The organism is Streptomyces marianii, from assembly GCF_005795905.1.
GTDB lineage: Bacteria > Actinomycetota > Actinomycetes > Streptomycetales > Streptomycetaceae > Streptomyces > Streptomyces marianii.
In genome coordinates this window covers 1-115343 of record NZ_VAWE01000002.1, presented here as the reverse complement: position 1 = coordinate 115343, position 115343 = coordinate 1, and the positions used below count along the sequence as shown (strand labels likewise).

The following is a 115343-nucleotide window of genomic DNA, read 5'->3' as shown; positions in this document are numbered from 1 at the left end:
CGGAGGTGTTCAGCGCGTACGCGATCAGGCCGCGCATCAAAGCCAGGGAAACCCGCTCGGTCATCGTCATCTCGGATGGGCGGGTGCCGGCCTGCGGCATCGTCAGGCCGGGGACCTGGACCAGCCACAGGCCCGGCTCCGGGCGCAGCGGCGAGGCGCCGGCGCGGGGCTGGCCCAGCAGCGGCGCACCGAGCTGGGTGCGGGAGAGCTCGGCGAGCGCGTCGCCGGCCTCGACGGCGAGGGGGTCGCTGCTGGCCTGGAGGTACTCGATCACGCGGAAGGTGGAGGCGTCGTCTTGCTGGGCGACTGCGTTGCAGGCCCGCAGCAGATGCGTCTCGACACCGGCGTCCCGCATCCGCTCGGGCAGGATGATGAGCAGCTGGGAGACGACCTGCAGGGCGGCGTCGCCCTTGGGCAGGAGGCGGAACACATCGGCCACGGCGGGGGTTTCGACGCCGCAGGTGACGTGGTGGGAGTCGAGGCCGAGGTACTCGCCGGCCTTCACCAGGCCGCCTTCGTCTCCCTTGAAGCCGAGCATCAGGCTGAAGGCGCCCTTGAGGCCGGCGATGAGCGTGGCGAGCATCATCGACGTCGTCTTGCCGCGGCCCGACCGGCCGACGAACGCGGTGGTCGTCGCGTCACCGCGGGCCGATCCGGCGGTGATGTCGATGCGGCACACGCCGGGGGTGGTGCCGGTGAGCAGCCCGGCGATGGGGCCCTCGTCGTCTCCGGCCTCCGACCCGCCCCAGAACATGCTGGCCGCGAGCGCGTCGGTGGTGCGGATGTGCCCGAGGTCGGACACGCGGAGCATGTCCCCGATCTGGGCCTCCAGCCACATCTCCCGCTGCTCCTCGGAGGCGACCACCACGTCGATGGACAGGCCGGCGTAGTGGGCGACGACGGCGTCGCAGCGGGCGCGCAGGTCCTCAAGGGACTCGGTGGAGGAGACGATGATCCGCGGGTGGTCCTCCAGGAGCGTCATGCCGTCGCGGGACATCTGCCGGCGCAGGTCCTCCATCACCGCTTCGGTCTCTTCGGTCTCGGCGAACGTCTCACCGGCCGACCCTTCGGCCGCCGAGCGGCGCTGCTCCTTGGCCAACTGGCGCTGCTTGTCGACGGACTTGATCGCGTGGCCCTTCGTCCACACGGTGAAGCGGACGCTTGCCTCGGGGCAGACCAGCGCGTCATCGCCGGTGGTGGGGTGGGTGTAGCTGATCTCCGACAGGCAGCGCAGCCACTCCTGCTCGCCGGGGGTGATCATCTGCTCGGGGAACGCCGGCATCGCCAGCACGCTGACCCAGGCGGCGGTCTCTCCTCGGGCGTCCAGCATGCGCACGTGGTCGGCGTGAGGGATGGCCCGGGACTGGGTCAGGCGGACCAGGGAGGCGCCGGTGACGGTGGGCAGGTGAGGCGGGGCCGGCTGCGGGCGGAAGGACTCCCGGGAGACTGCCCAGGCCAGCAGTTCCGCCGGCGCGATCCGGGCACGCCACGGTGTGGCTTCCAGACGGCGTTCCATGCGCCGGGCGAGCCCGTCGAGGTGGGAGAGCTCGTTCTCGTCGAGGCCGGTGTGGCCGACGCCGAGCGCGTCGGCGATGCCGTTCTTCACGGTGGCGTTGGCAGCGGAGTCACGCTCGACGAGCCGTATGCCGAGCAGGATGTGCCGCTGCGGCAGGTCGAGGGTGTCCAGGCGCTGGGCCCACATCTCGGCGACTGCTTCGACGTCCCCGGCGGTGAAGATCTGCCGGGCCTCTTCCCGGTAGTCCTCGCCGTCCAGGCGCGCCCAGATGACCTTGAGGTGGCAGTCGTAGCCGGGCAGGACCTTGGCGAGCGCGAGGGCGGCCGCGTCCTGCTCCATGTCCTGGCGGTCTTCGGGCATCAGGTCCGTGTTGGAGCTGCTGAGGGTGAACCAGGCTTCGGCGGCGACGTCGGTGACGACCAGGCCGTCGGCGATGGCCACCAGCTGCGGTTCCTTCATCAGGCGTTCGGCGCCCAGGCCGAGGAGCCGGCCGAACTTCGACGCGGACTTCTTCGCCGCCTTCGTGGTGGTGCTCATCGGTGGGACTCCTTCGTGTCTCGGGCGGCGGGGCGGGTCGGGATGAAGCGGGCGGCGTCTTGCTCGGTGATGCGTGCGGCCTGGACCAGGCGGCGGCCGGCGGCGTTGATGTGCTGCCACAGGCCCGGCCGGAATCCGGCCGGGGACGAGGGCGGCGCGTGGGTGCTGTCGGCTCCGGGCCCGTCCGGGTCGATGACGAGGCGGGTGGTGAACAGGGAACGCAGGTGCCGCAGCGGGGGCGGGAGCTCGCGGCAGGCCAGGACGACTTGCATGCCGACCGGCCGGCCGTGCGCGAGGACGGCGGTGAGCGCGTCGAGCGGTACTCCGTTGGGGCGCGGGTCGGCGTGATGGTGGCGCAGCACCTCGGTGGTGCCGTCGTTCTCCACCAGCAGCAGCCGGGGCGGACCCGGGACGCCGGCTCTGGACCGGCCGCGGGCCTGGTGTGCCAGGCCCATCAGATGCCGGTGGAGCTGGTCGGGATCGTCGAGGTAGGTGACGTGCTCCCGGCCTTGGGCCCAGAGGTGCTCGCAGCCGGACACGTCGAGGATGTCGACCTGCCGGCCGGCGGCCAGGGCCTGCACGCCGAGAGTGCGCAGCAGCTCGGTGGTGCCCATGCCGGCCGGTGCGGTGAGCAGGGCGTGACCGTCGTCGGGGGTGAGGTGGACCGGCGCGTCGTCGGCGCCCAGGCCGATCAGCGGGTGGGGGCTGCGCTGTGCGGCCCGCCGGCCCGGTCCGCGGGTCAGGTGCACGTCCGGGCGCGGCAGGCGGGGTGTGCGCGGTCGGGTCGGGTTCACGCCGCCTCCCCCGGCTCGATGACGCCGCGGGCGAAGGCGCGGGCCTCGGCGTCGCTGAGGTAGAGGGCCTGGAACGCGGTCGTCTTTCGGTCGGCGACCGCGTGCATCCGGCCCGGGATCATGGAGTACGGCGGGATGGACCACACCTCGGGGGCGACGCGCTGCCACAGGGCGGCGCCGCCGTAGGCGAGCACCCGGGTGGGGAAGACGTCCTTGACGGGCACGGAGCCCAGACCCGGCAGTCCGACACGGGGGTTGCCGGCGAAGACCTGGATGCCGAAGCCGGGGCCGGCCGCGAGCAGGACGCCGAGGGCCTCGACGCCGGGCGCTTCCTCCAGCTGGGTTTCGGGCCGCGTCTGCGACCAGTACTCGCGCAGCCCGTACGTGACGGTGCCCAGGTGCTCGATGACCATGACCCGGCGTCCGCTCCAGCTGCCGTCCCAGCCGCCGGTGCCGTCCTGCAGGGAGGCGACGTTGAGCAGCAGGTGGTCGTGGATCTCCGCGATCCGGGACAGGTAGCGCACCCCGGGCAGGTCGCGGGCCCACAGGTGGCCGACGCCGCCCGGGTCGACGAGGTCGACGCTCGCGCCCAGGGCCAGCGCCTGGGCGGTCAGGGTGCGCAGGAGCGTGGTCGTGCCGCCGCCGGCACCGGTGGCGACCAGGACGTGCTCGGCGCCTTCGGGCAGGTGAACGGCCTCGTCGCCGTCAGCGAGCCCGAGCAGCGGTGTCTGCGCGGTGTTCAGCGCGTTCAGGGTGTGCCGGTCACCGAGGCGTACCGACTTACGCAGGGCCTGGACGGGGATGGAGGTCTGGCTGGTCATCGGCTGGTGCCCTTCGTTGCATGCCGGGCAGAGCGGCGCTGCCGCTTGGCGGTCTTGGTGCGGGCCTTGGCGACGGCGTCGGGGCCGTACATCCGCAGGCGGGGCCGCAGGTGAGCGGGCTTGCCGCAGGACTCGGCGGCGTCCGGGGTGTCGGCGCTGGTGGTGAAGAAGGAGGAGAACGCCGGCATCTCGGTGAGCTGCGGGGCGCGTTCGGCCAGGCGCTGGGTCCGCAAGCGCAGGCCGACCTTGGAGGGGGGTATGCGGCCCCGGCCGATGACCGGCCGGACACCGTGGTTGAGGAAGTTGAGCCGCAGCCCCCACACGAGGAGGTTCGTCCGCCGCCAGTAGGTGGTGGACCGCTTCGCGCCGTAGTAGGTGAAGAACAACGGCGGCAGCAGGAACAGCGGGATCAGCGGCTTCAGCGGCATCCCGAACAGCAGCAGCCAGGCGCCCCACCACAGCGGGAACATCACCGCGCCGTACTTCAGCGTGGTACGCGGCAGCCCCTCGCCGAGGTCCAGGCCCAGCAGTTCGTGCTGCCGGGTCTCCAGGTCCCAGTGCCGGGTGTAGGTGTTGGAGGTTCGCATCGCTTCGCCGCCTCAGCCGGTGAAGACGGTGGCGATCTTGGCGCCGATGAACTTGAGGATGTTCACGGCCTGGGTCGGCGTGAAGATCATGACGGCGACCACTGCACCGCCGATCATGTGCGTGATCAGCGCGCCCCACTCCTTCTTCATCCAGTGCCCGAAGCCGCGAACGGCGAGGACGGCGACGAAGAGGGAGCCGACGACGGCGAGAATCCAAGAGACAAGGCCGTTTCCGCCCATGGGGGATCCACTCCTTGGGTTGGTGGGAAAGGGGTGTTGACAGGGCCGGCCGACGAGCGGGCCCGCGGCAGCCGCCGGAAGAGGAGGCGGGGCCGGCTACGCGGTCTTCGCGGTGACCGCCTCGACCTGCCAGCGGCTCGCGCTGCTGGCCGAGACCTTGGTGAGGGTGATCTGGTAGGTCTGCTGCAGCTGAGCGGCGCCGATCTTCCAGCGCACGGTCGCCGTACCGAACCGCTTGTCGCCGCCTGCGGCGTCCACGACCCAGGAGTCGAGCGCGTCGAGTTTCAGTCCGGGGCCGAGCGGCTGGATGTCGGCGCCGGGCGCTGCGGCCTGGTCCTCACTGCCCGCGGCCCACGCGGTGAGGAAGTCCTTGACGGTGTCCCGGGTCTGGGTGGACAGCTGAGCGTCGGCTTCGGGCCCGTCGGGCGCCTTGTAGGCGGCGGCGGTCGGCATGCCGACGATCGCGGGTTCGCCGGTCACCACGACCCGGCCTGCGCCCTGCGCCACGGGCACCTCCAGCCCGCGCCAACTCGTCACGGTGCGCTGCTTGTTGCCGCTGCCGGTCACCACGCTCACCCGCACGTCGACCCGGACCCGGGCACGCTTCCCGCCGACCTGGGTGACGGTCCCCGGAATGGTCTGGGCGACCAGCTGGAGGCCGGAGCCGTTCCACCCGAGCTTCGGGTCGATGCCCTTGGCGAGATCCGCCTCGAGTTCCTTGGCCCTCGCGTCGGGGTCCTGGGCGTTCCAAGTCATGTACGAACGGGCGAAGCGAGCGGCGACCTGCTGCGCCTCGGCCTCGGGAACGTTGTTCTTCCGGGCCTCGGCCTGCGGGTCCACCTGCTGTACAGGGGCCGGCGGCTTGGCGGGGAAGACCCACGTCCGCACGCCGGTGAACGCGGCGAGGCCGATGACCAGCCAGATCGCCACCCTGCCCGCCTTCCGGGCTGCCGAGCGTCCGGAAGACTCCTCCTCCTCGGCCCAGCCGACAGCGGCCGGCGCCCGGGACAGCCGCTTGTCCGTCTCCGCCGCAGGCGCCTCCACCGGGGCATCTGCGGCGGCAGGGCTTGTTTCATCACCGCCCTTGGGTTCTTTCGGTGGAAGATTCAGCATCTTCCGCAGCGCACTCATCACGTACTCCTCGACCGATTCCCGATTCCGACCTCCGCGCGGGAAGGGCATGACGAAATGTCATGTGACTTCACGCTTTTCGCGGAAAAGCTCACATGGAGAACGTAGGAGTGTTGGCCTGTGGATAAGTTCCGCCGATTCTTCGCAGGGGCCCGACGATCGCTGCGAGGGCATGAAGAAGGGGGCCACGGGAATTCCCGTGGCCCCCTTGGGGGTACGCCTGCGTGGCCTACCGGTCAGGCGCGCTCGTCCTCGTCCTCGCCCTCGTTGTCCGGCTCCTCCTCGCTGCCGTCCATTGTCTCCTCGTCCGGCTCCGGACTCTCCTCCTCGTCCTCGTCCTCGTCGGGCCGGTAGTAGGCGGCGATGTCCTCCAGGACGAACAGTTCCTTGCCGCCGACGACACGGCCGGCGGGGAAGTCCTTCCTGCGTCGCTTGTGCTGTCGCATCAGCTCGGCGCTCACCGCGATCCCCTCAGCGGCCAGCCGCCTGGAGATCTCCGCCAGCGCAAGCAGTTCGGCCTTCTCCTCCGCCTCCCCGTCGGTCGCCGCCTCGCCGCCGCCTTCCAGCCGCGGCGGTTCGTCCTTGGTCATGCTCACCACCGCCCGCTCACCGTTGTCGTCCTGAGCAGCGGAAACGGCAGGCGTCCCGGTGTTGGGGGCGTCCTTGGTGAACAAGGGCGTGGACTCCTGCAGCAGGGACGGCAGCCGCTGAGGGCTGCGCGCGGGCGGAGCGCCGTACAGGTCCTCGGTGCTGTAGCCGAGCTGCTGGCGCAGCTCCAGGCTGTGGGTGCGGAAGTCGTCCGGGTCCGCGTACGGCACCTGAATCCAGACCCGCCGGTTGCCCTCGATGATCATCATGCGGCCGGCGCGGTCGACGCTCTCGGGGACCGGCGTCGTGTTGACGATCATCTTCCACTGGTTGGCGTTGAAGTTGCCCATGAGGATCATGCGGAACATGTTCCGCAGGCCCCTGGAGCCGACCGCGGCTTCCCGCAGGTCCTGGAACACGCCGATGATCGTCACGTTGACGTGCCGGCCCATGCGCATGATGGAGGCGATGTCGCCCCAGATGGGGTCGCTGGCCGGGTCGCCCTTCTCCTTGTTTTCGTTCCACCACTCCTTCGACGCGTCGCCGAACTCGTTGCCCTCTTCAAGAATGAGGGTGAGACGGTCGAAGTTCTTCCGCGGGTTGGTCTTCTTCACATAGTTCCGGGCCTCGACCTCGCGGGCCGCCCAGGAAATAGCCGCCCGCATGTCACCGACATTGCCCGGGTCGGTGTAGAGGTGCACGCCCTCGACGCCCTCGAAGCAGTTGATAGAGGCCATCTTCACGTCAATGCCGATAACGGTCGCCCGCTGTCGGACTAGCTGCGTGATGATCATCTGGAGGAACGAGGACTTACCGCCACCGGAGCCCACCGACAGGGCCCACATCGCGGTCTCTCCGGTCATCTCCTTGATGACCGGTCGCTGGCGTTCGTCGATGCCGAGCACGAGCTGGCCGGGCTCGCACGCGGCGATCGCCTGCTGCACCACGTCGCTGAAGAAGTCGACCTTCTCCGGCGGCTCCAGCTTCGGCTTCGGCTTCTGCGGGGTGAACACCACGTTGAACGGGTGGTTCTTGAGATTCCACTCCCCCGCCCACAGCCCGCCCATTCGGTCCTGGACCAGCTCCCGCATCTGTTCCTTGACGCCGCCGGGGTCGTGCCAGCCGTCCGGCAGCCGGATCGCGACGAACGACCGGTCGATGGGAATGGTCAGGGCACGCAGGCGCTGGTGGTCGTCCCACCCGGAGAGGAGGTCCTTGAGCGCCATCGACATGGGGATCACCAGAGCCCGCATGTGCTGACGCCGGCCTCGGCCCCGTATCGCGGCGATGACCAGGATCGGTATGGCCACGGCCGCGGCGATGATCGACACGCGAATCACCCGGTCGTGATCCTTCACGCCCCACCACATCCACGCGGCCCAGCCCGCCCAGGCAAGGAACACCAGCCGCAGCAGGGCAATCCCCCACCGCGGCAGACTGCCCGGTGGTCGCGGCTCACCGTCCAGCGGAGCCCCGCTGACGAACCGACCGAAAACCAGCGCCGCTTGCTCCAGGCCCTCTTCGAGCTGCCTGTCGAACTTTGTCTGCGCCACGGCCCACTTCCCCCTCAGGCCGCCGCGCTGCGTGCGGCGCGCTTACGGTCGTCACGGTTGCCGCCCACGTAGTACCGCTCCTTCAAGTGAGCGGCCGGCGGGGCGTTGAGGTAATCGGCCTGGTAGCAACCCGACGGGTGAGGGCACTCGTTCACGTGGCTGCTGCAGTCGTTGCACAGAAGACCGGTAATCAGGTGGGTGTACCGGTCGTAGTGGAGGTCCTGCCCCAGGCTGTCGCCGCAGGCATGGCACATCGGGCCTGCCGCAGCGATGTAGAGATTTCGCTTGCGGCCCTTCCAATCGCTGCGCGGCACCTGACTGAAGGGCGCCCAGTCCCCCTGATCGAGGTTGATCGGGCACCGTTCAGCCCGCGGTACGAGGTCGGGTCGCCGTTCCTGGCCGGTCAGCACCACGTCCCAGTCCGGCCGTACACCTGCCCGGTCGTCTTCTGCGACGTGACCCGCGGGGCCGCTCCGAAAGGCCCTGAAGGAATGGGGGATCACCGTCCCAGGCGTGGGTGCCGGAACATCAAGGTTAAGGAAGATGCGCGCGGCGTTGGAACAGATCATGGCCGTGCCCAGGCGCAGGTGCCAGCGTTCATCGCTGCCCAGAATCGCGACGGCCGGCAGGTGACCGCGCCGCTTGTCCAAGCGGGCGCACGCGGCGCCGCGTGCCTCCAGATTCCGCCCCAGCTGGTCGGATATCTGCTGCTCGGTCAGGTGCGGGAAGCGTGCCTTCAGGTCCAGGCGTCGGTGCTTCGGCAGTGCGTACAGGTGGTGTGCTGAAGTCATACTGGCAGGCTCGGCCGGGCTGCCTGTGGATAGAGACCGCCCGTTCCGGATGGTCGATTGGTCGCGCAGGTTCATGCTTGTCAGCGGTTGTCGGACTCACCGGAACCGATCACGACCTCGGAAGCCATCAGGGGAGGGGAGCGCTCCCCACTCCAGCTCGCCAACTGCCGTGCAAATCGGTCGGCATCCAGAACCCAGAGCTGCCCGCTGACCAAGAGCTCCATACGAGCGGCCCGCCAGGCAGCCGCTACCCCCGCAATCTGCCCTGGACGGGCCCGCCTCTGATAGGCGCCAACCGCCACGCAGCGCGAGGGGGAAGTGGATCCCGGCCGATCACCGGCGAGCGCGGGACTGGTGGTGGGGGGCGGTGGTCATCCGGCAGTCCCCCCGCCAGCGGTAGCGGACCCGACTAAGTTCGCAGGCTGGGGGTGAGTGGAGGCGCTAGCGCCGACAACGACAACGCGCAGGCCTGGGTGCATCGCGCGCCCACGAACGGTGCCGGTGGCGCCGAGATCGCGCAGATCGGTGGTGGTCCTCCATCAGAAGTGCCGCGACGCATCAAGCTTTCGGCCGCCGAGCTCGGCGGCCTGAAGGAGAGATCCCCTCCTGGCTGCCACTCACCATGTCGAGGGCATCGGCCTGGACGAGGCGCTCGACGGCGGGCTGCCTGGGGTATCGAGCACCGTCCTCCTTCCGCGCTAGGCCAAGCGGGCAGGACTCTCGTCTAGGAGGCATCCCTCACCACGACAACTCGGTTCCCCTTCTGTTGACGCTCCTCCTCCTCTTTGGTGATCTTGTGCGCTTGCCCGCGATTCACCTCGCGGCCATGCGCTGCGAGCCAATCAACCACCGCCGGGGTATTCGTCGTCCCGAGGACCGTCATCGCGTAGCGGACCGCAGCGGCGTTCGACTTCAGCGCCTTGATGGCCGCCTCGTGCTCGACGCCCGCCGTGTCGGAGCGGTCCTCTTCCACATTCGTGTCAAGTACAGGCTCGACTGCCGGTGACGCATCCACCGGATTCGAAGTCACGGCCTCTGCGTGCCCCTCTGTTCCACTGGCGTTCGCGCCGTCACCGTATTCGATCACTGCCCGCTCCTCCGGCTCGGGAGCTTCGAGCTGTGTAGCGGGCGCTCCGACCGCCCGCTGCACCGGCCCGTCTTCTCCAGTGCCTTGGGCGGATGGTGTGGGTGCCGTCGTCTCCTGCCCCTCCCCACGGACTGTCCGCTGGATACCCCGAGTGGGCGGACCGACTCGCTCGGGCCTCTCCTCCATCGCGGTCTCCCCCACTCCTGGTGAACCGGCGCCAGCGCCCGAGTGATGCGACCAACGGACCGCTTGCTGCGTCTGAGTGACCACTTCCCCGTCGCCCGTGCCGTGTGCCTCCACATCAACGTTGCGCTCGCACCTGGTTGTGTCGACGGGTTCCTGCTCATTCATGCCCTTCCGGCTCTCCAGATCCAGGGTCTGCGAGCGCGTCCGGGCAGGAACTCCCTCGAGGGGGAGGCCGTAGCGGGCAATCCGCAAGGGCAGCAGATCCTCGACAGGCGCCTTCCAGCGCCAACCTCGGCCGTAGCGGCCTCGCAGCCGGGCTTGGTAGACCAATCGCTGCTGCTCACCACGGATGACCTCGTCGTACTTCCGGATCTCCCAGAGCATCATCCGACGCCAGAGCCGGAACGTCGGCAGTGGGGCCAGGAGCCACCGCCAGAGACGCACGCTCTCCATCTGTCGGCCCACCGTGATCGCCGCCAGCCGTCCGACGGCATGCCTGGCAGCTTCGACGGTCACCACGAAGAGGACCGGGATGACCGCGTGCATACCTACGCCCACTGGGTCCGGCCAGGCCGCAGCCGCATTGAACCCAATCGTTGCCGCAGTGAGCAGCCACGCCGCTTGGCGCAGCATCGGGAACGGGATGCGCAGCCACGTGAGGAGGAGATCGAGGGCGAGCAGCACAGCAATGCCGGCGTCGACGCCAACGGGAAGGACAACGGCGAAAGCGCCGAACCCCTTTTCGATCGCTAGGTCCCGCACTGCCGCGTACGAGCCCACGAAGCCGATCCCCGCAATCACCACCGCTCCCGCAATCACCACAACGACCAGCCAGCGCTGAGTTCGGTTCAGACGGATAGGCCCTGCGCTGCGCTCCACTTCCCACTCCCTCTGGTCTAGATGCGGAGAGCGTGCCGTGATCCACCTGTGGACAGAGTCCGCGCCAGCGCCTGGGCTCCACCTCTGCCGCCAGGGTGTGACTGTTCACGAAACGTGGGCTGTCCGCGGCGGTCACCGAACTGCGCTGGAGGCCTTCCGACAGTCAGATCCCCTTAGTCCTGCCAGCCACCTGCCGGGCCGGCTCCTTGTTGGTCACCACTTCCAACTCATTGCGGGCTGCGCTTGAGCAGTGGCACACATCTCAACTCAGGGAGAAATGAGGATGAAGTAACTTACATCCATTGACAGTTGGATCACGCATTATGCCGCTTTCGTCAACCTTCCAGGTTTCATGGAACGCACCTCGCAGGCTGGCTGCCAGCCCTGAGGGAACCCCTCCAACAAGGTAAATGAATGGCAAAAAGGGCCTCTGACCTGCCGTTTCACAAATGCACTACCGGGAACACAAGGGGGAACACAGGGGGGGACACAGGGACACAGCCGCCCAATGAGGCGTTCCGGTGGCCGCCGCTCCCAGCGAGCGCCGCAGTCCCCTCAGTGCGCCATCGCCCGGCATGCGGGAATGAATCCTGCTCAACAACAGAACAGCCAGGGCGGTCGACGTTGCCTCCATCGCGAGAAACAGGGACTCGCTTGAGTGCTCTTCCGTGCGTCCCGGCTGGGGGGACACCACCCCTCTGCTAGCGTGTCCTCGCCATCCCACAGACCGGGTGGCAGCCGGGTGCCCACCTAGGCGACTCGGCGCCAAAGCGACCAGCCGTAGAGCGACCAGGACGCACAGGAGAGTAGCCCCTCTCCCGTAAGACCCGCTCCATCCGGCACCCACCGCAATATGGGGGTAGCTGCGGCGCCAGCTGACGCGGGCGCTCGGTAGCCAGGTAGCATCTCGCCAAGAAGTAAGCAGGTACACGATCCACATGCCTCGCGATCTCGCCTCTCAACAGACACAGGGTCTGGTCCCCTCCCCCGCAAGCGAAGAGCCCTTCGTTCCCTCCACGTTCCGGGCCGAACCAGCGACCACACCTGCTCTGACGGTTCCCTCACACGTTGCCGACGCTGTGAGGGAACTGGTCACTGAACTCCCGGAGCCGCTGAAGACGGCTGTCCTTGCCGCCCTTAACACGCCTGACGGCGTGAAGATCACCATGGGTAACGCAAAGGGCGGAGTGATGAAGACGACCCTGTCCGTCTACATCGCACTGATCCTGGCACTCACGGGGGAGCCGGTTCTCCTCGTAGACGCCGACGACACAAACAAGACGTGCCTCAAGTGGCAGGCGGCTGCCGGCGAAGACTGGCCGCCCCTTGTAACCGTGGTCGGCTACACGGGATCCGCCATGGCCAAGCAGGTAACCGACCTCATGGCGAGGGGCTTTAAGCACCTCATCATCGACGTTGGGCCTACGGACAAGGGGGTACTCAAGACGGCCTGGATGCTGACCAAGCGTGGGATCGTGCCCACGCAACAGCACGTTGGCGACGTGGTTCAGCTGACCACGACGTTTGACCTTCTGGAGGAAATGGGCGAGCGCATCGACCTGTCGGTCATGCTCGCGAAGTCGTTCCCCAAGCGCAGTAGCTACACCAACGCCCGTGACTACATTCAGGGTCTGATTCAAGGCGAGAGCGCCGACCACCCTGACGGCCTGCCCACGGTCGAGCTCCTGGAAGGGACCATCCCTCTACTCGAAGGCATCGCCGACACCTGGGGATCCATTCCGGACGACTTCGGTTACTTCGGGTCTGTGCTCGCGGAAGTTCTCGGTGTTCCCGCCCCGGTCATCGCGGAGCGCGAAGCTGCCTGGCAGCACGAAGCACTGGGGGCTCGGTAATGTCCGAACCTAAAGGCAAGGGAAGGACACCTACCCCTCGCAAGAGGACAGCCAAGGCCAGCGCAGCATTCGGCCGCCTGAACCAGTTGTCGGCTTCTGGTGCCCTTTCGAAGATCAACAGCGAGAGCTCCTCGCCCGAAGCAGAAGCTTCCACAAGCGGCCCTGGCAGTACTCCGAGGGCTGACGGGGCGGCCGCTGCTAGTAGCCCCACCGAGACTTCCCCCACCTCAAGGTCCGCAGCTGCAGATGAGTCAGCTGCAGCGCCTGCGCCTGAACACACGGAGAAGCCTGGCGCAGCAGCTGAGCCCCTGGCACAGCCGGCGGCCTCACAGCCGTCCACAGCCCCCACCACCCCCCCTGCCACTTCGCTCTCCAGTTCGACTAGCGGCGGCGGAAACAGCATCGTCGGTCCGGGATCAGTGGCGGAGGCAGCATTCATTCCTCCGCAAGAAGGTGATCACGCAGCCCAGCAGACTTCTGGGTCTCCTCTGCTGCTGACTACGGCCTCTGAGACCCGCAGCGCCAGCACGTCATCCTCTGCGCAGGAGGCGACAGCCCCCGCTGGCGAGATGACCCTTCGCCGGACAGCTGGGCCCGCCTTTCCCGCGTCCAGCGGCTACGCCGAGAGCAAGATGCTCGATGCCCTTCCGCCTCAACTTGAGCAGAAGGTGCAGGGGCTACCAGTGGCCTACTACGAACTCGCCAAGAGCTACCGCCTGGCCCAGGCCACTCGAACCGGCAACAAGAACGCGAAGCGCAACATCCGCCTTCATGACGACGTCGCCACTGCGGTGAATCGTCAGATGGTGAAGGACAAGCGGATGCTGGGGCTTCGAAACCTCAAGCCCAGCCACTACCTCGATGCTGCCATCACCCTGGTCCGCGACGTGCCGGTCGCCGACCTCATCAAGGCCGCGGACGACTTCCGCGACCAGCACCTGGGTGAGGAGGGGGGATCCGCCTCGGCGAACCACTACAGCATCAGCACGACGAATGACGTGTGGCTCGACGACATGATGGACGAGCTCCTCCTGGCGAAGACCACAGGACTGCACGGTCACATGATCAACGTAATCGTGCAGTCATTCCTCGGACAGCTGCAGGCCGAAGCGCCAGCCTGATCCGAGGTCTGGAGGGGTGCGAACCAAACTGGTTCGCACCCCTTCTTCACACCCCGGTTTCACAATTGCACAACCTGGGACACGTGGCGGGACACGCGGCGGGACACAGGGACACGCGACAGCAATAGGCGTAGGGGTCCGTCCGGCCTGGTCGGGTCGTTCCCTTCGGCGGCGCACCGTTGGCTTCGATCGCCACCGTTTCGACCACCAAACTGCACGACCCTCGTGCACTTGGACGCATGAGATGCTTAGCTGTTGCCCCCTCGGCTGCCCATCCGACACCTTCGTTTCCGAGTGAAGGATGCCTCCCCACCTGCGTCTTTGCTCGACTGCAGGGCCATCCGCCGGCTGATGGTGCGGCAGCACCCACGACACGCTGACATACCTGGGTTTGCATCAAGAATGCGCGAGGGTCGTATGATTCGCAGCGCGACACGATAGCCTCGTGCTCACCACAGCTCTGTTCGGAGGGAGTTCCAGTGCCGCCTCGCAGGTCAGCCGTGCGACGAAACGGAACGGTGTCTCAGCGCACCGTGTCCGAGTGGTCGGGTGTCGGGGCGGGAACTCTCAAGAACCTGGCACGCATCGGGCTTCTGCCAGAGGCCGACCAGCTCCGTCCTCACGACGTTGTGCTGGCGCAGGTCGCGGCAGCACTCGGCGCGACGAGGTCCACGAACAGGGATACGCAGCAGGGCGAGCGCACGACCGCAGCGTTCCAGCGTGACTGGGACGCCGTCCGGATAGTGATGGAACTTCTGGTCGCGGCGTCCGAGCCTGGAGGAGGAAACAAGATCCACCCCCGCACGCGGCTCGTAGCCTTTCCGGAGTCTGTCGCCCTTGCCCACCAGGACTACCAGCTGCTGCAGCTCAGTGAAGAAGCTCTCGCGCAGGACTGGCCGTACCACGTTCTGCCAATCGGGGCTTGGCACGCCAAGTTGCAGCAACGGCTGGCTGCCGAGTTCGACGAAGGAGTCGCCAAGGACGCCGCATAAAGAGAACGGCACCCACCGACTGCCGCAAACAGGGTGGGTGCCGAACCGAAAAGGCTAGGTAGCCTCTCTCGCCATCCTCCAGGTTACCAGCCGCTAGCCGAGTCGTCTCCGCTGACAGGAGCCTCGGCTAGACGTGTCCGTTGTCATGCCCATCGAAACTGGTAACCATGATCCACTTGCGTTCTGCGGGTCCGTCGAGCGTGGGGTCCGCAACCCTACGCTCGGTCAAGCCCCCAGTGGCCTGTCTGCGCACCGGCTACCCACCCTCAGGCGGCGTTGCCTCACTCGCGCGTCGACGGTTGCGATTCCTGTCCCGAGTTCTCGCGACTCACGGCAGCCACTCGGTCCTCGAAGCCATGCCCCGTAACGGGCGTTCCTGGCCCGCCCAGTAGGCGTTGGTCACCGCAGCGCCGGTATGGAGGCCCCCGCGGCTCCATCGCCTGTCCAGTACCTGAACATGGCGTCCTCCACAACCAATAGGTCGTGGCTGGCCTGCAGGATCAGCAGACCAGCGACGATGGGTGTTTCCCTTTTCTCCTCAACTGCGCCGGATCGTAGCCGCCAGCCGAGGGGCTGATCTTCTGCTCCCCACACTGCTGGTCATCCTCGGCTCAAGCCCCAGCCAGCAGCCCAACCTGCGCCCTCCCGCGCATCGGTCTCTATCCACAAGCCGACTCTTGCAGGTTGGCCGACATGCGAAGAGTCCAGACCTACCAGTCCTTCACCGCTCGCACTACTTGGAGGGAGTGTTGCCGAGCCGAGTAGCCAGCTGAGTTCCGGTGTCGCCGCGTCCGTCTCTCGTGCTTTCCCTAGCCAGACGGGCCGCGGTGCCGGTGTCCCCTTCCCACCTCGATTATGGAGCAGATCATCGCTGTCCGTACGAGGGCTGGCTCAGTCATGCCGAAAACGGCTGATAGGGCAGCTCGTTCCAAGCGTTCTGGTACGTCCTGGCCGCGCGGTGCGCGCCCGGGCGAGGTTGTTGAGCTGGCGGGTCCGGTCCCGGAGTCGGGGCCGGGTGATCCGTTGGTGCTGAACCGGGTGATGCGTGCCCGGCTGCACGCCGCAGTGCGGTGTCTCCTTGCGGACCGGTCCCTTGACGGTGCGTCCGATGCGGTGCGTCTGGCGGCGGTGGTGCTGCTGGCGAAGGCGCCGGCGCGCAGCGCCGTGCTGCGGTTGCGAGCGGGGGAGATGGGGCGGTGGCTCGGGGTGACCGAGTCGTACGTCGACCACACGGTGCTGCCCGACATGCGCGAAGCCGGTGTGGTGGAGACGGATCCGTGGACGGAGGAGTCCGGCCGGGTGGCGGGGCTGGAGTGGAAGCTGCTTCCGCTGCTCGCGGCGCGGGAGAGCGGTGATCCGATGCACCCGCTGGCCCTGGCTCGTAAGGACCTGGCGACGCTGTTGCGGTTCTGCGAGGCGTTGTTCGCGCCGGGTTGGGCGCCGAAGGACGGCCCGGTGACGCCGCCCGGGCTGCTGGCGGCACGGCGGGGGAGGGGCGCGGCGACGGACCGGCTGGCGCTGCTGCTCCTGGCGCTGCAGACCCGTCCGAACGGGCGGGTGCGCTTGGTGGGCGGTTCGGTGAAGGAGGGCCGCGGGCGCGCGGATGCCACGGTCGCGAAGGCGCTGGGCTGTTCGGTGTCCGGCGGTGGGAAGGTCGTCGACCGGCTGGAGCGTCTGCGGCTGGTCGAGGTGGTGCGCGGGACGACGGAGGACGGCCAGTTCGGCAAGGCGCGGCTGGTGGTTCCGGCGATCGCGGCGGCGTTCGGGCGCGGCTGGGCGCCGAGGGTGGTGGTCGAGGACGGTGGCGAGGAGCCGGAGGGGCGTTGCTCGTGCGTGTGCGCCTCGGCGGACGGCGAGGACGAGGTGGTCTCGGGTGAGGTGCTGGTGCTGTCGGGGGAGGGTTGGCGGCAGGAGTCGTTCGACGATGTCGAGCCCGGGGAAGTCCAGCGCCCCGCTGCTGCACTCGGGGATCTTGGTGCCGGTCAGCAGTCCGACGGCCCGGTAATCAGCGGGGAAGAGGCCCCGGAGGCGGGGTCGGGGACCGGTGTGGTGGAGCGCCCTGCTGGTGCACCCCTCCACGCCGACCACCCGCAGGTGGTGTCTCTCGGTGGTTCTCTCTCGCTTGATGGTGGGTTTTCCGGCGAAGCCGATCGGGGGTGCGGTGGTCTGCCGAGAGGCGCGTACGCCCGCGAGGACGGCCAGGAGCAGACTGAGGTGCCCGATAGTGCCGCCGAGCGGGGGCTGGGCGGCCCGCTGCGCGGGGAACAGCATCCGGATCTTGCAGGTGAGTGGGGGCGGTCGGCCGAGTGCGGCCCGGTGAAGGCTCGCGTCCAGCAGCTGGGAGCGCCGGTGTTCGTCCGGCCCGCGGCCCTGCCGGCGGGTCTGGAGTCGGTGCTTGCTCCGGTGCGGGGCGTGTGGGAGCGGATCGTGCGTCCGGCGGCCCGGCGGCATGTGGCTGCGGCGGTGCGGGTCCAGCTCGGTGTGGTGCGCGGGATCGTCGGGCCGGAGGATGCCGAGCAGGTCCTCGCCGAGCGTCTTGAGCGGCGGCTCGATCAGCAGATGGGCCGGACGGTGACCGATCCCGTCGGCTGGATCCTGGGCCGGGGCCTGATCCAACGGGCGTGGTGCTGGTCGCAGCTGTGCGACGAGGGCCGGCGGATGGACACCGGCGGGGACTGCCCCAGCTGCCAGGCGCTGATCGGTGACCGGCGCGCACTGCGCGCCCGTATCGCGGCGGAGACGTCCCGGGAGCTGGCCGGCGCCCAGCCGCAGGTGCTGCAGGCCGAGATCGAGAAGCGGCTCAACGCCGTGGTGGCGTCGGAGGCCGCGGCCCAGGCCGTGCGGCGGGAGCAGGTGCTGGCCCAGCAGGAGGCCCGCGCCCGGGCCATCGAGGAACGCCGCGCCCAGTACGCGGCGGCCGAGCAGGCGCGCCTGGCGGCGCCGTGCGCGGACTGCGGGCTCCCGGACGCGGCCGGCCTGTGCATGTCATGCACCCAGCGCCGGTCGGTGGAGCAGCTGGTGGCCGAGGCGGTCGACCTCGCGGTCATGGCCCGGGCCGACCTCAGCGACGCGGCCGCCGTCGCCGAGACGACGGCCCGGTGCACGCAGGACACCCGAGCGCTGCTGGAGCAGCACCTGGAGAAGCTGCGCGCCGAGGGCCTGGCCGACATCGAGCTGCTGTTCGCTGTGCGGGAGACGGCCGAGAAGCTCCGCGACCGGCGGCGCGAGAGCCTGAGCGGGCGGCTGATGCGCTCGGAGCGGGCCCAGGCGGAGGCGGACTTGGCGTACGACGCCAAGATGCGTTCGGCGCACCGGTTCCCGAACCGGGTAATGGCGCAGGAGGCCGCCGAGCGGTGCGCGGACGAGGCCCTGCAGCGGGCGGTGGAGTTCCTGTTCGCCGAGCGGTGCCGACAGTTGCGCATCGTGCGGGGTGAGCAGCCTCCGCGGGCGGCGGCGACCGACTGGCCGCGGCGCTGCGCCGAGCTCGCCGACCAGAACCCTGCCGAGGACGGCGGCGAGCACACCGGCGCCTTCGCGCGGGAGGCGGTGAACGCGGCATGACCACCGTCCTCGCGTCCGGTCCGAGCATGCCTCGCCCCGCCGCGCTCCGCAGGCTTCGCGCCGACGCCGTCACCCCTCGGCGGTCTGAAGCGCGGGCAGATGGCGTCCCCGCTGCGAGCTCGGGCGCCACGATGAGCGCCGCCACCCGCGCCCGACCAGCGGTGCCGACGCTGGAGATCCCGCTTCGCGGCCCGCTGGCAAGAGCAGGGACCGAGCGGGCCCGGCGCCGCGGTGAGCCGGAGGCCCAGACGGCTGTAACCGCGGCGGCCCGGAGATATACGCAGGCCCTGCCGGCGCAGCGACTCGACCAGGCCCGCGCTCAGCCGCCGGACCCGTGCCGGGGTGCGGCCGGAGCGGACCGGGCCGGGGACGCGGCCCGGCCGTTGGAGGGCGAGCCCCTTCCGGCGCTGGTCCGTTCCGTCGCGGCCCGGGAGGCGGTGAGACCGGCGTGAGCAACGGACTCGAGCTGGCCCTGCGGTGCGCGGGGGAGGGGTGGTGGGTTCATCCGCTCACGCCCGGATCGAAGCACCCGGCCGGTAACTGCCGCCGGTGCCGGCCACCCACGCCCGGCGGCACGCCGCCTTGCGGGTTTCCCGACCTGGGCGGTGACGGGTGCGGCTGCCTGGCGGCGGGGCGGTACTGCCACGGGGTGCGGGCCGCGACGACCGATCCGGACCTGATCCGCCGCTGGTGGCGTGGCCGCGACTTCGCCGTCGGCGTGGCCACCGGACCGTCCGGTCTCCTGGTCGTCGACCTGGACGACCACCACCACCCGCTGCCCGAGCGCGAGTTGGTGCTGCCCGGCGTCGACCTGTCCGCCGTCCCGGAGGCCGACCGGGTACGCACCGGGGTGGACGTGCTGGAGCTGCTGTGCCGGATCCGGCGGACCGAGAGCCTGCTGCACGCCCCGCCGACGCTGACGGTGCGCACCCCGGGCGGCGGGATCCACCTCTGGTACCAGACCGGCGGAGCACCCTTCGTCCAGGGCGCGGGCCGGCTCGGCTGGCAGATCGACGTGCGGGCCGGCTGGTCCACCGCACTCGCGCCCACCACCCGCACCCGATCCGGCTGCTACCAGATCACCGGCCCCGCAACGCAGCCCGCCCGTCTGCCGCGCTGGCTCACCATCGAGCTGGCCCGCGTCGGCCTGCGCGCCCGCGGATCCGACCCGCCGCCGGCCCGGATCCGCCTCCCCCGCCCCGCGGGCCGGCACCGGCCGCACGACGAGGCCGCGTACGCCGCCGCGGCACTGCGCCGGGAGGCCGCAACCGTGGCCGGCGCCCGCGTCGGCCGCAACGACGCGATCAACCGCGCCGGGTTCCGGCTCGGCCAGCTGGTCGGCGCCGGACTGCTGGAGTTCGACGAGGTCCACCAGGCGCTCACCGAGGCCGCCGCGCTCGCCGGGGTCGACCCCGGCGAAGCCAAGGCCCAGTCCACCCTCCACCGCGCACTGAAGGCGGGCATGCGCTCGCCGCGCACCATCCCGAGCACCGGAGCACGGCCATGACCGACCTGACCACCCGCGTGACGCTCCCGCTCCCAGCCGGCGAACCCCGCCCCGCCCGCCCGGCGCCGCCCGCCGAACCGGATCAGACGGCGGCCGCGGCGGCGGAGGAGCAGCAGGGCACCGGCCGCGGGCCGAAGATGTCACAGGCCGACGTCCTGCTGCACATGGGCATGGACGAGTACGTCCTGGTGCGCTGCGACCAGACTGCCTACGCCGTCCCGGCCGAAGGCCCGCCGATCGCCCGCCCGCTGCGCGCCGCCGGAGGCTTCGGCGGCACCGTGAGCCTGCGCCAACTCCTCAACCGCTCCTACGTCCTGCGCACCGGCCGGGCCCCCTCCCAGGGATGCCTGACGGACGCGATCGCCTCCATGGCCTCCATCGCCGCCGTGGACGCCCCGGACCAGCCGGTCCACCTGCGCATCGCCCCCGACCCCGTCGACAAGCAAGCCACCTGGCTCGACCTCGGCCGCCCGGACGGCCTGAGCGTGTGCATCGAGCCGGGCACCTGGTCGGTCACCACCCCGCCCGTCGGCGAGGGCCCGCTGTGGCGGCGCACCCGGCTGACCGGCGAACTCCCGCTCCCCGAACGCGACCCGGGCGGCTGGCAGGCCGGCCTCGGACAGCTACGCGAGCTGTCCGCGCTGGCCGAACCGTCCTGGCGGATGGCCGTCGCCTGGCTCCTGGCCGGCCTGCGCCCCAACATGCCGCGCCCCATCGCCTACTTCAACGGCGAACGCGGCACCGCGAAGACCACGACCGCACGGCAACTGCTGCGGGTACTCGACGGGATCCGCGCCGAAGTCCGCAACGTCCCCCGCAGCGAAGACGACGGCGCAGTCGCCGCCTCGGCCGGGTGGACCATGGGCCTGGACAACATCGCCGGCATCCCCCAGTGGCTGAGCGACTTCCTGTGCCGCACCGTCACCGGCGCCTCCGTCGCCAAACGCGAGATGTACACCGACGACGACGTCACCTCCTGGGCCTACCAGCGCCCCGTCCTGCTGACCGGCATCGACGTCGGCGCCCTCCAGCCCGACCTCGCCGAACGCCTGCTCCCCTTCACGTTGGAAGCCATCGACTCCAAGGCCCGGCGCAGCGAGCACGACCTGTGGCACCGCTACCAGGCCGCGCACGGAGGCATCCTCGGCGGCCTGCTCGACCTGGCCGCCGAGGTATGGGCGCGCCTGCCCGACGCCGCCGCCCAGCTCGGCCACCGGCCGCGGATGGCCGACTGGGCCGAACTGCTCTGGGCCCTCGACGCGGTCACCGGCTGGGACACCCTGGCCACCTACACCGGCGCCCAGGAGGAGATCACCGACGACGTCCTCGACGCCGACCCGGTCGCCACCGCCCTCACCCGCTGGGCCAGCACCGCCGGCACCACCCAGTGGCAGGCCACCACCGGCCAGATCGACACCACCCTCCGACCACCCGGCCCCCTTCCCGACGCCTGGCCCAAGACCACCGCACTGCTCTCCGCCCGCCTGACCTCCCTCGCCCCCGCACTACGACAACGCGGCATCGACATCCGCAAACTGCCCCGCACCGGCAGCGGTCGAGGCTTCCGCATCACCCTCGAGCGCGCTGCGGACCCGAGTACCTGACCCGCCACCCGCCCGCCTGACGGAACCAGGACCCCACACCGCCCGCCCCGCCGTCACCACCCCGACGCGCGGGCCACACGCATGCCCGGACCCCCGCCGGGAGGCCAGCCCTGGAGGGCAGCAGGCCCCCTCTCTCCGTCGGTCAGCACCGCAGAACCCGCCCGAGGAGACGCACCCCCACTGCCGGCCGCGCCGCGGCGGTCCAGTCCCCGCCGCGCCCCGGAGGCGGTGACGCAGGAATGACGCTGCTCGTGACGCACCCTGCCCGGCCCATTGGAGCTTTGACCTACGTGTTTCTGCCGTCCGCCGTGCGGAGTGACGCTGATGACGCTCTCGTACCCCATCTCACTGAAGGAGGGAAAGAAGAGGAAGAGGCAGGTTCGGAGACATGGAGCGGCGGAGCGTCATCAGCGTCCGCCGCCCACCTGGCCGACAGAGAAACCCCACGTCAAAGCGGCAGCATGAGCGAACGCCGCAGCGTCACCGCCAGCGTCACCGTGGGCATCTGCGTCACCGGGCAGCGGTTGAGTACGAGGCTCGGTAGGCGGTGGTCTCGCCTTTGGCCCCCGGAGGCCCGGATCCGGTTTCACCCACCGATCGGGCCTGGGGCGCTGCCGGGTACCGAGCCCCGACGAGCCACGGCGGCTGGCACCAGGTCCCGACAGACGCCGGACGTGTCGGTGTTCTCGCCTACTGTGGCGGGGTCGATGCCGTCAGTGATCGCCGTCCGGCTCCGATGCCGGCGGCTCATGCAGGGGAGTGGGAGTGAGCTTCACGGCTACAGCCGGTACGCCGACGACACCGGAAGACCACGAGGTACCCGCGCCGGACGCCGGACAGTGGCACGAGGCGCTCAAGGAGCTCGCCGGATCGGACACCGACGACACCGCGATGGCCCGCGACGCCCTGCGCCGCAGCCGCGCCGGCCTGCTGACCGTGCGGGACATGCGCCTGGTGCTGCTGGCCACACCCGACACCCCGGCCTGGGCCCCCGCCCGGCAAGCCGTCACCGACGTCCTGTCCCGCACCCCCGACACAGCCCGGCAGGTCTTGGCCGCCCACACGCAGGTGGAGGTGTGGCCACCGCCCCGCTTCGAAGAGACCACCGCCGCGCGCGACGGCGCCCAGGTCACCGCCGCCGCCGTGGTCGGACCGGCCGACGCCCAGGTCACCGGGCCCGCCCAGAGCGCTCCCACCAGCCGGGAGGCCAAGGACCGTGCGGCACTGGCCCTCCTGGCCCGTCTCGCCGGAACCGCTCTGCCCGGCGAGGAACCAGGCGGCACCTCGGAGCGCCTCGTCCTGCCGGGCATGCCCTCGGAGGTGTTCGAGCAGCACCTGCGCCGCGACATCGAAGCCGGACGAGGCCCCAGCCCCACGCTGGAAGCCGAAGCCCTGCGCCGCGCCCGCGCCGGACGGCTACGCCACCGCGACCTGTACCTCCTGCTCCTCGCCGCCCGCGGTGAAGCCTGGACCGCCGTACGCGAGGCGTCCCTCGAGCGGGCGGCCGCGATGCCCCCGGCCCCCGCCCGGCTCCTGCACTGGCACGCCGAGCAGTTCGGCCACGACCACGGCCTGACGTACGAGGAAGAGCCCGTTGACGCGCAGGGCCGCCATCACACGCGAGCCCGGCTGACGACAGGGGAGTCGACAGCGACCGGCCCGACGCGCTCCGCCGCAGCACGCAAGACGGCCCGCCACTACGCGGCATGCGCGCTCCTCGCCCAGCTCGCCGACCTCCCCGAACCGGACCACCCGGCCGACGACACCCCACCGTCCACACCGAAGATCACCATCCCCGGACAGGGACAGGACCCGGTCAAGCACCTCAACAAGCACCACCAGCTCGACACCATCACCAAGCCCGCCGCGAGTGTGCGCGCCATGGGCTCCCGCGCCGAAGTCACCTACACCTGCCGGCACCGGGCGACCGGCACCCAGGTCAAGGCGACCGCCGCCGGCCCGGACAAGACCACCGCGCGCCGGGCAGCGGCACTGAAGCTGCTGCGCAAACTCCGCACCCTCGACGACGCCACTGCGGCCCAGGCCGACGCCCGGAACGAACCCGGCACGGACACGAGGCGGACCCCACCGGCCCCCATGCCGCCGGCCCCGGCGTCGCAACGCGCCCCCGATACGCCCGAGGCGGTATCGCGCCCTGCTCTGGAAGTGGGCGAACGGTCCGTGCAGGCCCTGCTGCTGGACGCCGTCGCCTCCGGCTGCGCGGTGATGTTCGTGCCCGCCGACGCCGGCCAGTCGGCCGCCTGGTGGGTGAAGGACAACGGGCGGCAGACACTGCCCCTGCACGGTCTGCCCGAACCGCTCACCGCCGGGCCCGGCCCCGACGGCACGGCCGGATGGCGGGTACCGCTCCTGGAGGGCCTTCCCGTCCTGCACCGCACCCACCCGGGCGCGGACGTAACCGCGGTGTTCTGGCAGCGAGCCCTCCACCTCGCCCTGCAACTCATCGCCGCCCAGCTCACCTACCCCGCCCTCACCGACGACGACCAGGCCATCTGGCGTGTCGGCCCGCTCCCGGCCGCCGCCGAGGAGGCCCTGACCGCCCTCGCCGCCGCCGCGCCCACCGGCGCGGCGCCCACCACGATCCCGGCCCGCCACGCGCTCACCACCCTGGCGGACACGATCGCCGACTCCCTCATCCGTACCCCGGCCGCCGCCCTGTTCGGCACCAGCGGCTGGACGGACGCCGCCCCGCAGCCGGTCGACCCCGCGACCGTACGCGCGGTCCGCGGATGGCTGGACGCGGTGGAGGACCAGGCCGACGGCGGCCCGGCCCCGCTGCTGATCCTCCACATCGCGCCTCCCAGCGACGACCAGGCCGCCGCCGGCCGCCTCACCGCCGACCTGCACCTGGCCCCCGCCGGCTCCGACACCCGAGCCGGGTTGCCCGCCGCCGACATCTGGGCCGGAACAGCCCACCTGGCCGGCCAGAGCGCGGACAGCGTGCGGCCCCGCGCGGCCCGCGCCCTGCGCCGCGCCGCGCGTCGATGCCCGGCCCTGGCCGGACTCGCCGGCCAGCACCACCCCGGGCGGAGCACGCTGCACCCCGCGGCGATCGAGGCGCTGCTGGAACAGGAAACCGAACTCGCCGAGACGGGGGTGCAGGTGGTGTGGCCCGAGGGCCTGCGCACCGCCCTTCAAACCTCCGCCGTGATCGGCACCGAACCCGACCCCGCCACCCACCACGCCGACCGTCGGCCGACGGGGCAGCCGCCGCGGTTCAGCGTGACCGCGCTGCTCGACTTCCGCTGGCAGGTGGCGCTGGACGGCACGGCCTTGAGCGAGGAGGAGATGGACACCCTCGCCGAGGCAGCCCGGCCCCTGGTGCGGGTACGCGGCCGATGGGTCCTGGCCGACCCGGTCCTGCGGCGCCGGGCCCGCCACCGCCTGCTGGGCCAACTGCCCGGCACCCAGGCGCTGACCGCGGCCCTGACCGGCACCGTCACCGTCGACGACACCGACGTCCCCTGCCGACCGGCCGGCGCGCTCGCCGACATGATCGGCGTGCTGCACAGCGGGGAGCACCACCCCGAACCGGTCCCCACCCCGCCCGCACTGCGCGCGTCCCTGCGCGCCTACCAGCACCGGGCCCTGACCTGGCTCGCCCACACCACCCGCCTCGGCTTCGGCGCCGTCCTCGCCGACGACATGGGCCTGGGCAAGACGCTGACCGCGCTCGCCTTCACCCTTCACCACCAGCAGCGCACCCCGGGCCCCACCCTGGTGATCTGCCCCGCCTCCCTGGTCACCACCTGGTGCCGCGAAGCCGCCCGCTTCGCCCCCGACCTGCACGTCCTTCCCTACCACGGCCCCGACCGCACCCTGGATGACGTCACCGACACCACGCTGGTCGTCACCACCTACGGCATCCTGCGCCGCGACACCGCCCGCCTGGCCGCCCGCACCTGGTCCCTGGTCATCGCCGACGAGGCCCAGCACGCCAAGAACCCCGCCTCCGCCACCGCCCGGCAACTGCGCGCCCTGCCCTCCACCACCCGCCTGGCGCTCACCGGCACACCGGTCGAGAACAACCTCTCCGAACTGTGGGCGCTGCTGGACTGGGCCAACCCCTCCCTGTTCGGGCCGCTGAAGACCTTCCGCTCCCGCTGGGCGAACGCCGCCGAGAAGGACCCCTCGGGCCGTGAAGCCACCGAACTGGGCCGCGTCGTCGCCCCGTTCCTCCTGCGGCGCCGCAAGACCGACCCCGGCATCGCCCCCGACCTCCCCGCCAAGATCGACCGGCCCCGCCTGGTGCAGCTCACCACCGAACAGGCCGGCCTGTACGAAGCCGTGGTCCGCGAAACCCTCCAGCAGATCCAGGCCAGCCGCGGCATCACCCGCAACGGCCTGGTCTTCAAGCTGATCACCGCGCTGAAGCAGATCACCAACCACCCGGCCCACTACCTGCGCGAACAACCGCCCATCGCCGCGGACGAGCAGGCGGCGTTCACCGCACGCTCCGCCAAGACCGCGGCCCTGATGGAACTGCTGGAGACGATCGGCCAGCGCCAGGAGGCCTCCCTCATCTTCACCAGCTACGTCACCATGGGCCGGCTCCTCCACCACCACCTCGACCACCACGGCTACAACCCGCTGTTCCTGCACGGCGCGACACCGCTGCCCGAACGACAGCGCATGGTCGACGCCTTCCAGGAAGGCCGGCACCCGGTGATGATCCTCTCCCTCAAAGCCGCCGGCACCGGCCTGACCCTCACCCGCGCCGGCCACGTCATCCACTACGACCGCTCGTGGAACGCCGCCGTCGAGGACCAGGCCACCGACCGCGCCCACCGCATCGGCCAGCAGCAGACCGTCCACGTGCACCGCATGGTCACCGAGCACACCATCGAAGACCGCATCGACGAACTCCTCACCCACAAGCGCGCCCTGGCCTCCGCCGTCCTGACCAGCGGAGACCACGCCCTCGGGCAGCTCACCGACCGCGAACTCGCCGACCTGGTGACCCTGGGAGCCCACCGATGACCACCCCCCACACCACCGCCCGATGGGCCCACGCCCTGACCACCGTGCTCACCGCCACCACCGACCCCGCGACCGTGAACGCCGCCCGCAGCCTCCTGGACACCGCGGCCGCGCTCAACGTCAACGAGGGCTTCGCCACCACCAAATTCACCCTGCCCGACGGCCGCGTCGCCCGGCCCCGCCTCCTCGTCGAACAGCTCACCCCCCAGCAGTGGGACCTCATCGAACACGCCATCTGCGCGCACCCCGACGCCACCCGCCTCGCCGGCACCGCCGCCATCAGCGACGAACTCACCGACCCCGCCCGCACCGCCGGCATCCCCCTGCTCCCCGCACCACACGACATCACCCACACCTGCACCTGCACCCCCGACGCGATTGCCCCGTGCGCGCACTCCGTCGCCGTCGGACTCCTCCTCACCGAACGGCTGCGCACCGCCCCCGCACCGCTGTTCACTCTCCGCGGCCGCGCCCACCACCACCTGAAGAAGCGCCTGCGCACGTCGGCACGCACCACGGTGCCCCGCCAAGGACCAGCTCCCCGCACCGAACCGGCCGCCCCCACCCACCCCCAAACACCCGCCCCCGACCGGCTCCCTCCGATTCCGGAGCCGGTCGACCTCGACCTCACCGCGTCCCGCCCCCCGCTCGCCGCACCCCTGCCCGAGCCGCCCGCGCCCCTGCCGAACCCCGCCGCCCTCACCGCCCTCACCACCGACGCCGCCCACCGCGCCCAAGCCCTCCTGGACACCGGCACGCCGCCCCCGCGGCCGGACACCGGCAGCGACATCGCCCGTTTCCTCTCCCTCCCGCACGGCGCCCCGTTCCGCACCCAGGCCATGGACCATCTCGGCCTCGACGTCGTCGGCATGGGGCACCTCACACTCGCCCACACCCACGGCGGCCTCACCGGCGCCGCCGTCTACCTCGAACCCTTCACCGTCGACCACGACGTCCTCGCCCGCGCCCAAGCCGACATCCAGCCCCTCAGGCCCGCCCCCATGGCCACCATCGAGAGCGAGCACAACCGGCTCACCGACCCCGCCGCCGGCATCCAACTGCGCTACGGACCCGACGGCCGCTGGTACCCCTACCTCGCCCCGTACGGCACCTGGCAGCCCGCCCCCGGCCCCTCCGCCGACCCCGCCGACGCCTACCGCGCCGCACGCACCGCAGCCCGGGCGCACCGCCGCGCCCGATAGGCCCCGGTGTCGGTACCCGCCGATACGCTTTTCCGCAGACCCGGCCCCCGTCAAGGGCCGGGACGCTGCGCGCCCACTGCCAAGGGCGCACAGCGCGCGGCTGCCGACGGGTGGTTCCCGACGCAGCGCACGTCCTGACCGTGGCAGCGGCCGGGACACCGCCTCGGTGCCAAACGAGGCCGGCCGGCCCGCCCCGGACAACCGGGGCGGGCCGGCAACCCCGCCCCCGGCCAGTCGAACTCCAGGCGACGGCGTACCTCGTCGGCCTCCTGCTCACGCAGCACGACGATGATCTGCGGGTGCTCGGGGCCGAAGGCGGCCAGCGCATCGCGGGCCCGCTCGTAGGCCGCCTCCTTCACGGGCCGCTGCTGGCGGTACTGAAGGCCCGGGCCGCCGTCCATTGATGTGCCGACGCGGGGCCAAGGCCTCGCACTGCCATCGCTCGGCGTCGGGCGCAGTAGGCCCGACAGGTGCGACCCGCCGCCGGCACCGGGGCGCAGCGGTGTCCGACCCCGGTGGCAGGATGGCGCAAGAACCGCCGCGTCCGCCCAGCGGCTGCGGCACCCCGAGCACCACGGAGCACCGCCCATGAACCGCAGTGAGCTGACCGCCGCCCTCGCAGAGCGCGCCGAGGTGACCCGCAAGGACGCCGACGCCGTGCTGACCGCCCTCGCCGAGATCACCGGTGAGGTCGTCGCCAAGGGCGACGAGAAGGTCACCATCCCCGGCTTCCTGACCTTCGAGCGCACCCACCGTGCCGCTCGCACCGCCCGCAACCCGCAGACCGGCGACCCCATCGAGATTCCGGCCGGCTACAGCGTGAAGGTCTCCGCGGGCTCGAAGCTCAAGGAAGCCGCGAAGGGCAAGTAGCCCCGTCCTCCGCCCCGCCGGGTGGCACAACGGCACGCCTCACCCGCGCCGAAGCCGGATAGGCATCCCGCCCACGGGGTAGTACGGACGGCGAGTGCCCTCCGACGACGGAGAGCACCACCCACAGACCAACCGGGCGAACACCCGGCATTCTTCGAAGGACACACGCATGGCCAGCGGCACCGTGAAGTGGTTCAACGCCGAGAAGGGCTTCGGCTTCATCTCCCAGGACGGCGGCGGACCGGACGTCTTCGCGCACTACTCCAACATCTCCGGCAACGGCTACCGCGAACTGGTCGAAGGCGAGCAGGTCACCTTCGACGTGACCCAGGGCCAGAAGGGCCCCCAGGCCGAGAACATCGTCCGCGGCGGCTGACCCCGGAAAATGAGCACCGCCCCGCGACGGCCACTGTAGAGTGGTCTCATCGACGCGGGGTGGAGCAGCTCGGTAGCTCGCTGGGCTCATAACCCAGAGGTCGCAGGTTCAAATCCTGTCCCCGCTACTGACCGAAGGGCCCGGATTCGTCCGGGCCCTTCGTCGTGTCTGAGCCCCGTACCGTCTCGGCCTAGCCGGACCTGACTTACTCCAGCGAGACGACGTTGTCCGGGGAGACGCAGACGCGGCCCGCTCCGATGGCGGCAGCCGTCGCCAGAGCACGGCCGACTACTCCGGCATGACCACCGATGGCGATCCGCACGTCGTCGAGCGTGCTCATCCTCGCCTCGATCACGCCGCGGCGGCCAGCCACCTCCACCTCGAACCGGCCCGCACCGCGCTCGCACACCCGGTACGTGTTCGGCCCGAGCGTGCATTCCCACCGACCCGGAGAGGTCTCGGCCAGGTCAACGAGGGTACGGATCTGCTCCAGCGGACTGGGCCCGGCCGGATGGTTCTCGTCCGCGTGCTCCTCGAACGCTCTACGGGCCAGCAGCGCGAAGGCGTGCCGGCTCACCTCACCGCACTCCGGGCACGTCAAGGCGAACCGGTCGGACCCGGCATCACCTGTATCGGTGATCGTCGGCCGCAGCCCGTTGACCATCGGCTCCAGCGCCTTGCGCTCACGACGCCCCACCTGCCGGCCCTCCCTCCTCGTACGCCGCTCATCTCCGGCGCATTCTCCGCCACGGGCAAAGCCCGGCTCACGGCGACGGACACCGTGTCGGCATGAGCACCTCCACATCGGGCCTACGGTGCATCGGTATGACGCAGCGCATCAGGATCGCGAGCCGTGCCTCGGCCATGGCGACAGCACAGGTCAACTGGCTGATGGCAGAGATCACCCGCATGAGCCCCGGCACCGTGCCGGAGTTCGTCCCCATCACGACGGCCGGCGACACATGGACCGGACCCCTGACCGAAGTCGGCGGCAAGGGCGCCTTCACCAGCGCGGTCGCCCGAGCCGTTCTCGACGGCCGCGCGGACCTCGCGCTGCACTGCGCGAAGGACATGCCTGGCGACGAGCCGGAACCCGACGGCACCGTGTGCCTGTACCCGCGACGCGACGACGTCCACGACGTTCTGGTCCACCCTGCCGGAACCAAGCTCGACGACCTGCCCGCCGGCACCCGCATCGGCACCTCCGCGCCCCGGCGGATCGCCCAGCTCGCCGCCTCCCACCCGCACCTCACCGTCGTCCCCGTACGCGGCAACGCCGACACCCGCCTCGGCCTGACCCGCTCCGGGGACGTCGACGCGGTGATCCTCGCCCTCGCCGGACTACGCCGCTTGGGTCGGGAGGCCGAAGCCACCGAGATCATCGACACCGACCGGATGATGCCCGCCCTCGGCGCCGGCCAGCTCGCCCTGCAGATCCGCGCCGACGACCACGACCTCCTCGATGTCCTCACCCCGCTCACCGATCCCGCCGCCACCCGAGCCGCCCTCGCGGAGCGGACGCTGCTGCGCGCCCTCGCCGGGCACTGCCACGCCCCGATCGCCGGCCACGCCACTGCCCACGCGGCGGGAGAGCTTTACCTGGCCGCCCGGGTCTACACCCCAAACGGATCGGCCATGCTGGCCGCCGCACGGACCGGACCCGACCCGCAGACCCTGGGCCGAGCAGTTGCCCAGGATCTCATCGCCCAGGGCGCCAACGACCTCCTCGCCTCCTCCCGGCGCCGCTGACCGGGCTCCTCCGGGCCTCGGCCATGGCGGCAGCACGGGTCACCTGGCTGATGGCAGGGGGAGATCACCCGCATGAGCCCCGGCACCGTGCCGGAGTTCGTCCCCATCGCGTTCCCTGTCAAGTCCATGTGCTCAGCTCGGGCCGGGCCTCTGAGGTTTCGCCTGGATCACTCTGCTGGGTGAAGTGGCGGAGCTTCCTTTAACGCCTTGCTTGATCCGTTTAAGGAAATGCGGAGGGCCGGATGAGAGGCCTCCGTTGGATGTGCTGGGTTACTCGGTCCCGTCGATGTCCCGGCTCTTTGACCGCAGGAACGCCGTCAGCGGCCCCATGCTGCGAGGGGGCCGCTGACGTCCGACTTGCTCGGGTTCTGTCCCTGACTGCCCGGGGCTCTTGGCCAGGCTGCCTCAGCGGCGGCCGAGTGCGCGGGTGATCCAGTCGGCGTCGCGCCACTGGGCGGTGTTGAGGGTGCCGCGGGCGTCGATGACCTTGGGGGTGGTGGTGCGGGTGGCGAGGCGCTTGGGGTCGATGGTGGTGAAGTGGTGCCACTCGGTGAGGTGGAGGAGGAGATCGGCGTCGTCGACGGCGGCGATGGGGTCTTCGACGTAGTCGAGCTCGGGGTGGAGCTTGCGGGCGTTGTCGAGGGCCTTGGGGTCGGTGACGGTGACGGTGGCGCCGAGGTCGTGGAGGGTCTGGGCGACGGCGAGGGCGGGCGAGTCGCGGATGTCGTCGGTCTCGGGCTTGAAGGCGGCGCCCCAGACGGTGATCCGCTTGCCGCGCAGGTCGGTCCCGAGTTCCTCGCGGGCGAGAGCGATGACGCGCTGGCGGCGGCGGGCGTTGACGGCGGCGGCTTCGCGGAGGATGCCGACGGCCTGGCCGGCGTCGAGCTCGTCGGCGCGGGTGATGAACCCGGCGAGGTCCTTGGGCAGGCAGCCGCCGCCGAAGCCGAGGCCGGGCCGCATGCCGTGGCGGCCGATGCGGTGGTCGTGGCCGAGAATGTCGGCGAGCCCGGCGACGTTGGCGCCGGAGGCTTCGCAGACCTCGGCCATCGCATTGATGAAGGAGATCTTGGTGGCGAGGTAGGAGTTCGCGGCGCCCTTGGCGAGCTCGGCGGTGGCCCAGTCCGTGACGATGGTGGGCGTCCCCGACTCGATGATCTTCTCGAACGCCTGCCGCAGCACCGCTTCGGCCCGGGAGTGGGTGGTGTTGAAGCCGAGGACGAGGCGGTCGGGGCGGAGGGTGTCGTCGACCGCGAAGGACTCGCGGAGGAACTCGGGGTTCCAGGCGACCTCGATGAGGTCCCCGGCGGGGGCGTACTTGCGCAGGATCTCGGCGACGCGGGGTGCGGTGCCGACAGGGACGGTGGACTTGACCGCGACGACGGCCGGGGTCGTCAGGCCGGGGGCCAGGCGGCGGACGGCGTCGAAGAGGTGGGTGAGGTCGTAGGCGTCGCTGTTGGGCTGGTTCGGGGTTCCGACGCCGATGAAGTGCAGGTCGGCGAAGTCGGCGGCCTCGCCGTAGGAGGCGGTGAACTTCAGCTGGCCGGAGGCGGTGTGCTTGGCGAGGAGGTCGTCGAGGTCGCGTTCGAAGAACGGGGCCTTGCCGGAGTTGAGGGTGTGGACCTTGTCGATGTCGGAGTCCATGCCCAGGACCTCGTGGCCGAGCTCGGCCATGCAGGCGGCGTGGGTGGCGCCGAGGTAGCCGCATCCGATGACGGTCATCTTCATGAGCGGGGTCGTCCCTTCGGGTGGGGCCGCCGCTGGCGGCCCCACCCTGACCACCCCGCCCGGAAGGGCGGGGTGGTCAGGAGGGCCCGGCGGCCAGATAGCGGTGGATCCCGTCCCGGATGAACGGCGGGATCGTGAGGATGCCGAGGTGCTCGGGGGCGAAGAACTGGAGCTTGACGCCCTCGGAGAGCGGGAGGCTGGTCTCGTCGCCGTCCCAGGTGGCGGCGAAGAAGGTGATGATCTGCCCGGAGCCGCGGTGGTCGGTGATCTCGAACAGCTCGGTGAGGGAGTCGGCGGCCAGGCCGGCTTCTTCGTCGAGTTCGCGGACGATCGCGGTGGCCGGGTCCTCGCCGGGGTCGCAGCCGCCGCCCAGGAGGCTCCAGTGGGCGGGCCAGGCGATGTGGGGGAGGTCGTCGCGGAGGTGGAGGAGGAGTTCGCCGCGGCGGTTGGTGATGATTGCGACGGCTCCGCGGGCGGGGCCCGGCTCCGGGCTGGCGGGGGTGTCGGAGTGCATTCCGACACGCTAGTGGGGCGGTTGGGGATCACGCGGCAGCCCGGACGGTCCGGTCGGAGAACCAGGCGGCTGTCATCAGGGCCTGCATGCGGGTGCGGTCGAACCGGCCGCCGTGGGCCAGACCCCCCTCGAGGAGGGGACGGAAGCCCGTCGGCGCATCGGTGAGGGCCATGCGGATTTGGGAGTCGGCCCAGTCGGCGAGGTCGCCGTTGAGCCAACTGGGGACCGGGGAGGCGAAGCCGAGCTTGTCCCGGCTGGCCCAGACCTCGCGGGGCAGGCCGAGGGCCTTGGCCGCGTCCCGCAGGATCCGCTTGCCCTGGGCCGGGTGGGTGATCTTGTGCTCGACCGGCAGCCGGTAGGAGAACTCGACCAGGTCGCGGGCGAGGTAGGGGGACCGCCGTTCGAGTGCGCAGGCGGAGGCGAGTTTGTCGCTGGTCATCACCAGCGGCCTCCAGGCCGTGGCCAGGTCGGCCAGTGTCAGGCTGCGGGCCAGGTCCCCGCCGGCCCGGGCCATCGCGTCGGCGACCAGGTCCTTCACCCGCCCGTCCGGGTCCGGTCCGCGCAGGATCAGCCGGGTGACCGCCTCCGCCGGGTCAAGGGGTTCGCCGGCGGTGTGCAGGAGCTTGGCGGCCAGTGGCCGGTATGCCTCCAGCCCGGCGTTCAGGACGGCTTCGGGGCCGAAGAGGACCAGGGCCTGGCGGACGTAGCCCATGAGGAACTCGTCCGGTCCGAGCCCGCCGATCACGACCCGCAGACCGAGGTCGGAGATCTTCCGGTAGGCCATGTGCTCGGAGAACGTGGACGCGTTGCCCATCGGGTAGTCCAGGGCCCGCGTCATGTGCGGCAGGGCATGGGCGAAGTCGACGTGGTCCGGCTCGATCACCACCAGTTCGGCCTTGATGTCCCGGGCGATCATGGCGGCCGTGGAGGACTCGTCCAGGCGGTCCTGGCCCGGGTAGCGGACCGTGACGCAGACCGGGGGCCGCATGAGGTAGGCCAGCACCGCCGAGTCCAGCCCGCCCGAGAGGAGGAGAGCGAAGTCGCAGGCCGGAGACCGGAGGGGGATCTGCTCGGCCAGGATGGTCGAGAACTTCGCCAGGGCCTCGTCGTAGGTGCCGGTGAACGGGGCCCGGTCCTCGAGGTGCCACCAGGTCATCTGGTCGATCGAGCCGGTGGTGACGTCGAAGGACAGCAACGTGGCCGGGGCCAGCAACTGGATCCCCTGGAATGGGGTGTCCACCCCGGTCGGCGTCTCGATCGCGGTGACCTCGGGCCGTAAGACCAGCGGGGCCGGCCCGTAGCCGGTCAGCGTGGTGACCTCGGAGGCGAACGCGAGCCGGCCGCCGTCCAGCCGCCAGTAAAGCGGTTTCTCGCCCAGCCGGTCGCGGGCGAGGAACAGCTTCGCGGTCCGCGGGTCATAGACGGAGATCGCGAACATGCCGTCGAGGCCGTCCAGGCAGGACGGGCCGAGCTTGGCCCAGGCCCGCAGCAGGAAGTGGGCGTCCGACTCCCGCTCGCCGATCGTGATGCCCCAGGCGGCGGCCTGCTGCCGCCAGTTGTAGATCTCCCCGTTGAAGGCCAGCAGGAGTCCGGTGTCCCGGTCGAGGTAGGGGCCGGGCGTGGCCTGCGGGTCGACGATCAGGAGGGTGTTCATGGCCAGCACCGCCCGCCCGTCCCGGGCGGCGGCGTGCATGGTGCCGTCCGGGCTGCGGTAGTGCTGCGAGTCGCCCATCGCGGCGACGGTCTTCTCGTGCCGGAGAGCATCTCCTCCGGCCAGTCCTGCGATTCCGCACATCTGGTTCACCCCCGAGCGTGAAGTCGTGGCGCCTTGGCGGCGGTCGCCGCCGGGAGCCCCTTCCTGGCGTCCCGGCGGCGGCCAGTGCCCTCATCACACCCGCTGGCCGGTGGTGTCAGGGAGGGCTCGCAGGGGGGCTCACAACTCGCGAAAGCGGTTCACTCAGGGTCCGCAGGGCAATACCCTCGGTGTCCCGTGGCGGAGGACAACCGTCCTTCCCGACCCGGCCGGAAGCAGTGCGGCTGAATCCGCGCTCGCGCGATCCGGCCCCGTGGCGTTTCCTCGTCAGCGTCCTCACCGCATTGCTGACCTGGAGGAAGAGGGGATTTCTGGTGGCGTCGACCAGCCGTCGGAAGCGTCCGCCGAACGCGGACCTGGCCCGGCTCATCGAGACCTGCGGCGCGAGCCACAAGTCGTTGGCCCTGCGGGTCAACCAGCTCGCCCAGCAGGCAGGGCTGGAGACGGACTACTCACACACGTCCGTCGCGAACTGGTGCATGCGAGGCATGATCCCCAAGTGGCCGGTGCCGACGTTGCTCGCGCAGGCCATCGGCGAACGACTCGGCCGGCCGGTGTCTCTGTCTGAAATCGGTATGGGCGATGCGGAGACACCGGACGCGGATGTGGGGTTGGATTTCCCGCGGGACCGTGGCGATGCGGTCCGAGTGGCCACCTCGTTCTGGAGTTTCGTGAACCGCCGCGACTTCCTGACCGGATCCGGCTTCGCCGTGTCCGCGTTCACCACCCCCGTGACCCGCTGGCTGGTCGCCCCCGCCGACGACGCCGCAGACATGGCCGGCGGCAAGAAAGTCGGCCGGGCCGACCTGGAAGAACTCCGCGACGCGGCCGACGAGGCCCGCCGCTGGGACTCCAAATACGGCGGCGGGAACTGGAAGGCCAACTCCGTCACCGTCTGCCTCCAGGAACGGGCTGCCCCGCTGCTGCGGGGCTCCTTCACCGACGCAGTCGGCCGGGACCTGTTCTCCGTGACCTCCGAGCTGTCACGGCTGGCGGGGTGGACGGCCTTCGACGTGGGCCAGCACGACGTCGCCCAGCGGCACTTCATCCAGGCCCTCCGCCTGGCCCGCGCGGGCGGCGACGTCCAGCTCGGCTGCTATGTCCTCACCACGATGGCGATGCAGTCGCTGCTGCGGGGCTTCGGCTCCGAGGCCGTCGACATGGCCCAGGGAGCCTTCGAGCGGGCCAAGGGGCAGGCCGCCCCCAGGGTGCTGGCGTTCACCAAGCTGATCGAGGCCCGTGCCCATGCCCGGGAAAGGGACGCCAAGGCCGCCTCACGGGCCCTTGCGGCGTCCGAGGACCTCCTGGGCCAGGCCGAGGCATCCAGCGGCTCAGAGCCTGCCTGGATCGACTTCTATCACCATGCCCGCCTCTCCGCCGACGCCGCCGAGGTTTTCCGCGACCTGAAGAATCCCAAGGCGGCTCTCGCCTGGAACCAGCAGGCCGCCGCTATGCCGTCCGGGGTGTTCACCCGCTCGGTCGGGATGCGGCTGGCGATCGTGGGGACCGCCCACCTCCAGGCCCGCCAGCTGGACCAGGGCCTGGAGCTCGGCAACCGGTCCGTGGACATTCTCGCCCGCGTCCAGTCCTCCCGGGCTAAGGACTACGTCCGCGAGTTCAACACCGCCCTCGCCCCCTGGCGGCGCGAGCCGGCCGTCCGCGAGTTCCTCCACCGCACTCGCACCGAGCTCGGCGTCGCCGCCTGAGACGGCCTTCCCCCTCCTCGAGGAAGGGGGAAGTACGGGCGAACGTGCTCAGTCGCGTACGACTTCCTCATGCGCCATCGCGTACGGATATCTGTGCTCAGCCGCTTGTTCGAGCCGAGAGGCGGCTGAGCATGCCTGCTCCCTCCCGCCCGCATCGGCCACCAGAGCTGCAAGGGCCGCACCGTTGGCCAGGAGAACGTCACCCGTTCCGCCCTCTGCAGAAAGACGTCCGGGTAGCATCGTGCGGACGCACATCACCGCGAGGCGTGCCTTGCCCGGACCCACCTCCGGGCTCTGGTGAATCCAGCTGCCGCTGGGAGGTGACGCAGTGGTGATGCATGGCGTTTCTCTCGTCTTTGACCGCCTTTGCGCACTCGGCGTTTGTCGTGGTGGGGCGGCATGACGCGGAGCGTGCAGGAGCTGTCTTGTCATCGAAGAACGTCACCAACCGCCAGCAGATCGCCCGGGCGCTCAACAAGGCGACCGGCTGCGGATACCAGCGGGCTCTGGAACGCGTCGTCGACGCCGCCGAGCGCAAACTGCTGCCCCGGGTCCTGGACGCGGCCGGCCGTGCGGAGGCCGTCCGGATTCTCACCGACCCGGCTGCGGCCGCCCGAGTCCCCAGCCGCATGCTCGCGAGGGACTACCTGAAGGACCTGGTCGCGGAGCTCCGTCTCCTGGGATGGGGAGCCGGCGACCATGAGCCCGAGGTGGACTGCTTCGGCCTCACGGTCTACGCGGGGCCTGTCGCGGGTCTCAGCTTGTCCGTGGGACGCGCAGATGACGATGCCGACGGCGATGAACACGATCCGGATGACCCGGGCCAATCGGACCTGACCAAGCCGCTGTACCTGACCTCGATGTGCCCGTCGGGCAACGCGACTGTCGAGGACTTCGAGGACGGCCTCGCGGACTGCTCCACCGAAGCCGTCCGCGTCACCGCGCGCCGCATGGACTCCAAGCTCGGAAAGACCCGGCTCCACCGGGTTTGGGGCACAGAAGAGCACTCCACCGCGTCGTGTCCGATCTGCGCAGACCGGTATCCCGAGCACCATCTGCTGAAGAACTCGCCCAGCGCCATCCCCGTGTGCCCCGCCTGCATCTTCGACGGCGACCAGGCCTACCGCACCGATCTGCCGTACCTCGCGGTCCAACTCGACCGGCTTCTCCACGACGACCTGGCCGCTCCGGCGGGATGGGACGCGGTCGCGGCCGTCCTCGCCCTGACCTGCGGCCCCAACCTGGGCACGCGGCTCGACCGCGAACTGAAGGAGCGCGGCGGCTGGCCGATCGTCATGGAACGTTGGGGTGAGCCGCTGGAGCGATCCTGGATCTGGCTCCCGCCGCCCGCTCACCGGCACGAGGCGTTCAAGCACCTGGGCGCCGGCGCGACCCTGGCCGCGCTCGTCGACGCCGTCGACCGCCACGACCCCACCGCCCGCGCCGCGGCGAAGGCCCTGTGCCGGGAATCCGGAGTGCGCTGGCGCGACGCCCTGTGGCCCGCCGCCATCGCCTACGCCGTGGCTTTCACGACCCAGAGCCACGAGCGCGACCGCCACCGCACCCCCTTCCACGTCGTCCACTCCCTCAGCGACGGACTCGGGCAGACCATGAAGCCCTTCGCCGTCAGCGGGGACGCCTCGAACGTCGAGTACGGGCTCGAAGCGCTGCTCAAGTACCAGCTGTTCCCGATGCTCCTCGGGCACAGCCTGGATGAAGAACCCGACGACCCCCGCCGCCGGTACGGAGCGCAGCCTGACGACGACCGCCCCGCCCGGAGCCGGGCCGACGCCCACCTCACCCACGGGATCGACCGGGCGAACCAGGTCGCTGTCGTCCTGGGCAAGATCCCCTTTACGCTGGCCGGCGTCCCGGTCTGGGACGGCGCAGGAGTGGCCGGAGTCGATGCCCAGGGCCTGGGAAGCACCGCGCCCGCGAACGACCTGTGCCGTGCGATCCGGGAGGAAGCCCGCCAGCAGGCGGCTGAAGCCCTCTACGACCTCGACGGGCGCGACGCGGTCGACGCCGACCAGGCGTGGGCCCGCAGCGGCTGGTGGATTCCCTCGGACCACGCCCCCCACGCGGTGCGCCAGGCGCAGCAGTTCCTCCCCGTGAAGACCAGGGTCCACGCACTGTGGCTCGGGCCCGCTGCGCAGCTCCCCGAACCCGTGGAGATCTGCGTCGACATCACCAGCGTGAACGCGCACAGCACCGGCCCCCGCGACGTGCCGTGGCTGCAGGTGTCGGACGGCCGCTCCGTGTTCGGGCTGACGCTGTCGGACGTCGCGCTGATCCGCCGGGCCGAACCCGGGGACGAACTCACCGAGGTCTGGCCCTCCGACCATCCATCGAACCGCGGGGATGACGCCCCGGCGACCGAGACGAGCCCCGCCACGTCGGACGAGTCGCTGCCCACGCTCGATGAACTGTCCCTGCTGACCAACCAGTTCCTGCATCTGGCCGGACACCGGCTCGGCGAAGGCTGGAAGAGCGTCGACGAGAGGGCCTACGCCGCCCACCAGCGCCTGGAGAAGGCTCTCGAAGCCGAATACACGGGCTTCGCGGCCACGAGGGTCAAGGTGTGGATCAACCTGTTCGACACTACGCACCCCTGCCCGAGCGGACAGACCCAGGCCTTGCCCGCGTACGCGCTGACCGGCAAGCCCTACGAGGTGGAACTCGACGTCCACGCGCATGACCCGTCCTGCGGCTGCGGCCAGGAGTACGGCTTCGGCGACTTCTCCGACCGCGTCAGCCAGCTCCTCATCGTCCTGTGCCTGTACGGCGGACTGATGGAGGCCCACCCCATGATCGAGACCGCCACCGCGACAGGTGATCCGAACGAGCACGAAGCCGTCCTACGCGACATCACCTGGGAGGTCGACGGACCCGACAGCTACGACTTCCGGGAGATCCAGCGCCGGGTGATCCGGGACATCACCGACCCGGAATCGGACCTGAACACCGACACCAACCCGACCTACATCCTGCCGTACATGGCCGCGGACGGCTGGTACCTGCCCGAAGGCGGGACCTCGATGATGTTCCACGGCCGCCAGCACGAAGACGACTGACCACAACGGGCCGCCGCGCACCGCCGCCCCACGATCGGGATATGGCAGAGGGGCCTGCGTTGAGATCCTCAACCCGGCAGCCGTGCCGGGCGCTGGACCACCGAGGCAGTGGGCGTGCCATCCCGCGCGTGGGGCTGCGGCGCCGGTTTGCCATACCGGAATCGGTATGTATACCGTTCGCGGTATGACTCGGGCTTCAGACGATCAGGCAGTACGCGACCTTGCCTATGCCATCGCCCAGCAGGTCCATGACCTGCGCCACGAGAAGGGCGTCAGCCAGTCCGATCTCGCCTCGCGGGCAGGGACGCGTCAGCCTCATGTCTCACGCTTGGAGGCCGCCCGCTCCCTGCCCAGCCTGGAACTGCTGGTGAGGATCGCCGAAGGTCTCGACGCCACCATTACCGTCACTCTGACTCCGAGATCCGCCCAGCCGCGCAGCGCGGCTACCTCGCCTCGCGAGGTGACCGCGTGAGCCGCCTGAGGTGGTTCGACCAGCGGCGTTCCTGGAAACACCGCCACTACGGATACGGGCTGTACGTCGGCTATTTGGTCGCTTCCTTCGTGGTGCGTCCACTTCCCTTGCCGAGAAGCGTCGCCATCGCTCTCTCCGTCGGACTGCTGATTGCGGCAGGCAGCGGCCTCGCAGCCATGTACCGCCACCATGGACGGCTGTGTGAGCGCTGTGTCGAGGAGATGCCCCTGAACCCCCAGGAGACAGCCAGCAAACGGAGGAGCCTCCTCAGGCTCTACCATGCGTCAGTGGTCCTGGCCGTCTTCAACGTGTCTGTGATGGCCGTGTTCCTGCTCGCCCTCACGCGAGAGTGGACGGCTCTCGAGATCGTCGCGTTCGAGGTGATCCTCGTGACGAGCCTCGCAGCGATTGTCAGCCAACGGAGCCACAGCAGGCTCCAGCCGTGGTGCCCGTGGTGCCGGCACGGCGGCCGCGGCCCGCGGGAGGTACAAGGAGATCCGGAGCCGACTGCCGGCCATGGCCGGCCACTGCCGGCCATGGGGTGACAGATGCCCAGTAGCAACCGCTTCGATCAGCCGCCGACCTCGGTCCACGTGGCGGGCGCCGCGCCAGGCGATGGCTGGCAGTACGTGGCCTTCATGCGTGCCCGCGTGTCGGGGCACAAGGGCAACTCCGTCATCCGGCGCCCAGATGACGGCACCGGCGTGGTCGGGGCAGAGATCATCGGCGTGGCGGTCTGTCTCCTTCCGCTGCCGAGGGGGACGGCAGTCCGAGTCAACGCCTCCTCTGAGACCAACGAGTACGTGCTCCGGCTCGCCGCAGGCGAGAGACTGCCTCTCCCCCCGGAGATCCGCCACCTACGCGACATGTTCACGATGGTGACTGAAACCGGCCCCTCCCCCCACCGTCTCCTCGACCCCCGGCTGACGGTGGTGGACCGGCTGGAGAACGCTGTCGCCGGGCGCAAGGAGTGCCTGCCGTTCGACCATCTGATCGCCGCGCTCGAAACCTCCATGAAGAGCACGAAGCGGCGGACGGAGCGCCTCACCAGGCTGGCGGGGGAACCCGGCTTCACCGCTGACTACACGGACCGCAACGGGCAGGGTGTCTGTGCTTTCGTGGAGACCAAGGACAGCGCTCCAGTCGGGCCGGTGATGTTCGTCCCACTGCCCGAAGCGATCGACTCGGCGTGGGGTGAGACGGCTGCGGTCCTGCTCGCCTTCCTCTATGCACGAGCGGCTGGCCACGAACATCCGGTGATCTACAACGACAGCCAGGGCACGGTGGATCGCCTGCAGCCTCCGAAACCCACGAGGTCTCTCCGGCAGGTGTTGTGCCCGTCGGCGCCTCCTGTGATCCAGCGTCTCCTTGAACATCCCCATCTCGCACGCATCCGTACTATCAGGACAAGTTGGGTCCCCCGGTACTCCACTGCCGCCCAGGGCGCCACCGATCAAGTGGCGCGGCTGGTGACCGGTGGCGTTGTCCCGGACGGGACCGTGAAACTCACGGTTCAGCAGGTCCTCGACGAGTCACCGCTCACCACCCTTCACGAGCTCCAGCAGCGCGGGGCTATCAGCGGCCTGGAATACTCGTTCAGCAGCAGCGGACCGGCACATCGGCTCACCTTCCTGTGCGCAGCACACGCAACTCATCAAGGGCAAGGTCTGACTGCCATGTCCACCGGGTCCACCAAGAAGGCGGCCAAGACCAACGCCGCCGGCGCACTGTTGCGTCAGGTCAGCGCACTCCGGGACCGATCCGAGCAAGGCTGATCTCCGTCACCACGGCAGAGCCACGACCGGCCATGGAGGCCCCTGCGCCTCGTTGCCGGTCGCGTCCCCCGCCGTGCGCCCCCTTGGACGTGGCCCGCGGTACCCCGAGCTCCCGGGCCGTGCTGCGCAGCTTCCGTGCGCAGTCCCGAACGTCCCCGTGCCGGCACCACCCCACTCACGCCTTCGCCCAGTCCCGCCAGGCCGAGCACGGCCCCGCGCGGCTGCCTGGCCGGACAGACACCCGCCAAGTGTTCTCCGCTGGCGGGCGGTGACCGGTCCGGCTGATTCGGCATGGGGAGCCCGCGCCGTGCGGGACAATCGCCCCGGCGGGCGCAGCGCCCGGGCAGGCACGACGCACGGGCGGGGCGATGCAGGACGTACGGGAACTGCTGGCCGAGTACGGCCAGGTCCACAGCGACGAACTGTCGGAGGGGGACCGCCACCGGCTCCTGGTCGACGTCGTGGCGGCGCTGATCCGGCGTACCGACCCCGATGCGACGCTCGTCTACCGCTCGCCCGATGAGCCGGCCGTGTTCTTCGAGCTCGCCGGACGCGACTACGCGATCACGGTGACGACCGCAGTGGGCGAGGACGCGGTCACCGCGGCCCGCGCCGCGGCGACCGCCCGCGAGCGCGACCTCGGGCCGGGCGTGCGATGGGTCCTGATCTGCGCGAGGGTCGCAGGCCAGGAGATCGGCGCCGAGGGGGTGAGTGCCGTCCTGCGGACGCAGGGCGTCCTCCTGGACCGGGACCATCTCGAGGCCGCCGTCTGCGACCTCACCTCGCTCACCGCTCTGATCCGCGCGGCCTTCCGGCCGCCACGACCACCGCACACTCCGCTCCACGAGCTCCTGCTGCATGAACCTGCGGATCCCGCCCCGGCGCTGGCCCCGGAGGCTCGCCCGTCCGGGGCGCCGAGCGTGCCGTCCCAGACACCGGCCGGCGTCGACCTCAGCGTCGTCCTGTCCGGCGAGTCCTGGCCGGTGCGCCCGACCGGGATGGCCTGGGAATCCGTCGCCCGCGCGCTGATCACCACCGAGGCGGGTGTCGCGGAAGTAGACCTGCAGCGGGGTGGAACCAGGTGGCGGCTGCCCCTGCCCGGCGTCCACGGCGCCGCGGCAGTGTCGGCGGACGGCTCGGTGTGGGTGCTGTGCGGGCCGGCCGTGGTGCAGTGGCGCGACGGCGTGCTGCGGGCGGTCGGCGGCGGATTCGAGGCGAACGCCAGCCTGCTGCTCGGCCCCGACTCCAGCGTGTGGGTCCTGTCCGGGTCCGGAGCGACGCTCGGCACCGGAACCGGCTCGACCCTGGCGCTCACGCGCCTCGACGAGCAGGTGGGCGACCAGCAGCGCTTCGCCCTCGACTTCGACGCGGCGGTCCGCTCGGCCGCCTGGCTCGGCGAGCGGCGCTTCCTCCTCGCCGCCGGCGGCCACAGTGCCATCGTCGACCTCGCCGTCAGCACCAGCGCCGGAACACGCGAGGACTGGATGCTGACCCCGGTGTCCTACCCGGGACACCTCGCCCGCAGCGGCGGCGACACCGTCCTGGTGGCGGGGCGGGCCGGCTCGGGCGTCGGCGTGGAACTGCACGTCCTCGACACCGCCGGCCGCACCAGCACCACGGTCGCCGAAGTACAGCTCGGCGACGTCCTCGGACTCGTCCAGAACCCGGCGGGCGGACCCGCGTACCTGCTGGGAGCGCGGCCGACGAACGACACCGACGCCGTCCACCCCGTGCTGATGAAGGTCACCGGCCACGCGGCAGCCGCCGCGACGAGCGCCCCGGACCCTCTGCCGCCGGCCGTCGACGCCTACGCCGAGGTACGCCGCCTGGCCCGCGGCGCGAGGAGCGACTACGCGCTGGAGAAGTTCCCGCTGCCGGACGGCAAGGGCGGCATGGGCATCGTCCACGAGGCCGTACACAAAGCGACCGGGACCGTCGTCGCCTTCAAGAAGCCCCGCTCGCTGCGCGAAAACCTGACCGCGCGGATGCTGCGCGAGATTGAGGTGGCACAGAAACTCGGCACCAACCGTCACGTGATGCCGGTCCTCGACTTCAGCCCCCGCGCCGAGTGGTTCGTCATGCCCATGGCCCAGAACACCGCCGAACGCCTGCAGCCCGAACTGCAGCAAGATCCGACCGCCCTGCGGGCCCTGGTCGACGCGGTCGCCTCCGCCCTGGCCGACGCCCACCGCCTGGACTACCTGCACCGCGACATCAAGCCCGCCAACATCCTGCTCCTCGACGGCCGCTGGGTCCTTGGCGACTGGGGCATCGTGCGCCGCCCCCGCGGACAGACCACCAACCCCAACCGCACCGGCACCAAGATCGGAACCATCGAGTTCGGCGCCCCCGAGCTGTCCGTCGACCCGCACAATGCCACGCCCACCAGCGACATCTACAGCCTCGGCAAGGTCATCGGCTGGCTGCTCACCGGTCTCCCGCCGGAAGTGAACGTACCGCTGCTGCCCTCAGGGCCCTGGCGAGGCATCGTCCGCAGGTGCACCTACCGCGACCCGCGACAGCGCCCGCAGACGATCGCCGACTTCCTCGACCTGGTCGACCAGGAGACCGCACCGCAGACCGGCCTGCCCGTCGCACGGGCCCACCAACTTCTGACGGCCGCCCAGGACGGGGACGCCGACGCCGCCCGCCGGCTGCTGGCCCTGGTCGCCGACCACAACGACGACTACGAGCTCTACCTCGACGTGCTGACCGGCCTGGACATGGAGACGATCGCCCCGCTCCTGATGGACCACCCCGAGCAGACCCGCACCCTGGTGGAGGCGATGACCGGGCATGTCCAGGGCGATGGAACCGGCTGGCCGCACTACAACGAATCCAAGCGGGCCATCGCCTGGCTACGCGGCGTTGCCCGCCACGCTGCCGAGGAACAGCAGTGGGACCTCCTGGAGGAGGCCGCCCGCGGCATGTGTACCTGGGACGAGGCGTCCAACGAGTTCGATCAGCAGAACGCGACCCGCAACTGGCTGCGCCGACTGCGCGGCCAGGCCGCCCGGATCGTCGCCGACGCGCTGCGAGACCACCCCGACAGCGCCCGCTTCTACCACGAACTCGCCGGCGAGCGCGGTGTAGACATGGCCATCCGCAACGCCGTGAACCCCCCGACCGGCAACTGACCAGCGCCAGCACCCTGCACCACGTGAAGACCGTGAACATCGCCCGCGAGCTCAAGGCTGGCTTTGTTCACGAGTTGTTGTGAAGTCAATTGTTCACGGGTTCGGGAGGCACCTGCGCGGTGTCCTGTTCGATGTTCACCGAAGGTGACAGCGCCCCGGTCCGCGAAGCTCTGCCCCGCCTATTGGAGGCTCCATCGGTGAGGGTGCCCGGGCTCGGTGGGGCAGGCGAAGATGTTCAGCAGGCCGTCTCGGCCGATCGTGAGTTGCGTGGGGCAGCGGTCCCGTAGGTGCTCGGCGACATCCCATTCCTCGGTGGGCATCCAGCTGCCGTTGGCGCCGCTCCACTCCGAGCTGTCGACGGTCAGCAGCAGGACCATGGGTGCGGCGCAGGTTTCGCAGTTGACCGGGTGCGGGTCGGTCGTGTGCCAGGAGGGGAATCCACCCACGCGGCAGCCCTGGGGAATCGACAGGTCATGGTGGTAGGTGACCGGCTCGTCGTCCAGGCCGCGCTTTTCCGCCTTGCGTTCCTCCGCTTTCTCCCAGGCGTCGATCCTTCTCCACAGCCTGGTCGGCAGCGAGCCAGCGTACGGGTAGGTGACGACCTGTTCGGGGTGCAGCACGCAAGGCTCGGCGACCGCACCCTCGAAGCCGACGAGCATCGGCTGCGGAGGGGCGTCCAGCGGCACAGCGATCTGGTCGGAGTGGCGCCAGCGTACGTGCAAGGCCAGGCTGTGGCGGCTCGGGCCATGTGCCTCGAACGGGCACCAGAGGACCTGGAGCAGGTCGCAGCCGTCCGGGCCGGGCAGGAGGCCGGGCACGTCCCGCCGGTACAGCTGGACCAGGCCGATCAGCGGGATCGGATCACCGTCGGCGATGTCCCGTTCACGGTGCCTGCGGCCGAGCTCCTTGAGCAGGACCCGTTCCTCGTCGTTGGGTCGGTCACGGGCCCATGCATCGGCGAGCACCTGACGCCCGCGACGGATGTCCGCGACGCGGTACCCGCTGCTGCGCTTGTGCGGCTCGGTGCAGACCGGCCACGGTTCGTCGGCCGGCCACAGCAGAGGACCGCCGACCGAGCTGACCGACGCATCCGGACTTCCCGGCCGCGGATGCAGGCGCGTCGTCACACCACGAAGCGCCCCCAGCTTCGGGAAGAGCTTCTCAACGTGCACGGGGCGCGGCGGCGTAGTCCTGGTCATGGCGGAGACCCTAAGCCACCACATCGGACATGATCACGCGTGCCTGTGCTGTCCGAACCCGTGAGCTTTTCGATTCGAGAGAGCGGGCCGGATGACGCCCGGCCAGGTGAACAAGTGCTGTCGTTCTCGCGTACAGAGCCACAAGGCCCGCCCCGAGGCCGACTGCTGCTGCTCCGAGCGCAGATCCGGCCCCAGGCACGGCTCCGCCCATGCGGTCACGCGCGGCTATGCCACCGGCATCCTCCCGCCCACACCTGATGCGTCACCCGCGCGGGGAGGAGACGACGGGCGAGAGCAGCGCCGATGACGCGCGCCTTCCCTTGCCCGTGGATCTGACGGATCAGCTTCTGCTCACACCGTGCCAGGAACGCGTCGGGCTACGCCGTCATGCGCGCCAGATCCTTCACGATGTCCAGGGACGACGGACTCAACCCGTCGCCGTCCGCCTCCTGCATCACCCGACGGGCGAAAGCTCGGGTGGTGCGGCGGGGGAGTACACGGGTGTTGAAGGCCGTCGACGCTCCCAGCATCGTGGTCCCGAGGTGGTGGGCGGCGAGGCTCAGGTCCCGTCGATCACCCGCGGCACGTACGGCGCTCACGAGTTCGCGGGCGCTCTCAGCGACCTCCCGCTGCTCCTTGCGTACGGTGCGGGCCGCGTCGACGGCGACGTACACGAGCACCGGCGCGAGCGGGAGGAGACCCGCCGCGGCGAAGCCGGCCGACATCACCTCATCCCAGCCCATGTCCAGCCACCACAGAAGAAGGGGGGTGACGGCGGCGGTCAGTATCGGCCAGGCGACGGCCGAGCCCCACGCCGCAGCGGTGAACCGGCGGCGCACCGCCGCCGGGGTCAGCGCCGGCGCGGGTGCTTCCTCGTCCTTCATGCAGAGCATCATGCCTGCTCACACGGACAGGCCGCCGCCGAGGGGGCGGCCCGGACGTGCTGATCTGGCCAGCACGCTCGGCGGGCTGATGGCGCCGGACGTGGTGTCCCCCTGATCAAGCCCCGCTTCGTACGGTGTCACCGGGCCGCCCCCGTGCCGGGGTCTCGGGGGCGCGCGAACGGAATGGCCGACCAGCCCTGCTCCAGAACCGCGTTGTGGTCCAGGAACGTGTGCCCTTGGAAGAGCGGTCGCAGCGCCGCGCCACCGCCGGCGGCGCTCGCGCGCAGGACGTCGGCCAGGCTCGTGCCGGTGATGGTAACCGCGTCCTCCAGCTCCTGAATGGAGGTCACGGTCACCGGCACGCTGGTCGACGGCAGCTCGCTCCGGTGCTCGGACGTGTTGATCTGGTGGAACTGCTCCGCAGTGACGACCATGCCGACCATCGGGCGATCCCGCGGGATGTGGTCGAACTCGGGGTGCGCCCCGGAGCGGATGCGGTCGGCCGAGTTGTCGACCTGCTTGAAAGCCTTGCGGAACTGGCTGTCGAGGATCGTGGTGAAGTTCTCCGCGCCCAGGCGCAGCGCCTCGCCCGGCCGGGTCGACTTGACCTCGACCAGCAGCACGAGGTCCGGGAAGACCACGATCCAGTCGACCGACTTCCCGCTCTGCTTCTTGGGCAGCTTGTACTCCACCTCGGGGTGCACCTCGGCGTCGGTCAGCAGGGCGAGCTGCCGGCCCACGTACCGTTCGAACAGGTGGCCCACGTCCCGGGTGAAGGCCTTGCCCCGCTCCGAGTTGTTGTCACCCCCGGTGTAGTACAAGCCGAGTGGCGTGGCCTTGCCGAGCACCGCGGCCGGGACCGGCACGAGGTAGCCGCCGGGCATCCCGCCAACCAGGGGGCGGGCCCGCAGCGGGTTGTGGGTGTAGCGCCTCACGAGCGGGTCGGCGCCGGCAGGGAAGCTCGTACGGAGCCTGAGCTTGGTGGTGGCGAAGTGCCGCCGCAGCACCGCCTTGACCTGTGCGGGAGAGCGCAAATGGTCGAACTCGACGTAGTCGCGTGCCGGGTACCACTCCACAGCGAACCGGCCCCGGCGGCGCGGGTCCGGGTGGAGGGTGGCGCAGGCCCAGACGAGCTCGGCGAGGCCGACGTAGTCGGTCAACGAGCAGCCGAGCAGCTCGTGATCCCATCCGGGACGGATGACTTCCAGACCGCCGTCGGGGTGCGGCGTCTGCTGCAGCAGGGCGACGGACCGGCTGAGCTGTGCGTAGTCGCTCTCCTGCCAGCCGCCCTGCTGGTGCGTGACGCGCTGGAGGAAGCGCTCCAGCCGGAGCCCGCCGGCGGGCTCGTGGGTGATCGGGTCGTCCAGGGCCAGGTAGAGGCCGACGATCTCCGCGAGGTCGTCTCTCGTCGCGGCAGGCTTGGTCTCGCTGCCCAGAGCCAGGGACACCCACGCCACGTCCTGCAGGGCCCACGGCCCGTACGGGCTGAGATCCCGCTTCCCGAGGTCACGGACGGCCGGAAGCCCCGGACTGGTGGCCGCGATCAGCCGGACCAGCGAGTCCGTCGAGTGCCGCAGGACGCGCTCGATGTACCGGTGTTCCGGTACGGGGTGCGAGGGAAGGAGATGCCGCATACCCGGGATTCTTCACCCCGCCTGACCTGCCGCGCACCGAGATTCCCCGCCCGCCAGGACGCCACGGGGCCTCGACCTGCCGAACCATGCCACCGACTTCCTCCGCACCGCGCTCGCCTAGGGCGTCACCCCACGGGTCCTACACCGAGCCCTCGGCCTCCAGACTCCTGAGCGCGCCGGCCGCCGCAGCTGCGACGGGATCCTGCGGCGGGGCAACCTGGACGGTCCGCGAGAGGGCGAGGCGCGCGGTCTCGTCACGGCCGTGCAGATGCGCGGCGATTCCGAGGGCGTACTGATCGGCGGCGTCCGCGAACAGCTCGCGCGCCTGCTTCCAGGCGTCATCGCTCAGGCGGCGGGCCTTGTGCCCGTGATCGCCGTTGTCGGCGCCGGCCGCGTACCCGAGCACCCGCCAGTCCTCGGACTGGCCGCCGTGCGCGCGGAAGAGAAGTCCCGTCGTGGAACCCTCAGGGACGGCGCTGGCCCAGTCCAACGCACGCTGGAACGCGCCGGGGGAGCCGCCCCGTGCTTCCCACAGGCGTTGCAGTTCGTCCTCGGAGAAGGGGCGGTGGATGCCGCAGCGCCGCGCGTCGATGGCGGCCTGGACCAGCCGGTGCCCTTCCGGATGACTCCGCGCTCCACGCCGGTAGTGCTTGATCAGGTTCTCGCCGCCGACGAGCGACTCTGCGAGCCCCTTGCTGACGGGGTAACCCATCTCGCGGAGCCGGGACCGCTCCCGCGGGGACAGCGTAAACGGCACCGGGATGCGATCCGCGTACTCCAGCAGGACCGTCCGCGCCGGCGCGATGGCGGCCGAGCCGTCCCGCAGGACGCGGTCGCACCAGAAGGCGTCGACGCTGGCCAGCACCATGGCGTGCGGGAGGACCTGGTCCAAGACGCCGTGGCCGAGCAGGACGAGGTCGGCCGGCGCCAAGCCGTCGAGCCACAGCACGTGCGGACCGATGCCGCTGAACAGGTCTTCCAGGTCCGGCCGGGCGGCGAGGTCGGCAACGGTGAGCTGGTACAGACGCCCGTGCGGGAGGCCGCTGCGGACCGCCTCGTACATCGACCGCGTGATGCCCGACAGGGGAGGACCGACCAGCAGCACCATGGGGTTCACGGGTCCGGCAGCAGATTCCAGCAGCCGGATGACTTCCTCGACCGGGCCGCTGGGGTCACCGGGCTGGCTCACGCAGAACCCCCCGCAGGAACCGAGGACGTGCCGAAGACCTCATCCACCTCGGCGAGCAGCGCCGGATTGACGATCCGCACGATCGCCTCGACGTCAGCGCGGCTCGCCGCCGGCCACAGTACGGCGCGCGCCGTGCGGTACTTCGCCGCCAGGCGCTCGCGCTTGTCCTGCGGAAGCTGGGCAGCCCGGTCGGGGTGGCTGTTGTGGGCGTTGTCGGCGATCTTCACGAGCGTCGCCGCCGGGTCGGCGGTGATGCGCCGGATCTTCTCCTCGTACGCCGTACCCGGCTGGTTGGTCACCGCCTCGACGATCTCGACGACGCGCGCCGGGACGCCGGCGTCCAGCAGCGCTTCGGCCGTCCAGTCGGTGTCCTCGACGATGTCGTGCAGCAGGCCGGCCATGACGAGTTCGTCCCCGAGCGGCGCGAGCCCGGCGGCCACCGAGCGGACATGTTCGATGTAGGGGCGGCCGATCTTGTCGACCTGCCCGGCGTGGGCGCGCTCGGCCAGAAGGTCGACTTCGCGGACAGACTTCATGCTTCCTCCTTCACCGGGTGGGCCCGGCTTCGACAGCGGCCGTCACCGGCCGGCTGGGGAACACCCTGCCCTGCGCGCGGTGCAGGGCCCGGCGGCGCGCGTGTCCGTCAGCGGGCGGCAGGGCCTCGACGGCGTCGCGGGGCTCCAGTTCACCGGCGATGACGCGCGGCGCCTGGCCGACAGGCACCCTCTGGCCCGAGACGACTCCATATCGCCGCAGGTGGCCGAGCAGGTCCAGAGCGAGAGCGGGCGGCACATGAGAGAGCGTGATCTCCACCTCGCTGGCGTCGTGGTCCAAGGTCACGCTCCCGCCGACCGGCAACGCGTACTGGCCCTCCGGCACGTGATCGCGGCCGGACCAGAACGAGGTCTTGCGGTCCGGTGCGTCGCAGGGCCGCACACCCCCGACACCGTGGATGCCCGGCACGAGCTGCTCGATGAGCCCGTTCAGCCCGATACGAGCCTGCCGATGCGCCTCGCTGCGGTGGGCGTCCGCCAGAGCTTCGCGCAGGGTGTCCTTGTACGCGGGCATCAGCCGCCGCAGGACGTCCGCAGCGATCGCGTCGGGGGCACGGTCCATCGAGACGGTGATCGGCTCCGCGCGCCAGCCGCAGTAGCCGTGGGGGTACCCGGTTTCGACGCGGAGGCGGCGGCCGGCGGGGCCCTTGCGTGAGCGGCCGTGGTGCATGAAGACGAAGTGCATCCCGTCGCGGTGGCGCACCGTCACGTTGCCCCAGTAGGCGGGCAGCATGGTGTGTGTCCAGCCGCCTCCCTCGACGTCACGGGTGTTGAGGGCTTCCGCGATGCCGCGCCCGAGAGCGTCGAAGTGCGTCAGGGTCCGCGCCAGCTCGTCGTTGCGCTGGGCTTCGCGCAGGAAGTCGTCATCGGGGGAGACGAGCACCGAGAGGGCCTGGGCGAGGGAGGGGCTGGGGGCGGGTGTCTGGGGGTCTGCCAAGTTGCGGTCTCCTTCATGAGGGGGCGGCCGGTGGGGGATGCCGGTGGTGTGGCGGGGCTGTCGCGCGTTGCTGACCGGAATGGGCTGACGCGGCGAGATCGGCATGCCCGCCCGAGCCGGCCGGGCCTGGGAGCGGGGCGGGAAGTGATGTTCGAGGAGGCTCACGCCGGCACCGGTCAGCAGCCGGTGCCGCCCGGGCTGCGCTGCGGCAGCCGTGTGGCCGTTGAGTACGGGAACGTGGAGCTGGTCCGGGCGGCTTGCTGCAGCGGATGCGCCGGCCGCGGTCACTGGCTCTCCTTCTGGCCGGAGGCGCCGGTGGACCGGGTGGTGATGCCGGAGTGGCGTTCTCCCTTCACGGTGAGGCTGACGACGAGGTCCTCCTCGTGGCCGGCGGCCAGCTCCCTCATCTCCTTCTTGTAGATCTTGCGGGTGCGTACCAGGCCGTGCTCCAGCAGGGTGTCGAGCGCGCCGGCGATGTCGGAGCCGGAGGGCTGGGCGTGCAGCTGGAGCTGGTGGCCGTTGCCGACAACCCCCTCGATCACGCGGGCGACGGCCTGATGGTCCGTGGTGGGGGAGGGCACCTCGGTGCCGGCTGCGGCCGCGGCGAGCGATTCGAACAGAGCGCGCTCGAGTGGGGTGAGGGGAATCTCGCTGCGGCGCACTCCGGGCGTGCGGTTGTACTCCTTCTCGGCGAACGCGCGTACGCCGGATGCGAGGTAGACGGGCCCGGAGACCAGCTCCTGGACGAGGTAGGGCTCCAGCTTCTTCCGCAGCTGGCTGGCCCGGCTCCTGGTGGTCCCGGTGATCTGGGCGACCTCGGACATGCCGGCCAGCTCGGGGACGAGCGGCTCGGCGAGCCGGCGGTCGAACTCCTCTTCCGTGAGTACTTCGTATCCGGTCATCTGGTGCACCTGGACGACCCCGTGCTTCAGCAGGGTCCCCTGGACGTACTCGACGCCGCGGGCGCCGGCGTCGACGGGGCTGTCCGCCTGGAGAAACAGGCGAACGGTCAGGCCGCCGGCGGGGGAGGAGCCGACGGAGACGTCGTAGCGGGACAGGTCCTCGTGGATGCTGCTGATGATCGCGTCGGACGGCATCTTGCTCACGTCGTACTCGACGCGCACGTTGTAGGTGCTCTCGGTCATGGCTTCCTCATCTCGGGGGCAGGGGCGGTGACGGCGCGGTCGGCCGGGCGCCGGGAGTGTCCCCGGCGCCCCCGGCCGATCAGTGGGTGCGCTGGGGCTTGGGCTTGCCCTTGCTCTCCGTCTCGTAGACGAAGCCGAATCGCTTGAGGGCCGCCTGCGCGTTCTTCAGGCCGCGGTACTCGCTTGGGGTGCTGGGCATCGTGGTGACGAACGTCAGCACCTCTTCCTCCTCGGAGGTGGCCTCGGTGACGACGAGGAACACCCGGTAGTGGTTGTTCTTGGTCTCCACGAACCGGAATCCCTGCTTCTCCGCCTTCTTTTTCAGCTGGTTCAGATCCTTCTTGGTGGCCATGTTCTCCCCTAATGCTTAACGCCGTCAAGAAATATGATCTCACACATTGCTAAACAACGTCAAGCAATAAGGAAAAGTAGCGCGGATGGTGGCACACGGCGGCCCGCCTGAGCCGCCACGCGGCCTTGTCGCGGTCTTGAGCACGGGTCCGGACCGGGTGGTACGGCAGACCGAAGGCGCGGTCCCAGCCCCCGTGCGGCGGCTGGCCGGAACGGGCACAGGCATGCCGAGGCGGGCGCTATGGTGTTCCCGGGCAGGGACTGCTGCCTCCGTCCGCACCAGGTGGCCCGGACCCGCAGGTGCACCAGCGGCGGGAAGAGACGAGTCGTCACGTCAGTTGCACAACCTTCACCACATCTGCCGGTACGCCGGTCCGGGGAGTCGTGCCGCGGAACGGATGCCTCATGTCCAGGGACAGCAACACCATCCGGCTGCGCCAGCAGTACACCGGCGAGCCGCGCCAGGCAGCCCACGCCTTCTACCAGGCCCGAGGCCTGCACTTCGGCCTCGTCCCCGACGCCGCCGACCCACAGCAGCAGCTCCTCGAAGCCGCCGTCATGCTCACCCTCGCCCGTCCCCGCCTGCCCCAACTGGCAGAGGAAGGACCGCGCTTCGGTCTGCGCGGCGTCTCCCCGGACGTCGACCGCCTCGTCCTGTGGCCCGACCCGGCCTGTCTGCCACGGCTCCTGGCACGGCTCCTGCCGACCCGTACCGCCGCGGGCATCGCGGGCGTCGCCGGCCTGCGCGTGAGCCCGCCCGCCGGCCGCACCGACACCCTGCTCCTCGCTCGTCCCGGCCACAGCGCCCACCTGGCCGTCCGCGCCCGGCGCCGGGACCTGACGGCCGCCGAGGAATGGGCCGAGGCCGCCGGCCTCGAACCGCTGTGGACCAGCCGCACGCCCCATGCCGACGAACACGAGGCATGGAACCATCTCGTCGGCAGCCTGCCGACCGAGGAGCGAACCCTGTGGAGCAGGGCCCTGCGCCGCATCGCCCTCCAGCCGGCCGGATCGCGACACTGGGCGGAGCGGCCGCCCACCCGCCAGGAACTCGACGGGCCCAGCCCCCACCGGATCGAGCCCCGCAACGTCGGCCCGGCCGGCGGCCTCGCCCGCGGCGTCATCGCCGTGACCAGCTCACGCGGGCAGGCGGGCCTCGGTTGCACCACCGCGGCCCTCGCCCTCGCCGACGCGCTCGCCCGCACCGGAGCCAGGGTCGCCTTTTTCGGCACCGGCACCGAAGACCCCAACGGGCTCGCCTACCTCCTGCGCGACGAACTCCCGCCCCCCGGAGTGCTCACCGACATCGCCGACGATCTGCCCGGCCGCGGAGCCCTGCGCGCCATGACGCTGCCACCCGACCCCGCGCGCGCCCGCGAGCTCCTGGCCGAGGCCTCCCGCTCCCACGACATGGTGGTCCTGGACGCCGGCGCCGCCTTTCAGATGCGCTACCTCGTCGAGCATGCCGATGCTGTCATCGCCCTGGCCCCCTACCAGCCGGACGTGTGGGGACACACCGAGGACACCGCACGGCTCCTGCAGTTCCTGGACGCGATGTTCGCCGCCTACGTGGAGGACCGCACCGAGATCGAGGACTACCACCAAGCCGAAAGCCCGGACGTCTACGTCGTCGCGGAAGACCGCAACGACGCCGAGAGCTGGTGGGCCGAGTACACGCACATCCCTCCCGTCCCGGACGACTGGCCACGCCTGCCCGCCGAATCGGCCACACCCCATCTGACGTCTTGGCGCCGGGACTTCCTGGGCTTCCTGCACGCCGAGGGGCGCCGCCGACACCCGGCCACCTGGGACGCAGCCACCGCAGTGTGGGCGGACCGCAACCGCGCCCGCAACACCCGAGGCCTCCAGCCCGACGAGGACCCGGACGACCTCGGTGCGTACCTCGGCAAGCACGACATCAGGACCGTCCGGCACACGGCTGATCCCGAAGCCGTCACGGCCTGGCTGCTAGGGCAGTTCGACCACCTCGTCCAGGCCAGGCCGACGCTGCTCCTTTCCCGCGTCCCCGAAGAGATCGACCAGCACCAGCTCACCGAGGTACGCGAACGTCTGCGCGAGCACGGGATCCCGGACACCGTCGTGTGCCCTGAACTGGACGACCTTCGCGAACTGCCCTTCATCGTCGCCGGAGCGGTCACTGGCTGGGACGAGGATGCGGCCGCCGAAAGCCGCCGCACCCTCTCCGACGAGGCTGCCGCCGCCGCCAGCCGCCTCGCCCTGGTTGTCGCCGGCCGCCTGCACACGCGCGCGGAGGCCACCGAGTAGCCTCTCGGACCGGCCGTAGCTGGGGCGTCTATGGGAACTGCTGGGCCACGCCCTACTTGGTCTGCGGCGGGGTGAACAGTTCCACAATGTCGACAGCGAGTGCATCGGCGAGTGCGAAGACGTTGTCCAACGAGATGTTGCGCTTCCCCGCTTCGACTCCCACGTAGTACGCCCGGTCCAAACCCGCCGCCCGCGCCACGTCAGCCTGTGAGCGTCCCGCCTGTGTGCGCAGCTCTCGCAGACGTCCGCCGAACACCTGTCGGCGGGACGGCGCGGCGGGGGTATCGGTCTCATCGGGCACGCATAGACCATCGCACGAGTGTTGCCTATAAGCAACACCAGATGTAGCTTATAGGCAACATTAAGATCCGATGCTCTGAAGTGGCCCTGATCGTGCGAGCGTTGAGCTCACGGAGGTCGCAGTGGAGGCGAATGTCATGACCGGCCAGGAAAGCACACCGACATCACGCGCCGAGGTGATGGACGCCAAGAGTGAGGCGCGCTGGAAGCGGGTTGAGGGATACCGCCGGCAGCGTGGCATTGACTGCGGTTGGGATGCTCAGCTGAAGGTGTCGCCGTACGTCGGTGACTCGTTCGCGCTGATTGAATCGACCGATGACCTCATGCCGGAGGAGGAGTTCTACCTTCAGCACTACGCCACTCCGAAGCAGCGCAAGCGACTGCGCAAGAACTGGAACCGTGCCCTTCGCGGGGCCTACGGCTCGAACCCCACGGGCTGAACTTGCACCTCACGGCCACTCATTGATGTCCGCTGCGAGCAGAGTCGCCTCGTAGCGGACCGCCACGCCAGCTTGTCGCACCGCGCCGCCATAGAAGGGTGCCTTCTGGGACGGATATGGCCGTATTCGGCGTCGTGACGTTCGCGGTAGTCGACCGGGTCGGATGCCTTCGGTCGACCCCCATGTGAGCCACGCCTCTTGTAGTTGCGGGCCTGGTCGGATTTGTCCTTCGCGTCGGCTTGGGCCTGCAGCGCGGTGAAGATCTGATGCCAGGTCCCGTCCCGCTGCCGGGGCCGGAACGAGTCGTACACGCGACGTACTGCTCGGGCATGTCCCGCCAGGGGGCGCTGGTGCTGACTCGGAGCCGTGTGCCGCCGATCAACTGCCGCCGTGTCCATGCTGGTGGCCGCCCTGGCAACCCGCTGCCCAACACACGCGACCCGCCCGGGGAAGACCCCGGCGGCTGCTCCCTCCCAGCCCTGAACGGATGGCCCTTCATGACCGCAGAGAACCCCATAGCCGTCCTCCGAGACCACCTCGACAGCCTGCAACAGCAGTACGGACCCGCTCACCCGCAGGTCATCGAAGCCTGGAGGCATCTGGCCGAGCTGATCGGCCAGCGAGGCGACCCGCGGGGCGCCGCAAGCCAGTACCAGCGGCTCGGTGACACCCTGCGTGAGTGCGTTGGCCCGTACGACGGGAAGGTCCTGGACGCCTATGAGGCGATGGCCCGCTGGGTGGCCGGAGGCTGACTGTACGTGGAGCCGCAAAGGCCGGGCCGCCGGCGGAGCGTCATGTGTCGCGCCCTGCCTTCCTGGCTTTCGCGGCGTCTTCGGTCGGGGCGGTGTTGCCGGCGGCGTCCTGGATCGAGAGGTCCAGGTACAGGCGCGCCAGCGCGATGTACTCGGCGCGCTGCCGGGAGCTGATGCTCTCCCACGACGCCTGGGCTGCGTACGCCTGGGCCTTGTCCCGGTTGGTCGTGTAGTGGTCGAAGTTCGGCTTCATGTGCCGCATGCCGCGGGGTTCCTTCCGGATGGGCCGTGCTCGACGGCCGATATGGACGCCGGGTACGTGGTGACGCGAGTCCGGCATGCCGGCGGCAGCCCAGCAGTCGCGCGTGACGGAGCGGGCTGCTGCGGCTGACCGTAGAGCCGGGCTCGGGGCCGGTGTGGTCCGGTCAGCCGGCGGTGAGGCGAACAGCGTGGCCCGCATGGAGGGCGGCCTCCGGTGAGGCGGCGTCCGGGGCGGCGCTGTCGCAGGTTACAGCCAGGGCGTACCCGCCTGCCCGAAGGGCACGCAGCAGGTGTCCGGGGACGGCGGCTGCCCCCGGGCGCTCGTCAGGGGCGACGGTGACCTTGCAGAGCACCTCGTCACTCGAGTTGATCCACGCCTCGGCGTCGGACACATGGCGCAGGCCGGCCGCTGCCAGGGTCTGTCGGACTTCGCGGAGAAGATCAGGCGCGCTGATCGGACTGGTCATGAGGAAGCGCCGTCCTTCAGGTAGATGTGTCCCTGCTTGAGGGCGAGCCGGTATGGCCGGCGGTTCAGAGGTTGATCAGGTCACGGATTGTGTCGGGCAGCTGAGCGATCTTGGCGGGGTGCTCGAAGTAGTAGTCGCGGACGCGGCCGGCGAGCTCGCGGTCCACCGTCACCGCCTGCGGCGCCGCCGGCAGCCCGAGCGCGGCGCGCGCGTCGCCGTCAAGGTGAGCGGCGAGCGGCTGGTAGTCACGCTCGTCGGCCTGGGCCGCCAGTTCGGCGAAGGTGGGCCGCGGACCGACCTTCGGGAGCGGACCGACCGGCCGCAGGACGGGCTGGTCCGCCATGCGCGAGTCGCGGGGGTTGGGCTTGCGCTGGTCTGTCATGTCGTCCTCCAAGGGATGGTGGCGAGGTTCGGATGCTCCTCACTCTGGGAACCACTCTAGTCTAATTATTAAACTCTGTCAAGTGATTCGGAAAAGTAGGTCAGTGGCGGTGAACCTCGCGCATGTCGACGAGCTGGACCACGACGCACTTCCGTCCGTTGATCGTCACGTTCTCCTGGACGCCCACGGACACCCAGTTCGATCCGCTCTCATGCAGCCGCTCCCGTTCCGCGTTCCCGTACTGCGACACATGGGCCAGGGCGGCTCCCCGGCGGGAGACCATCTCGAACACGACGGCGTGGTCGGCCTCGCCGGAGCGGCCGCCGTCCGACCAGTAGGTCTGGGCGAAGTGCGTTTCTGCTGCCACGTTCGGGCAGTGGGAGGAGGAGAGGAACGACGGGCTGTGGTACCGGCTGCCGGCCGGGAAGTTCTCCCTCGCCCACTGCGCGACCCGGTTGTTCTTGCGGACCTCCAGAGGCGGGGTGAACCCGCGGAAGGTGCGGTGAGGGACCTCCGCCACGCCTGCCGATCGGATCGCCGCGTTGATGTTCTCGGTGACCACCCGCATCGGGGTGTCCATCTTCTCCGCCGGCTGGTCGAGGTCACGTCCGTTGTAGAGGTGGGCGTTGATCTGCTGGTACTGCGAGCCGGTGTAGGTGCTGACCCAGTGGTTCTGCTCGGGACTGAGGCCGGCGGCCCAGGATTTGGACTCCGGCACGAGAGCGCCGGCCCGCTGCATATCGAGCTGGGCCCGGTGCGGGTCTCGGCCCAGGCCGTGCCGCTCCCACGGCCGGGCGGCCTGCCGGCTGCGCGCCGCGGCGATGATCTGCTCAGCGTGGTCGGCCGGGACGCGGTCGTAGATGACCTGCCCGTTCTCGACACGGTACGGCCAGGGGGAGTCGGCCAGCGCCTGGTAACGGCCCTGGTCGAGGCGGTTGAACACGACCCGGGCGTGCGGCGGCTCATCCCCGTCGGCCGGGTACACGGTCGCGGAGCCGGCGAAGTCCTCTCCGCGCCAGGCCACCGTCTGTCCGCCGTCCGCGCGCGGCACGAAGGTGGCGGCTCCACCCGCCCCGCTGGCCCGGGCGAACGCGTCGGCGGCACGGACATGCTCGGGAAACTCCGGCATCTGCGCCGCGCCCCACTCGTCCTCGGGCGGCTCGGGCGTGCGCGCGGGCATCGCCCACGCGACGCGAGGGTCGGCGGCGTTGGGGTACCGGGGGGCCTGCTTGCGGTCGCTCAGCATGGTGCGCGTCGCGGCCGCCGACAGCTTCGCGTTCTCCGCGTACACCTTGGCCTGCTCGTCCTCTCCGTTCTCGACAGCCTGACGGGTCTTGGCCTCCCACATCTGCGCCGTGGCGTACGCGCCGAGCGCAGGGTGTCCGGCGCCGGCCCCGGCGACATCCTGGCGCAGCTGGGCCGAGGCGGCGCGGCGCGCGGCCCGCACGGCCGGGTGGGACGAGCCGCACCGGCGCCCGCCCTTCGATTGCGACCTGCACACCTGAGGTCCCCTCCCTTCCTCGCCCGCGAGCCGCGGGGCTGCCTCCGGCAGGCAGCAAAGTGATCTTGAACGGCCCGGCCTGTGGACAGAGGCCGGCCGGTCGGCGCCGGGAGCGCGCGGGCACAAGGACCGGCCGTGAGGGCCGGCACTTTCGCTGTCCGCGCCCCCGGCCGCTCGCGCCGGGGTTCAGTACCGCTTGGACTCGTTCACGTCGGCCAACTGCACGACCACACACGGCTTGCCGGCCACGTTCACGTTCTCGTGCACCCCGACCACGACGAACTCAGAGCCCCGAGGCATGAGCCGCTCCCGCTCGGCGTTGCCGAAGGCGGAGATGTGCGCGACGGCGGCACCGCGTCGTGAGACCGTCTCGAAGACGACGCCGTGGTCGGCGTTGCCGAACTCCCCGTCGTCGTCCTCCCAGTAGCGGTCGGCGAAGCCGGCAGCCACCTCCGGGCAGTGGGACACCGACATGTAGGAGTCGTCCCGGTAGCGGCCGCCGACGACGAAGTTCTCCCGGGCCCAGGACGCGACCCGGTTCTCCCTGCGGACCTCGAGCGGCGGGGTGTACCCGCGGAAGCACCGGTGTGCCTGCTCGGACTCGCCGGCGGCCGCGATCGCCGAGTCGATGTGGCCCGTCACGACCCGCATCGGCGTGTGCATGTCCTCGGCCGGCTGGTCCAGGTCCCGGCCCTTGTAGAGGTGCTCGTTGATCTCGCTGTATGAATGACCGGTGTACGTCGTGACCCACTGGCGCTGGTTCTCGTCAAGGTTGGACGCCCACGCTTGCGACTCCGGCACCAGGCGACCGGCCGTCACCTCGTCGAGGCCATCCCGGTACCCCTCATCGCTCAGGCCGTGCCGTTCCCAGGGCTTGGCCACGCGGCGGGAGGCGGCCGCGTGGATGATCTGCTCGGCGTGATCGACGGGAACGCGGTCGTAGACGACCTGGCCGTCCTCGGTCCGGTAGGGCCAGGGCGAATTGGCCAGCGCCTGGTAGCGGTCGCGGTCGAGGCGGCTGAAGACGACTCTCGCGTACGGAGGGTCGTCCCCCTCGCCCGGGTAGATGGTGGCGGCCCCACCGAAGCCCTGGTCGTTCCAGGCACTCGTCTGCCCGCCGTCCTCCCGAGGGGGCAGCACCCTTGCCCGTCCGCCGACGCCGACGGCTCCGGCCAGAGCTCGCGCCGCACGGGTCTGCTCCGGCGGAGGCGGGGGCGGCGTCTCGGCCAGCGCCGCAGGATCATCGGCATCCGGATAGGGCTTCTTCGGCTGCCTCCCGCGGATGTAGGCGCGGGCCGCGGCCGCGCACTTCTTCGCGTTGACCGCGTACATCCGCGCCCGGTCGTCGTCACCTGACTCCAGAGCTTCCTTGGTCCGCGCCGCCCATGCCTGAGCGTTGGCGAACGCTTCCTGCGCGTCCTGGTCGCCGGCCTCGGCGACGGCCTTGCCCAACTGGGCGGAGGCGGCCCGTCGTGCCGACCGCATGGCCGGCTGCGAGGACGTGCACCGCCGTCCCCCCTTCGCTATGGACCTGCACACGTCCGCTCCCCTCCGCTGCCTCTCGCGCGATTACTCGTCCGAGTGATCACGCGATCTTGCGGGGGAGGAGCTGTGGACAGAGGACGCCGGAGCGGGCGGGGCGGCGCATGCAGTGAGCCGAGGCGGCATGACGCCGCCCCGGCTCAGGGTGAGGTTGAAAGTTGTTCCGCCGCCCGCTGACACGTACGGCGCCCGGGCTCAGTCGGTCCTACGTTGTTGGTGGGCTCGTTGCCGCGGAGTGCGCGAGAACTGAGGCAGAACCCTCCGGTGCAGCGGCGGCCGGCCCCGGACCGGCGATGAGCGAGCCGCCGATGTGCGGGCTCCGGCCCTGCCCGGCCGCCGCCGGGATCAGCCGAAGGTGGGGCGGGGGTTGGGGCGCCGCTGGATGGACTGATCGGTCGCCACCTGCACAGACGGGAGGCTGTCGACGCGGCCGTCCTCCTTGAAGACCACGGTGACGCCGCCCACGATCTCGAAGGCAGGGTCGCGGTCCTTCAGGTACTCCCGCGCGCCGACCTCGAAGACGTACATGTCGTCGTTCTCGACGATCGTCCGGTCGTCGATGCAGAACGTGCCGTTCGTCCAGGTGGGCTGAAGCTCCGCGACTACGCGGTCGCGTGCCTGCTCGTACGTGATCGCCATGGCAGTATCCGTTCCTCGGTATCTTAACTCTAATGTACGCGAGTAGGTTATAAATGTCAAGCGGGTGTGTTGCTCGCTCGCTCAGTCCGCGATGAACGACGCGAGAGCCTTCTTCGACGGGGTGGGCTTGTCGTCGAGCCGCAGGAACCCGGACTCCGTGGCGAGCGAGAAGTAGTGCGAAGCATCGGTCACCGGTGGTGTCGGCTGCGCGTCGATGAAGCGGACCTTGCCACCGACGTTCTCGACGTTGAAGGCGTGCCCACCACCGTTCTTCCAGCGCACCCTGACGATCCCACGCGACCCGGGCTCGGCGAACGCCCGCTCCACCTGCGCCCGCCCGACATCCGCTGACGCCTCGCAGTGAGTGAACTTCTGCCAGCCGCCCCACGGCTCGCTGTACTCCACATAGGTACGCCCACCCGTCGTGTCGGGCGCCGCTTCGACGTCCAGCCCACGCCGACGCAGCTCATAGGCCTGAGAGACATGGGTGCAGTTGTGCGAGTACGCACGCACCCCTTGCTGATACTTCGGGTTGGCGCCGGCCAGTGCCTTGTCCACTTGCTTGGCCGTACGCCGCGCCTCAGCGGCCCGGGCCACCCGCCCCTGCGAGTCGTACCGGGCCAGGTACGCCGCGTGGTTCATCTGGTTCTTGGCGTCGAGCGCGGCACGCTCGGCAGCCTCGTGGTCGCCGACCGCGGCGGCCGCACGGGCGCGGTCGGCGCTGGACTGGGCGCGCTCGTGCGCACGCCAGGCAGCACCGCCGTAGTCGATGCTGCCGTCGTCGAGGGCCTGCCGGTACGACTTCGCCGCGGCGGAGGTGACCGTGGCGTACCGGGCGCGCCGCACCGCGAGACTGCTCCCCCGGCAGCGCCGGCCGCCCTGGGCGAGTGATCTGCACACGTCTGCTCCCCTGCTTCGGGCCAATTGCCTGGCCGTTCACGCAGCAGGCTGGAACGGCAGCCCTGTGGACAGAGGCCGCTCCCCTCGCAGGCGCCGACTTGCAGGAGAGCGCGTGCAGGGGCGTGCACGCAGCAGGAGGCGGGGCGGCCGGTGAGCCGCCCCGCCTCCTGCGGGTGATGCGATTCAGCCGAGGTGGTCGGCGATCAGGGCGGCGAACTCCTGCTCGCTGAGGATCTTCGTGCCGAGCTGTTCGGCCTTGGCGAGCTTGGACCCGGCGCCCTCGCCCGCGACCAGGATCGTCGTCTTCTTCGAGACGCTGCTGGAGGCCGTGCCCCCCGCATTCTCGATCAGCTCGTTCATCTGGTTGCGGTTGCGCCCCTCCAGCGGCCCGTGCATCCCGCCCGTGACGACGACCACCTCGCCCGCCAGCGGCTTGCTGCTCGCGCTGCTGCCGCTCTCGGCGGTGGCAGCGCCGTCGTCCTCGCCCATGTTGACCCCGGCCGCGACGAGCTTGTCGATGACCGGGCCCATCGCGGCGATGTGCGCGGCGATCTTGGGGGCATTCGCGCCAGGGAGCTTGTTGACCGCGGCGAGCGCCTCGGGGTCGGCGGCACGGATCTTGGCCATGGTGCCGAAGTGGCGGGCGATCTCACGGGAGAGAGTGCGGCCGGTCCGCACGATGCCCAGGGCGCAGAAGACCCGGTTCAGGGGCTGCTTCCGGGCCTTGTCGAACTGAGCCAGCAGGGAGTCGGCGCGCTTCTCGCTCCCGGTCGCCTCCGCGAGCTGGTCGCGGTCCAGGAAGAACAGGTCCCCCAGGTCGTTGACCAGTCCCTTGTCGACCAGCGCCTCCAGGTAGGTCACGCCCAGGCCCTCAATGTCGAGCTGGTCGCGGCCGACGGCGTACTTCAGCGACGGCAGCAGGCCGCAGCTGCCGTTCACGCCGCCCGCGCACTCCCACCGTTCGCCCGACTTGTCGATGCCGCCGCCGCACTTCGGGCAGGCCTCGGGGAAGACGATGTCGCTCTCCGCGCCCGTGCGCAGCGCGGTCACGGGTGATTCGATCCGGGGGATGATGTCGCCGGCCTTCCAGACCTTCACGGTGTCGTTGATCATCAACCCGCTGTCGCGGATGAACGCGGGATTATGCAGGGTGGCGTAGGTGACGGTGCTCCCGTCGACCTCGACCGGTTCCAGCACGGCCCGCGGGGCGATGATGCCGGTGCGGCCGACGTTCCACTCCACGGCCAGCAGCCGGGTCTGCGCCTCGACGGCCGCGAGCTTGTAGGCGATCGCCCAGTGGGGGTGGCGCGTGGCGAACCCGGCCGCCTGCTGCTCGGCGAAGCTGTTGGCCTTGATGACGACGCCGTCGATACCGAACGGAAGCTCGGCGCGCAGCTTCTGGATCTCCTCGACGCGGGCCTGCGCCTCGCCCAGGGTGGCGCACACCTTGAGGCCGACCTCGGTGCTGCTGGTGGTCTGCACGCCGAGCGCGGCGACCTGGGCCATGACGGCCTCATGCGTGTCACCGTGCAGGAAGGCGACCTCGTCGAGGCCCACCGCGCCGTAGGCGAAGAACGTCGTGGCGATCACGTACGGACGGTCCTTCGCGCGCAGCGTGCCCGCGGTGCCGTTGCGCGGATTGGAGAACGTCTTCGCGTTGTGCGCGGCGCGGATCTCGTTCGCCGTCCGGAACTGTTCGCTCGTCAGCAGGACCTCTCCGCGGATCTCCACGGTCGCGGGAACGGGCAGCTGGACGGGCAGCCCGACGATCGTTCCGATCGCGTGCGAGAGGTCCTCGCCGTAGGTGCCGTCGCCGCGGCCGACCAGCTGCACGAGGTGGCCGTCACGGTACCGGGCCGCGATGGCGGCCCCGTCCAGCTTCGGCTCGACCGCGTAGCCGCCGGTGACCGGGCCGCCGGTCCGGCGGGCCAGCGACGCGCCCCACTTTTCCAGGCCGGTCGCGTCGAAGACGTTGTCGAGGCTGAGCATGGGCACGGTGTGCGGGACATCGCCGACAGGGGCCACGCCTCCGCCGACCTTGCCGGTGGGGGAGTCGGCCCGCTTGTGGTCGGGGTGCTCGCGCTCGTAGGCGGCGATTCCCCGGCCGAGGGCGTCGTACGAGGCGTCGTCGAGGGTGGTGTCCCCGTCTCCGTAGTACGCGGCGCTGGCGGCGAGGGCCTGGTCGACCGCCTCGTTGTAGGCAGCGCGGTCGGTCAGGGAGGTGGCGGGTGCAGCAGTCGTCATGCGGTGATCCTTTCGTGGGGGTCTGACAATCGGCGGTGGGGCGTGGCGGGGGTCAGGACAGTTCGAGGTGGGCGTTGCACACCCAGGACTGGATCCAGCCTTCGGTGACGCGGTCGAGCCGGACTTCGTGGACGTTGGTTCCGGCCTCGCACAGGCCGCACTCCACACGGTCGGCGCGCAGCAGCCGGAGCGGAGTGAAGCGGGTATCGCTCGGGACGCTCCACCGCTCCACCCGGCGGATGTCGCTGTCGTGCGGCCGGTAGCTGACGGGGATGCGGGACATCCCCGGAAGGTCGTGGTGATCGGTGCCGGTCACGGTGACCGTGGTGCCGTTCACGGTGAGCAGGTCGCCCTTCCGCAGTTCGCGGGCCTCGACGCCGGTGACGACGGAGCCGGTCATGACGTACACACCCGCGGGCAGGTCGGCAAGACGCAACGCAGATGTCCTTTCGCGAGGTCGGGAGGTGCGGCCGGGCGGGGTGGGCTGGCCGCACCTCGTTTGTGGTGCAGGGGCCGGCGAGTGGCTCGGGCCTGCACACTGCTGATGGGCTACGCGGCGGCGGCGAAGGCGTCGCGGATGGTCTTGAGCTGCTTCTCCGCATTCCTGACGCGCGGCTTCAGCTCCTCCAGCTCGCGGGTGGCCCGGGTCAGCTTCTTCCGGGTCGTGGCGAGCTCAGCGGCGAGCCACGTGGTCTTCTGCGCGCGGTCTACCAGTTCGGCGAGCGTCAGGCCGCTCACGTCGATCGTGGACGGGTCCGGCGCGGCCTTCGGAGCCGTGGCCGTCGTGTTCTTGTGGACCTTCGTGTGCGGCCACACCCCGCTGGCCTTCGACCGGGTGAACTCGCAGTTGGGCCAGGCGCAGTTGTAGACCACCGTGCCGTCCGCCAGGAGGACCTTCAGGACCTCCTTGAAGTAGCGGGGATTCTCAGGGGTGCTGCGCGGGGTCTCGGCGAACTCGAACTCGATGACCTCAAGGCCGTTAAGGATTCCGTTGTCGGTTGCCACAGGTGCAGCTCCTAACGTGAACGAAGGGGAGGGAAGTCGGGGGAGGGGGCCACGGGCGCCGGGGACGGGACCGGCGCCCGTGGCTGGTCGGTGAGCTGTTACACGGCGGCCAGCTCAGGCGGCAGGCTGTGACGGTCGATGAGGTCGAGCACCCACGACGGCGCCCCGTGCAGGGAGTCGCCCCCGGAGGTGGGGTAGTACGGCTTCTCACCCCGGTTCTGGTCCGGGGCGGGCTGCTGACCGGTCTCGACCCAGGGGCCTGCGAACCTGGCGACGTCCAGCCGCCAGATGTTCTCCTCGGCGAGGTAGCCGAAACTGACGCGGTCGGGGCGCAGCGGGTAAGGCGTCGGCATGTTGAGGGGGTGCCACTGAGGGATCTCGGCGGCACCGGTGATCTCGAAGTGGATGGTGCGATGGGCACTGTCGTGTGTGCGGACGAAACTGCTGGCCAGACTGCACGGCAGCGGGGCGTCGGGGTCGGCCGCAGCGGTCATGAGTCCGTTCAGCCACGCGGGGCGTCCGGCGCTGCCCCTTTCGGGGTAGTAGTGCTCCTGGCCGCGATGCGCCTGTCCGGGCCGGCCGTCGGGCGCGTAGTTGCCCGTGCACGTGACGAGGTCCAACTGCCATGCGGAACCCTGGCGGCTGATGTAGCTCAGCCGGAGGCCGGTGACGGCCAGAGGGGCGACGTCGGAGGGCACGTGCGGCAGCAAGCCGACTGCGGAGGAGGCGATCGTGTAATCAACGACGCGGGTGGCCGTGTCGTTGATCAGGGTGAGAGCGGCGGTCACTGTCACTGTGGGGGAATCCTTCTCGGTCGACTCAGCGGATGCGGGTCTGACGGGCGGAGATCGCGGCGTCGCTCAGCAGGCACGCTGGGCAAGGGCGAGCGGTTGTGGCAGAGGGTGGGCCGGACTTCCAGGTGAGACCACGCCCGCATCGGGCCCACACAGAGGCCATCCAGCAGCCGTCGCGTTCCTCGGGCCAGAGGCTGGAGGGGGTGCCCGCCCAGTACCGGATCTGCCAGGGGCCGGCCGCGATGTGGACGAGGACGCCGTCCTCGTGGTCGCTGACGCCGTGCCCGTAGAGGGAGGCATCGTGTTCGGCGTCGGGGGACAAAGGATTCTCCGCGCTTCGGTCGCTTCGGTAGCTGGGGGAGGGGGCCGCCGGGAGCGGGTGGGGTGGGGCTCCCGGCGGCCGGTCTGACGGGCCGGTCAGGCGGCCAGGGCGAGGAGCTGGCGGTGAGCGGCGGTCTTCTTCTTGGTGACCGTGCCGGTGTCGGACAGCGACCGCGCCGCGCGCACCGAGTCGGAGTTCGCCTTGGCGTAGTGGTCGAGGTACTCGCCGATCGCGTTCCAGCCCGCCCACGCGGTGCCCCGGATGGACTCCTGGGTGTCCGCGTTCTCGAAGAGGTTGCGCAGGGTGTCCATGCGGACCTCGTAGTTCTTGCGGGTGCGGGGGGTCGGGCTGGTCGGGACCGGCCACAGGTCACGGCTGGTGACGAGCTTCTCGAACTGGCCCATAGTGAGAGGGGTGTTGAGCATCCGCTCGGCCTCGCGCTCGAACGCGTCCTGCCAGTCGAAGAGGACGGCCAGCTCGTTCTCCAAGGTGACGAGCTTGTCCAGGGCAGAGGCGGTGTGAGGGACCGAGACCTTGTGCTTGGCGCCCGCGATGATGATCCGCTGCATGTTGCCGCAGTCTGCGCGGGTGGGGCCGATGTGCAGGGAGTTCGCGGAGGAGCCGTCGTGGCTGCCGAACAGGGTGAGGTGCATGCTGTGCTCGTCGATCCCGCCGATACGGACCGTGCCCGGCAGGCTCATCGCGATGAAGAACTTGCGGCCGTGGTCGTAGGCGCCGGCCTTGTGGAAGACCGCTCCGGACTCGGTGCGTGCCAGGTCGAGGACCCGCTCGTACGCCTCGATCTGGACCGGGGTGTACTTGCGGCCGACGGTGCCGAGATACTCGGTGCGCTTGGTACGCGGGTTGGTGCGGACGGTGGCGCGGGTGTCGGGCATCTCCACCTCGGTGGCGGTGACGCCGTCCTCGTGGATCGTGACCTCGGTGGCGGTGACGTTGCCCATGAGGCGGACGTTCCAGTCGCGCAGGTCGGCCATCTCCAGGGCCTCGCGGGCGCTGGTCGCCTCGCGGACGCTGGTGCCCAGGATGGTCCAGGCGTCCTTGCGGCCCGGGGCGCGAAGGGCGGTTCCGGTGGTGGGGCTCTCAAGCACAGTCACAGGCGAAACTCCTCGATCAGTGGGAGTCCCGTCCGACCCCCTGACACTTATAACTTTACTCATCAGGTACAGTAGAGTCAAGTTAAAAGCGTCAATGAAGTTGAGGGAGGGCACCCCGTACATCCCGCGGGCACAGCAAGAAGCCCGCCGGTAGACAAGTCGTCGACCGGAGGGCAGCGGGAGGGGCGGTGCGGCACACTCATCCGTGGCGCAGGAGAGTCTTCGGAGGAACATCACATGGTGCGGCGTACGGACAGGCAGGCGCGGATCCCGGCGATGGCGGTCGTGGCCCTCGGGGTCGTGGGAGTAGTGGTGGCGGTGGTCGCCGACGCGGCGCAGCAGACGGCTGCCACGTGGGCCGCCATCGTGGTCGTCGCCTCGTGCACGGCGTGGCTCGCCTGGGACGGATGGCGGCGCTGGCAGTGCGAGCGGGCTGAGCGGTCCGGAACGCCGGCCGAGTAGTGAGGAAGTTGCCGCGGACTTCCGGGCACAAGAAGGGGCCGGACGACAGACCGAAGTCTCCCCCTTCGGTGAAGAAGGGGGTTTGCAAGGCCGTCCGGCCCCTCACCGCGAGCCCCACCCGAGGCGCCAAGGCGCTCCGGGAGGAGTGTGCACGCCTACTCTAGCGGCCCAGGGGAACGCCCTGAGCCCTTCCTGGGAGCTCTGCGTGTGATCACGCGTCCATGTCGACGAGAGCGCAGTTGTGGAACCCGTCGTCGGTGAGTGCGTGCTGGGGTCCCTCCCTGTCGCTGTTGGGGACGGGGCTGCCGCGCCACCGCAGCGGATCTCCCAGTTCGGCAGGAGCGTCCGGAGCTCCGCTCAGCCAGTCGTAGACGCCGCCGTTGTCGTAGAAGTAGGTTGCGCCGTCCTGGTGATAGAACTCGGAGTTGCCCTGGTACCACCCTTCGTCGAGGAGCTGCCAGCGGCAGACGATCGTCCGTCCGTACACCTCGTGGATGGTGCCGAAGACGCGGTTGATGTCGTCGGCGGTGTACCCGTCGGCGAAGACGCCGCGGAGAGCGGCGATCTCGGCCGGGTCGGCCGAGGCCAGCGCGGTCTTGCTCATGCCTTTCTGCCTTTCAGGTGAGATGAGCGGGGTGTCCGGTCGGCCCTTTGCCTGATGCCCAAGCCGGGGGCGCCGGTGTCCGTCAGACGGTCTCGCGGACGATCCGCTCGGCCTCCTCGTGACCGCACTGCGCGACCAGGTATGCCACCTGCCTGCCCAGACCCTGGTTGTTGACGTGCTCGGCTGCCTGGCGGCCTGCCTCGTCGTGCAGTTCGTCGGTGTCGGTGCCGTCGTCGGTTGAGTTGGCCGCCTCGCTCGCGTACCGCGAGGCAGCGTCGTGCACGGCGTCGTCCAGGTCGCACGGGTCGACGCCGAGGGACTCGGCGAGGGTGAGGATCCGGGCCGTGTGGGCGGCGTCCTCGGGGCTCAGCGGAGCATCGGCTTCGATGTCGAGCACAGTCGGTCACCAGCTTCTTCTCGGCGCCCAGTGGTCCTGGGCAGCGCGGCAGGGGCGGTAGGGCAGTAGGTCAGGCGCCGGCCGGCGGGCTCTGGTCGACGGGCAGCTTGCGGTTGCGGATCAGCCACTCCCGTGCCTCGGCGACGTCGTAGGCGCTGCTGGAGTCCTTCTCCGGGAAGGGGTCTTCGCTGGTTCCCGGGGTGTAGGTCCGCGCGAAGTACTTGATCGTGCTGGCCTTCAGGCCGAGTTCGCGGGCCAGCGCCGTGGGCCGCATACGGCGGGGTTCCTGCGGCACCGGAGTGTCCTGCACGCGAAGGGCGGCCCGGCCCGCGTCCTCCAGGTCGAGCAGCTCGGCGAGCCACTCCGCCTGCCCGGGTTCTTCCAGGTGGATGGCTTCGGCCAGCCACTCGGAAGGCACCCCGATGCCGGAGGCCCGTGCGATGCGGGCACGCTCGATGACGTCGCGCTGGCCCACGGTCAGGCCCAGCTCGTCAAGGTAGACCGTCCCGTCGGCACGCGGCTCTGCGCCGTCGGCAGCGTGCTTCATCAGCCACGCGCGGACCTCCGCCCAGACACGCGTGCCGTGCTCATCGGGCTGTGGGATCGGGTCGTTGTGACGCAGCAGCCATGCCCGGACCTGGCTCCAGGAGGTCTTGCCGTCGTAGTCCGTCGGCGGGAAGGGGTCGGCGACCTCGCCGGCCGGGTACCGCTCGGCGTACTTGTACACCGCGCGCCGCGTCAGGTGGAGCAGCTCGGCCAGTTCGCCGAAGTCCATCAGTACCCGGGCGGGCCTGGCGGCGAGGACCTGCGCTGCGAGGTTACGGGGCCCGGAGCGGTCCGCACGCGAGAAGGACTGGGCCGCGTACCACTTCAAGACGGCGTCGCGGTCGCGGTAGATCGTGCGCCCGCTGCGTGCGACCTCGCCGGGGAAGGTGGGGTCCGGCGTCCAGTTGTTGATGTGCTTACGGCCGGTGGCCTCGGCGATCTGCGCAGCGGTGACGCGCTCGGGCAGCACAGCGAAGGCTTCCCGGACATCGTCGATGGTCTTCATGGGGGCTCCGGGCGGACGTATGGGCGGCAGCGGCGGGCAGGGAAGCCCACCTCTAGGTACTCTCTAATGTTCTCATGGAGGAGAGTGAGTGTCAATTATTGCGGTCATCGGCGAGCGGCGGCAGAGGCCGACCGTCACGCTGGGCGCGAAGCGGCCCGCCGGCGGCGGCTTGCCGCTCTGACGGGGGAAGGCGTAGCGGGGGAGGGTGCCCGCGGTGCTCGCCGCCGGGATCGACGGCGCCCAAGAGGTGACCGCAGGCGTCGAGGAACCCGGCAAGGCCCAGATCTCCAGCGCGCGGACGCCCGGCGTGCCGCCGAGCATCGGGTGGATGCCCGCCCGAGGGCCGGACGGCGGCGTCACGCAGGGCCGCGAGCCGCTGTCCAGTCAACCGGGGCGGCACGCCGGTCAGCCCCAGACCACGCCGCGGCCGCGGGCGGCGCACCACTGCGCGAGGGCGTGCAGCTCGGCCAGACGCTGCTGCAGGTAGCCGGCGCGACGGCCGCCCATGTGGGTACGCCCGCTCCAGTAGCCGTCGATGCCTTCGTCCTCCGGGGTCAGGGCAAGCGCGACCAGGACGCGGCCGAGGAAGTCCTCGGCGGTCGTGTCCCCGGCACCGTCACCTGTCAGGGGCCGCTGGTTGGTGGGCTCCACGCTGTTCGCCGGCGCCTCAGCCTGGTGTGCGGCCGAGTCGGCCGACACTCCCGGGCGGAGGCCGAGGAGCTCAAGGAGTCGGGCCGCGTTGCGCTGAGACACATTCACTTCCGGCACATCGCCGTCGGGGTCGGTGCCGTGCACCCGCAGCGGGTACTCGGGGCAGACCTCGGGCATCGCACAGCCGGGCATCGCGTCCCGGACGGGGCTGGCGGTCAGGGCTTCGGCGAGCGCGTCCTCGTAGGTCGTGTGCCGTGCTGCGAGCGCGGTGGCGCGTTCGCAGCCACAGCTGGCGGCGAACCGGCGGGGCGGGCGCCAGGAGGCGGTGAAGGTCACGGACATGGGCGCACCCCTGGTGTCTGTGTTCAGCGGATGAATGCAGGCCGGCGGGCGTGCGCTGCGGACATCGCACCGCACACCCCGCGCGTTCAGAAGCGCGCCGCGACCGGACCGGTCGAGTGGAGCTGCGAAGTGAACGGGCTGGCCATGCCGGGGTCGGTCCCGAACAGCATCCGGTGGATCGCGCGGGCGTACAGCCACTCCTCGTCCCAGTCGCCGTCGCTGTCGATCGCGAAGCAGTCCGGGGCGAGCGTGTGGGCCCGCAGCATGACGGCGGTGACCGCCACGTTGTACGGCCTGGGCCGGGAGAATCCGGTCTTGCAGAAGCTGTAGGTGAAGCCGCGCTCGTCCTCGTGCTGCGGGTCCAGCTCGATCGAGAAGGTCTCGTAGTCCCCGTCGGCGGCGGCCAGACCGTTGAAGACGATGGCTTCCTCGTCGATCCGGGGTGCCCCGGTTCCCGCGCCGCCCGCGAGTGCGATCCCCTCGGCGCCCTCGACGAGGTCGATGATGGCCGCGGCGTCGAGGCGCAGCTGAAGCCAGACGGACCGGAAGCTCTCCGCCTTGGGCGTGTACGCGAAGTAGTGGGCGTGTCCCATGCGGAACTCCTTGTGCTCGGGTGCGGATCGCGGTGACCGTGCCGGGCGCTTGCATCACCCGACCACCTAAACTCTAATGTACCTCACTGGGTGAGTATTGTCAATGGTTCGTGATGCGCTGAACGGGAGGGGGACGCCTCGGCCGGTGGCGCTCCGTGCCGCGGCCCGGCGGGGCGCCGATCCGCTCACACCCCGCTGGGCCAACCCAGCTTCAAACTGACGCACCCTCGCCCTGCACAGAGAGGGGCCACAGATCGCAGTAGTCGAGCACGGGACGGCGCGGCCGGGTGCCGAGGAGAAGTTCGACCGTGACGCCGGCCTCGTCGGCGATGCAGGCGAGGTCCACGACGGACGGCTCGACGGTGCCATCGAGGAGCCGGGGGAGTTCCTCGTAGCGCAGCGGCCGGCCCTGGGACTCCAGGCGTACAGCGAGGGCTCGGATGCGCTCGGTGGGGTTCAACGGCGACCTCCAGGGTTGCGGGGAGTGCTGCGGAATCGACGCGTCTCAAGGGCCTTGGGGCGGCAACTCCCGCCCTGCCCATCAGGTCAGCCCGAGCCGCGCCCGGCGTTCGGCAGCGACCTTCGCGAGATGGGCACGGATCAGTGCCACGGTTGCACCCTCGAAGGAGTTGTACGGCTCACCAATCCCCGGCCCGGACCACATTCCGTCGGCCGTGCGGCGCACGGGCCCGAGCTCCGTGCCGCCCACGCGGACCGACTGCTCACCGCCGGCCGACGCACCGAGCCGGGCGAGGGCGAGAGTGTCGTTGATGGTGCGAACGGTGCCCAGCCGCCCGGTGTCATCGAGCACGAGCGCGGTCGCCTCCAGTCGGACGCCGGCTTCGGCGGCCAGGGCCGAAAGCTCCCCAGCGAGGACGGCCCGCTCCGGTTCGGCGGTCCGGCAGGATGCCGCTGTCAACTTCTCGGCCGCCGTGCGGACGGCTACCAGGCGAGCGGCAGTTGCACGGCACTCCTTCGCGGACCCCGCGTAGCGGTCGCCAGGAAGCGCCGCCATGGCCGCCTCGATCTCCGTAAGGCCAGTGGTTGGTGCGGCGCTCCGGAGGTTCCGCCAGATCCGGTGGAGGGTGTCCATGTCCGCGTCCGCGCCGCGGCGGGAGGTGTACCGGCCGCACAGATCGGCGGGCGGCCGCTCTGCGGTCGCCACCAGGCGTGCACGTGCCTGGTGGCAGAAGGTCAGCAGCCGTGCCAGTGGAAAGGCGAGCCAGTCCCGGGCGTCGCCGCCCGACTCGCCCAGCAGGGCCTGCGCGGGCTCCTGGACCTGCAGGAGCAGCCGCGCGATACGCCGGCACCCGGTGCGGCTGTGTACGGCGTCCCGCTCGCTGCCCACGACATCGAGACCGGCGAAGATCGCCGCCACGTGCGGCTGGCGGAGGGCGTAGAAGGTGAAGGCCCGCGCCGTGACGTCAGTGAGCTCCTGGCGCTGCAGCGGGACGAGACCGACAGCCACTCGCGCCTCCGGGGAGCCCGAGTACGCGGCGGCTGGCTCGTCCGGCAGACCGTGACCCGCGATGTGGAACATGACGGCGTCCGCACCTGCGCCCTGCGGGCTACGGCGGAGCGGGCCGGAGTCGGGGCCGACCCGCGCGAGATGCCCGCCGCTCGAAGCCAGGACTTGGCCAGCGACGCGGCCGTCCGGGGCCAGGAGGTCGTGCGCGCCCGCCTCAGCCGGGCGCAGGCGGAACGAGGGGAAGGCGTTGAGGGGTTCGGTGTTCATGACAGTGCGACTCCAGGTGAGACGGGTAGGTCCGCCCGACCGAAGGGGCAGGCGGTCATGCCGGAGAACATGCGGCCGGGCTCGTGCGGGCGGCGCCGGATGCCGGGACTTGGGCGGAGGGGATGACCATGACGAACTCATCCGGCCGCCACACGAAGGACTCACCGCGATGGACAGGTGAGCCACTGACCAGACGGTCTGCTCGCCGGCCCGCCCCTCATGATCTGGAACGCCGGCATACACATCGGTCCCCGCGACGGGCGCCATGCCGTGCGCGGACAGCGCCTTCAGCGCTCGGCGCCGGCCGGCGGACGGAGGTCGGTGAACCACTCGGCAACAGCCGTGGCGCCGCAGGTAACCATCTGCTCGCCGGGAACTCCGTGAGACTCGAAGACGGTGGCCACCTCGCGGAAGCTGCCGCTGCCGTCAGGTTCGAATGCCACCGCGCTGAAGCCGTCCGGCCAGCCGTCCGCGGCCGTGAACACCTGGAGCATCACGTGCGGCTCTTCCAGGGCACGGTCCTGCGCGACATGAAGCGGATGCGCGTACACAACTCCCTCCTCGCCGTCATAGAAGCCGGCCACGTCCGCGCTCCTGAGGGCATCGAGCAACCGCTGCGCGGCGCCGGGTACCGGCGCGGGCGCGTGGCCGGTGAACCAGAGGGCGGCATAATCCACTACCTCGGCCGCGCATCCTCAGCGATGCCGTGTACCGGATCCCCGGTGTAGACGACGTCGACGAACTCGTGGCCCGGTTCGTACAGGGAAGCCGCCCATGGTGCGTCGTGCTCGGCAACCGGCCGGTCAGCGCTCTCTCCGGACGCGATCAGCACGTGCGGGTGGCACAGGACGTCGTCGCCGGAAACGGTCGGATTCAACGGGACGGCGAGCGCCGTGACACCGCCCTCCCCGTATGGGTAGGCGGGGTAGCCGTGTGCACCCAGGGCGGCTGACATGACGTCGGCCTCGGTGCGGCAATCCATCGGTGCAGGAGTCATCGGAGCAGTCCTTCCGAGCAAGGGGCAGGGAAGCCGGCCCGCCGGTGCGGGAGCGGCCAGGCTGAGTTGGAGGAGGAGGCGCGTGGGACCGGCCCGGGGAGAGGGGCCAGAGGTCGGGTCAGCTCACCTCGGCGACCGCGATGAGGTTCACCGGTGGCGCGACGCGTACGCAGCCGGACAGGGCCCGGCGGAACGGACGCCCGCTGGGGCCGGCGAGGACGACCATCGGGACACCGCTCACCGGGTCGTTTCCGGGAGTCATGCTGACGACCTTGGCGCGGGCCTTCACGTGGCTGCCCGCGGAGAACTCGACGATGTCACCGGTGCCGATGCCGGACGCGTACCGCGGCAGCGGGGGAGGGGTGACGGTGCCCATCATCAAGTGCCGCTCGTACGCCCGGGCCCCGCACAACTCGTAGTCCCAGTCGCTGGGCAGGTCATCGCGCTCGATGTCCCGGTAGGTGCGCTCGACGACGACTTCCACCGGCACCAGGTCGTACGGCGAGCGGGTGCACTGAAGGCACTCGTAGACGTCGCCCTCGGCGGGGAGCCGCTGGCCCATCTCCCAGTCAGTGCGGCCGTGATCACGCCGGTGTACTTCGGCCAGGCGGTCCAGCTCAGCGCGGACGGCGTCGCCCGTGCGCAGCACGGTGGGCCCCTGGCCGAGAAGACGGTAGAAGCGGGAACTGTCCGGGTTGGGCGGCGGCGGTGTGGGCTCACCCCGGCCGGGCAACTGGTCCAGGCCGAGCGGCCGGTACGACGTGATCGTGTGCTCCTCGACCAAGCGGTCCACAACCGTCGACTCCTGCCGGAATGCCTGGTGGTCGCGAACGCGGTACGGAACGGAGATCCGGACCCGGCCCTGGGCGGCACGGGCGCTGTGGTGCCGGGAGTGGATGACCCACGCAACACCGTGGACACGCGCGAGGGGAAAGGTGTGGTCGGGCTCGACCACCGTGTGGCGTCCGGGCCGGTGCGGCTCGGACGGCTCGAAGGTGACGCGGACGGCCGGGCTGTACGACGAGCCTTGGCGGTGCAGCGAGGCGACGGTGTCCCGGTGGAAGCCGTTCAGGACGACGGCGCCGACGTGCAGGTATGCGGCTTCGATGCTGCGCATGTGCTCCTCAGTTGCTGGAGTTGCTGGTGTCCGTGGCTGGTCAAGCCCGCCGGCCGGTCAATTCGTGTGCGCCGTGGCGGTGCCGTTGACGGCCGCATCGAAGACGACGTCCCGTGCCTCCCGGGCACTGAGGAGTGCCGAGATCTTGAGCTCCTGGATCGTCTCGATCAGATCCCACGGCCCGAATGTGCGCCCGGGAAGGGCAGAGAACTCGCAGGTGTAGCGGCCGTTGGAGCCGTGGACGGTGACGGTCGGGGTGGACACGCGGAGATCCTCCGTAAGGGGCCGAGTGCGTACCTGTGGTCGGTGCCGCACAAGTTCGGAGGTCGATGCCCAAGACACCGAGCAGCGCGAACCCCCAAGTTGCTCTTCTAAGTTACTACATTAACCGCGCTAGAAACAAGTTAAAAGAGTCAATGGGGTCGCCATCAGGAGTCTGAGTGGGTACCTGCGAACGCGCGCCTCGCCTGCGGGCCGATTGGCACGCCTGCACCTCCAAGCGGACCGCACCGAGCCGGCAGTGGACGGGCGGCGTGCCCGCCCAGTTGGGGGCCGGCATACCTTCACGGCAGTCCGAGACGGAGGACGAGGGGCCGCGTGCCCCCGCCGGCCTGGTTGAGGAGGCGGGCGAGGCCAGCCCCTCACCTGTCACTTGCGGGACTCGGACATGTCGCCGAACGCCCAGACGAAGCTCGCCCACTCCTCGGCCTCCCACTCCTCGGCCTCCCGGTCCTCGGCGCGAGACTGCACCTTGGGGACCGTGGCCTGCCGGTGGGCGACGTGATGCAGAGCGAGGAGCGCAGAGACGGCACCCAGCAGGGCGAAACCGCCCACCGTCGGCGACGGGGTCACGGTGTGGCTGCGATCGGCGGCGAGCGCCACCAGGAAGGCGAGCGTCACAAGGAGGGCCAGGAAGTCGGAGACGCACGCGAGCGCAGCCCACACCGGACGCACGGCCACGGAGCGCTCATCCCACAGGCGGCGGGAACCCTCAGGGGCGAGGGCATGAGACAGCAGCAGTACGCCGAGCTGGACGCCGCCCAGAAGGGCCAACAGGACAGCCGTCGCTGCGCCGCCGTAGAGGACAGCGGTCAGCAGGCTCGGTACAAGCAGGACGAGGACAAGCACGTGCAGCACGGTGCAGTGACGATGAGGGCAAGTGCGGGTCGGCAGGTGGCCATGGGCAGCGTTCATCGGCGAGGGCTCCCGGGCGGAGTTGGAGGTGTCAAGGGCCGGAGCCGGGACCAGGTGCTGGGCCCCGGCCCCGGGGAGCGGACCTCAGTACCGGCGGGCGCGGCGACGGGAGCCCCGGTGCGCGCAGTGGTGAACGACGCACAGGCCGAGGAACCCTGCCATCGTGAACAGACCGCCGGTCGAGAACAGCACCGCGCCGGAGCCTCCGCTGAGCTGAGCGCCGATCACGAGACCGGAAGCGATGAGCAGCACCAGGGCATCGGTGATGAGTGCCGCAGCCGCACGAACCGGACGTGCGGGGCGCTTCGGGGCGCCCTGCGCCGCGCGCCGGACACCGACGGCCATGAGCAGGCCGAGCGTGGCGAATGCGACGAGTGCGAGGACGGTCACGCTGGTGCCGCCGCCGAACAAGGCGGGGAGCATCCCCAGGACGATGACCGTGCGACCTGCCCGTGTGCACCAGCGGTGCGGGAAGGGGTGGGAGATGCCGTGCTGGGCGGTGCAGCTCATCGGGAGTGGCTCCTCGTCATGGGTGCTCGCGGTGTTCAGCCGGGTGCTTGCTTCACCCTCGCTTAATCTCTAATGTACCCTAGTGGGTTATTAAAGGCAAGCGTTAAGAGTCTCTGAGGGTGTGGGTCTACCCCTGTCGGCGACGGGCGGCCTTCCGGCGCGCGTGCCGCCGCGCCAGTGTCGCCTCCAGCGGGCGTGCCACGATCACCGCCGCGACGATGCCGCACAGGCGCGCCCACCAGGGTGGCGCGCTATCGGATGTCGCGAGGTACCAGCCGACCCCGAAAAGGAAGTTCAGGGCGATCAGGAGGAGCAGGTGGGCGGTGCTGAACAAGCGTTCGTAGAGCATCGGGTGCCTTTCGTGCGGAGTCGAGGTGTTGCCTGTCCGGGGCGGCCCCACTGGAGGGCCGCCCCGGGTGAGTCAGCAGGGGGTCTCGGCGTGGCAGGCGTGGCAGCAGCGGCCGCAGCTCGCCTCGCAGTTGACCTGGACTCGTTCGCCGCATCCTGCACAGGGGACGTACGCGTCGTCGGGCGCGAAGAAGCCGCCGATGCCGGTCCCGTCGTCGCAGGTGCACGTGGCGGTGGTGGTCTGCATCTCGACTCCTCGTAATGGGTGGTTCGCGGTGACCCGGCTGGGCGCTTGCTTCGCCCTTCCGTTAATCACTAATGTACCAGAACAAGTTAATAGGGTCAAGGGGGCGACGTCGAAGGCGCGGCGGACGGCGCGATCCCGTCAGGAGCGCTTCAGCGTGATTGCGTCCACGACCGGTGTGCCGTGGAACGGGCGGCCGAACCAAGTCTTCACCGTGATCGGCCGCGCACGGCGGCGCCCCGGCGTGGTGTAGTCGGCGAGCAGCGGCGCCGCGACTGTTGCCACCTCGGTAGCGGACGGGCCCCCGCTCCAGCTCACGGAGAGCTTCCAGCCGGACCTGCGCCGGACCGAGAACCGAATTCCAGGGAAGGCGTGGCGCAGCATCTTGCGCAGGTGAGCGGCGGTCTGCGAATGCGTCAGGGGCGGGGTGTAGGGCTGGAGCAGCTCGTCCGGGTGAAGGTGGGGAATGACCGAGGTGTACCGGACATGGGTGAGGGACGCGGACGCCCCGTCAGGCGTGCGCAGCTCGTAGTGGGAGGCCGGCGCGCCGAGCAGCGTCGCGGACATGCAGAGTGTGCAGGCGCAGGAGTGTGCGATCCAGACGCGGCGGCTCTCGTCGTCCTCGTGCCGTACCCAGCTTCCGTCGGGGAGCCGCAGGGCCAGGTAGCCAGCCGGGGCCGAGCCGGGAGCGGGTGCAGTTGACGCCGTCATTCTCGTGTCCTTTGTTCGGGGCGGGGCGGGGCGGGGAGCCTTCGCGCTGGGCGCGGGCGATGCGTTCAGGGCTGGCCCACCTGGCGGCGGGGAGCCCGTTCACGGCCGCTGCGTGGCCACAGGGCGCAACGCGTCGAGTAGGGCTGCGTCCATGGCGTAGCCGACCGCCTCGCGCGCCGCGTACTCGGCATCGACGATCTCGCCGGGAAGATCCATGCCGAAGCCGTAAGAGGTGACCTGCGGCCCGGCCTGCGCCGAGGCGGACACGTCCAGGAGGTCGAGAAGGGCAGCCCTGGCCCGTTCCAGGGTCAGGGTGTCGCTGTCGATGAGCGAGCGGATCTCGGTCTGGCGTTGCGTAGCTTGCTGGTCCATGTGCTCCTCGGTGGTGTCTGGGTGGAGACGGGGCGGCCGGGCGGCCGCCCCGGGCAGACGGAGTCAGACGACCCGCATTCCGATCAGGCGGGGCGCGGTGTCCCGGACGCCGCACCACTCGTCTGCACAGTCCGGGCACATCTGGTGGGCGCAGCCGCAGTCGTCCAGGTTGTAGACGTGCCATCCGGCGTCGTGCGCCTCCTCGGTGCCCTCGTCCGCGTCGTCGAGGAAGGGGGAGCGCTTGCCGCACTGGCCGCACTCGATTCGATCGAAGTCGATGACCCTCAGCGCCTCGGCGCCCATCAGGCGGAACGTCGTCTCGGTGAGCATGGCGGTCATGTGGACTCCTCGCGGCGGTGGTTCGCGGTGGCCGGTTGAGGTGCTTGCTTCACCCGCCCCGGTAAACACTAATGTACCAGCAGGGGTAAGTATTGGCAAGCGTGTAGGGTCCACTTGAGTGGAAGGTCGTGGAGGCGGGCGCCGACGGCGGCCGCATCGCGGCGGGATGGGGGCGGCCGTCAGGGCGGAGTGCAGCAGGAAGCCTCTGTGCGGGTGGGCGCAGATGGCGCGCGATGAGCGGGTCCCGCACTGCACCGCGAAGGACGGCCACCAGTGCGTCCGGCCGGAAGGTGCCTCCTGCGGCCGGCTGAATGGGGTGCGCCGCGTCCGCAGTGCGCCGACACCACTCCCGTGGGCAGGTGCGGGGCCAGGTGTCCCAGTGAGGGATGAGTGCGGCGTAGAGCGTCCCCCAGCGCGCCAGCAGGCCAGTCGCCGCAGCCCGTCAGGGCGAGATGCTTGGCGCCTAAGCGGCGCACTGCTCGCGGTAGATGGTGAGGTACTTCCCGCAGGTGAGGCGGTCGGCGCAGGCGTCTTCCACGGTGGAAGCGCCTCCTTCGGCGGGCTGAGCGCTACGGCAGGGGCCGGCTGTTGTAGAGGTACACGCCGATTACGCCCGCACGTGCGAGGAGTTCGGCCTCGACCGGGTCGCTGGCGTAGTCCCAACCCTCGGCGGCGCGGCACGCCGCGTACGTGTAGGAGTGGCCACGGGAACATGTGTACCCGTTTTCCGTGTGGTGCAGAGGGGCGCCGCACTCGTGGGCGGTGGGGCCGTCTTCGTCGTAGCCCGACACGAGTTCACCGCACGTGTCGTCGAGCCCGTCCGGAGCTGACTCGGTAGGGGGCGTGATGGGCACGCGGTACTCCCTGGGTTTCGGGGTGGGCTTGGGGGCGGAACTTCATCTCTATATTACAGTTTGATGCTGTCTGAGTAAACTGAAAAGAGTCACGCGCGGGGCTTGGGGTGAGCCTCCGTCGGTCAGGGGTTACAGGTCTACGCGGAGGGGGTGCCGGAGCGACCGTCCACATCTTTCAGCTTCTATAACTTGCGCAACCCTCACTCATTAAGTACATTAGAGATTGCCAGGTGATGCAAGCACCTGCCACCACCGCGACTTCCGGAGACCTGCGTGAACGTCCCGCTCCCCACCGCCCTCGAAAGCCTCGGCGACCAGATGTCCCAGCACGGTTGGAACACCGCCTGGATGCGCAAGCACGGCGAAGCCCGCGTCGAAGGGAGTCGGAAGGGAGGTGCTGCGGTCATGGTCACCGCGCGCTACACCCTCGAAAAGGGCTGGGCCACCCGGTTCTACGTAATCGGCTCCGTCGATGACGGCTGGACGGACTGGGCCCGGGTTCGGCGCTCCGACCTGCTGCACTTCATCGCCACGAACCGCCTGCCCGTCGAGGCCAAACCCCGGAAGGTGCCTCACAGCAAGTGCCGCTGCCGTAAGAAGGCGATGCCGACGCAGTGGCACGCCCTCCGCCACCTGGCGCGTATCCAGCTCCAGCGGCTCGCCACACGCGGCGCGGTGGAGGAACAGCGCGTCTATCGGTGCCGCCACGATGCCCGCCGCTGGCATGTCACCTCCATGGAAGACCGCTCCTCCGGTCCCTGGCGCGGAGCTGCCGCCGACCTCTGAACGACGCCCGAATCACCACCAACCCCACAGAGCCGAGGAACAGTCACCCATGCCGCAGCGAATCCCCCTGGACACCAACGGCCACGACCTCCTGCCCAAGCGCACCGACCAGGTGACCGTCTTCGCCGAGCCAGGGGAGAAGCCGTTCGTGGCCGGCGTTTACTGGCGCTGCGCCACCTGCGACCAGGTACCGGAGTACATCGTGCGCGACAAGGCCGTCCAGGTTCAGAAGCCGTGCCCCTACCCGAACGGCATCACGACCGAGATCAGGATCAATGTGCCTTCCGGCAAGCTGATCGTCACCGATGACCTCCGCGACGTCTACTGCGTCGACCACAACGGGGCATCCGAGAACACCGCCCTCGGACAGGCTCAGGTAGTACAGGCGATGGCCGCTCTCGGCTGCGCCTTCGGCCCTGTGGGCAACTCCAGCCCGGGCCTGTACCGCACGTGCCAGAGCGACAGCTACATCATCGCCTCTCCGATCCTCGATGACGACGATGTTCCCTCCATCCCCGACGAGGACTGCATCGCCGAGATCGATACGGCGCTGTGGGCCTACTCGATCGCCGACTACGAGGACTGGAAGGCCAAGGGCGGAGCCCCGGGGCAGAAGCTGCTCGGCCATTACACCGTCGTCGATGTGACCCCGGGGACCTACAGGTTCACCCACCACGTCGGCGAGCGTGGATTCGACAAGTACGCCCCCGAAACCGTGGTCTTCGCCCACGTCGAGCGGATCTCCCCGCCCACCACGAACTGAGAATCACCGCCGGGCACCTCAGCTCGGCCACCGCACCTTCCATACTCAACCCCAGGAGTTCCCATGCCGCTCTCTCGCCGCGACTTCAAGCTGTCCATGGCTATCAGCCCCATGAAGCGGAACGGTCCCGAGACCGAAGCTCTCAGGAGCCTGCTCGTACACCGCCTGCGCGACGCCCGGATGGCGATCGCCCGGCTCCCGCTGAAGGCCAACCTCGCCACTGCCGGGCTCAAGAAGTACTCGGTGCACTGCGAGCCGTGCCGCAGCTGGTTCGACCTCCCCGAATGGGGCGAGGAGTTCACCTGCCCGAAGTGCCGGCAGCTCTACGCCCTGGAACTCGCCGTCTTCTCCGCTGTGCCTGACGAGAGGGCCTGACCACGACGGTACGGGGGCCGGTGTCAGACTGGCGCCTGCCCCATCTCGCCATCAGCCGGTTTGGCCGTAACCGCTGGGAGTCCGCCCCGACCTCCAGCATGCCGACGCTCGGTGCGGTCATCCCCGCCCCGGGGGCGCGCCGGCTCACCCACTCGCACCGGCGAACGCGGCTTCGACCACCGCCCCCCGGCACGGTCGTCCCCGCCCACGCCGAGCGCATCGCTTGGCGCATCCGCAGCGCCCGGCCAGCGGCCCCGCCCCCGGCTGAGACGCTGCTCCCCGCGGCCCAACCTCCCGAAGGAGTGCACCGTGCCCCTGCCCGACAGCGCCTTCCCGGCGCTCCCGCACGTTCCCGACCCGCACCAGCTTCTCGTCGACGACCCGGCCTTCACCTTCTCCTCGTCCTGCGGGGGCAGGGGAGGACTGGCCGGCTTGCGCGCCTGGCAGACCGCAGACGCCGGCTGCTTGGCGATCGTGACGGAGAGGGGCCTCGGCGTGAGCATCACCAACGCCGCTGAGGAGATCACCGCCGCCCTTACCGCGCGCCTGCCGGGCCCCCTGGTCGTGCTGGAGCACTGGCTCCCCGGCGACGGCGCCGACCACCACCGCCTGGACCAGGTCCTCGCTGCCGCCGACCGCCGCCCGCAGTGGCGCCGGATCTGGCCCACACCACCCACCAACCCCCACCACGCCTCGTGCGAGACGTGGATGAACACCTGCGGACACGCCCTGCTTGCCGCCCGTGCCTCCTGAACTCCGTGCCGCTCGTCCGCTGGCAGCCTGAACCGTCAGCCTTCCTGCGCCGTCTCCCGGAAAGGGGAAACACACATGCCGATCCTTCAGAGCCCCATGGGCGACCGGGACGGCCGCGTTCTTGCCCATGCAGCGGACCGCACCCTTTTCGCCGTCACCGAGTACGGCGCAGTGCGCTACTACACGGACCGGCTCGGACCCGGCGCCCCCGCCCTCCACACGGCCGACGTCGTCTACCGATGTGCCGAGCGAGGCTGGATCGCGCAGGACGAGGACGGCCAGGGGCTGACCATTACCGAGGCCGGCCGCTCTGCACTGGCCCTGTACCAGCGCTACGTCAAGCAGCGCGATGAGCTCCCACACAGCATCACCCGGAACCCCATGCGCGGCGAGCCGCATGATCCGCGCGAGCCGGTCCGGATCCTGCACGACGCCCGGACCGGTCAGGAGATCCGTCCCGGAGACCGGATCGCGGACCCGGCTGGCGAGATGATCACCTACCTCGGGACGAGCATGACCCGAGCGGGAGACGACGGGCCCTGGCAGCCCGGCGGGCTCCTCCGCGTCCTGTACGACGGAGGCGTTCCGTGGGTTTTCCTTCCGTCGCAGGTGGGTGCGGCCTTCGACGACGACAGCGAGTAGAGCGGCACCCGAGGCAGGCCCCCATGATCCGGCGGTTGCCCCCGCCGCCAACGCCGGAGCCCTGAGTCGACTTCACCGGGTGTACGGCCCCCGGTCCTTCCCGTCGGCCCACACCGTCTGACCCAGTCGTGTGACGGTTATTCCGAAGTCCCACTGATCGGGCCGTCCGCGTGCGCGCCAGAGTTGGTGTCCGGAGCGGAGCGCGCCCCGCAAGCCTGGCCTGTCACCGGAGACGGAGACCAGACCGCCGTCGGCCAGCTCGGCGTGCGCCGCGTGCCCGACCGCATCCCGCAGGTCCACTCGCGGCCCAGGGCCGGACCGATCGATGCTCACGATGATGCTCGGGTGAGACACCCGCAGCGCGAACAGGAGGTGGCCGTCGACGAGGTCGGCGAACATCTCCTCGTCTGCCGCCTCGTCGTCGCTGTCGAGGATGACTGCAGACGGCGTCGGTTCGGCTTCGGGCGCGTAGCGCGGGAGTAGTGTCCTTCTGGCGCCGTCGCGCGCCGCTGCCGCCTCCGTCGTGCCCGGCCTCCGCCCGGCCGCCGCCGCCTCGTCGTCCCGTCGCCGTCGCGCGCCGCGCCGCCGCGCTGCCGCCCGCCGTGCCGCCGCCGCCTGACCGCCCCGTGCCGCCGCCCGCCCGCCGTGCCGCCGGTCCGCCGCCGCCGGTCCGCCGCCGCCGGTCCGCCGCCGTCGCGCCGCGCCCGGCCGCCGGTCCGCCGCCCGGCCGCCGGTCCGCCGCCCCGTGCCGCCGGGCCGCCCTGCCGTCGCGTCGCCGCCCCGCCCGCGCCGCCGCGCCCTGCTGCCGCCGCGCCCTGCTGCCGCCGCGCCCTGCTGCCGCCGCGCCCTGCTGCCGCCGGGCCGCGGCCCCCGCCGTTGCCGGCGTCGCGCCCGGCGGGGGCCCCGCCCGCCGGGTGTGGGTTGTCTGGTTCGGGTGTGAGTACCGCGCACAGGGTTCTACGGTGCACCGGTGAGCACTGAGACACCGCCGGGAAGCGGGACCGGACTGCCCGAGCCGCCGGAGGGCGGGGCCGGACTGCCCGAGCCGCCGGAGGGCGGGACCAAACTGCCGGATGTCGATGAGGTCTTGGCCGCGGCGCTGTGCGCGCAGGGTGAGCCGGGTGTGCGGGCGCTGGGGCTGCTGCGTGATGCGCGCCGGATCCTGACCGGCACCGTTCTGGAGCGGCCGGGAGAGGTCGCGGAGTCGTGTCTGCGCGGCGCGGCGGACGCGCTGCTGAGCCTGCCGGGCGCTCCGGCCGTTCCGGTGGGCCTGAAGTCCGCGGCCGCAGGCCTGCTCGACGCCGTGGACGCCGTCTCTGCCGCGCGGGTTGCCGTCAGCGGCGCTCCGGCCGGCCGGGACGACGCCGTCCCGGAGGCGAGCCGGACGGCCGCCGGTGCCGCCCCGGCGGCCGCCTCCGGTGCCCCGGCCGGCCCGTCGGCGTTCGCGTCCTCCGGCGTCGCGGGGGTTGAGGAGGCGTGGGAGCGGGTGAGCGCGGCGGCCGAGGTGCTGCGCGGGCAGCTGGCCCGGCCGGGCGGCTACCACCGGGGCCGGGCCGTGGGGATCGCCGAGCGCCTGATGGGGGTGAAGCTCGGCGTCGCCCAGGAGACGGCGCTGGACGTGTGGGGCGCGGTGTACGGCACGACGTCGGGCACCCTGCACGGTGCCGTGGCCGAGGCGGGCCGAGCGGCCCGCCTGTACGCCGAGGTTCTCGCCGCGGCCCGTCAGCTGCTGGTGCCGCTGCCCGGCCGCGCCGCCCGGGTCTTGGAACTCACCGCCCTCGAGAGCCCGGATGCCGCGCACGCGTTGGAGCTGGCCCGGTGGGCCGACCCGCGTGCCGCCGCGTTTTTCTTCCGCTCCCGCCCCGCCGCCGCCTGGCTGCCGGTCCTCCAGGAGCACGCGCCGCACCTGCTGCTGCCCGACGCCCCGGCCGGCGGGGTGTGGCCGGCCGGCGTGTTCTTCGAGGACCTCGCGGCTGCCGACCCGCCCGCGGCCGGCGCCTGGCTGGCCGAGCACGCCGAGGAGGTCGCGGCCGCGGGCCGGCCCGCGCTGGACGCGGTGCTGCGCCTGGCCGGCCGCGGCCCCGGACTGCTCCCTGCGGCCCTGGTGCGTACGGTGCTCGCCGGACAGGCCGCCGCCCGCCCGGCGGGAGAGGTGGTGTCCCCGCCGGAGGGGTGGACGCTGCGCCTGGCGGCCGAGTGGGCCTGTGCGGTGCCCGTCCCGGCCCGGGACCGCGACTGGGTCCTCGTGGTCGAGCTCCTGCTGAAGATGACGGTCGAGGCCGAGCACGCGGCCGCCCGTGTGCGCCGCGCCGGTCCGGCCGCCCGAGCCCGCGCCGCCGCGCAGTACCCCGGCCTCCTTGGGACCGGCGTCGGCCGGGTCCTGCTCGACGACCCCGAAGACTGGGAGCGGGCGGCGCTCGCCGAGGCCGCCCGGATGCCGGACCACCTGGTCGGGCGCCTGCTGCAGGAACTCGTGGCGAGCGCCCACCCGGACGGGCCCGGCGCCGGGGCGCACCCGCAGGTCCGCATGATCCGCGCCGTCGTCGCGGCCCGGCTGGCCCGGGACGTGGAGCTCACCGACCCGGCCGCCCGCCGCGTCGTCTTCCACGAGGACCTTCACCGCGTCCGTCTCACCGCGCCGGCCGCGTTCGGCGGACCCCGCCTGGCGCGCGCCGTGCTCGACCTCGCCGCGGCGGACGCGGACGCCGGCGAGATGCTGGCCGAGCGCACCGCCCAGTGGAAGAAGGTCGCCGCCGCCGACGCGTGGCTGCACGACCTGATCTGGGCCGCGCACCTTGCCGTCCGCGTCCCCGACCCGCATGAGAACTCACATGAGGACATGCATGAGGACTCCCATGAGGACCTGCATGAGGACCTGCAAGAGGACATGCATGAGGACAGGCGTGAGGACGCGGTTCCCTCGCCTTCGTGCACGGCCCCGTCGGCGCCGCCCGCGCAGGAGGCGGCCCAGTGGCAGGCTCGCGCCCACGAGCTCGTTCCGCGGCTGCTGGGCGGCCGTCCTGATCCGGAGCCGGCGCGCCTCGTCGAGGCGGTGTGGCGTACCTGCCCGCCGGATGCTGCCGCCGCGCTGGAGAAGGCGGCGCGCGCGGCTCTCGGCACGCCTCCGTCCAGCCGGGACATCGACGAGGTCCTGCCTGCGGGCGCCGACGGGGCCGACGGCCGTCTCGAGCCGCTCGCGTCCTGGCTGCGTGTGTGGGACTGGTCGCCCGTCCTGCCCGCGCGGCTGCTGGCCGGCTTCGAGCCGCTGCTGGCCGCGCTGCGCCGCATGGCCCCCGACGGTCCGGCCGACCCGCGCGCCGCCGCCCGTCCGGAGCCGTTCACCGCGCCCCGGGGCGTCGACGGCGAGGACCTGGTGGAACTCGCGGCCGCCCGCGGTCCGCTGGCCGCCGCTGCCGCCCTGAACGCCGCCGGGGACCGGGGCGCCGAGGTGTACGCGGGCCTGCTGAACCGGCTCGTCGCCGCCGCGCCGGACGCCTGGACCGCGGACGTGCCCGCCGTCCTGGCCACGCTCCGCACGCCCGCCCTGCGCGGCTTCTACCTCACCGCGGTCCGGGCCGCCGCGCACCTGCCCGGCGCCCTGCCGGACCGGAACCTCTCCCACGCCATCGCCGGCGCGCTCCAGCTGCGCCGCTCGCTTCCCGGCCCCGGGACGGCCGGCGAACAGACCGACACCGCGGCCCTGTTCGCCGACGAGGCGCTGTTCGGCCTGCTCGCCCAGGCATGGAACCGGCCCGACGGCGCCGCCGGCCTCGACGACGTGCTGCTGCCCGAGGCCCTGGCCCACCTGCACACCCTCGCCGACGCCCTCACCCGCCCCGCCGAAGCGGCGGCCCCGCCCGCGCAGGTGCCGCCCGCCGGCGGGCCGCAGCGCCCGGACCCCGCGGTACGCGCCCTGGAGTGCCTGCTCGACTACGCCGCGGCCCGGGCCCGCGCCGGCGCCGCGATGCCCGCCGACGTCCTGGATCTCCTCGCCAGGGTCCTCGCCGCCGGCCCGGCCCGGCCGGCGGTGTCCGCCGCCATCGGCCCCCGGCTGCCGGCCCTGCACCGCCACGCCCCCGGCCACGCCGCCGGCCACCCCGCGCTCACCGCCCTGGACGGCCGCCCCACACCGGCCGCCGCCTGGCTGCACACCGGCCCCGCCGACCCGCCGCTGCTCACCGCCCTGGACCGCGCCGCCCTGTTCGCGTCCCTCCGCCACGGTGCCGGCGGCCCGGCCGAGCACCTGGCGCACGCCCTCACCGCCGACCCGTACGCCCTTGGCGACCCGGCCGGCGCCCTCACCGAGATCGCGGCCGGACCCGGCGGCCCGGCCGCCGTCTCCTGGCTGCTGCAGGTCATGGCCTGGCGCCTCGATCCGGCGTGGGGCGACATCGCGGCCGGCCGCCTGCACTTCACCCGTACCGTCCCGCGGCCGGCCACCGGGGAGGAACTCGCCGCGCTCACCGCCGTGTGGCGGGCCGCGCTCACCGCCCACCTGCCGCCCGGCGCGCTCGCCGGCGCCGGCTACTTCGCCCACCTTCCCCTCGACGACGCGGTGTGGCTGCCCCTGGCCCGCGCCAGCGCCGAGCACACCCCGCCGCACACGCCCGCCACCGCCGCCGAACGCGCGGCCGCGCACCCCGGCGACCGGGACGCACTCCTGCTGACCGCCCGACTCCTCGACCGTCCCGCGGACGTGTGGGGGACCCAGGCCGTTCTCCCGTACGCCCGCGCCCTGCTGCAGACCGCGCAGGCCATGACCGCCCACCCCTGCCCGGACACCGTCGCGCAGCTGCGCGAAGCGCTGATCAACGCCGGCGAGGTGGACGCCGCCCACACCCCGGCCGGCTGACCGCCCCGCCCCCGGCGGGCCGCGCGGGAGGAGGTGCGCGCCGCGCCGCCCCTCCCGCGCCGCCGGCTCCACGGCACGAAAACCGGTCCGGCCCGCCGGCCCCGAACACGGCCGAAGCGCCGGCCGCCGCTGCCCGCACCTGCAGCGCGACGCACCGGCGAACACACTGGTCAAGCAGCACATGCGCGCTGCATCAGCGCGCTGACAGACCACGCTCACATGCCGCGTCCGCTCAGCACGCCACACGGGCACGCCGGTCATCCACGCTCACCGGCTGGTCACCTTCGGACAGGTGCGGTCAAGATCGTGAAAGCGTCGACCTGCGACGGCCGCGGCCCGTAGCGTCCCCGGGCATGACGGAATCGAGGAGACCGCGGCTGGTGCCGACGGGGAACTGCTTCTGCGGATGCGGCGGCGAGGCGGAGATCGGCCGCTGGTTCGTCGCGGGGCACGACATCACCGCCGCCGCGGCCCTGCGCGCGGTCCAGGGCGAGAGCCTGCCGCAGCGGCTGGTGCGCGCCGGCTACGGGCCGGACCGCTCGGTGGTCCAGGAAGCGGTCGAACAGGCGGGCTGGGTGCGGTGCGCCGGCTGCGCGTACGCGGGAGCGCCGGCCGGGCTGGCCGCCCACCAGCGCTCCGGCGGCTGCACCGGCGTCCCGCCGGAGCCCCGGTCCGACCAGGACGGTACGCCGACGCCCGACCAGGACGCGCCGCCGGCCGGGCCGCCGCCCGGGGAGCGCCGCCCGCGCCGGCCGGGCACGGCCCAGGACACCGGCCCGGTCCGCGCCGCAAACGGCCCCGCCCAGGGACTGCTGCTCCCGGGAAGCGGCGACCCGTTCTGGAAGCAGGTCCCGCTGCCGCTGCGCCACACCCTCGCCACGGCCGCGTACCGGCTGGTGACACCGGAACAGCCGGTGCTGCGGGAGAAGGGCAACCGCGGCGTGCGGTACGCGCTGCGGGCGGCCGGCAACAAGCGGATGACCGGCCGGCACTGGCACGCCCTGCTGACCGCTCCCCGCGAGTCGTTCGGCAGCGCGCGCAGCGAGCGCGCGGACCAGGTCTTCACCGTCCTTGGGGAGGTGGTGGCCCAGTACGTCGCGCCGGCCCTCGCGCAGCGGCCAGCCGACGGCACCGCCGGCCCCGCGGCTGATCCCGCGCCGCCCTCGCCCGGGTGAGCGGACGCCGTCCTGCCGCCCGGCCGTGCCGCGGGTCCGGTGGTGTCCCCCTGCCGGCCCTGTGGTCCGCGGGCCCTGTGACCGCCTGGCCCGCCCCGGGCGGCCCGTCCGCGGCGCGGCGATCGCCGGCACGGCGCACGATGCCGGTATGGCGAAGGCGACGGCGTACGACGCAGCGGTGAAGTCCTGGCACTGGTACTCACGCGACCACGCGCTCGCGGCGGCGCTGCTGTGCCGCCGGTGCGCGGAGCTGGAGCGCAGCCCGGACCCGCCCGGCGAGCAGGACCGCGCGCAGGGACTGGCCTGGTCCGCGGCACAGGCGGCGGAGCACCGGACCTACGCGATGGGCGCCGTCCTGACGGCGTTCGCCTTCCTCGAGGCCTCCGTCAACGAACTGCTCGCCTCGGCGGCCGAGGACCAGCTCGAGATGGGCGGCGGCAGGGGAGGCCTCACCGCCGAGGAGCGCGCCGCCCTCGTCGGCCTGCAGCAGGCATGGGGCGTGGGCGGTCCGTCGCTGCTGGATCGCGCGCAGCTGGTCCTCCACCTGCTGCGCCGGAACCCCTTCAACAAGGGCGAGGAGCCGTTCCAGTCGGCCGACGTGCTCAGACGCCTGCGCAACGCCCTGGTCCACTACCGGCCCGAGTGGCGCGCGGTCGGCGCCGGCAGGGCAGACGACCGGATCGCCAAGGACCTGGCCCACCTGCCGATCGCACCCCACCCGTTCGCCACCACCGGCCACCCGCCCTTCCCCGACCGGCGCCTCGGCCACGGACTGGCCTCCTGGGCGTGGAAGACGTCCCTGGCCTTCACCGACGACTTCCTCGCCCGCGTCGGCGTCCAGCCGGTCTACGAAGACCTGCGCCCCCGCCTTTCGACCGACCCGGCCCCGACCGGCTGACCGCACGCGCCGCCACAGGCGTCCCGCTCCGGCGAAACCCGCCACTGACCTGCGCGGACAGCAACCCGGAGGCCCACCGTCACGCGTGCGTGACAGCTGCACCCGGCCCGGCCCGCTGCGCCCGGGGCCGGTCACGGCGCCGCGGGGCGCCCCTTGGGCCGGTGGCGGCGCCCGCGCCCGGCCGCGTGGCGCAGCAGCACCTCGCGCACGTGACCGCACGCCTCACCGGCGGGAAGTCGCGCGGTACGCCCGGCGATCGGCCGCTCCTCGGGGCCCAGCGCCCAGCGGTCCGGATCGGCCAGGTGCATGAGCCGGCGCCCGGCCCGTTCGGTGGCGGCGGCGATCCGGGCCCGGTCGCCGGCCGGGTCGCCGGGGACGACGAGCCGGCCGCGGGTGACGGCCCGCAGCCGCGGCAGGATCTTCTCCCACTCCCGCCCCGGCCCGGAGCCGGCGCCGTCCGGGCGGACGCCTGCGTCGAGGAGCACCGTGCCGGTCGCCACGTCGGCGACGGCGACCTCCACCAGGCCCCTGTGCTCGTCCTCCTCCCGCTCCTCGCCGGGCACGGCCCGGGTGCACAGCACGACCGCCGCCCCGTCCTCGGCCAGCGGCCGCGCCCAGCGCAGCCGCGCTCCCCACCGGGCCTGCCCGAGGCGGATGTCCCCGCGGTGGCGGCCGGCCAGCGCATCGGCGCGCAGCTCGGCGGCGACCGCCTCGCGCTCCGGTCCGCCGTCCGCCCGGCCCGGCGCCCACTCCACCTCCCACAGGCCGGTGGTGTCGTCGAAGTACGCCCACACCTGCACCCGGTGCCGGTCGGCGAGCGCGGCGGCGAAGCGGTGCACGGCCTCGGCCCGGTCGGGCACCCGGGCGACGAGGTCGCGCAGGGCGCTGGGCCGTCCCGCCGGCACGGACCGCACCGCCTCCCAGTCCACGCCGGGCAGCTCCCGCAGCGCCTCGACGTCGCGGACCCGGTAGAGCGGCACGTCGATCCACCGTCGCCGGCCCACCTGCGCCTGGACGGCCGAGGCCGGGGTGATCCACCCGGCCCCCGCGGCCAGCTTGAAATCGACGGCCCGGATCTCCAGCAGCCCGCATGCCTCGTCCGCCCGCACCAGCCGCTCGCCGGCCACCCGCTCCCCGAGCTCCTCGTCGTCCGCGAGCTCCTTGAGGCCGGCGAGCGGGTACCGGCCGCCGGGCCCGGCCGTGATCCGCCCCTCGCCGGCGACCTTCTCCAGCTCCGCGCGCGTCCACCCCAGATGTTCGGCCGCCGCCTGCGGCGCCAGGCTCACCGCGCACCACGCCTCCCGCTCGGCCGCGGCCCGCGCCTCGCGCTCCTGGCGCCCGGCGATCACCTCGGCCAGCACCTGGTGTCCCTGCGGCGTGAGCCGTCCGGCGTCGCGCACGGAGTACAGCAGGTGGCCGGAGTACTCGCCCACGACGCGCAGGAACCCGCGCCCGGCGAGCTCGGCGACGTCGTCGGCCGCGACGTCCAGGCCAGTGGCCGGCGCCAGGACCTCCTGGGCGATCCGCCGCGCGCCGTACCCCTCCCGCTCGGCGATGGCCTCCCGCAGTTCATCGACCCGGCCCGCCAGGGTGTCGGCGGCCTCCCTGCTCCACCCCCGGCCGCTGGTCCGCTCGGGCACGATCCCGAGCTCCTGGCCGCGGGCGACCATCCACGGCTCGATCCCGAGTTCGGCCGCCAGCTGCCCGCGGTTGACCACCGCCGGCCTGCCGCCGGCCGTACCCGCCGCGTCCCTGGAAGCCTGCTGCTGCGTCACATCCCACCGCCTTCACCGGAGTCCACGGCGCCCGGGGTACGGCGCCGCACCCCGGGGACCGTACTCCCTCCCACGCCCGACAAGCAACCATGACATGGGCTCTGACCTGCGTTTTTGTATCTTGCAAGCCGCAACCCTCGCGGGGTTTGGCCGCGCCGGATGCCCGTGACACCGCGGCCGGCGCATCCGACCGGACCGGCGCGCCCGGGTCCGCCCGGCCGGGGGATGATCGGGAGATGGCCGAGGACACCGATCACACACCCGAGCCGGCCCGCTCAGGCGGGGACGACCTTGCCGCGCTGGCCGCGCCCCGCCGGCGCACCGTGGACGAGCACATGTTCACCGCCCCCGGGCTGCCGGGAACGTTCCGGCTGCAGCTGTTCACCGCCCCCGGGGCGCGCCCGGTCGCCGTGGTCACCCAGATCGCCCGCGAGGAGGGCATGGGCCTGACGAACGGCGCGGAGAGGTTCGCGGCCGCGGTGTGGGAGCGGCACTGCCCCGAGCAGGACCTCCCGCCGGTGTGGGTGGAGCGGCAGCTGTGGGGCGAGGACTCCCTTCAGGAGACCCGTTTCAGGCGGGTGGTGTTCGCCGAGACCGACCGCTACCGGCCGCGCCAGCCGCGGTGGAGGGCGATCACCCCCGAGCAGCTCGAAACGCTGGTCGGCGGCCCGGTCGAGACCGGCCGCGGCACCGGCTACGTGCCGCGCCCCGACGAGCCGGAACCGCAACCGGTGTTCGAGGCGTACGCGGTCGTCCGCCTCGCCCGCCCGAAGCCGTTCCGCGCGCCGGCGTGCATGCCGGCCGGCGTGCCCTGGTGGCGGCGCTGGACCCGGCAGCTGCTGCCGAACCGCACCGTCCGCACCTGCTGCTGGTACCACGGCGGCGACTGGCACAAGGTCAACGCCCTGGCCCTGGAGGCGCTCCGGAGGTCCCGCGAGCAGGCCGTGGACCCCGACGACATGCGGGAGTTCGCGGTGTCCCACGCGGCCGCGGCCGGCGCCACCGACTGGGAGACCGAGGCCCTGGCCACCCTGTTCTGCCTCGGTGACGCGATCCAGCCCGACCGCGAAGTCCGCTACATCAACGGGCAGCACCGGGCCCAGGCCATGCTGGACGCCGGCGTGCGCCGCACCGTCGTCCTGCGCCACATCCAGCCGTAGCCGCGCCCCCGCCGCCGGCCGGGCACAGCCGGCAGCAGGCCCGGCCCCCTGCCCCTACGGCGCCCGGCCGCGGTCCGCCTGCCGGCCGCCCGCCATCTCCAGCGCCGCCACCGCCCGGTGCGGCAGCTCGCCGGCCCGGGGCCCTGTGACCCGGCCGTCCGGCCCAAGGAGGCGGGAGGTGGACTTCGCCTCCACCACGATGGTGCCCCCCTTGAGGTCCGAGAAGGTGAAGTCCGGGCCCGGCCCGGTCTTCAGCCGGTTCGCCTCGACGAACAGGTCGCCCGCGATCTGCATGACACGTTCGAGCGAGCGCGGCGGCACGCTGCCGTTGCGGTGCGCCTCGTTGGCGATGAGGTACGCGGTCCCGACGGTCAGGGCGGTCTCGATGTCCTTGGGGGACATGGTGTCCATCAGGTCCCGGAACCAGGGCGTGATCTTGTCGGTGCCGGTGCCCCGGCTCTGCGCCGCGGCGGGCGGGCGCCGCGGAGTGTGGCGCGGGGGAGCGCTGCGCCGCCCGCGGGCCGCCAGGACACGGCCGAACGCCTCGCGGTAGTGCCGCTGGGCGGGGCGGCTGACCCGGCAGACGTCGAGGAGGGTCTGCAGCTGCTCGGCGCTGGCGGGCAGGCCCTTGCGGCGGACGATGCGCCAGGCGGTGGTGCGCGGGATCGGCGTGCGGCCGGCCGCGGGCCGGACCAGCGCGGTCAGGGGCGGGGCGCCGGCCCGCTCGTACTCCGCGGCGAGCGCGGCGCCGAGGTCCTGCGCGGTGTGGACGAGCGCGGGCGCGGGCGCCTGGAGCGCGGGGAGCCGGCCGCGGAGTTCGGTGCGGCCCCGCGTCCGCAGGACGTGCGCGCGGTCCCGGGCGGCCCGCTCGCCGCCGCAGGCGCGCACGAGAGCGTCCAGCACGGCCGTCGAGGGGGCCGCGGTGCCGGACTCGGCGCGCTGGACGGTGCCGCGGGAGACGGCCGCGGCCGCGGCGAGACCGCGCTGGGACAGCCGCGCGGACCTGCGCAGGCCGGCCAGGTGCTCGGCGAGGTCGGCGAACGGCCCCCGCACGGAGCCGGGGTGGGGTGAGGTCATGGCCGGCCCCTCTACTTGCCCGCGCCGGAGCGCACCGCGGCCTCGACCAGGACGGCCATCAGCCGCCGGCCGCCGCCGGCCGCGGTCAGGGTGGCCGCGCCGACGGCCCCGCACCCGCCGAGCAGCAGGAGGATGTCGCCGATCGGTGTCCCCTTCAGGAACAGCGCCGTGCCCAGCGTCAGGAAGACGGTCAGCAGGATCAGCGTGTGCGTGGGCCCCAGGCGCCCCGCCGCCCCCTCGCCGGCGGGCGCCGGCGAGGGGGGCTGGGCGGGGGAGGGCTCGGGAGAGGCGGGCAGGCCGGTCATGGGCGCGCAGGACTCCGTCCTGACGGGGGCCCCGGCACACGAAGGACCGGGACCCGGCGGGATTGGTCGCAAGCAGACGCAGCCCTGCGGCAGTTGGCCCTGCGGATGCGGGGCTGCGCGGTACGCACAAGCCTTCCATGACCGGCCCCCCGCCCACCCGAACCCGTGTCCGTTATGCCGGTTTCACCGGTTTGTGGCCTCACGGATGTTCCGCTGGCCCACAGGTGACTTCCGCAGCGCCCCGGCCCTGAAGAACGGGGAACCCGAGGACAGTTGGGCGCCGCGAGAGCCTCGCGCGGCCCAGCGTTTGTTCCCGCGTGCTTGCACGGCGGGCCCCATCAGTAAGACGCTGCCCGGCACCGATACCGACGGCCTTCCGACGGTGTCGACCTGACGGCGAGTTGGTCGCAAGCCCGAGCCCTTCAGGACCCACGGCAGGCGCGTTGGCCCGCGCCCGCCGACACCGGCCGGTACCGCTTCGGTACCGGCCGTCGGTGTCTGCGCCCCGGACGCAACCGGCGGCTCGTGTCCCCGCCCGGCCGGAACCCGGCCGACGGCCGTTCTCCCCCTGGCCCGAAGGCGCCGAACCGCCGCCCGGCTGCGGGAGCTGCGCGCGGGGTGACACCGGGATGTCACGGCGCGGCCTGCAGCGGCCAGGACCGGCCGGTGGTGACATGCCCCGGCCGGACCCACTTGGTGACGCGGCGGGCGAACTGCCGGCGGGTGAAGGCGGCGGCGTCGCGCACCACATAGCCCTCGTCATGATCGGTGTCGGTGCTGCTCTCGAAGATCCGGTGCAGCGCGGCGGGGTCTCGGCGGGGGCCCTGGTAGAGGACCGGGACCGTGGCGAGCCCGAGCAGCTCGGCCCACTCGACCGTGTCCGTCCAGGGCAGGCAGGTGTCGCCGGCCCAGATCGAGAAGACCATGAACCTGGGCAGCGGGCGGGTGTAGCGCAGGGAGTGCGTGACGGTGAGGTTCTCCCCGCAGACGAACCAGCCGGGCGGGATGTCCGCCCGGAACGTCGCCGCGTACGCACGCATCTCGTCCTGCCAGGGACGGCTGCGCCCGGAGGGCGAGCGGGCATACATGCCGTCGCGGTGGACGGTGGTGTTCTCGCCGTCCATCTTCATGGTCATCACGATCCGCGCGCCGGCCTCCGGGACGAATGTCTCCCAGTCGGCCCGCTCGTCGTCCGCCGTGGCTCCCGGGGAGCCGGGCAGGTGAGGGGTGCGCGGGTAGCGCGGGTACAGCGTGTTCATGCTGCTGCTCTCCTTCCTCGCAGGGCGCGGGCCCGGCCGGGCGGTGCTGGAATACGGGCGGGGGTGAGGGCTCAGCGGGCGCCCGGCGCGCAGTGCCCGTCGCACTCCTCGCCGTCGTGGACCGTGCACCCGCACCGGTGGACCCGTTCGCCGCCGGCGCGGAGCTTCCAGCCCTCGGCATCGAACGGTCCGACGTCCCCCGCGGGGGTCATCCGGCGGCCTCCGCCTTCCGGCAGGCGGGGCAGGTCACGACGGCGGTATCGGGCATCCAGTGGTCGCTGCGGCCGATGATCTTTCCGCAGCCGGTGCGGAAGCTGCGGCGGCCGGGAGCGGCGCTGTGGGTGTGACGGCCGCCGTAGAGACGGATGCGGCGGCCGGCGGGGCCGGTGCGGGCCCGCTCGACGAGGTGCTCCACGGTCGGGGCCCACCAGAAGCTGCGCCCCATCTCGTCGGTGCCGTCGGGCTGGACGTAGCTGTGCGCCTTGCGGCTCAGGCCCATCTCGACGGCCTCGTTCGTCACGCCCAGCGCGGCGGCCAGGTGGTTGACGTAGTGGCGTTCCCGCCGCGTGGCGGGGTCGATGGTCGGGACTGCGGGAAGCCAGCGGCCCCGGCCCTTGCCCTGGTTCTCCTTGATGAGGTGGCCGTGGCGGTCCAGGTAGCCGAGGGCCTGGCCCAGGGCGAGGACCACCTCGACCGGGTACCGGGGCCGGGGGCCTTCGAGCACGTCCGGCCCGAGGCGGACGCCGATGGCCTGCGCGACGGCGTGCAGGGCCGGCGGGAGCGCGGCCTTGTGCCCGGTGGCGCTCTGGACGGGAGTCTTGTGCCACTTCTGGGCAGAGCTGCGACTGAGGCCGAAGGCGCGGCTGATGTCGCTGAGGCTGAGTGCTTCGGTGCGGCAGGTCAGGTCGATGCCGTGAGAAGGAGCGTTCATGTCACCAACGTCTCGTGTGACTTGCGGGCGGATGGGGTGAACGGCCCGGCCCCGCAAGGGGCCGGGCCGGGCGCGGTCACCGGCGGGTGAGCATCCGCATGAGGGTGACCGGGTGCGGCACCCGGCCGCTGGTGGAGGAGCTGACCGAGGTGCGGACGGTGGCGCGGCCGCCGAAGGTTGCCAGGACGCGGCTGCTGGCGTCGGCGAGCGAGAGCGGCCCGAAGCCGTCCCAGCCGTCGTTGGGCGCGCACGCGAGGGTGAGGGTGTAGCGGCCATCGGCGCGCCGCTCGGGCACGAACCGGTTCTCCAGGCTGAAGCGGTACCAGTAGGTCTCCCACGCCTCGGCGGGGTGGCCCTGGTAGGGCTCGCGGACGATCTCGACGTCCTCGCGTCCCAGTGCCCAGGTGATCCGGTCCGGCTTGTCGTCGAGCCACGCGAAGACGGCGGGGTCGGCGGAGGTGACCGTCCAGATCTCCTCCTCGGTCCAGGTGCCGCCGTCGGCGGCCGGGAGCTGCTTGGGGCCCACCCCGGTGACCACGGCGGTCTGCGTGCCGTCGGCGTTGTCGCGGATCCACGCGCCGCCCATCACCTCGGTGAAGCCCTCTCCCGGGGTCCAGCGGGCCGGGGCGTCGCTGAACGCGTACGAGGGGAAGAGGTGTTCCACCTCGACGAGGTGGGTGAAGGGGTCGTCGCCGTGCGGGACGAGACGGACTGCCTGCTGGACGGCGCGGGTGAGACTGCGGTTCATGTGGACCCCCTCGAAAAGCTCCCTTTGACTCTTAAGACTATACAGATGCTCGCCCCATGGCGCAAGTTTTAAGAGTCAAGGGGTGTTGTCGCCCCGCGCGGGACCCGGGCCGGTGCGGCTGGGCCTGGCGAAGGGGGCGAAGGCCACGGCGGTGACCCGCTGCGGCGCCTGGCTCGGCAGGCAGGCGACGCCTTCCGTGGGGGCGCGGGCATCGGCCGCCGCGCCGCCGTTCGCCGTGACGCGACGCTCGCGCTGGGGCGGTGGCAGGGCGGTATGGGTGGGACGGTCGTCGTGCACGGCGACGCAGCGGTCTGGCCGGGACGCCGGCCTGCCGCCGCGTCAGCCGGTGATGTGGTCGACGGCGTAGACGGCGCGCGCCGTGCGGGAGAACCGTGTCTTGCCGCTGGGGAGATAGCGGTGCGTGAGACGCCATTCGCTGCCGGGGTCGGTCTCCTCCCAGCGGAACTCCCAGTCGGCGGCGTCGAGAAACTCGGTCTCGGCGGCCAGGGCGGCGTCCTGGGCGGCGGCGAGGGTGGAAGCGGCACGGGTGGGGCGGCCGTCGCGTACGGCGACGTAGGTGGTCTGTGCGGCCATCAGGTACTCCTCGGGGCAGGTTGGCGGTTCAAGGCGATCTGCCGGGACGCCGGCCCGCCGCTGCGTCAGCTCGCGGCCTGGGCCGTGACCATCTTCCGGCACGGGCGGGGTCGGTCGGCTTCCGGGTGGGCCGCGCCCGCCGGGGTTGTGCGCCCCTGGGAGCCCGCGCCGCCGGGTCACGCAGTAGTGGGGATGATCTCGCAGCTGCATCCGCAGTGGCACTGGGTGTCCGCGTTGGTGCAGCACTCGCAGCAGCAGGAGCAGGAGCAGTCGCAGCCGAGGAACTCGAACTCCTCGGTGTGGGTCTCGGCGATGAAGACGGTGCCGATGGTGGCGTCGTCGGAGTCGAGGAAGGCGAAGAGGGACAGGTGCGACGCGCCGTCCCGGGCGTCGAAGGAGAAGGCGTGGAAGTCGGTGAGGTCCTTGAACGCCCGGAACTCCCTTCCCTCGCGGAAGGCTTCGGCGTCCCGGTCCCAGACCGTGCCCTTCTCGACGAAATCGTTGCTGCCGATGAACAGGACGCTGTAGTCGGTGCCGGTCTCCCGCCTGCCGGTGAAACGGCCCTTGTGGGCGTAGTCGGCCATGTGTGCTCCTTGCGGGATCGTCGCGGGGGCTTCCCCGTGGTTCGGAGCCCCGGAGGGCCCGGGGTGGCCGGGGCCCTCCGGGGCGCGGCGGTCAGTCGCGGTTGAGGGTGATCGCGGCGACGGAGGGGATGCCGTGGTAGTCGCGTCCGGCGTGGGTGACCGAGATGCGGGCGGGGCGGCGCTCCTCGGAGCGGCCGTAGGTGGCCAGCAGGGGCGCGGTGACGGCGCTGACGGCGGTGCGGCCGGGGCCGCCGGTCCAGGTGACGGACAGCTCCCACATCTTCTTGCCGCGGCCGGTGCGTACGGAGAACTTCACGCCGGGGAAGGCGCGGCGCAGCTGCTTGCGCAGGTGGACGGCAACGATCTTGGGCGTCAGGTAGCAGGCGGCGTAGTTGCGCTCGGAGTCGCTGACGACGGGGGTGACGGAGGTGTAGCGGATGTGGAGGTAGGGGCTCGGCTTGCCGTCCAGGGTGAGCAGCTCGTAGCGGCGCGCGGGGCGGCCGAGGAAAGCGGAGGCCGTGCAGTGGCGGCAGTTGCACGGCGAGACCAGCCACCGGCCGTGGGCCTCGGCGATGGTGCCCTGGTAGGTCACCTCGGTGCCGGCGGGCAGGCGCAGGGCGAGGTAGGAGGCGTCCACGGTGTCGGTGATGGTGGTGGTCATGGTTCCCCCTGGAGATTCGTTCCCGCTTTGACTCTTAAGACTATACAGATACTCGCACTGTAAGGCAAGTTATAAGAGTCAACACTGAGGGGTGCCCGCGGGCGCCGGGCACCGCCTGATCTTCCGCCGGCTTCGGGCCCGCCCGGCTGCGCCGGGATCAGGCCCGGCGGTCAGGCGCCGATGAGGACGTAGGTGTGGGTGTGCAAGGTGTGGGCGATGGCGTAGCGGGCGTGGATGCGGCCGTGGAGGCGGTCCAGGGTGATGCGGGCGGCGGGGTAGCGGCGCGCGGTTCCCTGGAGGGAGGCGCGTACGTCGGCGGGGTGCAGGTCCGGGACGGGCGGCAGCGGGCTGCCGGTGGTGCTGCCGAGGAAGTCGCCGACGCGGCCGAGCGAGCTGCGGTGCAGGACGGCGCCGGTGGCCGGGCGGATGTCGAGCAGGCGCAGGGCGTCGGGGGTGTCCAGCCGGCGCCCGGGCAGGGGCTTGTAGGCGTCGGGCCGGGCGGGCGCGAAGACGGCGCGGGGGTCGGCGGCCAGCAGGCCACGCACGGCGTCGTCGTCGATCTCCGCCGGGGTGTCGCCGCCCGGGACGGCCCACCGCTGGGTGTTCCGCAGGCCCCGGTACCAGGCCGGGCCGTCACCGGTGCGGACGACGTCGTGGTCGGCGAATCGCCAGATGGCCGGGGCGGGGGTGGATGTCACGTGCACTCCTGGGGGTGAGGGACGGGCTGTACCGGGCTCCTCGTGGGCCGCTCCCGTGTCCGGGGCAGCCCACGAGGCGGCCCTCACGCTCCGGGCGCGGCCGGGGCGCGGCCGGGGAGCGCGACGGGACGGGCCATCGGGTCGTCGAGCTGGGCGTACCAGTCCTCGTCGTCGGCGAAGACCGTGTCGCACCCGGCGGTGCACAGGAGCTGACCGGGCTTGAGGCGGCCGCGGGCCCTGTCGTTGCCGTGGCCGACGGCCGAGCCGTGGTTGCAGTACCCGCGGTCGCGCACGGCGTGCCAGGCGTCGGCCGCGGCGTTCATCTCGGCCATCTCCAGGTCGACGTCCAGGCGCTCGGAGTAGATGGCTTCGAGCTCGTCGCTGCTGCTCTCGTCGATGAACACGGGGACCCCCAGGTGATTGCCGTCGCTTTGACTCTTAAGACTATACAGAAGAGGCAGGCATGAGGCAAGTTTTAAGAGTCAAGAGGGGTTGTGTCCGCCGCTCCGAGTCCGGCGACGGCACGGCAACCTCCGAGAGCCGCTCCGCGGTCCAGGCCGGCGGCCCCAGCCGCGCGACAGGGGCGCCCCGCCACCCACCCTGCAGCGCCCCACCGCAGGGGCCGCGCCCCGTCACCCCGTGGTGTCCCCCGCCTGATCCGCGAAACCACCCGCCGACTCCCGCACGAGCACCGCGCCCCGCCCCAGGCCCCGCGCGAGCCCGGACCGCCAGATCTCCCCGGTGGTGGTCACCAGCGCGGAAAGCCGCTCGTACTCCGCGAGCGGACCGACGAGCCGCTCCCGGCCGGCCTCGTCGAGCCGGACACGCGGCGCGGTGATCCCGGGGTTGGCGTCCCGCCACCGCCGCAGCGCCTCGACCGCCTCCCGCGACGTCGCCCAGCAGGCCGCCACGACCTGGTCCGCCAGGATCCCGTCCAGCCGGGCCGAGACCCGGTCCGGGAACCCGCCGTCCCGGGAGCCCGGCCACCGTCCCTGGTCCCACGCCTCCTCCGGCGCCGCCGGCCACTGCCGGTCCCAGCCGCGGGCCCGCAACTCCTCGCGCACCCCGAACTCCACCAGCGCGTCCACGGTGTCCAGCAACTGGCCCTCCGCGTGCAGCCGCTGCCGCTCCTTGCGCCATCCGGCCCGCGCGCTCGCCGCCTCCGCCCGCGGCACCCCGTACGTCCGCCACGCCGACGACAGCACCCGCGCCCGCGACTTCTCCGCGTCCACCACCTCGCGCAGCCGGGCCCGCACCCCGTACTCCGCCGCGATCGTCACCGGATATCTCGCCGCTCGAACCATGCCCTCACCAGTCCTCTTGCAACTTGCAAGACTCCACACCGTACGCCGGGGCGGTCCCGGCCTCATCAGGTCGACATCGCCCGGAACGCGCACGAGGCGGCCCCGCCTGGCGAGCACCCAGACCCCGGAGCGGGGCCGAGCTGCCCACGGACTGCCGACAGCGCGGGGTCGTACCCGCGCCGCCCCTGCGCACCCCGGAACCCGCCGTCGTCCCCCGGAAGCCCTCCGCCCCGCACACCGATGCCACAGGCCCGAACGGCGCAGGGCCCCGAGCCCGGGGCAGGGGATGCGGCCGAGGCGCTCCCCGCGGAACGGCCGGGCGGCTACCCACCAGGCCCCGGACCGCAGGGGATCGCCGAGCGCCCGACGGACGTCGAGCCCGACGCCGCCCGGGAGGAGACCCGGGCGCGTGGGCCGATCTGTACGGCAAGGCTTCGGCGGCGGAGCCGGCCCGTCGCGGCCCCGCGTCCCAGCGCCCGGCGGCGCCGACTTGGGATCGCGCCTCGACCTCGACGACGCCGTCCGGCCGCCCCGAAGTGCCGGACGGCCGAGGCCCCCCGGCGGCCCACCGCCCGCGGCGCGCGTGCAGCACGGCCGGGCAGCACGGCCGGGCAGCACAACCCCGCCGCCCCGTGCTGCAGCGCCCCGCCTCCGCCGCTGCTGCATGCTGCACGCCGGCAGCACGTGCCGCCGCTGCACGCCCCCGGGACCAGGACGCTGCACGGAAGGTGCGCAGCAGCCCGTGCTGCTGCGCACCTTCCGTGCAGCACCACAGCCGTCCCGCTGCACCCGCCCGTTCGCCACCCCCGGCCCATCGGCCTCGGCCCGACGCGCGGAGTCGGCCCCGCGCATCGGGCCGCACCCGGAGCCTCCGAGGCGCCGGTCCGGCGCCTCCCGGCCCGGCCGCCGGCTCCAGCACCAGACCCGCGGACCCACCCGCCGCCGCCCGGTCCCCGGCCAGGACCCCGCAAGCCTGCTGCCGCTGACCCGGCTCCGCGTCACGACGGGCGTCACGGGCGCCGTCACGGCCACCTGTCACGCTCCCCGGAAACACGCTCTGGCCTGGGCAAATACCTGCACGACGGTCCCGTCGAGGAGAGCGTGACAGCGTGACAGGCAGGCCCGCCACACGCCGCCGGCACCGAAACGGCCCTGCCCCGCCGAGCGAGACCGCCGACGGCACGCCCTGCAGAGCCCGACCGCCCACCGCCCAGCCGCGCAGGCCCCACCGCCGCCCACCGGAAGCCGGCGAGGCGACCGCCCGACCGCGCGCCCCACACGAGACTGCAGCGCCGGCGCGAACCCGACGCCGGCCTGCGGCACGGGGCCGGCGCAGCACGGGCGCGGCTGCACACCCGGCTGCACTCGCGCTGCTCCCCGCCCCCGCTGCACCGTCCCCCCTGCTGCACGCCGGAGTGAAGCGCTGCTGCTCCCCGCCGCCTGCAGCACGGTGCCCAGGCGTGCTGCCCCGCCGCCCCCGCTGCATCTGCTGCCCGCGCCACCGGCCCGCCGCTGCAAGCCGTGCTGCCGACGGGCATCCTCCGCCCCAGCCGCTGCGCAGCACCGTCGGCGCGGTCGTCCAGACACCCGTCGGCCCCTTTGCCCCGGGCGATGGACGGCGCCCGAAAGACGGAGGGGCCGCGCAAGCCCTGACGACGGTGTCCAAGACCCGCGCCCGCGGCCTGGCCTGGGAAGTCCGTGGTGTCCCCCATCAGCCCGCCGGGCACGCGGGCCGACGGGCCGCCCGGTGGAGGCCGAGCGCCCCACCCGGCGGGAAAAGCCCCGGGCCGCGGTCAGCCGCGAGCGGGCAGCCCCAGCTGCTCGGCACGGGCGGCCAGAAGGGCGTCCAGGCCGGCATACAGGCGCGGCCAGCCGGGCCGCGGTGTCACTGCGCGGCCCGGGAGGATCTCGAAGGCCAGCGCCAGCCGGATCGCCAAGTGGTACTCGCCCACCGTGGCAAGCCAGCCCGCACACCAGCGGTACGCGTGGGCCGTGCCCGGCTGGTCGAGGTGGCAGGCGACCACCGGAGCACCGACCGGGGCCTCCGCCCCCGGCCTCCCGTCGGCCCGCCGCAGCATGTCCATGTCCTGCTCCGAGAACGCCGTCAGGTCGGCATCCGTACGCCACGGGCACCGTGTGCACGGCCAGTCGCGGAACTCGTGCTCGGCGCCCGGTGTCAGATGCCACGCCGCGGCCCGGCTGCCCTCCCGGGTCTCGCTCGCCCCACAGATCTCCTCCACCAGCCCCCTCCGCACTGTTCGCCCGGCGCCCGATTATCCCGACGAGCGCAGCGACCGAAGCCTCAAAGGCGTCACGCCCGGTGTCACGCTCTCGTGTCACGTTCCCTGAGAATGTGCTCTGACCTGGGGAAACGCGTGCTTCTTGGCCTGGCGGCGCAGGCGTGACAGCGTGACAGCCGCGCCGGGTGTCCGACGCCGTGGCCCGCGGAGACCGGGCTGTCGGACCGGCTGGTACTACCCCTTCACGAGCTCGTCCGCCCCGCCCCCGCGGGGCAGGCTGTCCGGTTCCGGCCCGTGTACTGGTGCGCTGGCTCTACGGTGCAGCGGTGAGCGACGAGACGATGCGCCCGGCCGGCGGGGGCGAACTGCCAGCGGTCGACGAGGTCCTGGCCGCCGCGTTGTGCGCGCAGGGCGAGCCGGGGGTGCGGGCGCTGGACCTTCTCCAGGATGCGCGCCGGATCCTGGCCGGCGGTCTCTTGCGGCGGCCGGCCGAGGTCGCGGAGTCGTGCCTGCGCGGCGCCTCCGATGCGCTGCTGAGCCTGCCGGGCGCCCCGGAAGCGGCGGGCCTGAAGGACGCGGCCGCCGCTCTGCTCGCCGCGGTCGACGCCCGCCCCGGCCGGTCCGGGCATCCGGCCGCAGCGCCACGCGACGAGACCGCCGCCCCGGACCGCCCGGCGCTGGCCGCACAGACCGGGGCCGCCGGCCGTGTCCCGGCCGGGCCCCCACAGCCTGTCGCCGTGCCGCGGCAGCACGCCGGCCCGCCCGCGGACACCTCCGCCGCCGGCGCCGAGGAACAGCTCCTGCTTCGCCGGGCGGCCGACACCCTGCGCGCGGAACTGAACCGGCCGGGCGGCTACCACCGCGCCCGGGCCGCAGGGATCGCCGAACACCTGATGGGCGTCCGGCTCGGCGCCGCCCAGCAGGAGGCCCTCGGCGTGTGGGGCGAGGTCTACGGGAAGACCTCGGGCACCCTGCACGGAGGTAGCGCCGACCCGGCGCGGGCCGCGGCCCTCTACCGGCGGGTCCTGGCCGCCGCCCGTGAGCTGCTGGTGCCGCTGCCCGGCCGCGCCGCCCGGGTCCTGCACCTGGCCGCCCTCGAGAGTCCGGGCCCGGAGCACGCGCGGGAGCTGGCCGGCTGGGCGGACCCGCGCGCCACCGCCTTCTTCTTCCGCTCCGGCCCGGCCCCGGCCTGGCTCGCGGTCCTTCACGAACACGCGCCGCACCTGCTCCTGGCCGACGAGACGAGCGGCAGGTGGCCGGCCGCCCCGTTCCTTCAGCACCTCGCCGCCACGGCCCCCGACACCGCCCGGCCGTGGCTGGCCGACCACGCCGTCCCCCTCGCCGCAGCCGGCACCAGCGCGCTGATCGAGCTGCTGCACCCCGTCCTGGCCCGCGCCTTCACCCCCGCCACCGTCCGCTCCCTGCTCCCCGCCGTCCTCGTCCCGCCCCCGCCCGGGCCGCCGGCCGAACAGGCCGGCTGGCCGCGCGGCCTGACGGCCCACTGGGCGGGCACCCTCCCGCCGGCCGACCGCGACGGGGACTGGGTACTCGTCGTCGAGGGGCTGCTGAAGGACGCGGTGGACTCGGGCCTCCAGGCCTTCCACGCCTTCCTGGAGCTCCACCCCACCGCGCCGGAGCGGGCCCCGGCCGCCGCCCGGACGGCGCCGCCCACCGACCCGCACGCCCGCGAGGCGATCGAGCGGATCCGGACCGTCCTCCTGCCCGAGCGGGACGTCATCGCCCTGCTGCGGAAGCTGGTCGCCACCGTCCACCCGGCCGACGGCGAGCCGTTCCGCTGGGCCCGCCCGGTCCGGGGCGCGCTGGCGGGCCTGCTGCGCCGCAGCGTCGAGACGGCCGGGGACAGCGCCCTCGCCCGCGCCGACCTGGACGAGATCCGCCTCCGAGACGAGGACGTCCCCTTCCTGGGCATGGTCCTGGGACCGTTCCTCGGCCCGTTCCTGGCCCGGGCGGTCCTCGACCTCGCCGCGGCGGACGCCGCGGCCGGCGTCCCGCTCGCCGAGCGGCTACGGGCCTGGCCCCGGATCGCCGCCGCGCACGAGCACCTGCACGACCGGCTCCTCGCCGCCCACCTGACCGCCCACCCGCCCACCACCGGCACCGACACGGCGGCCGCGAGGCAGTGGTGGGACCGGGCGGCCGACGTCACCGTCCGGCTGCTGGCCGAACCCCCGACACCGGAAGGCGCCCGGCTGACCGCCCTGGTCTGGGACACCTGCCCGCCCGAGCGGACCGTCGGCCTGCAGCAGCGGGCACGCGCGGCACTCGGCCCCGCACCGTCGGCCCGCGAGGTCGACCACGCCCTGCCCACCACCGGCCGGACCGCCGGCACCGCACAACCGCCCGCGCCCTGGCAGCGGGTATGGGCCTGGTCCCCGGTACTCCCCGCCCCGCTGCTCGCCGACTTCGGCCCCCTGCTGGCCGCGCTGCGCCGCCGGGAGCCGGCCGGGCCGCCCGACCCGCGCGCCGCCGCCCGCCCGCGGCCGCGCCACCACGTCGCCCACGCGACGCAGGACCTGCTGAAGCTGGCCGCCGCGGCCGGCCCGTTCGCCACCGCCGCCGAGCTCGCCCAGGCCCCGGACGCGGGCGCCGACGGCTACGCCCGCGTGCTGCAGCGCCTCGTCGCCGCCGACCCGCCCGCCTGGACCGCCGACGTCCCCCGCGTCCTTGCCACTCTGGCCCGGCCGGACCTCGGCGCGTTCTACCTCGCCGCCACCCACGCCGCCGCGCGCTACCGCGGCGCCTTCCCCAACGGCCCGGCCCCGGCCGCCCTCGCCGCCCTCGCCCTGCGCCGCGCCCTGCCCGCGGCCGGCGGCCCGCCCTCCACCGCGGTCGACTCCGCTGACCAGGCGCTGTTCGGCCTGCTGAACATCGTGTGGCGCACCGGCGCCGACCTCGGCACAAACCTGCCGGCCGTCCTGGCCCACCTGCACACCCTCGCCGAGCCCCTCACCCACCCCGCCCCGCCCACCGGCGCGGAGCAGCAGCCCGCCGCAGGCCTGCCGCAGACGCCCCCGGCGGTCCGCGCGCTCGCCTGCCTGCTCGAGTACGCCGCCAGCCACGCCCACGCGGACGGCACGATGCCCGACGAGGTCCTCCACCTCCTCGCCGACGTCCTCGCCGCCCGCCCAGGCGACGAGGACGTCGCCACCGCGATCGGCGTGCACCTGCCCGTCCTGCACTACCGCGCCACCGCCTTCACCACCGCCCACCCCGAGCTGTACGACCTCGCCCCCCGCCGGCCCTCGCCGGCCGCCGCGTGGCTGAGCTCGTGCCACCCCGACCCCACGCTGCTCGCCGCACTGGACCGCGACCAGCTCCTGGCCGCCGTACGCGAGGACCACCCAGGCGCCGCCCTCCACACCGCGCACGCACTGCTCGCCGGCCACCGCGACCCGCTCGGCGACCCCGCGGCCGCCTGGCGCGAGCTGACCGCCGGCCCCGGCGGCGCCGCGGCGGCCTCCCATCTCCTCATGCCGCTCGCCCTCCTCACCCCGGCCCGCCCGCGCCCCGGTACCGGCGGGCCGGCCCCGGCCGCGATCACCGGCACGGACACCGCGCTCGTGTGGTGGACCGCCGCCCTCGACGCCGGCCTGCCGCCCGGCGCGCTCGCCGACGCCGGCTACTTCACCGGCACCTTCCCGGACGAGGTGTGGCTGCCCCTGGCCCGGCGCAGCGCCGCCCACACCCCCGCCCAGACCGACGCCGACAAGGTCGCCGAACGCGCCGCCGCCCACCCCCGCAGCCCCGACGCCCTGCTCCTGGCCGCGCACCTGCTCACCCGTCCCGCCCCCGACCCCGCGTACGACACCGACGTCCGCCGGCACGCCCGGGCCCTGCTCCAGGCCGCCGCAGCGCTGCCCGAGACCGAGCGGCCCGCCGAGACGGAACAGCTGCGCCGGGCCCTGGTCGAAGCCGGCGAGGTGGACCTCGCCCAGACGGATTCGGCGGCTGGCTGACCGCCAGCTAGGCAGAACGCGGCCGCGTCGGCGGGGGCCGACCGGCACGCCGCCTCCGAGGGCGGAACGCCGGTGCTCGCGTGGTGTCCCCTCCTGCCCCGCGGCAACCACGGGTGTCACGCCCGGCGTCACGCTGCAGTGTCACGCTCCACTCACATGCCCTCTGAGCTGCACCGATGCCCGCCGAGCGGAAACGGGCGGTGAAGCGTGACAGCGTGACACCGGCCTTCCCCCACAGCGCCAAAGGCCAAGCCGCCCGACCGGCCCTCCTCGGTCCCGTGTGGTCCGGCCGCAGTCCCGGCCGTGCCCGGCCCGCTGTCGTGTCGCCGCCCCGGGGGGTGCTCGCTACCGGGCGCCTCGCCGGCCGTGCTGCGGGCCGCCCGCCGCACCCCTGCCGCCGGCTGCCGGGCGATGTTCCGGCCTGCGGCACCCGCATACCGGTCAGCCTGTTCCGGCGCCCGCGCTGCCGCTCAGTCCGTGTCCACAGGGCGGCACGTCCAGGATCGAGTGAACGCGCTGCCCGCCGCCGGTGCGGGGCGTGGCAGCACAGCGTTGTGGAAAGGACTGTCCGGGCGCGTGTGCCGGGCCCGGGTGCCCGCGTACGTGCCGACCTGATGTTCCAGGAGGGGAATCTTCATGAGCCTGTTCAGCCGGCGCGCGCCGGAGAGGTCCGCCACCAGCAGTGAGGGCGGAGTATGGCTGGAGCGCTGGTCCGGCGGCCGGCGAGCCGAGTTCGACGAGGTGGAGTTCGTCGACGACTACGCCGTGCTGCGGTGGGAGACCGACCGCGGCGGATTCGGCCTCGCGCACGCGCTGCACGACGGCAACGGCCAGGTACACGCGGCGATCCGCGCCCTGCGCCGACGTCATCGGGAGCGCACCGAAGCCCGGTACGCGTGCGTGGCGGTGGCGATGGCGGCCACCCAGGTCTCCGACCCGTACGTGCCCAAGCTCATCGCCTGCGACCTTCAGGAGGGGGCCGACCAGTACGAGACGACATGGGCTCGCCTGGCCATGGTGCTCGGGCAGCGCGCGCCGTACTGGTTCGCCACGCTGCGCGACCGCGACGCCATCGCCGCCTGGCGGCCCGGCACCCCGCCGGCGGTGGTCCCGGCCTGCCACGTCACCAACCCCGTCGGCGCGCTGGCCGAGCTCGCCGCCGGGGAGCCGGACGGCTCCCCGGCCGCCGAACTCTGCCTGCACCTCGCCCGGGAGATCCGCGCCCGCGACCACGACGCAGTCACCCGCCATGTCGCCGAGCTGCTGGAGAACGCGGCCGACGGCGGGGACGGCGCCCACCTCGCCCTGGGAGCCGTCCCCGCCGAGCTGCGCCACCCGGAACCGGCCGCGCCCCCGGAGATGGTGCGCCGGGCCGGCTGGCTGTCCATCACCGAACGCCGGGACGTGCTGGCCCACCGCGTCGCCGGCCTCGCCCAGCGCTGGGACGGCGGACAGGACTGGCACACCGGCGGCGCCGTCGTCGTCGACCCGACGGCCTGCCCGGTCGCCCGGGAATGGGAGCAGCGCCTGGTGCCGGCCGACCGCGGGCAGGCACCCACCGTGCTGGAGAAGCACCTCCTGGACAACGCCCACGACGAGTCGGACATCCTGCTGCTCGACCCGGTCACCGGCATCCCGGCACTGCGCCGGGCCCCCGGCACCGACCGCGAGGACCTCTTCACCCTGTGCCTGCAGCGCCTGCCCACCAGTTCCCCGCTCGCCGCCCTGATCCTGAGCGGCGAGACGAGCTGGGTGCGCACCGAGGACGGGACGCTGTGGTTCGCCCCCGCCCGCGAGGGCTGGGGCGTCAGCTGGGGCTACTCCGGAACCGGCTGCCACACCCTCGCCCAGCTCGCGGGCGTCCTCTTGGACGACATCTCCGCCCCCGCGATGAAGGCAGGCGCCCACGAGCCGGAGAGCAGCCTGTTCGAGCTGCTGCGGACCACCCCCCAGTCCGGGGTGACGACGTACACCCGAGCCCAGCTGGAGACGTCCCGCACCCGCTGACCACGTGAGCCCGACGCGTCGCCCGGGCCGCCGGACACCACGCACCTCCGGAGACCCGGGCTGACGGTCTGCCGTCCGCGCACCGGCGGGCGGGCGGCCTGCGGAAGACGCCCCAGCCGGCTGGCCACCAGCCGACCGGGCGTGACGCCGGCGCTCGCGTGGTGTCCCCCCTGTCCAGGCAACCGCGGGTGTCACGCCCGGCGTCACGCTGCAGTGTCACGCTCCACCCACATATGCTCTGACCTGCACGAATGGCTGCCGCACGGGCGCTGCGGTGGAACGTGACAGCGTGACACCGGCGTTCTCGCAGCAGGAGCCGGCCAGCAGTCCGACGCGTTCCGGCCCTCTGCTCCGCGCCGGCCGGGGACGTCGCGGACTACTCGTCCTGGGCAGTGGTGGGGCCGATGCCGAGCTCCTTGAGGACCTCGTCGACGAGGCCGGGGTCCGCGGGTGGTGTGGTGCCTTCGGCCGGCCACGGCAGGTCGACGAGCACGGGGCGGAACGCCGGCTCTGCCCAGCCGCCGAGGTTGCCGGGCGGGTCGGTGTCGATGAGGAGGGGGCGCCGCGCGCCGGCTTCGGCCAGGAGCCGGGCCATCGTGCGCGCGTCCGTACGGGTCTTGCCCTTACCGCCGCGCTGGATGAGCTTCTCGTCGAGCACCTGCCGCGCCAGGCGCTCCAGGCCCGTGGCCGCGCCGGCGGCGGGGGCCGGGCCGGTGGGGACGAGGCCGCGGGCCTGTGCGGGGGTCATGCCGGTGGCCGCGACGAGGGCCTGGACGACGTCGCCGGGCAGCGGGTCGCGGGTGAGTTCGGCCAGGCGCTCGGTGGCGGAGGAGCCGGGGGCCAGGCCGAGGAGTTCCATGGCCCGGTGCCGGTGGACACCGGCCGCGGCAGCGACCCGCTTCGTGTAGCCGTCCAGCGTCTCCCCGGGGCGGGGCAGCGGTGCGCCGGGGATCCGGGCCGGCCGCCCGCCCGGCGGCCGGGCGGCGGCGCGGGCGGCGACGGCCTCGCGGGCCTCGGGCAGGGTGGTTTCGGGGTGGGCGCGCTGGTACTCGCGCACGGCGCGGTCGAACTGGCGGGTGCGGCGGTCGGTCATGACGTCTCACGTCCCTTGCTCGGCCAGTGCCCCACACGCGCCGGCCGTCCGGGAAGGGAGGGCATGACGAGGCTGCTCGCGCGAGTCTCAGACGTCTGCGGTCCCCTCCGGCGGTGTGGGCGTCGGGGTCGTGGACCGGGCGCGGCGCGGTTGCCCTGGTGGTGCTCCCGACATCGTAGTGACCACCTCGGACATCCGCGGCCGCCCGGCGGCCGGCGGCCCCTTGAGGGGCGCACGACGCCGACGTTGTGCGCCCTGCCCGTACGGCCCGGCCGGCCGTAGCGTCGAGACTCCGGCCCGGCGCCGGGCGAGAAGACGAGGAGACGGGTGTGGAGCGACGCAGCATGCTGACGGCAGGACTAGCCCTGGGAGCCGGGGCGCTCACGGTCCCGACGGCAGCATGGGCGGCCCCGGCGCCGCGGCTGTCGACCGGCGACGTCGCCGCGGCACGCCGCCTGCTCGCGGCCGGCTCGGCCGGGTGCTGCCGCTGCTCCTGGACGCCGCCGAACGCAGCACCGAACGCGGCCCGGCCGGCGCCGCCCTCGCCGCCGGCGTGTGGGTGCTGGCTTCCCAACTGGCGGTCAAGCACGGCCGCACCGACACAGCCGGCGCGTACGCGGCCCGGGCCGGCACCGCCGCCACCCGCTCCGGAGACCCGGTGGTCCTCGCCGCCGCGGCCCGCGCGGCCGCGACCCCACTGCGCCGCACCGGCCGCACCGACCAGGCCCTCCTCCTGCTCCACCAGGCGCGCACCCACCTGACGGCCACCCCCCGACCCACCGCCGCCGACCTCGAGGCCGCCGGCATGGCGGCGCTCACCGCCGCCTACACCGCTGCCCAGGCCCACCGGACCGCCCTCGCCCGCGACCTCGCGGCCCAGGCCGAGCAGACAGCCGCCCGCCTCGCCCGCCACCCGCACACCGCCGACCGCCCCCGGGAGCTGACCGCCGACCAGTGCGCTCTCTACCGGATTGGGATCCACCGCCACCTCGGCGACCTCGACACCGCCCTCGCGGCCGCCCGCCGCCTGCATCCCGCCCACCTCCCCGCCCCCGAACGCCGCGCCCGCGCCGCCACCGACACCGCCCGCGCCCTGATCGACGCCGGCGACACGGCCGGCGCCTTCACCCAGCTGCTCCTGATCGAGCACGCCGCGCCGCTGGAGGCCCGCCGCCCCGCGGTCCGCGCACTGACCGCACACGTCGCCCGGCTGCGCCCCGAACTGCCGGGCCTGGACGGGTACGTGCGCCGCACGGTGGTGTCCCCCCTGTGATCTGAACGGACAACCTCTTCGCCGGCCTGCCCGGCCATGCCCTCAGACCCCGGGCCGCGGGGTGTTGCGGAGCCGGCAACACCCGGCGCCCACCGCAGGCGTTGACCGGCCCGGGGCCGGCAGCGGGAGACCGGCGGCGATACTGCGAGGAGCGGACGCGAGCGGCGGGAGAGCGGCGATGGGCGAGGAGATCGGGCATCCGGCACTGACCGGCGGGCCGTGGCCGGTGATCGGCGTACGGGTGCGCCGCGAGGGTCAGGGTCTGCGGGCGGCGTCGTGGCGGCCGGCGCCGCACGCCGCGGCGGAGGACGTCCTGCTGCCGTCCACGTGGCCGGAGCTGGAGGGCCTCGCGCGGATCGCCGCCGGCCAGTCCCGAGCCCGGGTGTACGTGCGCGTGCTCGACGACGCCGACGCCGGCCCGCTTCTGGTGCTGTGCCTGCGGGGAGCTCCCGGCGCCGTACGGGTCGAGGGCCCGCTGTCGCCGGTGGCCGAGACCCTGACCGCCCGGGCCCGCGCCGCGGTCCTGCGCGTTGCCGCGGTGCACCGCGAGGCCGACCGCGCCGAGGAGGCGCAGGTGTGGAGGGCGCGGGGCCGCCAGATCCTGAAGGACCGCCGTGCCGCCCGCCGCGGCCGGAGCGTGCGCACGGCCTCGGCCGGGCTGCCCTCCCTGGGCCAACGCCGCTGAACCGGCCGGCCGGTCACTGCCCGCGGGCCGCCCGGAGCCGCACGGCGAGCACGCCGCCCGTGCCCTCTCCGGGGCCCGCGTGCGGGCCGGTGTGCTGCGCCTGTTCGTCGTCCTGGAGTTCGTCGAGGTGGGCCCCGACGTCGCGGACCCACCGCTGGAAGTCGGCTTCTTCCTCGTCGCGCCGCTGCTGTTCGTACCAGTCGAGTTCCGGCTCGGCGAGCCAGGGCCGGGCGTCCTCGTCCCGCTGGCGCCGTTCCTCGGCTTCCTCGGCGTACGCGCACGGGTAGAAGGGCGGCGGCGGGGGGCCGTTGACGACGCGGTGGTGCCCGGCCAGGAGCGCGGCGGTGGCCGTCTCGCCGGCGTCGCAGGCGGCGGCGAACGCGGTCAGCTGCGCGGTGGTGGGCACCTGCCGGCCGGTGAGAAGCCGGTGCAGGGTGCTGGAGGAGAGCCCGGGCCCAGCTGTGCGGGCGAGGGCGGACAGGCTGGCCTCGGGCGCGGTCGCGCGTACGGCGTTCATGGCGCGGACGAGTCCGGCCGGGGTGGTGAAGCGGCCGGGGACGTACGGGGCGGGACGGCGCCGGGGCGGGTGGACGGCGCGGTCGGCCGCCGCCCACAGCCGGCGGGCGGTCTCCTCGTCGGCCCCGGCCCCGCGGGCGAACGCGAGGGCGGTGCGCAGGGTGGGTAGGCGGCCGTCGAGGGCCTGGCGCAGCGTGCAGGCGGACACCACGTACGCGGTTCCGTACGCGCACGCACGGTCGGCGAGGTACTGGAACGTCGCCCGCTGTCCGGCGGCCCGGGCGGCCGGGGCCGCGGCGATCTTCGCCCCGCGCAGCCAGCCGCGCAGGGTGGCGAGTTCGGCCGGCTCACCACCCTGCCGGGCGGGGCCGGGAACGGGTGTCACGGCCGGCCGCCGGTGAGAGCGGCGAGCAGACGCAGGGCGCGGCCGGGCAGGAGCAGGAGGCCGGAGGCCGCCACGAGGACGGTCAGGAGGGCGGGGACGGGCCGGTCGAGGACGGCGAGGACGGTCACCGCGGTGATGGCGCAGATGACGATGGCGGCCTCGGCCGCACCGACGCGGCCGCCGGCCGGGGCCGGCGGGACGGGCGGGGGAGTGGACATGACGGCGCCTCCGTGGGCAGGTGGGGTGTTCAGGCGGGCCGGGACGGGCCCGGCGTGCGAGCCGATCGTGACAGCGCGCGGCCTGCCGGCGCGAGTCGCCGGCCCGCGCCCCCGGAGACGACGTACGCTTCCCCGCCCCGATCTCCCCCCAGGCCACAGAGCACAACCGAGAAGATGCCCTCCCGCCCCGGGGCCGCCGGCCCGCGAGAAGCAGGCACCCCCGACGCCCCGCTGCGCCCCGCCCCTTCCTCCGCCCCGTGGTGTCCCCCCGCCGACCTGCGCACTCACCACTCGCCCCCGGGGAGCCGCCGCCGCGCTGTCGCCCTCCAGCCCAAGCGCTGCCGGTGCCCGCCGGGCGCGCCCCGGACAGCCGGTGGCGCCGCTTCAGCTCGGCCTGCTCTAGGTGATGGTGAGGGTGTGTCGGATGGCGGCCCGCCAGATATCGCCGGGGGTGGTGATGTTGGCGGCGTGCTGTTCGTAGAGGCGGAGCTGGTCGACGTCGCGAACGGTGCCGGGGTTGCGGTCCCGCCACCGGCGGAGCTTGGCGATCGCCTCCTTGGAGACGTCCCAGCAGCCGGCGCGAGTCTGGGCGGCGAGCTCGGCCGGCAGGCGCAGGGTGAGGGAGCCGCTGTAGCGCCGATCACGGCTCCCGGGCCAGCGCCCCTTCTCGGCGGGCGCCTCGGGCGGGAGCGGGGGCCAGCGGCGATCCCAGCCCCGGGCCCGGAGCTCGGCGCGAACCCCGAAGGCGCCCAGGACGTCGAGCGTGTCGAGCAACTCCCCGGCAAGACGCAGCCGTTCAACCTCGGCCCGCCACGCCGCCCGCACCCGGGCAGCCTCCTCCCTCGGCAGCCGGTAGGTGTACCAGCGATCCTCGGCCGACAGCACCGCCCGCGCCCGCTTGCCGTCCTCCGCCCGCCGCCGCGCCTCGACGGCGACAGCCTCGTCGAGCTTCACCGTCACCGTCGTGATCCCGCCCACGCGCCCTGTCTCCTCCACGCCGTACACCGTGCCGCCTCCGGCCGACCCCTGTCCTGCGAACGCGCCACCCGGCCAAGGGTTCTGACTGCCAACCACTTTGTAACTTGCAAACTTCAACACCACTACAAGGAGTCACCACCGGAAAGGCCCGAAAAGGCGGTAGCGAACGCAAACAAGACCACATCGGCACCCCCCAGGGCACCGGAGCGCAGCGGAGGAGCCCCACCCACTCGCCCCCCGATCACCCGACCAACCGGCCACGGGTGAAGCCCGCCCCGACACCCCACCTGACCCCCCGCCAGGGCCGCAGGCCCGGCAACACCCCACGCAACCAGCCCACTTACCCACCCACACCCCGGCCAAGCGCCCGCAGGGCGCGCCGGCCCACCACCCACCCAGCAGGGGGCGCAGCCCCCTGCCACCGGGGCACAGCCCCGGCACTCCCCGGCCAACGGCCGGGGCGCCCCGTGCGAAGCACGGGGCAAGCAGTTCACTCCCGCGAAGG

At 72.2% G+C, this 115343-nt stretch carries 108 protein-coding genes and 1 tRNA gene (1 of these 109 running past the window's edge); 36 read left to right on the top strand and 73 right to left on the bottom strand.

Translation table 11 applies throughout. From position 1 onward, the window contains the following. From FEF34_RS38370 to FEF34_RS38330, 9 genes are all read right to left on the bottom strand, one after another. A protein-coding gene (locus tag FEF34_RS38370; protein WP_138058078.1) for an ATP-binding protein crosses the window boundary here: on the bottom strand, positions 1-2053 show its 5' portion. Its footprint begins 548 nt before the window's first position; only the first 2053 of its 2601 coding nucleotides appear in the window; its start codon is at positions 2051-2053; its stop codon lies beyond the left edge, outside the window. After that, positions 2050-2847, bottom strand: a complete 798-nt coding sequence (locus FEF34_RS38365) for a hypothetical protein (protein WP_138058077.1) — start codon at positions 2845-2847, stop codon at positions 2050-2052. The genes FEF34_RS38370 and FEF34_RS38365 overlap by 4 nt, the downstream gene beginning before the upstream one ends. After that, positions 2844-3668 (bottom strand): cell division protein FtsK, encoded by an 825-nt coding sequence (locus FEF34_RS38360; protein ID WP_138058076.1) that lies wholly within the window; start codon positions 3666-3668, stop codon positions 2844-2846. The genes FEF34_RS38365 and FEF34_RS38360 overlap by 4 nt, the downstream gene beginning before the upstream one ends. Continuing rightward, the gene (locus tag FEF34_RS38355) at positions 3665-4255 is read right to left on the bottom strand and encodes a hypothetical protein (RefSeq protein ID WP_138058075.1); all 591 of its coding nucleotides are present in this window, start codon (positions 4253-4255) and stop codon (positions 3665-3667) included. Before FEF34_RS38355 ends, FEF34_RS38360 begins: the two co-directional genes overlap by 4 nt. Before the next feature lie 12 nt (positions 4256-4267). After that, the gene (locus tag FEF34_RS38350; protein WP_138058074.1) at positions 4268-4495 is read right to left on the bottom strand and encodes a hypothetical protein; all 228 of its coding nucleotides are present in this window, start codon (positions 4493-4495) and stop codon (positions 4268-4270) included. A 96-nt stretch (positions 4496-4591) separates the two neighbouring features. Then, on the bottom strand, positions 4592-5626 hold the full coding sequence (locus FEF34_RS38345; RefSeq protein ID WP_138058073.1) for a conjugal transfer protein: 1035 nt from the start codon (positions 5624-5626) through the stop codon (positions 4592-4594). A 236-nt stretch (positions 5627-5862) separates the two neighbouring features. Beyond that, positions 5863-7767: a hypothetical protein gene (locus FEF34_RS38340; protein WP_138058072.1), complete on the bottom strand. Its 1905-nt coding sequence runs from the start codon at positions 7765-7767 to the stop codon at positions 5863-5865. A gap of 14 nt (positions 7768-7781) precedes the next feature. Further along, the gene (locus FEF34_RS38335; protein WP_138058071.1) at positions 7782-8558 is read right to left on the bottom strand and encodes a hypothetical protein; all 777 of its coding nucleotides are present in this window, start codon (positions 8556-8558) and stop codon (positions 7782-7784) included. Between the two features lie 724 nt (positions 8559-9282). Further along, positions 9283-10710, bottom strand: coding sequence for a DUF2637 domain-containing protein (locus FEF34_RS38330; RefSeq protein WP_234043315.1), 1428 nt, complete (start codon positions 10708-10710; stop codon positions 9283-9285). Positions 10711-11648: 938 nt separating this feature from the next. Here FEF34_RS38330 and FEF34_RS38325 point away from each other — a divergent pair. From FEF34_RS38325 to FEF34_RS38275, 11 genes are all read left to right on the top strand, one after another. After that, positions 11649-12563, top strand: coding sequence for an AAA family ATPase (locus FEF34_RS38325; RefSeq protein ID WP_138058070.1), 915 nt, complete (start codon positions 11649-11651; stop codon positions 12561-12563). Positions 12564-13246: 683 nt separating this feature from the next. Continuing rightward, complete coding sequence (locus tag FEF34_RS38320; RefSeq protein ID WP_138058069.1) at positions 13247-13684, top strand: hypothetical protein; 438 nt, start codon at positions 13247-13249, stop codon at positions 13682-13684. Between the two features lie 518 nt (positions 13685-14202). Next, positions 14203-14676, top strand: coding sequence for a hypothetical protein (locus FEF34_RS38315; RefSeq protein ID WP_138058068.1), 474 nt, complete (start codon positions 14203-14205; stop codon positions 14674-14676). Positions 14677-15789: 1113 nt separating this feature from the next. Further along, positions 15790-18237 carry a hypothetical protein gene (locus FEF34_RS38310; protein ID WP_138058067.1) on the top strand — a complete coding sequence of 816 codons (2448 nt, stop codon included), beginning with the start codon at positions 15790-15792 and terminating at the stop codon, positions 18235-18237. A gap of 334 nt (positions 18238-18571) precedes the next feature. Next, positions 18572-19744 (top strand): bifunctional DNA primase/polymerase, encoded by a 1173-nt coding sequence (locus FEF34_RS38305; RefSeq protein WP_325063676.1) that lies wholly within the window; start codon positions 18572-18574, stop codon positions 19742-19744. After that, complete coding sequence (locus FEF34_RS38300) at positions 19741-21348, top strand: hypothetical protein (protein WP_138058065.1); 1608 nt, start codon at positions 19741-19743, stop codon at positions 21346-21348. Before FEF34_RS38305 ends, FEF34_RS38300 begins: the two co-directional genes overlap by 4 nt. A gap of 765 nt (positions 21349-22113) precedes the next feature. Then, positions 22114-26349 carry a DEAD/DEAH box helicase gene (locus FEF34_RS38295; RefSeq protein ID WP_234043314.1) on the top strand — a complete coding sequence of 1412 codons (4236 nt, stop codon included), beginning with the start codon at positions 22114-22116 and terminating at the stop codon, positions 26347-26349. Then, positions 26346-27551: a hypothetical protein gene (locus tag FEF34_RS38290; RefSeq protein WP_138058064.1), complete on the top strand. Its 1206-nt coding sequence runs from the start codon at positions 26346-26348 to the stop codon at positions 27549-27551. Before FEF34_RS38295 ends, FEF34_RS38290 begins: the two co-directional genes overlap by 4 nt. A gap of 588 nt (positions 27552-28139) precedes the next feature. Then, a complete protein-coding gene (locus tag FEF34_RS38285) occupies positions 28140-28421 on the top strand; it encodes an HU family DNA-binding protein (RefSeq protein ID WP_138058063.1) in 282 nt (93 codons plus the stop codon). Between the two features lie 169 nt (positions 28422-28590). After that, positions 28591-28797, top strand: a complete 207-nt coding sequence (locus FEF34_RS38280) for a cold-shock protein (protein WP_138058062.1) — start codon at positions 28591-28593, stop codon at positions 28795-28797. Positions 28798-28850: 53 nt separating this feature from the next. After that, positions 28851-28924 (top strand) — tRNA-Met (locus FEF34_RS38275). 78 nt (positions 28925-29002) lie between these two features. On the opposite strand, the gene FEF34_RS38270 is transcribed toward FEF34_RS38275, so the two are convergent. Next, positions 29003-29494 carry a hypothetical protein gene (locus tag FEF34_RS38270; RefSeq protein ID WP_138058061.1) on the bottom strand — a complete coding sequence of 164 codons (492 nt, stop codon included), beginning with the start codon at positions 29492-29494 and terminating at the stop codon, positions 29003-29005. A gap of 128 nt (positions 29495-29622) precedes the next feature. Here FEF34_RS38270 and hemC point away from each other — a divergent pair, with 128 nt between their 5' ends. Continuing rightward, positions 29623-30546, top strand: a complete 924-nt coding sequence (gene hemC, locus FEF34_RS38265) for a hydroxymethylbilane synthase (protein ID WP_407698377.1) — start codon at positions 29623-29625, stop codon at positions 30544-30546. Positions 30547-30951: 405 nt separating this feature from the next. Here hemC and FEF34_RS38260 read toward each other — a convergent pair whose 3' ends face one another. The 3 genes from FEF34_RS38260 to FEF34_RS38250 all read right to left on the bottom strand — a co-directional run bounded on the left by FEF34_RS38260 (position 30952) and on the right by FEF34_RS38250 (position 34580). Then, entirely contained in the window at positions 30952-32271 is a 1320-nt protein-coding gene (locus tag FEF34_RS38260; protein ID WP_138058060.1) for a UDP-glucose dehydrogenase family protein, read from the bottom strand. 76 nt (positions 32272-32347) lie between these two features. Next, the gene (locus FEF34_RS38255) at positions 32348-32785 is read right to left on the bottom strand and encodes an NUDIX domain-containing protein (RefSeq protein ID WP_138058059.1); all 438 of its coding nucleotides are present in this window, start codon (positions 32783-32785) and stop codon (positions 32348-32350) included. Positions 32786-32813: 28 nt separating this feature from the next. Next, positions 32814-34580 (bottom strand): asparagine synthetase B family protein, encoded by a 1767-nt coding sequence (locus tag FEF34_RS38250; RefSeq protein WP_138058058.1) that lies wholly within the window; start codon positions 34578-34580, stop codon positions 32814-32816. A 332-nt stretch (positions 34581-34912) separates the two neighbouring features. On the opposite strand from FEF34_RS38250, the gene FEF34_RS38245 reads away from it, so the two are divergent. The 6 genes from FEF34_RS38245 to FEF34_RS38220 all read left to right on the top strand — a co-directional run bounded on the left by FEF34_RS38245 (position 34913) and on the right by FEF34_RS38220 (position 44762). Beyond that, a complete protein-coding gene (locus FEF34_RS38245) occupies positions 34913-36304 on the top strand; it encodes a sporulation protein (RefSeq protein ID WP_138058057.1) in 1392 nt (463 codons plus the stop codon). A 425-nt stretch (positions 36305-36729) separates the two neighbouring features. Beyond that, on the top strand, positions 36730-39378 hold the full coding sequence (locus FEF34_RS38240; RefSeq protein WP_138058056.1) for a hypothetical protein: 2649 nt from the start codon (positions 36730-36732) through the stop codon (positions 39376-39378). A 184-nt stretch (positions 39379-39562) separates the two neighbouring features. Continuing rightward, complete coding sequence (locus tag FEF34_RS38235) at positions 39563-39850, top strand: helix-turn-helix domain-containing protein (protein ID WP_171053365.1); 288 nt, start codon at positions 39563-39565, stop codon at positions 39848-39850. Beyond that, on the top strand, positions 39847-40395 hold the full coding sequence (locus FEF34_RS38230) for a hypothetical protein (RefSeq protein ID WP_138058054.1): 549 nt from the start codon (positions 39847-39849) through the stop codon (positions 40393-40395). The genes FEF34_RS38235 and FEF34_RS38230 overlap by 4 nt, the downstream gene beginning before the upstream one ends. Positions 40396-40398: 3 nt before the next feature. Further along, positions 40399-41625: a putative dsRNA-binding protein gene (locus FEF34_RS38225; protein WP_138058053.1), complete on the top strand. Its 1227-nt coding sequence runs from the start codon at positions 40399-40401 to the stop codon at positions 41623-41625. 368 nt (positions 41626-41993) lie between these two features. Beyond that, positions 41994-44762, top strand: a complete 2769-nt coding sequence (locus tag FEF34_RS38220) for a serine/threonine-protein kinase (protein ID WP_138058052.1) — start codon at positions 41994-41996, stop codon at positions 44760-44762. Positions 44763-44941: 179 nt separating this feature from the next. On the opposite strand, the gene FEF34_RS38215 is transcribed toward FEF34_RS38220, so the two are convergent. The 8 genes from FEF34_RS38215 to FEF34_RS38180 form a co-directional block, all read right to left on the bottom strand. Further along, positions 44942-45961 (bottom strand): hypothetical protein, encoded by a 1020-nt coding sequence (locus FEF34_RS38215; RefSeq protein ID WP_138058051.1) that lies wholly within the window; start codon positions 45959-45961, stop codon positions 44942-44944. 377 nt (positions 45962-46338) lie between these two features. Next, on the bottom strand, positions 46339-46845 hold the full coding sequence (locus tag FEF34_RS38210) for a hypothetical protein (RefSeq protein WP_138058050.1): 507 nt from the start codon (positions 46843-46845) through the stop codon (positions 46339-46341). A gap of 137 nt (positions 46846-46982) precedes the next feature. Then, on the bottom strand, positions 46983-48479 hold the full coding sequence (locus FEF34_RS38205) for a nuclease-related domain-containing protein (protein ID WP_138058049.1): 1497 nt from the start codon (positions 48477-48479) through the stop codon (positions 46983-46985). Between the two features lie 139 nt (positions 48480-48618). Then, positions 48619-49668: a hypothetical protein gene (locus FEF34_RS38200; protein ID WP_138058048.1), complete on the bottom strand. Its 1050-nt coding sequence runs from the start codon at positions 49666-49668 to the stop codon at positions 48619-48621. Then, on the bottom strand, positions 49665-50204 hold the full coding sequence (locus FEF34_RS38195; RefSeq protein ID WP_138058047.1) for an HD domain-containing protein: 540 nt from the start codon (positions 50202-50204) through the stop codon (positions 49665-49667). Before FEF34_RS38195 ends, FEF34_RS38200 begins: the two co-directional genes overlap by 4 nt. Before the next feature lie 10 nt (positions 50205-50214). Then, on the bottom strand, positions 50215-51159 hold the full coding sequence (locus FEF34_RS38190) for a hypothetical protein (protein WP_138058046.1): 945 nt from the start codon (positions 51157-51159) through the stop codon (positions 50215-50217). A gap of 284 nt (positions 51160-51443) precedes the next feature. Further along, entirely contained in the window at positions 51444-52304 is an 861-nt protein-coding gene (locus tag FEF34_RS38185) for a hypothetical protein (protein ID WP_138058045.1), read from the bottom strand. Positions 52305-52383: 79 nt separating this feature from the next. Further along, positions 52384-52656, bottom strand: coding sequence for a hypothetical protein (locus FEF34_RS38180; RefSeq protein WP_138058044.1), 273 nt, complete (start codon positions 52654-52656; stop codon positions 52384-52386). 404 nt (positions 52657-53060) lie between these two features. On the opposite strand from FEF34_RS38180, the gene FEF34_RS38175 reads away from it, so the two are divergent. After that, on the top strand, positions 53061-54941 hold the full coding sequence (locus FEF34_RS38175; RefSeq protein WP_138058043.1) for a hypothetical protein: 1881 nt from the start codon (positions 53061-53063) through the stop codon (positions 54939-54941). Positions 54942-54993: 52 nt separating this feature from the next. Here the strand turns inward: FEF34_RS38175 and FEF34_RS38170 are convergent, their stop codons facing one another. Next, positions 54994-55242 carry a helix-turn-helix domain-containing protein gene (locus tag FEF34_RS38170; protein WP_138058042.1) on the bottom strand — a complete coding sequence of 83 codons (249 nt, stop codon included), beginning with the start codon at positions 55240-55242 and terminating at the stop codon, positions 54994-54996. Positions 55243-55363: 121 nt separating this feature from the next. Between FEF34_RS38170 and FEF34_RS38165 the strand changes: the two genes are divergently transcribed. Both FEF34_RS38165 and FEF34_RS38155 read left to right on the top strand, forming a co-directional pair. Continuing rightward, the gene (locus FEF34_RS38165) at positions 55364-55681 is read left to right on the top strand and encodes a hypothetical protein (RefSeq protein ID WP_138058041.1); all 318 of its coding nucleotides are present in this window, start codon (positions 55364-55366) and stop codon (positions 55679-55681) included. Between the two features lie 497 nt (positions 55682-56178). Further along, the gene (locus FEF34_RS38155; protein ID WP_138058040.1) at positions 56179-56433 is read left to right on the top strand and encodes a hypothetical protein; all 255 of its coding nucleotides are present in this window, start codon (positions 56179-56181) and stop codon (positions 56431-56433) included. A 40-nt stretch (positions 56434-56473) separates the two neighbouring features. Here the strand turns inward: FEF34_RS38155 and FEF34_RS38150 are convergent, their stop codons facing one another. The 13 genes from FEF34_RS38150 to FEF34_RS38090 form a co-directional block, all read right to left on the bottom strand. Further along, the gene (locus FEF34_RS38150) at positions 56474-56695 is read right to left on the bottom strand and encodes a hypothetical protein (protein WP_138058039.1); all 222 of its coding nucleotides are present in this window, start codon (positions 56693-56695) and stop codon (positions 56474-56476) included. 163 nt (positions 56696-56858) lie between these two features. Continuing rightward, a complete protein-coding gene (locus tag FEF34_RS38145; RefSeq protein WP_138058038.1) occupies positions 56859-57161 on the bottom strand; it encodes a hypothetical protein in 303 nt (100 codons plus the stop codon). A gap of 64 nt (positions 57162-57225) precedes the next feature. Further along, entirely contained in the window at positions 57226-57543 is a 318-nt protein-coding gene (locus FEF34_RS38140) for a hypothetical protein (protein ID WP_138058037.1), read from the bottom strand. Between the two features lie 100 nt (positions 57544-57643). Further along, positions 57644-59044: an ADP-ribosyltransferase family protein gene (locus FEF34_RS38135; RefSeq protein WP_138058036.1), complete on the bottom strand. Its 1401-nt coding sequence runs from the start codon at positions 59042-59044 to the stop codon at positions 57644-57646. Between the two features lie 186 nt (positions 59045-59230). Next, positions 59231-60529: an ADP-ribosyltransferase gene (locus FEF34_RS38130; RefSeq protein WP_138058035.1), complete on the bottom strand. Its 1299-nt coding sequence runs from the start codon at positions 60527-60529 to the stop codon at positions 59231-59233. A gap of 402 nt (positions 60530-60931) precedes the next feature. Continuing rightward, on the bottom strand, positions 60932-61225 hold the full coding sequence (locus FEF34_RS38125; protein ID WP_138058034.1) for a hypothetical protein: 294 nt from the start codon (positions 61223-61225) through the stop codon (positions 60932-60934). An 81-nt stretch (positions 61226-61306) separates the two neighbouring features. Next, positions 61307-62125 carry a toxin glutamine deamidase domain-containing protein gene (locus FEF34_RS38120; protein WP_138058033.1) on the bottom strand — a complete coding sequence of 273 codons (819 nt, stop codon included), beginning with the start codon at positions 62123-62125 and terminating at the stop codon, positions 61307-61309. Positions 62126-62308: 183 nt separating this feature from the next. Then, positions 62309-64369 (bottom strand): NAD-dependent DNA ligase LigA, encoded by a 2061-nt coding sequence (gene ligA, locus FEF34_RS38115; RefSeq protein WP_138058032.1) that lies wholly within the window; start codon positions 64367-64369, stop codon positions 62309-62311. A gap of 52 nt (positions 64370-64421) precedes the next feature. Beyond that, positions 64422-64805, bottom strand: coding sequence for a hypothetical protein (locus FEF34_RS38110; protein ID WP_138058031.1), 384 nt, complete (start codon positions 64803-64805; stop codon positions 64422-64424). Positions 64806-64918: 113 nt separating this feature from the next. Beyond that, positions 64919-65374 (bottom strand): hypothetical protein, encoded by a 456-nt coding sequence (locus tag FEF34_RS38105; RefSeq protein ID WP_138058030.1) that lies wholly within the window; start codon positions 65372-65374, stop codon positions 64919-64921. 98 nt (positions 65375-65472) lie between these two features. Further along, the gene (locus FEF34_RS38100; protein WP_138058029.1) at positions 65473-66168 is read right to left on the bottom strand and encodes a hypothetical protein; all 696 of its coding nucleotides are present in this window, start codon (positions 66166-66168) and stop codon (positions 65473-65475) included. 25 nt (positions 66169-66193) lie between these two features. Further along, complete coding sequence (locus FEF34_RS38095; protein ID WP_138058028.1) at positions 66194-66490, bottom strand: hypothetical protein; 297 nt, start codon at positions 66488-66490, stop codon at positions 66194-66196. A gap of 95 nt (positions 66491-66585) precedes the next feature. Beyond that, positions 66586-67605, bottom strand: coding sequence for a DUF932 domain-containing protein (locus FEF34_RS38090; RefSeq protein ID WP_171053364.1), 1020 nt, complete (start codon positions 67603-67605; stop codon positions 66586-66588). 237 nt (positions 67606-67842) lie between these two features. Here FEF34_RS38090 and FEF34_RS38085 point away from each other — a divergent pair, with 237 nt between their 5' ends. After that, positions 67843-68067 carry a hypothetical protein gene (locus FEF34_RS38085; RefSeq protein ID WP_138058026.1) on the top strand — a complete coding sequence of 75 codons (225 nt, stop codon included), beginning with the start codon at positions 67843-67845 and terminating at the stop codon, positions 68065-68067. Positions 68068-68278: 211 nt separating this feature from the next. Here the strand turns inward: FEF34_RS38085 and FEF34_RS38080 are convergent, their stop codons facing one another. The 19 genes from FEF34_RS38080 to FEF34_RS37995 form a co-directional block, all read right to left on the bottom strand. Next, on the bottom strand, positions 68279-68671 hold the full coding sequence (locus FEF34_RS38080) for a hypothetical protein (protein WP_138058025.1): 393 nt from the start codon (positions 68669-68671) through the stop codon (positions 68279-68281). An 82-nt stretch (positions 68672-68753) separates the two neighbouring features. Beyond that, the gene (locus FEF34_RS38075; protein ID WP_138058024.1) at positions 68754-69068 is read right to left on the bottom strand and encodes a hypothetical protein; all 315 of its coding nucleotides are present in this window, start codon (positions 69066-69068) and stop codon (positions 68754-68756) included. Between the two features lie 70 nt (positions 69069-69138). Next, entirely contained in the window at positions 69139-70119 is a 981-nt protein-coding gene (locus tag FEF34_RS38070) for a hypothetical protein (protein WP_138058023.1), read from the bottom strand. Between the two features lie 405 nt (positions 70120-70524). Next, positions 70525-71112: a hypothetical protein gene (locus FEF34_RS38065; protein ID WP_199800769.1), complete on the bottom strand. Its 588-nt coding sequence runs from the start codon at positions 71110-71112 to the stop codon at positions 70525-70527. An 86-nt stretch (positions 71113-71198) separates the two neighbouring features. Next, positions 71199-71705 (bottom strand): hypothetical protein, encoded by a 507-nt coding sequence (locus tag FEF34_RS38060; protein WP_138058022.1) that lies wholly within the window; start codon positions 71703-71705, stop codon positions 71199-71201. Positions 71706-71916: 211 nt separating this feature from the next. After that, complete coding sequence (locus tag FEF34_RS38055) at positions 71917-72165, bottom strand: transporter (protein WP_138058021.1); 249 nt, start codon at positions 72163-72165, stop codon at positions 71917-71919. Between the two features lie 81 nt (positions 72166-72246). Continuing rightward, positions 72247-73440, bottom strand: coding sequence for a hypothetical protein (locus FEF34_RS38050; protein WP_138058020.1), 1194 nt, complete (start codon positions 73438-73440; stop codon positions 72247-72249). A 287-nt stretch (positions 73441-73727) separates the two neighbouring features. Beyond that, positions 73728-74117, bottom strand: a complete 390-nt coding sequence (locus FEF34_RS38045; RefSeq protein WP_138058019.1) for a hypothetical protein — start codon at positions 74115-74117, stop codon at positions 73728-73730. Beyond that, positions 74117-74437 carry a hypothetical protein gene (locus FEF34_RS38040; protein WP_138058018.1) on the bottom strand — a complete coding sequence of 107 codons (321 nt, stop codon included), beginning with the start codon at positions 74435-74437 and terminating at the stop codon, positions 74117-74119. The genes FEF34_RS38045 and FEF34_RS38040 overlap by 1 nt, the downstream gene beginning before the upstream one ends. Positions 74438-74555: 118 nt before the next feature. Continuing rightward, entirely contained in the window at positions 74556-75554 is a 999-nt protein-coding gene (locus FEF34_RS38035) for a hypothetical protein (RefSeq protein ID WP_138058017.1), read from the bottom strand. A gap of 57 nt (positions 75555-75611) precedes the next feature. Next, positions 75612-75818, bottom strand: coding sequence for a hypothetical protein (locus FEF34_RS38030; RefSeq protein ID WP_138058016.1), 207 nt, complete (start codon positions 75816-75818; stop codon positions 75612-75614). Positions 75819-76202: 384 nt separating this feature from the next. Then, positions 76203-76691, bottom strand: coding sequence for a hypothetical protein (locus tag FEF34_RS38025; RefSeq protein ID WP_138058015.1), 489 nt, complete (start codon positions 76689-76691; stop codon positions 76203-76205). Between the two features lie 141 nt (positions 76692-76832). Next, complete coding sequence (locus FEF34_RS38020; protein WP_138058014.1) at positions 76833-77258, bottom strand: hypothetical protein; 426 nt, start codon at positions 77256-77258, stop codon at positions 76833-76835. 127 nt (positions 77259-77385) lie between these two features. After that, positions 77386-77607 (bottom strand): hypothetical protein, encoded by a 222-nt coding sequence (locus FEF34_RS38015; protein ID WP_138058013.1) that lies wholly within the window; start codon positions 77605-77607, stop codon positions 77386-77388. A gap of 72 nt (positions 77608-77679) precedes the next feature. Further along, positions 77680-77853 carry a hypothetical protein gene (locus tag FEF34_RS41725; protein ID WP_171053362.1) on the bottom strand — a complete coding sequence of 58 codons (174 nt, stop codon included), beginning with the start codon at positions 77851-77853 and terminating at the stop codon, positions 77680-77682. Positions 77854-77991: 138 nt separating this feature from the next. Next, positions 77992-78561: an LPD29 domain-containing protein gene (locus tag FEF34_RS38010; protein ID WP_138058012.1), complete on the bottom strand. Its 570-nt coding sequence runs from the start codon at positions 78559-78561 to the stop codon at positions 77992-77994. A gap of 99 nt (positions 78562-78660) precedes the next feature. After that, on the bottom strand, positions 78661-78933 hold the full coding sequence (locus FEF34_RS38005) for a hypothetical protein (RefSeq protein WP_138058011.1): 273 nt from the start codon (positions 78931-78933) through the stop codon (positions 78661-78663). 63 nt (positions 78934-78996) lie between these two features. Beyond that, entirely contained in the window at positions 78997-79272 is a 276-nt protein-coding gene (locus tag FEF34_RS38000; protein WP_234043313.1) for a hypothetical protein, read from the bottom strand. 569 nt (positions 79273-79841) lie between these two features. Next, complete coding sequence (locus FEF34_RS37995) at positions 79842-80126, bottom strand: hypothetical protein (RefSeq protein WP_138058010.1); 285 nt, start codon at positions 80124-80126, stop codon at positions 79842-79844. Positions 80127-80399: 273 nt separating this feature from the next. Between FEF34_RS37995 and FEF34_RS37990 the strand changes: the two genes are divergently transcribed. The 9 genes from FEF34_RS37990 to FEF34_RS37950 all read left to right on the top strand — a co-directional run bounded on the left by FEF34_RS37990 (position 80400) and on the right by FEF34_RS37950 (position 90370). Next, positions 80400-80912, top strand: coding sequence for a hypothetical protein (locus FEF34_RS37990; protein WP_138058009.1), 513 nt, complete (start codon positions 80400-80402; stop codon positions 80910-80912). Positions 80913-80961: 49 nt separating this feature from the next. Continuing rightward, entirely contained in the window at positions 80962-81675 is a 714-nt protein-coding gene (locus FEF34_RS37985; protein ID WP_138058008.1) for a hypothetical protein, read from the top strand. Positions 81676-81738: 63 nt separating this feature from the next. Then, positions 81739-82050, top strand: a complete 312-nt coding sequence (locus FEF34_RS37980; RefSeq protein ID WP_138058007.1) for a hypothetical protein — start codon at positions 81739-81741, stop codon at positions 82048-82050. A 309-nt stretch (positions 82051-82359) separates the two neighbouring features. Beyond that, the gene (locus FEF34_RS37975; RefSeq protein WP_138058006.1) at positions 82360-82803 is read left to right on the top strand and encodes a hypothetical protein; all 444 of its coding nucleotides are present in this window, start codon (positions 82360-82362) and stop codon (positions 82801-82803) included. 75 nt (positions 82804-82878) lie between these two features. After that, positions 82879-83445, top strand: a complete 567-nt coding sequence (locus FEF34_RS37970) for a hypothetical protein (protein WP_138058005.1) — start codon at positions 82879-82881, stop codon at positions 83443-83445. A gap of 345 nt (positions 83446-83790) precedes the next feature. Next, complete coding sequence (locus FEF34_RS43515; RefSeq protein ID WP_234043312.1) at positions 83791-83928, top strand: hypothetical protein; 138 nt, start codon at positions 83791-83793, stop codon at positions 83926-83928. A gap of 487 nt (positions 83929-84415) precedes the next feature. Next, positions 84416-88297, top strand: a complete 3882-nt coding sequence (locus FEF34_RS37960; RefSeq protein WP_171053361.1) for a hypothetical protein — start codon at positions 84416-84418, stop codon at positions 88295-88297. 353 nt (positions 88298-88650) lie between these two features. Continuing rightward, entirely contained in the window at positions 88651-89472 is an 822-nt protein-coding gene (locus FEF34_RS37955) for a hypothetical protein (RefSeq protein ID WP_138058002.1), read from the top strand. Between the two features lie 148 nt (positions 89473-89620). Beyond that, positions 89621-90370, top strand: a complete 750-nt coding sequence (locus tag FEF34_RS37950; RefSeq protein WP_138058001.1) for a hypothetical protein — start codon at positions 89621-89623, stop codon at positions 90368-90370. Between the two features lie 131 nt (positions 90371-90501). Here the strand turns inward: FEF34_RS37950 and FEF34_RS37945 are convergent, their stop codons facing one another. Beyond that, on the bottom strand, positions 90502-92145 hold the full coding sequence (locus tag FEF34_RS37945) for a hypothetical protein (RefSeq protein ID WP_138058000.1): 1644 nt from the start codon (positions 92143-92145) through the stop codon (positions 90502-90504). Positions 92146-92381: 236 nt separating this feature from the next. On the opposite strand from FEF34_RS37945, the gene FEF34_RS37940 reads away from it, so the two are divergent. Then, complete coding sequence (locus tag FEF34_RS37940; protein ID WP_138057999.1) at positions 92382-93305, top strand: hypothetical protein; 924 nt, start codon at positions 92382-92384, stop codon at positions 93303-93305. 54 nt (positions 93306-93359) lie between these two features. Here FEF34_RS37940 and FEF34_RS37935 read toward each other — a convergent pair whose 3' ends face one another. The 14 genes from FEF34_RS37935 to FEF34_RS37875 form a co-directional block, all read right to left on the bottom strand. Continuing rightward, complete coding sequence (locus FEF34_RS37935; protein ID WP_138057998.1) at positions 93360-94382, bottom strand: helix-turn-helix domain-containing protein; 1023 nt, start codon at positions 94380-94382, stop codon at positions 93360-93362. 11 nt (positions 94383-94393) lie between these two features. Then, positions 94394-94687, bottom strand: a complete 294-nt coding sequence (locus FEF34_RS37930; RefSeq protein ID WP_234043311.1) for a hypothetical protein — start codon at positions 94685-94687, stop codon at positions 94394-94396. Positions 94688-95319: 632 nt separating this feature from the next. Next, positions 95320-95946 carry an RNA ligase family protein gene (locus FEF34_RS37925; protein WP_138057996.1) on the bottom strand — a complete coding sequence of 209 codons (627 nt, stop codon included), beginning with the start codon at positions 95944-95946 and terminating at the stop codon, positions 95320-95322. Positions 95947-96017: 71 nt separating this feature from the next. Next, complete coding sequence (locus tag FEF34_RS41720; RefSeq protein WP_171053360.1) at positions 96018-96158, bottom strand: hypothetical protein; 141 nt, start codon at positions 96156-96158, stop codon at positions 96018-96020. Next, positions 96155-96877, bottom strand: a complete 723-nt coding sequence (locus FEF34_RS37920) for a hypothetical protein (RefSeq protein WP_199800768.1) — start codon at positions 96875-96877, stop codon at positions 96155-96157. Before FEF34_RS37920 ends, FEF34_RS41720 begins: the two co-directional genes overlap by 4 nt. Before the next feature lie 76 nt (positions 96878-96953). Then, on the bottom strand, positions 96954-97625 hold the full coding sequence (locus FEF34_RS37915) for a hypothetical protein (protein ID WP_138057995.1): 672 nt from the start codon (positions 97623-97625) through the stop codon (positions 96954-96956). Positions 97626-97700: 75 nt separating this feature from the next. Continuing rightward, positions 97701-97922, bottom strand: a complete 222-nt coding sequence (locus FEF34_RS37910; protein ID WP_138057994.1) for a hypothetical protein — start codon at positions 97920-97922, stop codon at positions 97701-97703. 42 nt (positions 97923-97964) lie between these two features. Continuing rightward, positions 97965-98219, bottom strand: coding sequence for a hypothetical protein (locus FEF34_RS37905; protein WP_138057993.1), 255 nt, complete (start codon positions 98217-98219; stop codon positions 97965-97967). Positions 98220-98395: 176 nt separating this feature from the next. After that, a complete protein-coding gene (locus FEF34_RS37900; protein WP_138057992.1) occupies positions 98396-98803 on the bottom strand; it encodes a hypothetical protein in 408 nt (135 codons plus the stop codon). Between the two features lie 91 nt (positions 98804-98894). After that, positions 98895-99464 (bottom strand): LPD29 domain-containing protein, encoded by a 570-nt coding sequence (locus FEF34_RS37895; RefSeq protein WP_138057991.1) that lies wholly within the window; start codon positions 99462-99464, stop codon positions 98895-98897. A gap of 170 nt (positions 99465-99634) precedes the next feature. Then, positions 99635-100162, bottom strand: a complete 528-nt coding sequence (locus FEF34_RS37890) for a hypothetical protein (protein ID WP_138057990.1) — start codon at positions 100160-100162, stop codon at positions 99635-99637. A gap of 83 nt (positions 100163-100245) precedes the next feature. Further along, positions 100246-100566, bottom strand: a complete 321-nt coding sequence (locus FEF34_RS37885) for a hypothetical protein (RefSeq protein WP_138057989.1) — start codon at positions 100564-100566, stop codon at positions 100246-100248. 228 nt (positions 100567-100794) lie between these two features. Further along, positions 100795-101442, bottom strand: a complete 648-nt coding sequence (locus FEF34_RS37880) for a hypothetical protein (RefSeq protein WP_234043348.1) — start codon at positions 101440-101442, stop codon at positions 100795-100797. 1817 nt (positions 101443-103259) lie between these two features. Beyond that, positions 103260-103706, bottom strand: coding sequence for a DUF6283 family protein (locus FEF34_RS37875; RefSeq protein ID WP_138057987.1), 447 nt, complete (start codon positions 103704-103706; stop codon positions 103260-103262). 326 nt (positions 103707-104032) lie between these two features. Between FEF34_RS37875 and FEF34_RS42200 the strand changes: the two genes are divergently transcribed. Together FEF34_RS42200 and FEF34_RS37865 are read left to right on the top strand one after the other, a co-directional pair. Continuing rightward, positions 104033-107683, top strand: a complete 3651-nt coding sequence (locus tag FEF34_RS42200; RefSeq protein WP_199800767.1) for a hypothetical protein — start codon at positions 104033-104035, stop codon at positions 107681-107683. Positions 107684-108319: 636 nt separating this feature from the next. Next, positions 108320-109690, top strand: coding sequence for a hypothetical protein (locus FEF34_RS37865; RefSeq protein WP_138057986.1), 1371 nt, complete (start codon positions 108320-108322; stop codon positions 109688-109690). A 376-nt stretch (positions 109691-110066) separates the two neighbouring features. Here FEF34_RS37865 and FEF34_RS37860 read toward each other — a convergent pair whose 3' ends face one another. Then, on the bottom strand, positions 110067-110783 hold the full coding sequence (locus FEF34_RS37860; protein WP_138057985.1) for a P-loop NTPase family protein: 717 nt from the start codon (positions 110781-110783) through the stop codon (positions 110067-110069). Positions 110784-111183: 400 nt separating this feature from the next. Here FEF34_RS37860 and FEF34_RS37855 point away from each other — a divergent pair, with 400 nt between their 5' ends. Continuing rightward, positions 111184-112056, top strand: a complete 873-nt coding sequence (locus tag FEF34_RS37855; protein ID WP_234043310.1) for a transcriptional regulator — start codon at positions 111184-111186, stop codon at positions 112054-112056. Between the two features lie 178 nt (positions 112057-112234). Further along, positions 112235-112741 (top strand): hypothetical protein, encoded by a 507-nt coding sequence (locus FEF34_RS37850; RefSeq protein ID WP_138057984.1) that lies wholly within the window; start codon positions 112235-112237, stop codon positions 112739-112741. Between the two features lie 13 nt (positions 112742-112754). Here the strand turns inward: FEF34_RS37850 and FEF34_RS37845 are convergent, their stop codons facing one another. From FEF34_RS37845 to FEF34_RS37835, 3 genes are all read right to left on the bottom strand, one after another. Continuing rightward, on the bottom strand, positions 112755-113642 hold the full coding sequence (locus tag FEF34_RS37845; RefSeq protein ID WP_138057983.1) for a helix-turn-helix domain-containing protein: 888 nt from the start codon (positions 113640-113642) through the stop codon (positions 112755-112757). Further along, a complete protein-coding gene (locus tag FEF34_RS37840) occupies positions 113639-113860 on the bottom strand; it encodes a hypothetical protein (RefSeq protein ID WP_138057982.1) in 222 nt (73 codons plus the stop codon). The genes FEF34_RS37845 and FEF34_RS37840 overlap by 4 nt, the downstream gene beginning before the upstream one ends. Positions 113861-114259: 399 nt before the next feature. Further along, positions 114260-114856 (bottom strand): hypothetical protein, encoded by a 597-nt coding sequence (locus tag FEF34_RS37835; RefSeq protein ID WP_138057981.1) that lies wholly within the window; start codon positions 114854-114856, stop codon positions 114260-114262. Positions 114857-115343 lie beyond the last annotated feature (487 nt).

What these genes read in the sequence shown, in the direction of transcription:
- FEF34_RS38360 (WP_138058076.1), bottom strand. Translation starts at nt 3,668, where the DNA reads ATGACCAGCCAGACCTCCATCCCCGTCCAGGCCCTGCGTAAGTCGGTA.
- FEF34_RS38355 (WP_138058075.1), bottom strand. Translation starts at nt 4,255, where the DNA reads ATGCGAACCTCCAACACCTACACCCGGCACTGGGACCTGGAGACCCGG.
- FEF34_RS38350 (WP_138058074.1), bottom strand. Translation starts at nt 4,495, where the DNA reads ATGGGCGGAAACGGCCTTGTCTCTTGGATTCTCGCCGTCGTCGGCTCC.
- FEF34_RS38345 (WP_138058073.1), bottom strand. Translation starts at nt 5,626, where the DNA reads ATGAGTGCGCTGCGGAAGATGCTGAATCTTCCACCGAAAGAACCCAAG.
- FEF34_RS38335 (WP_138058071.1), bottom strand. Translation starts at nt 8,558, where the DNA reads ATGACTTCAGCACACCACCTGTACGCACTGCCGAAGCACCGACGCCTG.
- FEF34_RS38325 (WP_138058070.1), top strand. Translation starts at nt 11,649, where the DNA reads ATGCCTCGCGATCTCGCCTCTCAACAGACACAGGGTCTGGTCCCCTCC.
- FEF34_RS38300 (WP_138058065.1), top strand. Translation starts at nt 19,741, where the DNA reads ATGACCGACCTGACCACCCGCGTGACGCTCCCGCTCCCAGCCGGCGAA.
- FEF34_RS38290 (WP_138058064.1), top strand. Translation starts at nt 26,346, where the DNA reads ATGACCACCCCCCACACCACCGCCCGATGGGCCCACGCCCTGACCACC.
- FEF34_RS38285 (WP_138058063.1), top strand. Translation starts at nt 28,140, where the DNA reads ATGAACCGCAGTGAGCTGACCGCCGCCCTCGCAGAGCGCGCCGAGGTG.
- FEF34_RS38280 (WP_138058062.1), top strand. Translation starts at nt 28,591, where the DNA reads ATGGCCAGCGGCACCGTGAAGTGGTTCAACGCCGAGAAGGGCTTCGGC.
- hemC (WP_407698377.1), top strand. Translation starts at nt 29,623, where the DNA reads ATGACGCAGCGCATCAGGATCGCGAGCCGTGCCTCGGCCATGGCGACA.
- FEF34_RS38260 (WP_138058060.1), bottom strand. Translation starts at nt 32,271, where the DNA reads ATGAAGATGACCGTCATCGGATGCGGCTACCTCGGCGCCACCCACGCC.
- FEF34_RS38255 (WP_138058059.1), bottom strand. Translation starts at nt 32,785, where the DNA reads ATGCACTCCGACACCCCCGCCAGCCCGGAGCCGGGCCCCGCCCGCGGA.
- FEF34_RS38250 (WP_138058058.1), bottom strand. Translation starts at nt 34,580, where the DNA reads ATGTGCGGAATCGCAGGACTGGCCGGAGGAGATGCTCTCCGGCACGAG.
- FEF34_RS38235 (WP_171053365.1), top strand. Translation starts at nt 39,563, where the DNA reads ATGACTCGGGCTTCAGACGATCAGGCAGTACGCGACCTTGCCTATGCC.
- FEF34_RS38225 (WP_138058053.1), top strand. Translation starts at nt 40,399, where the DNA reads ATGCCCAGTAGCAACCGCTTCGATCAGCCGCCGACCTCGGTCCACGTG.
- FEF34_RS38220 (WP_138058052.1), top strand. Translation starts at nt 41,994, where the DNA reads ATGCAGGACGTACGGGAACTGCTGGCCGAGTACGGCCAGGTCCACAGC.
- FEF34_RS38215 (WP_138058051.1), bottom strand. Translation starts at nt 45,961, where the DNA reads ATGACCAGGACTACGCCGCCGCGCCCCGTGCACGTTGAGAAGCTCTTC.
- FEF34_RS38210 (WP_138058050.1), bottom strand. Translation starts at nt 46,845, where the DNA reads ATGAAGGACGAGGAAGCACCCGCGCCGGCGCTGACCCCGGCGGCGGTG.
- FEF34_RS38205 (WP_138058049.1), bottom strand. Translation starts at nt 48,479, where the DNA reads ATGCGGCATCTCCTTCCCTCGCACCCCGTACCGGAACACCGGTACATC.
- FEF34_RS38195 (WP_138058047.1), bottom strand. Translation starts at nt 50,204, where the DNA reads ATGAAGTCTGTCCGCGAAGTCGACCTTCTGGCCGAGCGCGCCCACGCC.
- FEF34_RS38185 (WP_138058045.1), bottom strand. Translation starts at nt 52,304, where the DNA reads ATGACCGAGAGCACCTACAACGTGCGCGTCGAGTACGACGTGAGCAAG.
- FEF34_RS38180 (WP_138058044.1), bottom strand. Translation starts at nt 52,656, where the DNA reads ATGGCCACCAAGAAGGATCTGAACCAGCTGAAAAAGAAGGCGGAGAAG.
- FEF34_RS38175 (WP_138058043.1), top strand. Translation starts at nt 53,061, where the DNA reads ATGTCCAGGGACAGCAACACCATCCGGCTGCGCCAGCAGTACACCGGC.
- FEF34_RS38155 (WP_138058040.1), top strand. Translation starts at nt 56,179, where the DNA reads ATGACCGCAGAGAACCCCATAGCCGTCCTCCGAGACCACCTCGACAGC.
- FEF34_RS38150 (WP_138058039.1), bottom strand. Translation starts at nt 56,695, where the DNA reads ATGCGGCACATGAAGCCGAACTTCGACCACTACACGACCAACCGGGAC.
- FEF34_RS38145 (WP_138058038.1), bottom strand. Translation starts at nt 57,161, where the DNA reads ATGACCAGTCCGATCAGCGCGCCTGATCTTCTCCGCGAAGTCCGACAG.
- FEF34_RS38140 (WP_138058037.1), bottom strand. Translation starts at nt 57,543, where the DNA reads ATGACAGACCAGCGCAAGCCCAACCCCCGCGACTCGCGCATGGCGGAC.
- FEF34_RS38130 (WP_138058035.1), bottom strand. Translation starts at nt 60,529, where the DNA reads ATGCGGTCGGCACGACGGGCCGCCTCCGCCCAGTTGGGCAAGGCCGTC.
- FEF34_RS38125 (WP_138058034.1), bottom strand. Translation starts at nt 61,225, where the DNA reads ATGGCGATCACGTACGAGCAGGCACGCGACCGCGTAGTCGCGGAGCTT.
- ligA (WP_138058032.1), bottom strand. Translation starts at nt 64,369, where the DNA reads ATGACGACTGCTGCACCCGCCACCTCCCTGACCGACCGCGCTGCCTAC.
- FEF34_RS38085 (WP_138058026.1), top strand. Translation starts at nt 67,843, where the DNA reads ATGGTGCGGCGTACGGACAGGCAGGCGCGGATCCCGGCGATGGCGGTC.
- FEF34_RS38080 (WP_138058025.1), bottom strand. Translation starts at nt 68,671, where the DNA reads ATGAGCAAGACCGCGCTGGCCTCGGCCGACCCGGCCGAGATCGCCGCT.
- FEF34_RS38070 (WP_138058023.1), bottom strand. Translation starts at nt 70,119, where the DNA reads ATGAAGACCATCGACGATGTCCGGGAAGCCTTCGCTGTGCTGCCCGAG.
- FEF34_RS38065 (WP_199800769.1), bottom strand. Translation starts at nt 71,112, where the DNA reads ATGTCCGTGACCTTCACCGCCTCCTGGCGCCCGCCCCGCCGGTTCGCC.
- FEF34_RS38060 (WP_138058022.1), bottom strand. Translation starts at nt 71,705, where the DNA reads ATGGGACACGCCCACTACTTCGCGTACACGCCCAAGGCGGAGAGCTTC.
- FEF34_RS38050 (WP_138058020.1), bottom strand. Translation starts at nt 73,440, where the DNA reads ATGAACACCGAACCCCTCAACGCCTTCCCCTCGTTCCGCCTGCGCCCG.
- FEF34_RS38040 (WP_138058018.1), bottom strand. Translation starts at nt 74,437, where the DNA reads ATGACTCCTGCACCGATGGATTGCCGCACCGAGGCCGACGTCATGTCA.
- FEF34_RS38035 (WP_138058017.1), bottom strand. Translation starts at nt 75,554, where the DNA reads ATGCGCAGCATCGAAGCCGCATACCTGCACGTCGGCGCCGTCGTCCTG.
- FEF34_RS38020 (WP_138058014.1), bottom strand. Translation starts at nt 77,258, where the DNA reads ATGAGCTGCACCGCCCAGCACGGCATCTCCCACCCCTTCCCGCACCGC.
- FEF34_RS38015 (WP_138058013.1), bottom strand. Translation starts at nt 77,607, where the DNA reads ATGCTCTACGAACGCTTGTTCAGCACCGCCCACCTGCTCCTCCTGATC.
- FEF34_RS41725 (WP_171053362.1), bottom strand. Translation starts at nt 77,853, where the DNA reads ATGCAGACCACCACCGCCACGTGCACCTGCGACGACGGGACCGGCATC.
- FEF34_RS38010 (WP_138058012.1), bottom strand. Translation starts at nt 78,561, where the DNA reads ATGACGGCGTCAACTGCACCCGCTCCCGGCTCGGCCCCGGCTGGCTAC.
- FEF34_RS38005 (WP_138058011.1), bottom strand. Translation starts at nt 78,933, where the DNA reads ATGGACCAGCAAGCTACGCAACGCCAGACCGAGATCCGCTCGCTCATC.
- FEF34_RS38000 (WP_234043313.1), bottom strand. Translation starts at nt 79,272, where the DNA reads ATGACCGCCATGCTCACCGAGACGACGTTCCGCCTGATGGGCGCCGAG.
- FEF34_RS37985 (WP_138058008.1), top strand. Translation starts at nt 80,962, where the DNA reads ATGCCGCAGCGAATCCCCCTGGACACCAACGGCCACGACCTCCTGCCC.
- FEF34_RS37980 (WP_138058007.1), top strand. Translation starts at nt 81,739, where the DNA reads ATGCCGCTCTCTCGCCGCGACTTCAAGCTGTCCATGGCTATCAGCCCC.
- FEF34_RS37970 (WP_138058005.1), top strand. Translation starts at nt 82,879, where the DNA reads ATGCCGATCCTTCAGAGCCCCATGGGCGACCGGGACGGCCGCGTTCTT.
- FEF34_RS37955 (WP_138058002.1), top strand. Translation starts at nt 88,651, where the DNA reads ATGACGGAATCGAGGAGACCGCGGCTGGTGCCGACGGGGAACTGCTTC.
- FEF34_RS37950 (WP_138058001.1), top strand. Translation starts at nt 89,621, where the DNA reads ATGGCGAAGGCGACGGCGTACGACGCAGCGGTGAAGTCCTGGCACTGG.
- FEF34_RS37940 (WP_138057999.1), top strand. Translation starts at nt 92,382, where the DNA reads ATGGCCGAGGACACCGATCACACACCCGAGCCGGCCCGCTCAGGCGGG.
- FEF34_RS37935 (WP_138057998.1), bottom strand. Translation starts at nt 94,382, where the DNA reads ATGACCTCACCCCACCCCGGCTCCGTGCGGGGGCCGTTCGCCGACCTC.
- FEF34_RS37930 (WP_234043311.1), bottom strand. Translation starts at nt 94,687, where the DNA reads ATGACCGGCCTGCCCGCCTCTCCCGAGCCCTCCCCCGCCCAGCCCCCC.
- FEF34_RS37925 (WP_138057996.1), bottom strand. Translation starts at nt 95,946, where the DNA reads ATGAACACGCTGTACCCGCGCTACCCGCGCACCCCTCACCTGCCCGGC.
- FEF34_RS41720 (WP_171053360.1), bottom strand. Translation starts at nt 96,158, where the DNA reads ATGACCCCCGCGGGGGACGTCGGACCGTTCGATGCCGAGGGCTGGAAG.
- FEF34_RS37920 (WP_199800768.1), bottom strand. Translation starts at nt 96,877, where the DNA reads ATGAACGCTCCTTCTCACGGCATCGACCTGACCTGCCGCACCGAAGCA.
- FEF34_RS37915 (WP_138057995.1), bottom strand. Translation starts at nt 97,625, where the DNA reads ATGAACCGCAGTCTCACCCGCGCCGTCCAGCAGGCAGTCCGTCTCGTC.
- FEF34_RS37905 (WP_138057993.1), bottom strand. Translation starts at nt 98,219, where the DNA reads ATGGCCGCACAGACCACCTACGTCGCCGTACGCGACGGCCGCCCCACC.
- FEF34_RS37900 (WP_138057992.1), bottom strand. Translation starts at nt 98,803, where the DNA reads ATGGCCGACTACGCCCACAAGGGCCGTTTCACCGGCAGGCGGGAGACC.
- FEF34_RS37895 (WP_138057991.1), bottom strand. Translation starts at nt 99,464, where the DNA reads ATGACCACCACCATCACCGACACCGTGGACGCCTCCTACCTCGCCCTG.
- FEF34_RS37865 (WP_138057986.1), top strand. Translation starts at nt 108,320, where the DNA reads ATGAGCCTGTTCAGCCGGCGCGCGCCGGAGAGGTCCGCCACCAGCAGT.
- FEF34_RS37860 (WP_138057985.1), bottom strand. Translation starts at nt 110,783, where the DNA reads ATGACCGACCGCCGCACCCGCCAGTTCGACCGCGCCGTGCGCGAGTAC.
- FEF34_RS37855 (WP_234043310.1), top strand. Translation starts at nt 111,184, where the DNA reads ATGGGCGGCCCCGGCGCCGCGGCTGTCGACCGGCGACGTCGCCGCGGC.
- FEF34_RS37850 (WP_138057984.1), top strand. Translation starts at nt 112,235, where the DNA reads ATGGGCGAGGAGATCGGGCATCCGGCACTGACCGGCGGGCCGTGGCCG.
- FEF34_RS37840 (WP_138057982.1), bottom strand. Translation starts at nt 113,860, where the DNA reads ATGTCCACTCCCCCGCCCGTCCCGCCGGCCCCGGCCGGCGGCCGCGTC.